We start from the raw sequence: 115,343 nt of genomic DNA on the forward strand, positions 1-115,343 counted from the left end.
TTCGCTAGGTGTTTTGTTAGATTTTCAGCCACGGTTTAAAGGGTAGTCGAAAGTCGAGGGTTTCGCGGAAGTTGGGAGGTGTTACTCTTGGTTTTGATTATGGATATTGCACCTGGTTACCGCCCGCCCACGTTAACAGTTGATCTTGTCATGTTTCGGATCGAAAGGGGGGTACTGGAGGTATTGCTGTTGAAACGGGCTGCGGAACCGTTTCGGGGCGAGTGGGCGCTGCCGGGTGGGTACAATGCCGCAGGGGAGACCACGGTGGAAGCGTTGGGCCGAGTGGTGTGGGATAAAGTTGGGTTGGATTTGCGGTCTGACGTGGGTTTTTTCGAGCAATTGTGCACTGTGGATACGGTGGCGCGTGACCCTCGTGGGCATGCGGTTTCTGTGGTGTATCTAGGGTGCGGTTTCGGATTGGATCTGCCGGGTGGCTCGCAGTCGCATAGGTTTTGGCCAGTGGACGCGTTGCCGGAATTGGCTTTCGACCATGCGGAGATTATTGCTTATGCTAGGCAGCGGTTGGTGTCGAAGATGAGTTATTCCAATGCGGTTTCAGGGCTTGTGGATTCGACGTTTACTCTCAGCCAGGTGCAGGCCGCTTACGAGGCGGTGTGGGGGCGGGAGTTGGATAAGCGGAATTTCCGGAAGAAATTTTTAAGTTTAGGGCTCATTGAGGAGACCGGCGGTTTTTGGGCTACAGGGGCGCATCGTCCGGCGAAATTATATAGGTTCCGTTCGTCTGAGCTGGAGATTTTGCCGTCGCCGTTTTAGCTGTTTTGCTTGCCGACGCCTATTCCACCCCTAGTTGGTGTAATTTTTACACTTTGTGTTAGTGTTTTAAGCACACTAACCAATGTGTTTTTACCGAAGGAGACCCAATGCTTTCTGCTCTCTTAAGCGTTGAAACAATCGCCTTTGATCTATGGGGCTATCAGATAAGCTGGCTTGAATGTATCGGGACCATTTTTAACTTCGCAGCCGTTGTGCTCGCAGCCCGCCGAAACATCTGGACCTGGCCGATCGGTATCATCGGGGTGGTCTTATTCGGTTTCTTGTTCTACCAGATCAACCTCTACGCCGATATGGCCGAACAGGGATACTACCTCATCACCGGCATCATCGGCTGGTATATGTGGGCAGGTACCAGTAGTCGAGCATCCGCACCAACGCGGTCTAGCAATCCGGTTGTAATCAGAAATCTCAGCCGAACCGAATATATCTGGTGGATTACCAGCATTATTGTCATTGGCACTGCGTTGGGGATTCTACTTGGCCGGATCCACATCTATCTGCCACGCGTATTCCCGGAACCTGCTGATCTACCACTGCTGGACGCTATCACCACCACAACTGCATTCGCTGCGCAAATTCTGATGATGCAACGCAAACTCCAATCCTGGCACCTGTGGATCGCACTCGACATCGTTGCTGTCGGCTTGTACTGGTATAAACAAGTCCCCTTCGTGGCGGTGCTATACGCACTATTCCTGGTCAATGCGATTTATGGATTCAAAAAATGGAAAGCAGCTGTTTCACATCCTGCAACCGAACTAACCCCAACCCCACAACTGGCATAACCCATCATGAACCAACACTTATATGTCGCAAGTGCGGACGGCGTCGACAAGCGGTACCGTAACGGAATTGTCGCCGGAAAATTCTACCCACCGCACGCCGGGCATCACCTGCTTATCAATACTGCACTTTCGTACTGCGAACACGTCGACGTATTGGTGGTCGATAACCCCAGCTATCGTATTGATGCAACAACCCGCGCGGCTTGGCTTGAAGCCGCCCACCCGGCAGCACATATCCACATTATCGCCGACATTGGCCTCGACGACGATTCCCGCGCCTGGGCCGCGCACGCCATGCAATTTCTTCGCTACGCTCCCGACGTGGTGTTCAGCAGCGAAGCATACGGCCTTACCTGGGCACACTACATGGGGGCTGAACACGTCATGGTCGACCACAACCGTGACCAGTGCCAGATTTCTGGGACGCAAGTGCGCGCGGACATCTTTGGTAACTGGCGGTATCTTCACCCGGCGGTGCGCGCCGGGCTTGCTGCCCGGATCGTAGTGGTGGGCGCGGAATCCACCGGAACCACAACGCTCACTCAGGCGCTAGCGAACAGACTTCGCGTGCCGTGGGTGCCGGAGATCGGCCGTGAGTACACCTATTCCATGCAGTCGTTTTTTCCTGAACATGTAGCAGGTTTTCAGTGGACAGACGATGATTTCTACCGAATCGGCAGGCTGCAACAACAGTACGAGCGGGAGGTAGCCGCAGCGAGTGATGGGGTGATCGTATGCGACACAAATGCGTGGGCAACCACGCTGTGGCAGCAACGCTACCTGGGGTACACCACCGACGAGATGAAGGCGATCGCGGCTAATTGTCGGGCCGACCTCTACATCCTCATCGGTGATGAGATACCGTTTGTGCAGGACGGAATCCGAGACGGGGAGCATATCCGCCACGATATGCATCAGTGGTTTAGTACAGAACTATCGGCCATGGCGACGCCAATGATTGAAGTGCGTGGAAGCATTGAGGAGCGGATCATGGCGGCTATGCCTATGGTGGAGCACGTCATCACGGCAGCGGGTCGAATTACCGGTTAAGAAAATGGCACAATGGTGTGCATGAACCTGCTGGAAACCATCATTGATTTAGATGCTATCGCTGCTAATACGAGATTACTAAAGCGGTTGGTTGCTCCAGCGCAGTTAATGTGCGTGGTGAAAGCCGACGGTTATAACCATGGCATAGTTGAAGTTGCACAGGTCATGGCGGCACATGGTGCAGATCAATTAGGGGTTGCAACCTTAGCGGAGGCGCAAAAACTACGGGCTGCGGGAATAACCGTGCCGATTCTGTGTTGGCTCTGGTCGCCAGAACAGGATTTTGTAGCCGCTATCAATAACGGAATCGACCTCGCGGTGATTTCGGTACGCCATGCTGAAGCAATTGTCGCTGAGGCTATGCGTCGCAGTGGTGGGGCGGAATCAGAGACCTCAACAATCCGGGTGTGCGTGAAAGTGGATACGGGTATGCACCGGTCCGGGGTGGACGAACCTTCATGGCGGGAAGTATTTACGCTGCTTAATGTGCCTGGCATTATGGTTACCGGTGTTATGAGTCACTTAGCCTGTGCGGACGATGTCTCTGATGATTACACTAACCAGCAGGCGGAAGCTTTTCGACGAGCCATTGCCTGCGGTCGGGACGTTGGCCTGGAGCTGCCGGTCAATCACTTGTGCAATTCCCCTGGAACTTTAACCCGGCCGGATTTGTATTTTGACATGGTTCGTCCGGGGCTTGCCGTATATGGATTAGAGCCAATTGACGGGTTACCCCACCGACTTCAACCGGCAATGCGCTGGGAAGCGACTGTCACCGTTGTTAAACCTATTAAAGCAGGTCAGGGGGTGAGCTACTCCTTGACCTGGCATGCGCCCGCAGACGGTTTTATTGCAGTCATTTCGTGCGGTTATGCCGATGGGCTGCCAAGAAATGCCCAATCCAAGATGGAAGTAACCATAGCTGGGCATAGATATCCGCAGGTAGGCCGGATATGCATGGACCAATGTGTGGTGTTTTTATCAGATAATTCAGCTGGTGTGGCGGCAGGGGACCGCGCGGTAATCTTCGGCCCCGGCGGAATGAGTGCTCAGGAATTGGCGCATCGACTCGACGACATCAGTTATGCAATTGTATGCCGCCCCGGTGGTCGAAGCGTGCGCCGGTTTGAAGGCCGGGCAGCTGCGGAAATTACCCGATAACGCGATATAAGGAGACGCACCAATGAAAGCTAGTTTCCCATCAAGCGGAACCGTTCGATTGGAAACCGCCGCTGACACCCAATCTTTTGCTGAGGATTTTGGACAGTCATTAGAGGCCGGCGATGTGGTAATCCTTGATGGTCCACTAGGGGCGGGTAAAACCACCTTCACGCAAGGGCTTGCGCGGGGAATGGGCGTAAAAGGCCGGGTCACATCTCCCACCTTCGTTATTGCCAGAGAACACCGATCGGTTTCTGGTGGGCCGGATTTGGTGCATGTCGATGCCTACCGATTGCTTGACGACGATCCCACCGGTGCACTCGATTCCCTAGACCTTGACACTGATCTAGATGCTGCTGTGGTGGTTGCTGAGTGGGGTGGTGGTTTGGTTGAACAGCTGGCCGAAACCTACGTGTTAGTGCAATTCGATCGCGAAACCGCTGTATCGCAAGACCCGGAATCCGAGGCGCGGATTCTTCATTGGCGAATTATCTCACCCATGTCGGTTTAAAACTTCCGCAGGTAATTAGGTACGGTATTGTAGGCAAAACCCATGTAGGTAGAAAGTAACACAATGAAATTAGACTCCAAGTCAAGCGCGATCGTAGCTGCTGGCATTGCGCTTATGATCATCGCGGTAGCGGCCATGATCACTGCGTCCTATGTCAACACCACACCAACCGAAAAAGTCGGCAAGTTTGAAAAAGCCGTCAAGATGTTCGACTCGGCTGGGTTGCACGTCAGTGCGGTATCGTTGGGCGATCTTTATGGTGTTGACTATCAGCGAGCCGCAATCCTGTGTCCGGGTGAAACCAACGAGTCGGTGGCAGCGAAATATCGAATCGACCCTAAGGAACTCCACCTACCTGCTAATGGCATTTCCCAACACCACAATTACATCATGCTCGGAAGCGTTCACGGCCACATTGCCCTTGAACGACTTGATCGAGACACTATTGACCTCTGCAGCCGGCCAGTTGAGGAAACATTCGGAGCTCATGAGCTGCTTGCGGTAGTCAAAGGTATCGACGACGTATGGCGTCTGCCTGGCGCGTAACACCCATGCGTATTCTTGCCATAGATTCTGCAACCACGGAGTTGATCGTGGGGGTCGTCGATGACGGCGAACCGGTATCCGAGACGGTCATCGCCGATTCGGCACGCGCCCATAATGAAATCCTGGTGCCCACGATCAAAGACAACCTGGTACATGCGGGCATCGATTTCGCCGACCTTGATGGCGTGGTCGTCGGGTGCGGACCGGGGCCGTACACGGGCCTGCGGGTGGGGATAGCGACCGCAGCGGCCATTGCTGATGCCCGGCGAATCCCGCTTTTTCAAGTATGCACCCATGATGCCATCGCATGGCAATTAACCACCGACCACCCGCAACTTGAAGAACACGAGATTGTGGTGGCAACGGATGCGCGTCGTAAAGAAGTGTATTGGGCGCGCTACAAGGGCGGTAATCGCATTGCCGGGCCGGACGTTTGCAGACCCGACGCACTTGGTGCCGAAGCGGCTGCGATCAGCTATCCGACACATCTTCAGCTGCCGGAGCACTTAAGCGCATTGCCGTGTTATCCAACGACCCTTAGTGGGGCGGCGTTGGTGGCAGTCGCTAACCTTGACCAGCCGGTGACAACCGTCAAGCCACTATATCTACGGCGTCCGGACGCTAAAGAACCCGCTGCCCGGCCGAAATCCCCAGCAATTCCTGACATCAATGTGACTGATGTTGTATAACGATGAGCATTCTTGAACTGCGAGAACTAACCGGTGCCGACGCCCCGCGCTGCGCGGAATTAGAACGCGTGTTATTTCCGGGTGATAACCCATGGTCTGCTGCGGATTTCCTATTGGAATTCGCCCAACCTCATAATCACTACATTGGTGTGGTTGCCGCCGAAAACCCGCAGCACCTTCTCGGTTACGCGGGACTGGCCAGGCTTGGGCCGGTGCAGTTTCCCGAATATGAAATCCACACCATCGGGGTTGACCCAGCGCACCAGCGACGGGGAATTGCACGATTAATGATGGACCACCTCATGGGCAGGGCAGATGCCGATGATGCTCCAGTATTTCTTGAGGTACGCACCGATAACGATCCCGCGATTACCCTGTACCAAAGCTATGGTTTTATCCATATCGGGTTACGAAAAAACTACTATCAACCATCCGGTGCCGACGCATTCGTTATGAGCAGAAGCAGAAAGAGCGAACGTTAAATGATTATCCTCGGAATCGAAACCTCCTGTGACGAGACTGGTGTCGGAATTATCGAATTAGATGCCGCCGGAAACATGACCATTTTGGCGGATGTAGTGGCAAGCTCCATGGAGCAACATGCCCGATTTGGCGGTGTCGTTCCGGAGATTGCTTCAAGAGCACACCTGGAATCTCTCCAACCCGTCATGCAAGAAGCATTAGCGAAGGCGAATGTCACGGTCCCAGATGCGGTTGCAGCCACGGTCGGGCCTGGTCTGGCAGGAGCGCTCCTGGTTGGTGCATCGGCTGCAAAAGCATATGCGGCGGCGTGGGATGTGCCGTTCTACGGGGTCAATCACCTAGGTGGGCACGTTGCGGTTGCGAACTTGGAAGGCGAAACGCTGCCGCATTCGGTGGCACTTTTGGTTTCTGGCGGGCACACCCAACTGTTAGAAGTGCAAGCCGTTGGTAAACCCATGAAAGAATTAGGGGCCACGCTTGACGACGCCGCCGGGGAAGCATACGACAAGGTAGCACGGCTGCTCGGCTTGGGCTACCCCGGCGGGCCAGTGATCGACAAACTAGCAAAAACTGGGGACAAAGCCGCCATCAATTTTCCACGTGGTCTGTCTAAAGCGGAAGACCTACGAGGAAAGCATCGTCACGATTTTTCCTTTTCCGGACTCAAAACCGCAGTGGCGCGTTACGTCGAACAAGCAGAACGCGACGGACGGGTCATTTCCATCCCAGATGTGTGTGCGTCGTTCCAAGAAGCAGTATGTGATGTACTAAGTGCCAAAGCGATTCGCGCCTGCCAGGACACCGGGGCGAAAGTGTTGCTTCTTGGCGGGGGTGTTGCTGCCAACTCCCGGTTACGTGAATTATGTCAGCGCAGGTGCACCTCTGCGGGGATTGAACTACGTGTACCTCGGTTTTCCCTCTGCACCGATAATGGTGTCATGATTGCAGCTGTCACGGCCCAGTTGATCCACGAAGGAGCCGGTCCGTCGTCGTTAAGCGTTGGTACCGATTCCAGTCTAGAGGTGGAAATACCGCAGCTTATCAACGGCTAGCGCCACAGTGGGCCCCCTGGTGTTCGCTTTAAGCGTAAGAGCTTGAAGCCTTAGCACTCTCGCGGGTAGAGTGCCAGTAGGTTGATTACCAACCTAAATGAAAGTAAACACTCGTTCCACACTAGGGAGACTATCGTGGCAAACGTCAACATTAAGCCGCTTGAAGATCGCGTACTTGTCCAGATCAAGGAAGCAGAAACCACCACTGCTTCCGGACTGGTTATCCCAGATTCCGCCAAGGAAAAGCCACAAGAAGGCGTAGTGGTAGCAGCAGGTCCAGGTCGCTTCGATGGCGACGACCGGGTGCCAATGGACATTAAGGTTGGCGACACCGTAGTCTTCTCCAAGTACGGCGGCACCGAGCTTAAGTACAACGGTGAAGAATACTTACTGCTGAACGCCCGCGACGTTCTGGCTATCATCGAAGGCTAATCGCACATGGCAAAACTCATTGCATTTGACCAAGAAGCCCGAGAGGGAATCCTCCGCGGCGTTGACGCGCTTGCCGACGCCGTCAAAGTAACCCTCGGCCCACGCGGCCGCAACGTGGTACTGGATAAAACCTTCGGTTCCCCCACTGTCACCAATGATGGTGTTACCATCGCCCGTGAAATTGACCTCGCCGAACCTTTTGAAAACCTTGGCGCGCAACTGGTCAAGTCCGTGGCCGTAAAAACCAACGACATCGCGGGTGACGGAACCACCACCGCCACGCTTTTGGCGCAGGCGATTATCGCCGAAGGGCTCCGCAACGTCGCTGCCGGCGCTAATCCCATCGAATTAAACCGAGGGATCGCAGCTGCCGCAGAACACGTAGTGGAAGAACTAAAATCCCGCGCTACGGAAGTGTCTTCCGCAGCTGACATTGCAAACGTTGCAACAGTCTCCTCCCGCGATAATGAGGTAGGCGACATGGTTGCAGCCGCAATGGAAAAAGTGGGCAAAGACGGCGTGGTGTCGGTGGAAGAATCCCAATCGATGGAATCCTACCTGGACATCACCGAGGGCGTGTCCTTCGAAAAAGGTTTCTTATCGCCATACTTCATCACCGACGTTGATACCCAGAAAGCCGTGCTAGACGACGCCCTGGTGTTGCTAGTGCGCAATAAGATTTCCTCGCTGCCGGACTTTCTGCCGCTGTTGGAAAAGATTGCGGAATCCTCCAAGCCGGTTCTGATTATCGCGGAAGACGTTGAAGGTGAACCACTCCAAGCGTTAGTGGTTAATGCCATCCGTAAAATCCTGCACGTTGTTGCGGTGAAATCTCCGTACTTCGGGGAGCGTCGTAAAGCATTCATGGACGACCTGGCGGTCGTAACTGGCGCAACAGTCATCGACCCAGAGGTCGGTGTCAACCTCAACGAAGCCGGATTGGATGTTTTAGGTTCAGCGCGCCGGGTGACTGTCACGAAAGATGAGACCATCATCGTTGACGGTGGTGGCACCGCAGAGGCGTTGGAGCGGCGTCGGGAGCAGATTCGCCGCGAGATTGAATCCACCGATTCTTCCTGGGATCGGGAGAAGGCGGAAGAGCGTCTAGCGAAGCTTTCTGGCGGTGTTGCGGTTATCAAAGTTGGTGCCGCAACCGAGACTGAGGTCTCCGAGCGCAAGTTACGCGTTGAAGATGCAATCAATGCAGCCCGTGCGGCCGCCCAGGAAGGTGTTATCGCAGGTGGCGGTTCGGTATTGGTCCAGATCGCCTCGAAGCTGCACGATTTTTCCCAGCAATTCGATGGCGACGCTAAAATCGGTGTCCTGGCGCTCGCGCGTGCTCTGGCAAAGCCAGCCTATTGGATAGCTGACAACGCGGGGCTTGACGGTGCTGTAGTTGTTGCGCGCATCGCCGAACTCGGTAACGGTGAAGGCTTTAACGCCGCAACTTTGGAGTACGGAAACCTCATTGAACAGGGAATTATCGACCCAGTTAAGGTAACCCACTCCGCGGTTGTGAATGCAACGTCGGTGGCTCGCATGGTGCTTACTACGGAAGCATCAATCGTGGATAAACCAGCTGAGCCGCAGGCCCCAGCTGCAGGTCACGGGCATCACCACCACTAAAACCCGAAAAGCAGACGAGGAACAGTAACTCTGATTACCTCGTCTGCTTTTTGCATGTAGTTACACCTATTGGTCAGCACTGATGGGGCACGAACTGCGGTTTTTCTGAGAATTTCTAATGTAATTGTAAAATAACAATTGCTGTGTGGATCGAAAAAACTTGTGCGCGGGCATCGGACCGAAGGTAATCTGAGGGGCGATATTGAAGTGTTTTTCGGCCCCGCATAATGGTGTCGTCCAAGAAAGTTGATGTCTGAGTATGAGCGAAACTGAACAGCAGCTAGCGGAGTTGGTTCCGTTAGCTAGCCAGGGCGATCCTCGTGCTTTACGCCATGTTATTGAGATAGTGCACCCCATGGTGTTGCGATACGCACGCGCTCGCATCAGTGGCGGTCGCCACCCCACCCCTGAAGATGTTGCACAGGAAATCTGCCTAGCTGTTGCAACATCAATTCAGAACTTTGTTGATCGTGGGCGGCCGTTCATGGCGTTCGTGTATGGGATTGCCTCGAACAAGGTCGCCGATGCGCATCGCAGCTATTCCCGCGATCTTTCCAACCCCACCGAAGAAGTGCCCGATGAAGCAATTGACACGGGTACACCCGAGGAAATGGCCCTGATCAGTGCGGGTAGTAACAGAGTTCGTGAACTTCTCGATTTACTTAGTGAAAAGCCTCGAGAAATCATCATTTTACGGGTGTTTGTCGGGCTTTCAGCAGAAGAGACTGCTGAGATTGTTGGTAGTACCCCTGGCGCAGTTCGAGTTGCACAACATCGTGCACTCACGACGCTGCGCAAGGCGCTTTCACAGGAGATAGAAGTATGACAAAGGGAGACGGTTACCAGGAACCGTTCGACGGCCAGCTGGATGAGCTGGCCGCAACTGATGCGTTCCTGACAGAGCTGTCGCATGGTGTGGATCCAACTGATGGCACGGACCCCATCGCTGATCTTTTGTTGCAATTACGCGACGAAGTCTACGCACCGATGCCACCTGTACCGGTGATTGAAACCACAGAGGTTGCAGCGGTAGCGGAAACCCCTGCTTCGCACACGCCTGCGGATAACCCTGACGTCATTGATCTTGCTTCTCGCCGCAATCGGGGGATGGGGCGAATCGCCAGTGGTTTTATCGGCGCAGCAGCTGCGACGCTTATCATCGCAGGCGGCGGTTCTGCGGTGCTCAGCGCCAAAGAGGGCTCCGTGCTGTACCCACTGCAACAACAACTGTTCGGAGCTACCCCAAGCCATAAAGCAGTGGTTGAACTGGCCGGCAAATTAGAAGAAGCCAATAACCTCACTGCGAACGGCGATGTGGCAGGCGCTCAAGAGATATTGGAGCAGGCCCAGGCCATGGTGAATAAGTTGGGTGCGAAGGAAGAAGCAGAATCGGTTAAGAAGACTCCATCTACTGAGACTCAGACATCCACCGTCACTGTGACATCTGAGCGCCCGGCAGAGACTGTTACCACCACAGTCACGGTGACCACGGAGCCCGCACCAGCTGTGGTTGCCCCAGTGCAGACGCAAACGCAGTCACCGTCTGTTGCCCCAATAACGCCAACCCCGAGCGCGGAGCCAACAACTGTTCCAGCACCAGCACCGGGTGACGGTTTACAGCTTCCGGAGGAATACCGGAATTAAATGTTAAAAAAGCGGTCCATGTGTCAGCTCCTGTGAGGCACATGGACCGCTTTTTACATGCGTTGGCTTGCGCTTACAGCGTCTTACCGGGGTGCTTCCAATCCGTCTAAATAGCCTAGACAGTAATCCCATGGGACATAAGCCTGAGGATTAGGGTTAACGCTTGGTTCGTGTACTGGACTTAATTCACCAGCCAACGTGGCTAGCATATTGGAAGCTAGAATGTCCCAGTCGTAAAAATGTTGCTGTTCGCAGTCTTCGCAGAAAAAGAAAATCCCGTTAATTCCGCGTGGCTGGAGTGCGTTTTTGAACTGGGCAACTAATTGTAAATCCTGTTGGATCTGTGCCCGCTCGTCGTCGCTAAGCGGCGGCAACGGTTCGTCAGCTTCTAAAAACGACGCTGGATCGTTGGGGTCGTCTGCGAAAGGATCTCGGGGCATTTGCCAATCAAAAGTCACGCCTTTACCCTAAAGCGCCAACCAGGAACTATCAAGCGGGACATAACCATAAAACCCATAAATGTTACCGGATAGCACTGATTGCAACGCATCCTTGCCTTAAAGATCTACTGCCGCGCAACCGCAACTGTGCCGAGTCCATTCAGTTGCTTAATAGGTTGGTCTTAGTGCAGTGTACCGCGGCTGATAGTAACTACCGATAACAGGTTGAATAGATGGGGATAACTGCGATTGCATTAATGACGGTGGAAAGCGCTAGGCTAGATAAAACAACTTCGGGGAGAGCACTTCTTCCGGATAAATAGCGTGACCTTTTGGTAGGAGGATTTTTTCATGACACAACAGCGTGTTTCCACTGGAGGCGATGATCCTAACAAGGTAGCCCTTGTAGGTCTTACTTTTGATGATGTTCTTCTGCTGCCGGACGCATCAGATGTTATCCCATCGGAAGTAACTACCTCCACCCAATTAACCCGAAACATTTCGCTGAATATTCCAATTCTATCTGCGGCGATGGATACCGTTACGGAATCGCGTATGGCTATCGCGATGGCGCGGGAAGGTGGCATGGGCGTGTTGCACCGCAACCTTTCCATAGAGGACCAAGCTGCTCACGTAGAGATAGTTAAACGCTCGGAATCTGGCATGGTGACCGATCCTGCTACTTGTACTCCCGATATGACTATTGCCGAAGTCGATGCTTTATGCGCCAAGTTTAGAATCTCCGGCTTGCCTGTAGTTGATACGGATGGAACACTACTGGGCATTTGCACCAACCGCGACATGCGATTTGAGCCGGACTTTAGCCGCAAAGTTAGCGAAATTATGACGCCGATGCCGCTGTTTGTAGCCAAAGAAGGCGTTAGCAAAGAAGAAGCGCTGGCGTTGTTGTCCGCGCACAAAGTAGAGAAACTTCCTATTGTTGATGAGCACGGAAAACTCACCGGGCTTATTACCGTTAAGGATTTCGTGAAAATGGAGCAGCACCCCAACGCAGCAAAGGACGCTTCTGGCCGCTTGCTTGTGGGCGCTGGCATTGGTGTTGGCGACGAATCCTTCGAACGTGCCGGCGCGCTTGTCGACGCCGGGGTGGACGTGCTTGTAGTCGACTCAGCTCACGCACACTCTCGTGGCGTATTGGAGATGGTGTCGAAGGTCAAGAAGGAATTCGGCCACAAGGTTGATGTCATTGGTGGTAACCTTGCGACCCGGGCTGCGGCGAAAGCAATGATTGAAGCTGGTGCAGATGCCGTGAAGGTGGGCATTGGTCCAGGTTCAATTTGCACCACCCGTGTTGTCGCAGGAGTCGGAGCGCCACAGATCACGGCAATTATGGAGGCCGCCGTTCCAGCGCGCGCCGCTGGTGTTCCAATCATCGCAGATGGCGGAATGCAGTTCTCTGGCGATATAGCGAAAGCCATCGCTGCGGGCGCATCCACTGTGATGCTTGGTTCGATGCTGGCTGGCACCGCTGAGTCGCCAGGCGATGTAGTCGTGGTTGGCGGAAAGCAATACAAGCGCTATCGCGGCATGGGTTCCATGGGTGCAATGCAAGGACGCGGCTTGTCCGGCGAGAAGCGGTCTTTCTCTAAAGATCGCTACTTCCAGGCGGATGTCAAGAGCGAGGACAAATTGGTGCCGGAAGGCATCGAAGGTCAAGTCCCGTTCCGGGGTCCGATTGAGGCCATTACTCACCAACTTGTCGGTGGTTTGCGTGCTGCCATGGGATACACCGGTTCCACCACAATTGCCGACTTACAACAGGCCAAGTTCGTGCAGATCACCTCGGCTGGTCTGAAGGAATCGCATCCACACCATATCCAGCAGACGGTGGAGGCCCCGAACTACCACTAAAACAAAACTGATCAACATCAACCGCCCTATATGGTATCGGCACCATATAGGGCGGTTTTGCTGTGCATTGAGTTGCGGTGCATCAGCACGGACGTAGCAGGACTTAGCGTGGAATCCCGCTGTTAGGCGGGTTGTGGAGTATGACATGTTAGGCAACTCGACCTTTTTTGGTGACGGCGATGGGTTTTAGGGCGCGTGAGATGAAGAGGTCGAGTTGGGGAGTGGACACACGTAATTACTACCAATCACGAAAGTTAGATGCACCAGCTCATTCGATCAGCGCGAAGCTGATTAGCATGGATGTGTGGTGTAGAAGTTCGTATGTTAGCTGCACTAACCGGTAGTATTAGGTATTTGTTGCCACCGATATTTTTTAAAGAGGAAGACCGCCGCTATGCGTGACTACGTTGAAATTGGTATTGGCCGGGAGGCCCGTAAGACTTACAGCCTCAATGATCTCACCGTCTTGCCTACTCGCCGGACGCGTTCATCAAAGGACGTAGACACGTCGTGGAATATTGACGCGTATTCTTTCCAAATCCCCATCATTTCGCACCCCACCGACGCGTTGGGCAGCCCAGAATTTGTCATTGAAATGGATCGCCAAGGCGGCATGGGGGTGTTAAATGCCGAAGGTATACTCGCCCGGCATGAGGATTTTGATGCCGCGGTTGGGCAGGTGATTGCCGCTTGCCAAGATGAATTCGGTGGCTTTGACTTTGCGTCTCCGCGCGCGATTGCAAAACTTCAGGAACTTCATGCAGCACCTTTAAATGAAGAGCTGCTCGCACAGCGGATTGCACAGGTGCGGGAATCGGGGGCGACGGTTGCAGTACGGATTTCCCCGCAACGGGCGCGGGACTTAGCGCCAGTAGTGATTAAAGCTGGTGCGGAGCTGCTATTCATTCAAGGCACGATGATCTCCGCCGAACATGTGGCACAAAGCGGGGAGCCACTGGACTTAAAGGAATTTATTGGCAGCCTTGACGTACCCGTGATCGTTGGTGGGGTATCTGATTACAATACCGCTATGCATCTGATGCGCACTGGTGCGGTGGGCATCATTGTTGGTTCGGGCACTAATACCAATGGCCAAGCTTTAGGTATCGAACCAGCGATGGCGACCGCGATTGCTGATGTGGCAGCTGCTCGTCGTGATTATTTAGATGAGACTGGTGGCCGGTACGTTCATATAATCGCAGACGGTGAGATTTATTCTTCGGGCAATATGGTTACCGCCATCGCTTGTGGTGCTGATGCTGTGATCTTAGGTTCGCCATTGGCAGGAGCGCAGGAAGCGCCTGGCCAGGGGCTATATTGGCCGTCGACTGCGGCGCATCCTCGTTTCCCGCGCGGACTGGTTGAACCCGCAATAGGGCCAGTTTCCGAGGATGATGCTACGCGGCCGAGCCTTGAGAAGATTCTGCATGGGCCTTCCACCGACGCAATGGGAACGCAGAATTTTGTTGGTGGACTGCGCCGGGCATTGGCCAAGTGCGGCTACGCGGATCTCAAGAGTTTCCAAAAAGTGGAATTAGCCTTTAGATTCGGAATCTAAAACTCGCCTTCGGCCACAACAGTTGCTTTCTTCCTACTAAACCAGGTGCTGCCTACGGAAGCTAGGATCACGCATCCGATCGCTACGACGCTGTAGCTGGAAATCGGTTGACTTAGCACAACCCAGCCAGCACCAGCCGCGATAGCTGGTTCTAAGGACATAAGGATGCTGAATGTGGCGTTGGGGATCATACGCAACGCCACAAATTCCAAGGTGAACGGAATAAGCGACGCCATCAATGCGGTAAGTAGAGCCAAAAGGAACAGGTGGGCGTCGAAAAGCACCGGAAGAGCCCGAGGTGCACCCAGTGGCGCGATGCACAGTGAAGCTATAAACAGTGCTACTGCCAACCCAGCTGTACCAGGCACCTGCTCACCGACTTTGCCAGCAACAACGATGTATAACGCCCAGCAGCAGGCAGCAAGAGTGATAAAACCGAGCCCAAGGGGGTCAAGGTTGGCGGAGGTTGTCCACGATTCGATTCCGAATAACCCGATGCCCGCCAGCGCAAGAATCACCCAGAAAATATCCTTTATTGTCCGCGACAAACCTGCGGCTAGCCCCAACGGACCTAGAAATTCGATAGTTACGGCAACCGCCAACGGAATACGATCAATCGCACAATAGAAAAGACTATTCATCGCGGCCAGCACCAGACCGAACAGAAGCACCCATTGCCACTGGGTACGGTTCCATTCCCATACCTTCGGCCGAGTGATCGCAAGCAACAACACCGCTGCAATAAACTGTCGAAGAAATGCGGTGGCCAGTGGCCCGATATACGGAAACAGCTGAGCGGCGGCGGTGGAACCAAATTGGAAGATCGTGCTGCCGCACAGCACTAACAGCACCCCGATAACAGCGGGACGAGGGGTTGCAAAAGATGACGACACGGTGCAGCATTCTACCCCGACTGCACCAGCACATTAGGCATCAACGTAAGCTGGCAATCCTAGAAGGATGCCGGAGTAACAGATTCGTGCTTGTCGACGCCTATTTCTGTCTCCGCTATTGTTGTGGTTTCCCGGCTAGATGTAGTGGTGGTGCCTATCGACGCCACCATAACCAGCACGATCGCCGCCGCACCTAGCACAGAGATCGGTTGCGAAAGAAGTACCCAGCCCATGAAGCCTGCGACAACGGGCTCAAGTGACATGAGGATGCCGAAAGTGTGGTTGGGGACAATTTTCAACGCCATGAATTCCAGCGAATAAGGAACAAGGGAGGCAAAGACGGCGGTGCCCACTGCGATAAGAAGAAGGGAGGGGTCAGTGACGAAAGTAGGGATGTGGCTGATACCGGCAGGCAGGGTGGGTACCGTGCCGATGAGCATAGCGACACCAAGCCCACCCGCGCCGGGGACATGCCGACCAACGGTAGCTGAGGTGAGGATATAGAGCGCCCAGAACACGGCAGCAGCGAGGATAAAAACAACACCCACCGGGTCAAGTGAAGTGGTGGATAAAAGGGATTCGATTCCGAGGAGCCCGATGCCGCCGACCGCGAGGCTGACCCACAGGTAGTCTCTGGCGCTGCGGCTAAGAAGTGCAGCGAGGGTGAGAGGGCCTAAAAATTCGATGGTAACAGCGGTACCGAGAGGGATACGTTCAAGCCCGGCATAGAAAAAGGTATTCATCAAACCCATGGCGAGTCCGAAGCGGATGACATGTTTCCACTGAGTGCGGGTCCAGGTGCGAATACTAGGGCGTGTGATTATAAGCACGATAGTTCCGGCGATGCTTAGACGTATCGAGGTGGTTGCCCACGGCCCGAGTATGGGAAAGAGTGTGGTAGCGAAGGCCGCCCCGAATTGGAGCGAGAACATGGAACCGAGGATCAACAGGACGCCAGTGAGTGGGGAGGAGGTGCGGCTTGGTGGAGCAGGTTTCATGGGCACCATTGTGAAGCAGAAAAATCTGTTAGTCTAGCAATGAATTCTGGCGTGAATTCTTTAGTTATTCTTAACTATTAGCAACTGTGGGGTGTTACATGCGCAAAAAGCTGGGCAATCTATCAAACCTCACCCGACTGCGCATGCTGTGCGAACTCCGCCGATTAGGCACGATGGGGGAGGTTGCAGAAGTGCTCATGATGACCCATTCCGCAGTATCCCAACAACTTGCTCAATTAGAAAAAGAGGTCGGTTACCGCCTCGTGGAGAAAGCGGGGCGTGGGGTACGGCTCAACGATCGTGGCGAACTCCTTGCTGATTATGCGGCCAAAATGCTCGCGCTTGCCGACGAAGCACAGGCGGCGCTGAAAGATCGCCGCGATGTTGCAGGACTTTTAAAAGTGGCAACATTCCAAAGCGCTCTCGTTGGTTTGATCCCCACATTGGTGAAGATTTTGGATCGTGACTACCCAGAGCTCTCAGTGGAATTTGTGCAGTTCGACGTGGCGGACGGAATTGCGGAACTGTTAAGCCACCGGGTGGATGTGGTCATAGGGGAGGAACTGCCGTTCGCACCCACCACCGATAGCCCCAGTTTGCACCGCGAGGACTTGTACGCAGAACCCATGGTGCTCGCCTGCCCTAAGGGGAGCACATGGTTTGCAGCGGAAGATTTCGCGGAGCTGGAATCTGTTCCATTTCTGCTAAACCCTGCAGGCACCGTCGCAGGATATTGGGAACGTAATTTTTGCCTTGCACAGGGCTTTGTGCCCACCGTTTTGGTGGAGTCACCGGATCCGTTATTACAGCTCAACCTCGTTTCCCAAGGGGTGGGAGTGGCGCTTATTCCATCGTTGGTTCTGCGCAGTGAACGCGGACCACTGCCGGGCGTTGACGTGTACCACTTACCTGGTGATCCGGAGCGCGTACTGTTTACAGCTGTGCGGATAGGGCGTGAGAATCACCCTGCCATTAAAGCTTTACGACGCGCGCTCCACGTAGCCCGCCTCTAACTTTCCCGTTCCTGTTTTATATCCGAAAAAGGCTTTTATACCAATTTATCCTTAGAATCACCATTTATATCATTTATACTTAGATGCGTGAAGAATCCATTTCGTCCAAGCTTTGGCCTCAACCCTCACATTCTCGCCGGTCGCGCCGGACTGTTGCGCAGCTTTTCTCTCGCCTTTGCTGAGGGAATTGGTGCACCGTTGCGGGCTTCACTCCTCTCTGGCCCGAGGGGAACGGGGAAAACCGTGATGCTCAACCACATCGAGGCGCTTGCTCAAGAACAAGGGTGGATTGTGCTTCGCGCCTTTCCTCGCAATGAAATGATTGCAAACCTTATCGACCCCACAATCGCCAACGCGCTGGCGGCACTCGATACCGCGAACAAACCCGCAACCAGGCGAATTACAGGCATTTCCGCCGGAGGTGTTTCGCTCAACACGGAAGTGGTCGCATCGCCGCAGCCACGGAAAACCCTAAACACACAACTACGTGCACTTGCCGACATGGCGGCTAAACATGGGGCAGGAATCCTCATCACCCTTGATGAGGTGCAATCCGCGCAGGTGGAAGAACTCGCAGAGCTTGCCACGGCAATCCAAGACCTCATTCGTGACGAATACGACATCGCCTTCGCTGCGGCAGGGCTACCTGAGGGGATTCACGTGCTCCTTGACCATCCCGGCACCACCTTCCTCAGGCGTGCGGAACACATTCAGCTAGGGAAACTGTCGAGTGACGATGTGAAAACCTCCTTCACGGAAACCATTACAGCAGCGGGACGTGAAGTTACCGAGGAAGCATCCGAAGAAGCTACAAAAATTATTCGCGGTTATCCTTACCTTCTGCAAGTGGTGGGCTCGCTCTCGTGGGCGGCGGCGAGTCTGGAAGGTTCCACCACAGTAGAACTTTCCCACGTCGTCTCAATCGCAGCCGATGCCCAATCACGCATGGAAACCCACGTCCACCAGCCTGCACTGCGATCAGTAACGGACAGCCAGCGCGACTTCCTTCATGCCATGGCGGAAGTAGCAGATGGTGAAACCGCACATATTAAAGACATCGCACAGCATTTTGGGGTCACCTCCAGCGCGCTTTCCACCCGCCGCCACGCACTGCTTGAATCCGGGATTATCACCGCCCCGAAGCGGGGCGAGCTAGAATTTAGTCTCCCGTATCTCAAAGAATACCTGTTGCGCACAAGCTGAAAACAGCCAAAAACTCCAGTTTTCCTATGCCCTATCTCTCATTGCACTCGCCGGATGCGAGAAGGAACCTGTGGTGATGGGTTACGTGGTCGCGGTGTCGACAAGCGAAGCAGCAGTTTGAGTTTGATTCGGGCTCGCTGCAGGAAATCTACGTGCAAAGCTTCATCGAAAATGGCAGCCGCAGCTTCTCCTTCACCAACGACGGCAAAGGATCGGAATGCCTCGTGCACAACAATGTTGTGACATGCTGGGGAAAGCCAACGAATCCGTGCCAGAAATTGAAGTCCCACCATTCCCGAAACACAAACCAGGGTCGATTCCGCGCGCCACAAACGGGCTTACCTACACCCTCGTCGAAGACGTGACACCAGCGAAAAGGGAACTACGTGCTCAATCCCTGATAGGCGAAGGCTGAAAAGCTCCATTCACCCCTAGAGGGTAGCAAATATCATAATTATGGGAGATTTATGCGGTTGTTTCGTTAAAGTCTGAAGACATGAAGACCGCACCCCGCCTTGCAGCTGCAGCCGCCCTGATCCTTGCCTACGCACTCAGCGCCTGCGCGAACGACGCCGAACAGACTCCACCTGTAACAACGACACAGGCTGCGACCGTGGCGTCGACAAGTGTGACAGCACTCCCAGCCCTCGACTTCGACAGCTCCACCCTAGAGCGGGTCGACGCGGCACAATTCTCGCGCGATGGAAGAACAGGGTTCAGCTACACCAACGAAGGGAAACAGGCATTTTGCGCGGTCAACGCTGACGCGATCGTATGCGGCGGCACCGCCGACGACAGTGTTCCAGACGTGACCTTCACAAGCAACTTCGCACTGCGACCCAACGCAATTGGACTCGGCGAAGTAGGGCTTGCCTACACCCTGACCGAAGGGCTACCACAGCTCAACATTGAGCTGCGCGCCGGGCAGTGGGTTGATTTTGGAAAAGTGGAATGCGCGAAACCCAGCACCCAGACCCTGACCTGCCGCACCTCCTCCGCGGCGTTCACCATCGATGGTGCCGGGCTGAAAATTCATACCCAAGGCACGGTTCTCGATGAGTTTGCGCAACTCACAAATGCTCAAGCGGCGGAAACGATCACTTCAAGCCCAACTGTTCAAAGCCAGTCCACCAACACTAATGTCGAAGTGACAGGACCGTTTACCTGCGACGTAGTGCCCGGATTCAGGCAGGCACGTATCGATCACGGCACGATTAGCTGCCAGGAAGCCATGAACATCATTGCGCACTACGATTCCATTGCATTGGCGCAGGGAACAGGCAATACCTTGTCGGTCGAATTTGATGGCTGGTTGTGTTATTCACCCACGGCTGCGAGCTCCCAGATCAAGGGAATAGCTACGGGCTGCGGAAATGATGTTCGCGGGATCGACATTAGCGTGCCGTTGAGTTAGCAGGTATGTGTGGGACAGTGAATGTACTGGAGTGGACAGAGGGTAACTGTGTCCCCCAGAATGGAAAAGCTTTGAGGGTCCAACGTTATCCACGACTCAGATTGAGCCAAGAGGACATAAAAATCGTGCTCACTTTTAGAGAAAGCCTCGGGGAGAAGCCCATCAACCGCAACGTTATTGCTAACAAAAAGAGTGCGCACACGAAACTGACATCAGGTTCGGTAGCCATCCTTTATTAACGCAAGTTTTTCTCACGCGGATTTCAGCGCCTCGATTTTCAAAGATGGTGCCGACTTTGAGTCAGCCACGTTCCACAATCGGGCGCTATTTCACCAAGTGCAAACCAGCGACCAAGCAATGCTTAACCAAGCCGAGTTTGTACAAGGTTATGAAGGTGGACTGTCTGAAATCGTGTGAATAGCCCCCTCCAACTCTGCGGGCCGCGACATGGAAGAGCATCTGAATAAAACCGTGTGCTAAAAAGCCTCGTAGTGATCTGTGCCGTAGGTATGATGAAACCTTGCTCTTTGAGTGTCCGGACCATCACATTAGTTCGTGCATTTTTTCGGCAGCTCTCGGTGCAAGGCACGTAACGTGCAGATTAGTTGCTTCTGGAACTTGTGGGACAGATTAAATGATTGACTTACTGCTTGCGCAATGCACACACAAACTAGCTTCAGATTCCCTTGGCATGCGGGTCGAGGGGGTTCAACAGCTGGTTGAAGTAGCCGACACCCATGTGGGCCACACCCGCCAACGGGTAGTTGACATACTTTGCCAATACCTGCGCACGGAGCGTGACTACGTGGACGATGCCCCCGTTGAATTTGCCATCCTCGCCGCGTTTCTAGCCCATCTTGTCGACGATCGCGAAGGGCTGTGGTGGAAAGACTCGGTCCAAGCCTGCACATACGAGCAGTTGTGGACGGATTGCTTTATTGATTTGCGCGGGGCAGTCATCCACCAGGATGTTTTGTGGCGGGACTGTCACATTTCGGCCTGCGATTTCCGTGGCGCCCACTTTAAGGCAGCGTTTTCCTTGTATTACGGGTGTGTGCGTGGAGAAGCGCATTTTGAGGGTGCGGTTTTTCATGGTGACACGGAATTCTGCGGCGCTCAGTTCCGCGAAAACGCAGACTTTAGCGGGGCGGAGTTTCATGGTGGTACTGAATTTGATGATGCAGAGTTTGAAAAACGGGCAGCATTTCATTCGTCATTCTTCGGCGGTGAAACTGATTTCTCGGGGACAAAGTTTCGGGGTGAATCCGACTTTGAAGAGGCGAAATTCAAAGGTGAAGGCACCTTCTTTGTGGCCGAGTTTTTCAAAGACGTTACCTTTGACAACGCAGTTTTTACGGGTTTTTGTGGCTTCGGTAGTGTGAAGTTTCATGCTGTGGCATCTTTTCGCAGCGCTTTATTTTTCAGGCAAATTTACTTCCAGGACGCAATCTTTTTTGATGATGCGTTTTTTGAACAGGTCGAAGGTAAGGGCGCAGGCTTCTGGCATGTACAGTTCAGGTATGTGAGCTTCGCAGGGGCTACCTTTCATGGCGTGTCTTCTTTTTACGGTGCTACTTTCGCAGAAGGCGGCTACTTCCTCGGTGCGACTTTCGGTGGGGATACTTGGTTTAACGAAGCTCGGTTCGAACACGACGGCGGGTTCTTTGCTGGCGCTACTTGGTTAGGTCACGTAGATTTTCGTGGGGTGTGTTTTAGCCATTGGGCGGGTTTTGAGCACACCACCTTTGAAAAGGGTGCATGTTTTGAAAATATTCGTTCTGGGAAGTGGGCCAGCTTTGAAGGTGCTATATTCCGCGATCGGGTAGCTTTCGACCGCTCAGTGTTTGCTGGGGATTCAACGTTTAAAAACGTGGTGTTCCACCAAGGCGCAAGCTTTATTGGTGGGCGGTTTGTTGGTAAAGCCTCGTTTCCTGGGACACGCTGGGAAAATAATGTTTCTTTCGCACGTGCCCGCTTTGAGGGGGATGCTGCGTTTTCGTGGGCGGTTTTTAGAAAGATTACGTTCTGGCGGGCACATTTTGGTGCACTGAATATGAAGAAAGCCACAGGCGAATGCGTTAGCTTTGAGCATGCGTCCTTCGGTGAAGATCCGTATTTTCAGGGCGCACGCTTTCATTGTGAAGGATTGGTCTGATGCATGGACATGATCCCGAGGGACTTTTTCAGCAAGCTGAAATCCAATTAATGGACGGTGATCCGCAGACCCGCGTCGCTGCGGTGCACACGTTGGCGGATATTGCCGACACGTGGAAAGGTGAGTACAAGCAGCGTGTTGTTGATGCTTTGTGTGGATATTTACGTGTCCCGCGGTTGGCTCAAACAGGGGCGTTCGACGATTCCGTCACCCAACGCCGGATCGTCGAAACGCTGCGGGCTCACCTGCTTTCTGCCCCCAACCGTAAGCCCGAAGAGCTAAGTTGGAGCGACTGTTGCCTCAACTTTGAAAATGCCAGGATCAATGTTCCTATTGATTTCAGCAACTGCACCATTAGCGATTTGAACGCCACGCAGGCGTGTTTTGCCAAAGTTGTGTCGCTTGAGAACAGCGTATGCAAAGGAAAAGTGGAATTTCATGGTGCCCGATTTGGGCAGTACTTAAAATGCACATGCGCAGTTTTCTTCGGGGATTTCGATTTCTCCGAAGTCATAATGGTGAATATTGCAGAGTTCAGTAATACCCACTTCCACGGCGCAACGAGGTTCAACCAGACCACATTCATCGAATGGGTAATTTTCGATAAAGCGGAATTCACCAAGCGAGCGGAATTTGTACACGTGGACTTTCACCAAGGGGCAGGGTTTCACCCCACAACTTTTCACGGTGGGGCAAACTTCGATTTTTCGTTTTTCAAGTACACTGCATTTTTCCACGGTTGCGATTTCTTTGGCGATGCAACTTTCGCGAATGTGATCTTTAGAAAAGAAGCAATCTTTCGAGCCTCGCGGTTTTGTAAAGAAGCACGCTTTACGGGATCTATTTTTGGTGACTGGGCTTATTTCCCCGAGGCAAGATTCAACGGTGATACCGATTTTAGTGGCGTAAAATTTCACGACGAAGTCCATTTTGCCGATGCTGATTTTTCGTTGGGAAGCCCTTTTAATGAACCATGAGGAAACCGATTCTGAGCTATTCGACGCGGCGCTTGGCCGACTCCATACTGGCGATGTAGATGCGCGGGTTGGGGCCGTCGAAACGCTCATGACGCTTGCCGACGCCGCCACCGACCACCATAAACAATGTGCCGTTGATGCGCTGTGCGCGTCCCTGCGTATGGGAGTGGCGGATCCGACCCTGGAAACGGCGATCATGACGGCCATACGGGAACGTTTCGCGGGTGATCAGAAGTGGAGGGGCTGCCGGGTTGATGTGAGTGACATCGAATTCTTCACTGATGTCTCGTTGGATCACTGCCAGTTTGGCGCTTTTACCTGCGTGCACACGCACTTTCATGGCGGTGTATCCTTTGACTTCGCGGAGTTTGGGAAAGGCAGTAGCTTTAATGGCGCCACCTTCGATCATGATGTGAGCTTCGTCGGCGCAAGTTTTGGCGATGATGTCTCGTTTGATGAGATCTCTTGTGCAGATCAAGCGAGTTTCACAGGGGCACAATTTGGGAAAGATGCTTCTTTCTGTACCGCCCAGTTCGCGGAAGGGGCAAACTTCAGGGACGCTGTATTTGGTGATTGGGCGAACCTGTGGCGCGCACAATTCGGGCATAGCAGTAGCTTCCGAAACGGTGTTTTCGTCCGAGGCGCGTACTTCGTCGAATCTAGTTTTGGTGATGACACAGATTTTGGGGGAGTAATTATCGGGTTCGGTTCTTCGTTAGCAGAGACAACGTGGGGCAACCGGTGCACATTTGTGGCAGCTAGGTTTGATGAGGCCACCTACTTTGGATACGCGAAGTTCGGTGACGATACAGATTTCCGTGATGCGATTTTCGGCCCCGACTTATTTTTTGACTACGCGCGATTCGGGGCCAGGACACGATTCGATGGGGCTACTTTCACAGGTCGCACTGTTTTTTCGATGGCGCAATTGGGTGCCAATTCTTCTTTTAGAAAAGCTCATGGAAATGGGCTTTTCCGTTGCGATCACGCACACTTTGAATCGGGTGCAAGCTTCGAAGGTGCGAGTTTCGCAGCCGCGTCTTTTGTGAGGGCTCGTTTCGGTGTTGTTAGTTTCCGGCATATGAGGTGTGATCGTACAAATTTCTGGTTCGCCTCAATAGCTGGTTCTGTCTCGTTTCAGCAGGCAATCTTCGGTGACGGGTTATTCGATCATGCCGCCTTTGGCGCGCAGTCTTCATTTGCCGGTGCTGAGTTTTCCCGACTCGCAAGCTTCAAACACGTGAAAGTGCAGGATGAGTCGTTACTGGATGGGGTGGTTTTTCGCGGCGAGTACGAGGTCGCGCTTCTTCTGGTCCTCATTGACGAAAGCTAGTTGTGACACGCTAGACTGTCTATTTGTGACTGAACAGAATCCCGCGCACTCCCACGCAAAGCACAATCCGGTCTTGGTTGTTGACTTCGGCGCTCAATACGCGCAGCTTATTGCTCGTCGCGTCCGCGAGGCCAAGATTTATTCCGAGGTAATCCCGCACACCGCCACGGTGGAAGAGATCAAGGCGAAGAACCCAGCTGCTTTGGTGCTCTCCGGTGGCCCTAGCTCGGTGTATGAAACCGGTGCCCCAGCGCTCGACCCGGCGGTGTTGGAACTGGATATTCCGGTTTTCGGTATTTGCTATGGATTCCAGGCTATGACTCACGCGTTAGGCGGCACTGTCGCTAATACAGGTAACCGTGAGTATGGGCGTACGGATATAGTGGTTGATGGTGGCGTTCTTCATGCCGGGCTTGAGGCCACTCATAAGGTGTGGATGTCACACGGCGATGCTGTTTCACAGGCACCTGATGGTTTCACGGTGACCGCACACTCCGAGGGGGCGCCAGTTGCGGCGTTTGAGTGCGTCGAAAAGCGAATGGCTGGGGTTCAGTACCATCCTGAGGTGTTGCACTCCCCGCACGGCCAGGAAGTACTGGTTCGCTTCCTGACTGAGATTGCTGGTTTGGAGCAGAACTGGACGCCTGCGAATATCGCCGAGGAGCTTATCGACGCCGTCCGCGAGCAGGTGGGCGAGGAAGGCCGTGCCATTTGCGGCCTGTCCGGTGGTGTGGATTCTGCTGTGGCTGCAGCGCTGGTGCAGCGCGCCATTGGTGATCGCCTGACCTGTGTGTTTGTGGATCATGGTTTGTTGCGCGCCGGGGAGCGGGAGCAGGTTCAGACTGATTTTGTTGCCGCCACGGGTGCGAAGTTGGTGACTGCCGATGAGCGTGACGCATTCCTGTCCAAGCTGAAGGGGGTTACCGACCCGGAGGCGAAGCGTAAGGCTATTGGTGCGGAGTTCATTCGTTCCTTCGAGCGTGCCGTCTCGGAGGTTTTGGCGGATTCTCCTGAAGGTTCCACCGTTGACTTCCTCGTGCAGGGAACTTTGTACCCTGATGTGGTGGAATCCGGTGGCGGTGCTGGGACCGCCAATATTAAGAGCCACCACAACGTGGGCGGTTTGCCGGAGGATTTGGAGTTCAAGCTGGTTGAGCCGCTGCGCCTGTTGTTTAAAGACGAGGTTCGTGCGGTGGGCCGCGAGCTGGGTCTGCCTGCGGAGATCGTGAACCGCCAGCCGTTCCCGGGGCCTGGTTTGGGTATCCGCATCATCGGTGAGGTCACTGAGGATCGTCTCGAAACTCTGCGCCAGGCGGATCTGATCGCACGTACCGAGCTGACTGCCGCTGGTCTTGATTCCGAGATTTGGCAGTGCCCGGTCGTTTTGCTTGCCGACGTTCGATCCGTCGGCGTTCAAGGCGATGGCCGCACTTATGGGCATCCGATTGTGCTGCGGCCGGTTTCCTCCGAGGACGCCATGACCGCCGATTGGACCCGGTTGCCTTACGATGTTTTGGAGAAGATCTCCACCCGCATTACCAATGAAGTTTCCGGCGTGAATCGAGTGGTGTTGGATTGCACCTCGAAGCCACCAGGAACCATCGAGTGGGAATAATGTAGATTGAAAAGCCGCCAGCGATTGGCGGCTTTTGCTTGATGGCTATGCATTGAATATGGGGCTTAAGGATGCGGGGCAATCTTGGCGGGGTTATCCTGCCTTGCACGATACTAGCGCTGGTTGGGCATAGCATTTTTGTTTTTAAGCTGGGGAATTGTGCGATTGTCTAAGCGCGACTCGACCTTTGCGTGGGGTGGTGGCTGGTGTCGTGGTCTTGAGGACGAAAAGGTCGAGTTGGGGATGGGCGTAGAGCTAAAGTGGTGTCACGCCTGAGGAGCTGGCTTGGCAAGGCTAGAGTGGGAAAATCGTGTTCAAATCCTTAAAAACCTCAGGTCAACACGCTAGGTTGCCGCAGTGTTGGAGGTTGGATTATCGCCTGCGTGGGGCGTCGAAAAGCAAAAATCGGCAACCCGGGGTAAAGTTATCGCCCATGAAGATCGACCAATATTGGGGCACCTATTTCGGAGAGTCCGCCGACAGTGCTACATTCGTGCGTTACCTTGACGTCAAGCCGGAGGTAGTATCCGCCACGGAGATTTTCACGGATCTTGGGCTGGATCTTCTTAAAGGAAACTTCACCGAATCAGGCTGTCACGCCACTATTGGTGAGGAGGAATTTTCTTTTGATTCAGCGTTTCGGGTCATTCTCGATCTGAGCGTATTACTTATTGAATCAAAGAGCGTGGGTCGTTTTAATCTTGCGCGGATTGGTGGCGCTAGATCCCGCATGATGCGGATCGACCCCACGCCTAAGGAAAATGTTCAGATTACCCAAGCTCTAAAGTATTTTTCGCTCATGCCGGAGGCATTTGCCGTGGCTGAAGAATTCGATGAAGATCAACTTTACGAGCTTGGGAATCTATGTGAGGAAATTCGTCACCAACTGGATTAGCCATACTAGGTAACTAATCCTCAAACCGAACTTTCACATCACCAACGTCCGACTGCACGTCAAGGTGAAGCATTGAACCGCTGGCACCAGCATTGACTATGCCACTGGGGCATTGCGTTTCCCCCACATCTGAATCGCAAGTAACAGACACCGGTATGGTTTTGGGCAAATGCACTGTGGCGTCACCAACATCGGTTCGCACTAGCACTGATTTATCAGCACTGAGTGTGGTTAGACGGGATAGATCAATATCAAGATTGCCGACGCCAGAAGAATACTCCGTTAGCAATCCCTGTTCGGATGTGACAGTGATCTTTTTGTCTCCGACGGAGGACGAAACCGAGCCAGTGAGATCTGTGAAGATGGAATTGAGGATAGATGCGGCTATGCAGGCGACAATCACCCCACCACCGATGGTCAGCCACTTCCGGCCAGCAGAGGTCTTTTTGGGTGGGGGTGTTTCCGCCACCTGCTGTGGCTCCGGCAAATACCACAATTCCGGTGCGGCACCGAGTGGGTCCCATGCGGGTGGTTTTTGCTGGGTATAAGGTGCGGTGAATCCGGGTGCTGCGCTATATCCAGACAAATCCACTTGCGGAGCCTGAGACTCAGCCGCAGGCTGTTGCATGGGGTTGGTAACCGGATCTACAGGTGGGGTTACCCAGGGAATATCAGTTGTTGGGTGTGCGCTGGGATCGGGGACGGGAGCAGGCAGTGGATTGGTCATGGTTGTTCCTGAATTGGAGGTAGTCGACGTGGAGCTAGGCGAGAACGCAAGTAACCCTGCGGGGGGAATAGGACACCGTTGGTGCAATGCCCACCAACTAATGGCGCCGAGTGCCAAAGCAAACATGGTGGTGGAACTGAATATGGAGGCGCTGTTCCAACTAAAAATACCGGAGAAGAACACGAGCGTGGCTACCAATATCCAACCAGTGGTTTGCTCACTGGAATAAGCGCCGTTTTGGTTATTGTTTAGAACTTCGATTGGTGCTTTCGGTACAGAATATTTAGGCATAAGTAACCAGCACAACAGGTAAAGTGTCAGGCCGCTGCTGGTAAAGAACAACGCGATAAACGCTATTCGGATTAAGGTGGGGTCGATTTGGTAACGCACCCCGATGCCTTCGCACACACCAGCGGCGTAGGCGCGGCCACCTTGTTCCTTGGGAATCCGGACTGGCCGGGTGGCCCACATGGATTTGGTATCAATGGTGGTGTTCATAATCTCATTGTGCAAGGGATTATCTGATTTCGGTATCGGGATCTACCCTGATTTTTGCAATTCAGGGATAACCCTGATGCTGTGGCGAACTAACCCATGGCAGGATAACATCTATGAGTTATAGCCAAACCCCAATGCCAGTGGTCGCGTACCCCGTCTATCGGCGCCGTGCCGATGGCGCGGTGGTGGCGGGGGTTGCCAGCGGTCTAGCCGTACACTTGGGTGTTGATGTAACCAAGGTGCGCGGCGTTTTGGCTGTGCTTTCCCTGGTGGGTGGGCTTGGAATTGTCTTATACGTCGGGATTTGGGTGGGGACGAAATCCGTTAACCTCAAGCAGCCAGTAACCGGGAAGTTGAATACGGCGGCGGTCCGGGTGCTGGCGATAGCTGCCGCGCTGGGCGGAATTGCCACCAGCCTGTTGGCAATTGGGGTGTCCTGGCAAGTGAGTGTGCCGTTTATCATAATGGCGGTTGGTGCGGTATTGGCTTGGTTAGCCTACGACCACCATGAGTCGAAACGCGCGACCATCACAGTTGTATTCGGTGCTCTGATCGTCCTGGCTGGTGTGTTGCTTGCGGCTTTCCAATGGGAAAACCAACAAGAATTTGGTACGGCGGTGGCGTCAGTGTTGATGACGCTCATTGGGGTTAGCGTGCTAGCAATCCCATTCGGGCTGCGGATGTGGGAGAAGTTTAATACCGCACGCGAAGAAAAACTCCTTGCTGATGAACGCGCTGAAGTCGCCGCGAAATTACACGATTCGGTGCTGCAAACCTTGGCGTTGATCCAAAAACGCGCCGATGATGCGGAAGAAGTTGCTCGGCTTGCGCGCAGCCAAGAACGCCAATTGCGGCGCTGGTTATTTGAACCAGTGCCAGACGCTGATGCCACCATTTATGCGGCAATCAACCGGGCGTGCGCTGAAGTAGAAGATACATTTGGGTTGCGGATATCACCGGTATTTGTTGGTGAAGATCACCCCATCACCGAATCACTTCAAGCAGCTATTCTGGCGGGACGCGAAGCAATGGTTAATGCTGCAAAACACGCTGGGGTAGACACCGTGGACGTCTATGCCGAAACTTTTGACGGCCTAAAGCTGTATGTACGGGATCGGGGAGTGGGATTCGACCCGGAGAATATTTTCCCCGACCGGCACGGAGTCAAAGAATCGATCATCGGCCGGGTGGAACGCGCTGGTGGAAAGGTTCAGATCACAAGTTTTACCAGTGATTCAGGAACGACCGATGAACCCGTGGGGGGATATCGGGTTGGAACGGAGGTGGAGATTAGCATGCCATTCAGGGAAGAATGAAAGGCATGAAAGTATTCCTTGTCGATGATCACTCAGTGTTTCGTTCTGGTGTCCGTGCTGAAATCGGTGAATCCGAACACGTAGAGATCGTTGGCGAGGCCGGGGTGGTCGCCGACGCAATCGCAGGGATCGGCGCCACGCAACCAGATGTCGTGCTGCTAGACGTCCACATGCCGGATGGGGGTGGGGTGGCGGTCATTGCTGGAGTACATGAATCAGCGCCTGCCGCTCACACAAAATTCCTCGCCCTATCAGTTTCCGACGCCGCCGAGGACGTGATCTCTGTTATCCGCGCCGGGGCGCGGGGGTATGTGACGAAAACGATCTCCGGGCCGGAGCTTGTCGACGCCATACGCCGCGTCGCCGAGGGGGATGCGGTTTTCTCACCACGGTTGGCGGGTTTTGTGCTGGATGCCTTCGTCCGCCCCGACGACGCGGCAGGTGTGGGTGTGGTAGACGCCCCGGAAAGCGACGCTGCGGTTGAAGCCGGTGATCAGGTTGATGATCCAGTGGTGGATGCTCTCACCCGCCGGGAGCTAGAAGTATTGCGCCTATTGGCACGCGGCTACACATATAAAGAAATCGGGGCGGAGCTATTCATTTCCATTAAAACCGTGGAAACCCACGCCTCCAACATTCTGCGTAAAACTCAGCAATCTAACCGACATGCCCTCACTCGCTGGGCGCACCTACACGATCTGGATTAAGTCACGCTGCTAAAAACTTACCCATCATCAAAGCCCCACCGTTGGTGGTGCCAGGGGTTGGCGCGAATACTGGTGGTGGTATTAACATGAAAGCATGGTGCAAACGAGTGTTCGAAAAAGTGTGGCAGGTGAGTCGGGGCTTGCTGGGTTAAGTCGCGACGAACGCATTGCGACGCTGCGGGCGCAATTAGCTGCGGTGCATCCTACTGGTGATGCAAAAATATCTGCTCAACAGGTAGATGATTGCGATATTATCCCGGTTCCACCCGCACTGGCGGAAGTTCTTCCTGGTGGTGGTTTGCGGCGTCGACAAGCGGTGGAGCTGGGGGTGGCTGCAGGGTTGGCGGTAGAGCTAATCACACATATAAGTGGTAATGGTGGCGTGGTGGCGGTGGTTGGGTGGCCGGAGCTGGGGTATATCGGGGTGCCCGCCGCAGGTGGGGATTTAACCAAGATTGTTGTTATTCCAGACGCCGGTGCGGACGGCCTGGAGGTGGTGGCCGCCTTGGTGGAAGGCGTGGACGTGGTGTTGTATCGCAACCCGGTCGAGGCGTACCTGCCTGCCAGTAGAACCCGAAAGCTTATGGCTAAACTGCGCGCCGGGCGGGCGGCATTGCTCACAGTGGGGGTGCGGTTAGAAAGCTCGGCATCGATAATCACCGCAGACATAACCGGCTATCGGGGTATCGGGCCTGGGGTGGGGCGGATTCGGGCGGTGGATATGCGCATAAGCGCTACCGTCCATGGTCGGAAACGAATGAGCGCCATGACGATAGGGCGCAGTCGGGAGCTGAAAGTGGTATAGATATGCGCGTTTTGGCCTTATGGTTTCCCGATTGGCCGGTGCAAGCAGCACTGGCGGCGCAGTGCGCTGAGGGCGGCGACGCTGTGGTCGTCGTCAAGCACAATGCGGTAACGGTCAGTAACATCGGCGCGCGGAAAGCAGGCATTCGGCGCGGGATGAGCGTGCGTCAAGCCCAGGCACTACACCCGAAAGTCGTAGTGGTGCCGGAAGACCCCGAATGTGACGCCCGGTATTTTCTTAACGTGGCCGAACAATTAGACCAGGTAGTGGCAACAATAGAGATTATTCGGCCAGGTTTGGTGCTTGTCGACGCCACCGCCGCCGCACGTTACCACGGGAGCGAAGAAGTGGTGGCGCAGCACTGTCTCGATGCTGTTGCACACTGCGGAAACGACTGCAGTGTCGGAATCGCAGACGATATTACCACCGCCATTATCGCCGCCCGGGCGGGGAGCGTTGTCGGCGAAGGGCGCGCTGCCACCCGGCGATTTTTAGCACAACAGCCAACAAAAGTTCTCATGTCTGAACCCGCGCTCGGATGCGAAGCTGAGACCGTTATGTCTCTCATTCACGTTGGCCTGCACAATCTTGGCGATATCGCCGCACTTAATGCGACTGCGTTAGCTACCCGGTTTGGTCATGCCGGGGCGCGGTGTCATGCGATTGCAACCGGGAGGTACTACCGCACAGTATCCAGCCCGCCACCCGGGGCGGATCTCACTGTCACGCTTGTGCCGGAATTACCCATTAACCGGGTAGATACGGCAGCCTTCGCCGCGCGCCACCTGGCTGCGCAACTGCATCAGCGGCTGAAAGCCCACGGGCTGGTGTGTCTGCGGCTGAAGGTGCAGGCTGTCATCGGAACCGACGCCGAGCAAGATGCTGAACACGTAGTAGAGCGGGTCTGGCGCACGAAGCAAGCATTGACTGAAGCTGCGACCGCCGATCGGGTGCGGTGGCAATTAGATGGGTGGTTGACCAGTAGGAACCTAGATAAAGCTGGGGCTGTCGATGATGGGGGTGAGCTGGGAGCTGGAATAATCCAATTGATTCTGGATCCAATTGAATGTGCGGTTCCTGAGGAGTCACAATTATGGGGTGATAACGTCGATGAAAAAGCTGCTCGGGTGATCGCCCGGGTGCAGTCCCAATTAGGGATTGATAAAGTTTTACAGCCCTATGAAGTTGGTGGACGTGGGGTAGTAGACCGCATTGCTTTTTCACCCTATGGCGATCATCCTGTGGCGGAAACCGCATCAACTCCATGGGTGGGGGCGATACCACCGCCGTTTCCAGCGGTTATCATTGATTCCTCAGCTGGGAATGCATCAGCTGCCGCCACCATTTTTTCTGAAACCAATGCTGAGATCTATGTGACAGTCGATGCGGTACTTAACGCAAAACCCGCCGTGTTTAGCTGGGCTGGGCGAAAATATGAGGTGATTGGTTGGGCTGGCCCATGGCCAGTACTGGGGAAATGGTGGGATAACCAACGCCCCTATGCTCAGATGCAGCTGGTAGCTACGGATAATCACCACCGCCCACACGCGTGGTTGCTGCGGTGGGTGGGGCGGTGGCAGGTGGAAGCTACATATCAGTAGCTAGACGAGAGGAAAAACGTAAAGCCTGATACTTACCCGGGTCAGCCGTTGTAAATATCAATGACAACCCGGCTGGGATTTTCCAATACTTGAACCGAATAGGGCTTTGGTGCGCCATTGATGCCAATGACGAACTGGGCGCGACCCTCAAACGTGCCAAGGGATTGCACTTGGCGCACCACTGGTCCGGCCCCTTCTGCGGCGGCTAGCTCTGGGTCTTCTAGTCCGACTTCAAATGGAAGGCTCACACCATCAATATTGACGTTTAACGCGCTATCGCCTAAAAACTCCACTGGCGTTCCGCTGCCGTGTTGGGCTGGTTTTTCATCGTAATCAACCCACCAGCCAGGGGTGCCGGTTCCGTGTAATTCAATGACAACCCGGTCGTAGCCCTCATGGGTTCCCAACCGAACCGCAGTAGGTACTAATTGTGCAGGTGTTTTCGGAGCTTGGGTTTTCATAGACGCATCCGCAGCGGTGGTCGGGGTGTCGGTGGTTTCAGTCGTTGGGGTGTCGCTGTGCGGTGCAGCACTGGATTGTCCGACTGAAGACTTCATTGTGGTGGTATCGGTGGTTGTTGGGTTAGAACCACAGGCGGAAAGCCCCAGTGCGCATAGGGCAGTGATGGCGAGTGCCACTTGACAGCGTGACGTTAATGTTTTTTCTCTCATGTAAACAACCGTAACTTCTGTAACAGACGTTTGTGGGGTGCAACCCCGTAGAACCAACGAATCGTTGCGAAACTGCAATAAGAAGCCCACGAAATCTACCGGCTTGGTTATAACTGTTTTAAACTGGTGCCCATGAATCCGGAACCCCCCGCTAATGACTGCGGGTACGACCCATTTGCACAGGATATTTGCAGTTTCAGGCCGCTAAACACCCTCTGCTCCGATGTATGGGTCGAACCATTAGCAGGTACGGCACGCACGGGTGACATGTTCGTTGTACTAGAGCATCCACAACCCTGGAGCCACGACATCTTGGACGGGGGCACCTTCAATGCCGATGAAACTGCAATGCTCGCTGGGTTGCCTGGGCTCTTCCTCATCCGCAAACCTGGTAGGCAAGGGCATGTTCCCCGCCAAGACCGAACAGTGTACCTCGTGTTCAGTCGGGAACACGTAGTAGAAGAACTAAGCATTACTACAGTAAGCGACATAGCTGCGATCGACACCACCGGCCCCGGGAAAAATGCCCACCTAGGCGCACAACCAATGGCACAACCACTGCTGATGATATGTGCCCACGCCAAACGCGACCGATGCTGCGCGATCAAAGGCCGCCCCATTGCCAAAAGCCTGGCACAAGAATTTCCGCACGCACCTATCTGGGAATGTAGCCACACCAAAGGCCACCGGTTTGCCCCATCAATGATGCTGTTCCCATGGGGTTATTTCTACGGCCGCCTCAATGTTCAGGCCAGCATCGATATGTATCACAGCGCCTGCAATGGGCAGATATTCCTCCCCGGTAATCGGGGAAGATGTGTGTGGGATAGCAAAGGACAAGTGGCCGAACTTGCGGTGTTGTCCTATCTAGCGCAAGCGGGGGAATCCGTCTACCCATCGCAGATTTCGGTTACGGGGGAAACCGTCACGCTTGTCGACGGTCGGGCGTTCCAAGTCGAACTAGATCAAGAAGAAGTCACCGGTTACATTCCTTCTTGTGGTGATCAGCCCCATAACGGCACCGTGTGGGTGGCCCGATCTGTGATCGAGCTGTAGCTTCACTAGCTTTATCTACGGAATTATCAACGCCAGCGCTTTGTGAAGCTTTTTGCTGGCGCGTACTTCAATGCCTCTGGAAGTGGGAACCAGGGGCTTTTGGGGTTTTGCGCGTTTGTCGGCTCTTCGGCTCGACTTTTGTGGGTGGAGCTGGTGGTGTGGTGTGTCTTCAGGGTGGATGGGTCGAGTTGGCGGTTCCTGGGGTGTTCTGAAAACCACGTTGATCGGGGTTTTGGACTTGGGTTTTGTCGGCTCGTTGGCTTGTCGGCTCGACTTTTGTGGGTGGAGCTGGTGGTGTGGTGCGTCGTGGTGGCGAATGAGTCGAGTTGGCGGTTCCTGGGGAGGGGTTAGGGGTTTCGTGCGGTGTGGTGGGTGAACTCGACTGATTTTGTATGAGGGCGGTGTGTGGGGTGTTCCTGGGACGGATTAGTCGAGTTGGCGGTTTCGAGCTTGGGGATTCTGGTGTGGGTTCCGTTCCTGGGGAGGGTTTGTGGGGTTTATCCACAGATACCCCCGGACCCACCCGGGTTTTCTGTGGCGTGTGTCATGTGAAAGTGGGGGTTATCCACAGGTGTGGGGTGATGATGCGGTTTCCCGTGACACGGGTAGGTGTGGTGTGTCAGGATCACAGACATGAGCCGTTTCACCGCTAGTACTCCTGCCTGTTATGAGGTTATGCAGGGTTTATGTCTTTTGGGTGTGTTGGTTGGGGAGCTTGTGTATCTGCGACGTGGTGGGCAGAACACCTCTGGGTGTGTTCGGTTGTGTCCTAGCTGGGGGGTTGCGCATGATCGGTATGTTGGGTTGTTTCCGAGTGTTCGTAATATTGTGCGGTGTTATGCCACGATTATCTCGGCGCGTAGTGCGGTGTTGACGGGGACGGCGGCTGCGTGTGTGTTGGGGATTCCGTTTCTGGGTAATACCAGCAACCTGAAAACCATTTATCTAACATTGCCGGGGCGGATGAAACCATCGGCGCGTTATCAGTGGGGTGGGCATGTGTCGTATACCGCCCGGGTATTACCGGAATGTGACATTGTGTATGAAAACGGGATCCGTGTCACGAGTATCGCCCGGACGTTTCTCGATCTTGTGGTGCTGGAATCAGAGGAGATGGCGGTGTCGTTTATCGAGGCGGCGTTTTATCTGAAACGGGCATCGAAAACCCAGGTCATGCGGGAGCTTATGCGCATGCCCGCACTCCACGGTAAGCCTCGTGCGTTACGGTTGGTGGCAACCACCCGGGAAAATAGTGAAAGTTTATATGAGACCAAAGCCCGGCTTATGATCGAATATGCTAACCTATCGTGTGTGGAATCCATCGAAACGCAAGCCCACGTATCGTGCGGAGGTACGGTGTATCGTATCGATATCCTCATTAATGGGTTTTTAGGGGTGGAGATTGATGGAAGGTGTAAAACCAGAAACAACCCTCATGCGCTGATCAACGAACGGGTTCGGGAGAAACGCATCCAAAACCAAGGCTATATCATCATCCGCTACCACCCCGACGAACTGACCAGTGCTTTCATCACCGACATCACCAGAATCCTCACCAACCACAAACGTCAAGCCGCATAAAAAACAGCGGCCGTTAAAGCCGCTGTTGGATGGGGAGGTTAGCGTCGCATGATCTTCTTCGACAACCAATTGCCGAAAAGTTGAGCGAACTGCACAATCACGATAATTACTAAGGTTGCGACATACGTTACTTCCCAATCGTAGGCGCGATAACCATAGACGATGGCGAAGTCACCCAAACCACCACCACCGATGTAGCCAGCCATTGCGGTCATATCGACCACGGCGATGAAGATGAAAGTGTAGCCCAAAACCAGCGGGCCCAGCGCCTCAGGGATAATGACTGTGGTGATAATCTGCCAGGGGTTTGCCCCCATCGCGCGCGCAGCTTCAATAACACCCGGGTCGATGGTGACCAGGTTTTGCTCCACGATGCGGGCCACGCCGAAGGTTGCGGCGATCGACATGCCGAAAATGGCAGCCTCCCGGCCAATCTGAGTGCCAACCACCAACACTGTTAACGGGCCAAATGTGATGAGCAAAATGATAAATGGAATCGGCCGAACGAAATTAACCAGGAGGTTTAAGAATCCAAAAACCACTCGGTTTTCCAAGATTCCGCCTTTGCGGGTGGTGTACAGCAAAATGCCTAAGGCTAACCCGGCCAAGCCACCGACTACCATGGTGATACTGACCATGACGAAGGTGTCGATGATTGCGTCGGTGAAAGTCCCAGAAAGCCGCGACCAATCCGCCGCAAGAGTGTGAACAGTCATCGGAGAATCTCCTTGATCTCGGTGGTCTGATTCAGGCGGTTATAAAAACCGTCAATGGCCTCGTTTGGGCCAGACAGTCGAACGGTAACCTTTCCGAAAGACTGATGCTGCAAAGTGGTGATGCCACCGTGCACGATACCGATCCGGGCACCCGCCTCCCGAGCTTGTGCTGCGGCGGCGAAGAACCCCGAATTTTCGGTGAGGTTCACGGTAAACAATCGACCATCGTGAGCGAGGAGTTCCTCAGCTTCAATGAGGTCGGGGGTATTGCGCAAAGAAGTGGCGACGAATCGCTGGGCGACTGGGGTCTGCGGGTTGGAAAAGACCTCGTAGGTGGTGCCATATTCCACAACCTTTCCAGCTTCCATCACCGCAACTTTATCGGCGATGGAACGCACCACATCCATCTCATGGGTGATGACCACGATGGTGATACCGAGCTCATCGTTGACTTTGCGTAGCAAATTGAGCACTTCGTGGGTGGTTTCTGGGTCAAGGGCGGAGGTGGCTTCGTCGGCAAGCAAAAGGGCTGGGTTAGTCGCCAGGGCTCGGGCGATGCCAACCCGCTGCTTTTGCCCACCGGATAGCTGTTCCGGGTAGTTTTTCCCGCGATCGCCAAGACCTACGAATTCAAGTAGCTCTTGCACGCGTTTCTTGCGCTCTGGCTTCGGCATTCCTGCGAGCCGGAGCGGGTACTCGACATTGCCGGCAGCGGTGCGGGAATTCATCAGGTTGAACTGTTGGAAAATCATGCCGATATTACGGCGCTGTTGCCTAAGCTGTGCCTCAGGCATACCAACGATATTGGTTCCGTCGAGTAGAAGTTCGCCGGAAGTGGGGGAATCCAATCCGTTAATCATACGCACCAGCGTTGACTTCCCTGCTCCGGAATACCCGATGATGCCGATGATCTCACCAGGTTCAACCGAAAGGGTGACGTTATCTAAGGCGGTGACGGTGCTGGCGCCTTTTTTCTTGGAGTCAAACACCTTGGTGAGGTTGTTAAACTCAATGCGTGTTCCGCTCACGAGGACTCTTCTTTTCTGTGTCTGACGTTAAAATGTGTGAATCAAAATCCAACGCCCCAACTGGAGTGAAACCAACCAGTGGGGCGGAGGATATGCATATAGTTACAGCAGGTGATTACTTGGTTTGCTCTTCCAACCGATCAAGGATTTCTTGCAGTTCGGCCTGCGTGCGCTGAACTGCAACTGAGGTCCCCTTGGAGTCCTCAGCGATTGCATCCTGGACTTCCTTGGAATGCCACAATTCGCCGAGCTTCGCAATGTTCGGGTCATCCTTATCTTCAGCCTTGACCACGAAAGCGTTGATATATGGCTCAGCTTCTTTAGATTCTGGATCATCTTGGAATACAGACAGCTTCGGATCGATACCTGCCCGATCCAAGAAAGAGTTATTGATGATCGCTGGTTTACCCTCGCCGTATGCGACGGTGGTTTGTGCCGCGTCCACGGCTGTGATAGTTACCTTGGACTTTTCGGTATCGATATCAGCTTCGGTAGGAGTGACTAAGCCTTCAGCTTCTGGCTTAAGTGTAATCAGCTTAGCCTGAACCAAAACGTTGATAGCGCGCCCTAAATTCGACGGGTCGTTAGGAACTGCGACGGATTCGCCCTCGATTCCGTCGAGAGAATCGTGATCTTTCCAGAACAATGCCAGTGGTACGATCTCGGTAGCCGCAACCGGGGTCAGGTCAGCGTTATTGCCCACATTGTATTCCGCTAAGAACTTCAAGTGCTGGAAGAGATTGACATCAATCTGGTCTTGCGAAAGTGCGATATTAGGGGTGGAATAATCCGAGAAATTGGTGATATCCAGGGTAATTCCGTTTTTAGCGGCGATTTCCTCAAACGCCTGCCACGCTTTCTTAGTCGAATCGGTGGTACCGATTCGAATGGTGGTGGAAGAACCACTAGCGTCGGTGCCGGAATCGGAATTGGAGCAAGCGGCTAATCCGGTGGCGGCGAGGGCCGCTGCAGCCACGGCTGCGATGAGGCGATTGGTGCGATGGGTCATGATAATCCTTAACGAATACAAGTTATGTTGCTGGTTATAACTACGATGGCATTTAGCTGTCATGGTGCTGCAGTGCAACACATTGACAAAAACCTAGTGGAGACCCTAGCGCAGTATTTAAAACATGTACAGCTTGGTCTAGTTATTGTGCATAAAATTATGGCACACTTGTTCTAAAAATTGCTATAATTTTGGCATGGAATGGAACGCGACTCATGGGCTTGGTTTTCGAGGGGCTGCGCTCAGCTGGGCGCGGCTAGAGCGCATTTTGTCCGGTAAAAAAGTTCCAGAATTGCGCCCCCTTAACCATCTTGGTGAAATTGCTGGTGTTGACAATAGGCCTAAATGTGTTCGATATTATTCACAGCAACCGTTTGTCGAATTGCACGGCGCAAGTAGCTATAACTTTCTAAAAGGCGCAGCTGAGCCGGAAAGTATGGCGCGGGCGGCGGTGGAATGCGGATTGACGGCACTGTCGTTACTGGACAGAGACGGTTTTTATGGGGTGGTGGCAGCCAGTGAAGCGGCGGATAAATATGGTTTAAACACTGTTTTTGGGGCGGAATTATCACTAGACCATGCGGTCTTGCCGATGCTGTGTAAAAACCCTACAGGGTATCGAAACTTATCTCTTTTAATTACGCACGCCCAATTGTGCGGTGATAAAGACACCGTTTGTTATCCGTCATTAGAATCTATTGCGCAGCAACTTGCTGGTACTTGTTATGTACTAGCAGGGCCGGAGTGGTTTGACCGCATTGACCAGTTAGTTTCAGCTTTTGGCGTGGCGGATGTGTTGCTGGAATACGTGGTGGGGATGAGCCCAGAGGATGCTGATAATTTTGAACAGGCGGACGAGATCATCGCACGCATGCCTAAGCTAAGGGCAGTGGCGACTACTCGTGCGTGCGCTGCCTACCGCGAAGACGCCTGTTTAGCGCTTGCAAAGCAGGCGTTGGCGTCGAAAAGCTGTGTTTCTAGGGCCTATGGGCAGCTTCATCCCATGGGGGCTACGTGGTTACGCAGCGGCGACATTGTATTGCGTGTGGTGGGTGAGGCGCGGAAGAGTCTATTGGATCAGGCGGTGGCAGTGGCCGAAGAATGCGCCTTTGAACTGAATCTAGTTGCTCCGCAGCTGCCCAACTGGGATGTACCGGATGGGCATGATGAATACAGTTGGTTGGCGGAAATTGTGTGGCGCAGATTTGGGCATCGCTATGCAAACCGCGCGCCTGAGCTGGTAGCCCAGGCGCAGCACCAGGTTGAATACGAATTGTCGATTATCAAACAACTGGGTTTTCCTGGCTATTTTCTCATCGTCAGTGACTTGGTGGATTTTGCCAAAGACAACAATATTTTGTGCCAAGGGCGTGGGTCGGCGGCGAACTCCGCGGTGTGTTTTGTGCTGGGGATAACTAACGTTGAGCCCATCAGTGCGGGGTTATTGTTCGAACGGTTTTTATCGCCGGAGCGGGAAGGCCCACCAGACATTGATATTGATTTTGAGTCGGGTCGTAGGGAAGAAGTAATCCAATACGTATATCAAAAATACGGTCGGGAGAACGCCGCCCAGGTTGCCAATGTGGTTACCTACCGCAGAAAAGGTGCAATTCGGGACGCAGCACGGGCATTGGGCTACCCGCAAGGTATTATTGATGGCTGGTCGCGTGGGCTAACGCCGCCGCCTGTCGACGTCGAAAGGTTGGCTGCGAAATTGCGTGGGCACCCGCGTCACCTTGGCATTCACTCCGGCGGTGTGGTTATCTGTGACCGAAAAGTCGCGGAAGTGGTGCCGATTGAATGGGCACGCAAGGAAGGCCGCAGTGTAATCCAATGGGACAAAGAAGGATGCGCTGCGGCTGGTCTGGTCAAATTCGATCTGCTGGGCTTAGGGATGCTAGAAGCATTGCACCACATGATCGATTTGGTGGCGGAAACCACTGGGAGAACGGTGGAACTATGGGAGCTTGATACTTCAGAGGCTGCAGTATATGAAATGCTCAGCTCCGGCGATGCGGTCGGGGTGTTTCAAGTGGAATCGCGAGCGCAATTATCTACCTTGCCGAGAATGAAACCCGCGTGCTTTTTTGATTTGGTAGTGGAGGTGGCCTTGATTCGGCCGGGTCCGATTCAAGGCGGCAGCGTGCACCCGTACGTATTTGCGGCGACGCAGTGGTGAGGAACCTGTGACTTTTGAACACCCAATTTTGGAAAAGTCGCTGGCAAAAACATTAGGGGTGCCGCTGTTCCGGGAGCAATTAATGCAAGTGGCTGTTGACGCGGCGGGGTTTTCGGGCGGTGAAGCTGATGAATTGCGGCGAGCAATGGGTTCTAAACGCTCCCCGGAGCGAATGGCGCGGATGAAAGCGAGGTTCTTCGCGGGACTGGCAGAAACCAGCGGGATAGTTGGTGATATTGCTACTAGTTTATGGAATAAGATCATTGCTTTCGCGGCCTATGGCTTTCCGGAATCACATTCGCAGTCCTTTGCATCATTGGTGTTTTTCTCCGCTTGGTTCAAATTGCATTATCCTGCCGAATTTTGCGTGGGTTTGTTGCGGGCACAGCCGATGGGTTTCTATTCGCCACAATCATTGCTTGCTGACGCGCGGCGGCACGGGGTGAAAATACTGCCGATAAGTATTAACGATTCTGAAGTGGAAGCCAGCATTGAAACCACCGCCGATGGTGCTTCCGCCATCAGGCTGGGGTTGGACTTAATAAACGGCATTTCTTGTTGTGAAGAAATCGTCCAACACGCTCCCTATTCAGATATTGCTGATATCGTGCGGAAAGTGGGGGTGAATGTGGCGCAGCTTGAAGCACTGGCGCGGGCGGGGGCGTTGGAATGTTTGGGCGTGGATCGTCGACAAGCACTGTGGCAAGCGGGGATAGCCGTAACCGAGCGGGTGGACATGTTGCCAGGATTATCCGTGGTGCACGCCCCTACTTTGCCAGGTATGAATGCTTTTGAACTATTGATCCAGGATCTCGCTGCAACCGGGGTCAGCCACGATAAACAACCCATGACATTTGTGCGTGAAACTTTAACGCAGCAGGGGGTAATCCCCGCAGCGCAACTACTATCCGTTGCGGATGGTACCCGTATTCATGTGGCGGGTGTTGTTACCCACCGACAACGCCCGCAGACCGCGGGGAAAGTGACGTTTCTAGGTATGGAGGACGAAACCGGTTTGATAAACGTCGTGGTAAGTCGTGGGTTGTGGGAACGCCAGAAGAAGGTTGCGTGTACCGCTACTGTGCTTAAAGTACGCGGAATCGTCCACAATGAAAACGGGGTGGCGTCAATTACCGCCGACCAATTAACAGAGCTGAGCATCGGAAAGCTATTGAAGCTTCGCTCCAGGGATTTCCACTAAGTTAAAGTAAGTATTGCTATGGAACAACAATTAAACCCAGTGTCACCCGATTTAACCAAAGTTCGGTACTTTAGCCGATTGCCGTGGTACATACTCCCCGCACTAGTATTCGCCGTGGGGGCGTTAGTGGATGTGAATTTATGGTGGGGTTGGTATGTGGCCGCTGGGTTTATGTTATTGAGCACATGGCAAGCCTGGTTGATTCCCAAACAAGTAGAGCGACTCGGCTGGCTGGAGACCGAAGATAATCTCCTGCTGAGTAAAGGAAAGCTGTGGCATACCTTTACCGTTGTTCCGTATGGCAGGGTGCAATACGTCGATGTCACTCAAGGGCCGTTTGAACGAATGTATAACCTAAAAAGTCTGAAGCTCAATACCGCCTCGGCCACCGTCGATGCCAGCATTCGGGGGCTTGATGCGCAGCTTGCCGACGAACTTCGGCAGCGTGTTGCTCAGCGTGCGAAAGAGAAGATGATCGACCTGTGACCGAAGATAACCAACGAGTTCATTTTCTTACCCCTGTCCTTCGAGCCTGGAGTGTTATCTTCGCGCTGGGGTTATTTGCTGCTACCACATTCGGGGAACACACGGTTGAGCTTATCCGGAAACTCTTGTCCTCCGATGTCGCCGAAACGCTACAAGCACTGGGAATTATTGCGGTTATCATTGCTATAGCCGGGTTAGCGTCCGTTTGGTGGTGGAAAGCAACCAGCTATACGGTTACCGATCACGATGTTACTTTTCGACGCGGGGTGTTCAACCAAAAAATCCGCAGTGCCCGGCTAGACCGCACCCAGGCTATCGATGTGATTCAGCCTTTTCACGCCCGAATTTTTGGGCTGGCGGCAGTTCGTATCGAAACCGCTGGGGGGCATAATTCCCGAATTGAAATCGGTTATCTCAGGCGCCCAGTAGCACAATGCTTGAAAGAACAGCTACTCGGTGAGGAAGAATCAGGGCAGATTATCGTCCATCCCATTCCTGTGTGGCGCACTTTGATGTCTTCAATGTTTAGTATATCGGCAGTGATTTCCTTGGCATCTGTGCTCTTGACTGTCGGTTTTGAGCTATCTGTGGCGACACTCCTGCCGATCTTTCTTGGCACGCTACCCAATATTTGGCGCACTATCGACGGATCGTTTCGATTCACTGCACGTCAAGTGGGTGACACGATCAATGTCTCTTATGGGCTGGCTAACCTGCAACGAAAAACCCTCGACATTCGACGAGCCCATGCAGTGTCATTAAAAAAACCAGCGTTATGGCGTCCCTTCGGATGGTGGCGGGTCCAAGTGGTGGTGGCTGGTTATGGTGAACGCCTAGATGGCATGACTGTGCTACCAGTGGGTGATAAACAGACTGCCATGGCGTTATGCGAAATTCTCATGGGGTACCAGCTTGACCCCGAAACTCCTGCTCATCCTCAGTATCGAAGCCCGAAATTAGCTATGTGGGTATCACCCGTCGACTGGTCAAAACAAGCTTTTGAACTTACCGACACCCTCGCCATTGAACATCGCGGGCGAGTAGGAAAAAAGGCGGCGATTGCATTTCGCCGCCACATTCAAGAACTAACCCTGCGCACTGGGCCTATCCAACGGCTCGTGGGAGTATCTACCGTGCGAATGCATCTGGTACGTGGTCCGGTGAAACTCACCGGACGAGACTTGAAACTTTCCGATGCCTGGCACCTGATGGCAAAGGTAGACAATCGCCACGAAGCTTCTGATGATGTTGCGTCGATAAGCGACGAAAAACCCACGATCTAACTGGTTTTCTCCGCGACAATAGCGATACTTGCCAGATGCTTGGCATTATCGCTAAAGACCTTTCGCATAGCCAGGACCCTGGACCGGGCCTTGGGATTGCGCAAAAGATTAAAGGCGATCTTTAACACACCAAATCCTTCATCATCAAGCATTTGCTGTGGCTTGAGTAACCCCATATCCGCAACCTTGGTCGATACCACAGTAAAACCATTATCTTCTAGCAACTTGCTCCATTCCGTTGCCGTCAACGGTCGAGCATTCACCTTGATCGCACGCGCAAGTGATTTACGCAATTCATCGGCAATCTGATCAGGAACATCATTGGGGGTAAGCGCCAATTCATGGATCGCGTAGCGTCCGCCTGGAGCAAGAATACGGTGGGCCTCAGAAACAATGGCAGCTTTGCCAGCTTCCCCTTGCATACTGAGCATCGCTTCACCAATAACCACATCAGTGGATTCATCTTCTAACCCGGTCTGGGCTGCGGAACCGGTGATTACTTCGGCGGGAATCCCCAACCGGGCATGCTGGGTGGAAATTTTGGTGGCGGTAACTGCCTGCGGGTTTTCATCCACCCCGATGTAGGCGCTGGGATTGCGGTCTAAAATCTCGGCGGCAGTGATCCCCAGCCCAGGGGCAAATTCCACGACGCGCTTCGCGGTGGGGTTAGCTGCATCAATCAGCCACTGGGTCATTTTTCGCCCGCCCGGGCGCAGGACTTTTTTACCAAGTTTTGCCAAGAGCCAATGCCCTTGCAGATGGGCTTCGTCACGATCTTGAGGCGCTGTAGCCATAGGTGTCTCCTTATATTATTTAGGGTAGGTAATCCTTTTATCCCCATTATGGAGGCGACAGGAAACAATTGCGAGGGAATATTAGATTAACCACAACTAGCTAACCTGCTATTTTCTTGTGGCTGCTGCTGCGTCGTGATGCTTTGGGCAGAGGTGGTGGGGGATGTGAAGGCTAAGCCAGCGGCGCTGCGCCGGGGAACCCGAATTGTCGCCACGCCTCATAGGTTGCAACCGAAGCGGCATTGGATAGATTCATGGAACGGCGACCGGCCAGCATGGGGATGCGTATCTGTTGGGTAATGCGGGGATGAAGGAGTGTCTGCGGGTCTAGGCCGGTGGTTTCAGTGCCAAATAGCAGAATGTCGCCGGGTTGGTATCTGATATCAGTGTGATGCGCGGTGCCTGCTGCGGTGAAAGCGAAAACACGGGAATCTGACAGTGTTGCTAAGCACGCCTCAAGATTATCGTGAACGGTGACTTCCGCTAGGTCGTGATAGTCTAAACCTGCACGTCGAAGGTTCTTTTCTGCTAGGTCGAATCCTAATGGGCCGCATAAATGAAGATGCGCGCCTGAGCCAGCGCACATTCTGATGGCATTGCCGGTATTGGGCGGAATGCAGGGTTGGTCGAACACGACGTTGATGAGTGACATAGCAGTAACTTTACTCACTAGGATAAGGACTTATGCCAGAAGAATTTATGTTGCCGGCCATCGTTGCGATTATCGGAGGGTTGGGTGCATCTGCGCTTCGGCTGCCACCGTTGGTAGGATTCTTAGCCGCAGGCTTCGGACTAAGTGCAGCAAATGTGCCAACTTTTCCTGCTATTGCGGAATTGGCCGAGGTGGGCGTCACCGTTTTACTATTCACGATTGGCTTGCATCTGGACTTGAAGATGATTACCCGCGTGCGGGTCGTTTTCACCGCAGTGGGACAGGCTGCGCTCAATACCATCGTTTTTGCGGTCGTGCTGGCGGCATTGTCATTATTACCACTGTCGGCCTTTATTGGAACTGGCTGGAGCGGCTTCTTATTGCTGGGGTTTGCAAGTTCGTTTTCTTCCACAGTTTTTGTGATTGCGGTTCTGGATGAATCCGGCCGTATGCGTTCGCGAGTGGGCATCATCGCGATCGGGGTATTGGTGCTTCAAGATATTTTCGCAGTTTCTTTCCTAGTGCTGTTCTCTGGCAAAACCCCGGAGCCGTGGGCGATTTTACTGCTGGCCTTGCCGCTTATCCGACCACTTATTGGCAAACTCCCTGATTTGGTGTATCGGGCAGAACTATTGGTTTTAGCTGGCGTGATTATCGCCGTGGGTGCCTATGCGGTGTTTGAACTTGCAGGTTTGTCAGGCTCTTTCGGCTCCCTTATTGCGGGTTTGGTTATTGCTGGGCACCCGATTGCCAAGCGGTTGCATAAGGCACTCGTGAGCGTTCGTGAATTATTGCTCGTGGGTTTCTTTATTGATATCGGTATGGGCGGAATTCCCAGCGTGTCTGGGTTCATTGCAGCTGGAATCTTGTTGTTACTTCTTCCTGCGAAACTCGGGATTTTTCTGGCTTTGTTGTACAAGGCAGGGATGTCGCGTCGTACCTCGGTACTAACTGCTGGTTTATTGGCAAATTATTCGGAATTTGGGTTGATAGTTGCATCGCTAGCTGCGGCCAGGGGCATTATTGCAGGTGAGTGGGTGCAGATCATGGCGGTTGCTGTTGCCGGTAGTTTCATCATTAGTTCGTTGGTGAAGTTGCGGGTCGGGCCGATTATGGAAGCACTTGTTCTGAAGTTGCCGCGTCGTGATCCCCAGAAATTGGCGGCAGGTGAGAGACCGCTAGACATCGATGGGGTAGACGCCTTGGTCTTGGGAATGGGGCGCGTGGGTGCAGGAGCCTATTTACGATTGGCGGAAAAATACGGCATGACGGTAGCTGGGGTGGAATTTGATGAAAAACGAGTGGAGCTGATGCGTAAACGTGGCTATACAGTGTTCCACGCTGATGCAACCGACCCTGAGCTATGGGTGAGGTTAAGCCAATCAAGCCATTGTCCGAAGCTTTTGGTTCTGGCGATGCCTTCCCACGAATCCAATGTGGTGGCATTGCAAACGCTAAATAACACCAAGAGTTCGATGGTCACTGCGGGTATTGCGAAATACAGCTATAAAACGAAGGAATTGGTTGACCTTGGGGCCGATGCCAGTGTCAACCTATACGACGGAGCAGGCATCGAGCTCGCTGACGTTGCGTTCCAGGCACTGGTGGCTAACGAAGAAACCCCCAACTGATCGTTTTGAAGGATTTCGTGCGATAATTGCCGCATGACTGCAACCAAACTTGACGGCAACCTGTATCGGGATGAAATTTTCACCGACCTAAAGCAGCGCGTCGCTGCATTGAAGGAAAATGGCATTACACCGGGTCTAGCAACCGTGCTGGTAGGCGATGACCCGGCAAGTCACTCGTACGTCAAGATGAAGCATCGCGATTGTGAGCAGATTGGGGTCACATCGATCCGCAAGGATCTGCCTGCTGATATCAGCCAGGAAGATTTGCATAAAGTGATCGACGAGTTAAATGCGGACCCGCAGTGTACTGGTTACATCGTACAGCTACCACTGCCTAAGCATCTGGATGAAAATGCAGTGCTCGAACGCATCGACCCTGAAAAAGACGCGGATGGTTTGCACCCGGTAAATCTTGGCAAACTGGTTTTGAACGAACCTGCGCCGCTGCCGTGTACCCCCAACGGGGCGATTCATCTGCTGCGGCGTTTTGGGGTGGAGACTCAGAGGAAGAAAGTTGTCGTGATTGGTCGGGGTGTGACTGTTGGTCGGCCCATTGGTTTGATGCTCACCCGCAGATCGGAAAACGCCACGGTAACCCTATGTCATACCGGAACTGTTGACCTTAAGGCCGAAACGCTGAACGCGGATATTATCATTGCGGCCGCTGGGGTAGGGCACATGCTTACCGCAGATATGGTGAAGCCGGGTGCGGCCGTTTTAGACGTGGGGGTTTCCAGGGTGGATGGGAAACTTTTAGGCGACGTGCACCCCGATGTATGGGATGTGGCTGGTTTCGTTTCGCCAAATCCGGGCGGCGTGGGGCCATTAACCCGTGCTTTCCTGGTGCGTAATGTTGTGGAACGGGCTGAACGTTTGGCGGGTGTGAATTAATCAGAAGAATGGGCGAGGAAACGACACAAAAGCTCATTACGCCACTGGATAATCCGCATGATGTGGATCTGAAGCCGTCCGTGGTGCCACGTGGTCTGCAATATGCAGCGATGGTGGTATTTGTCATTGCGGTGATTGCATCCGGGGTATTTTCGTTCACCGAGCACTGGCGTCGGGCCACATTTACGTTAGGGGTGGCGCTGCTGTGGCTATCGCTGGTACGGATAACATGTGATTCCAAGGTATTGTGGGTTCTTGCTGTCCGATCCCGCCATTTTGATGCCGCATATACTGCCCTGGGCGGAGCATTGATGGTCTTTTTGGCTTCGTCGGTAGATTCGTTGGGAAGTTAGAATCCATAACAAGCTAGACGCGATCACTGATAAATACGCCGTCGTCTTCTGCTTGGTGCGCAGCTAGTAATAAAAAGTGGCGAATAATGCGATCAACTTGACGGGATTCGGTCAAAAAAGCATCGTGCCCCACTGGAGAAGAAATTTTCGCCATTGCCAGCAGTTTCCCAAGATTTCGGGAGAGGTGTTCTTGTTGATGATAAGGATACAAAATGTCAGTATCAACCCCGGCGACCATGGTCGGAACCGTTGACGATGCAAGTGCCTTGTTTAAGCCGCCTCGCCCGCGTCCGATATCATGGCGGTTTAATGCTTCCGTCAAGGCGACATAGGAACCAGCGTCGAACCGCTGGGTGAGCTTCACCCCTTGATAATCAAGATAGCTTTGTACGGCGAACCGTTGTGTTGGGCTGCGGTGAGTTCCCAGCGGATTTTCACCTGGCTGTGCGGAGGTCCCGAACCGTTCATCGATTTCCAATTCGCCGCGATATGTTAAGTGGGCAATACGCCGTGCCGCCGCTAACCCAGCTAACGGCGCTGTGCCGTTGTAGTAGTCGCCGTTATTCCAATGCGGGTCGTGTTCGATGGCATTGATTTGTGCGGTTTGGATTCCGATTTGCCACGCGCTCGCCCGCGCGGATACGGCTAAGACAAGAGCTGCAGTTAGCTGCTTTGGATAGAGCAATGTCCATTCTAAGGTTCTAGCGCCGCCCATGGAACCGCCAATCACCGCGTGGACTTCACTTACGCCGACGCGTTCTAAAAATTGTTTTTCCGCAGCGACGAGGTCGCGGATCGAAACTGCGGGGAACCGTGATCCCCACGGATGTCCATCGGGAGCAAGCGATGCCGGGCCGGTTGTTCCCATGCAGCCGCCCAGTGCATTGGTGCATAACACGCAGAAGGTGTCGGTATCTAATGCTTTACCGGGGCCCACGATGTCTGGCCACCATTCGGTGACGTTGGAGTCCCCGGTGAGTGCATGTTCTATGAGGATGAGGTTATCGCCTCGAAATTCTCCCCAGGCTTGGTAAGCGATCGTTACATCGGGAATCGTGGCGCCTGCTTCGGTGTAAAAGTCGCCGATGTTGATTGTGCACAGTGTGCCCGAGGTATCCAGCATCAAATGTGCTCCTTATATATGGAATGAAGATAATGCTGCTTATGCTACCTGGCGATTACGGGCGCATGCGAATATTTTGACTTAAAACCTGCAATGAAAGCGTCATAATTCAATTCAGGTAATGTTATTTTCCTATTTTTGGCGAGGGAAGGCGTTAGTGTCGGCGGTCGACGGGGAATCATTACGGGATTGTTCGGTGGTGTCTGTATCGGATTCGCTTGTGGCGGCGTTGGCAAGCTCTTCAGTGCTTTCGCGGGCATTACTGTCTGCCCTTGCGGCGTCGTCACGCTTGTCGACGCTTGTAGGTTGCGGTTGCGCGGTTGCCTCGGCGTTGCTGGGTTGAGTGGTTTGTGGTGTTGGGGCTGGCTGTAGTCGAGGCTGGGGTTGTGGCGTGGCTGGCGGAACGGGGCGCGGGGTGACTACTACTGTGGTTTCTCGTGATTTTTTATGCGCCCACATGGGGTTCATGCCTGGCATAAGCCAAAGTAAAACACCGGTTAATGTCGCAGCGCCATAAGCAGCAGGCATTCCGAATCGTTCCAGTGCGAACCAGAAGGTTGCAACGTTAATGGCGATGATTGCAACCCAGAACAGACTGATAAGTAGCGACAGATTGTTGCGACGCAGTGCCCGATACTCGAACCAGTCTTCCTGTGGGAACCGATCACGGGCTTCTTTGCGGATCCGGCGGCCAGTTTTCTGCGATGGATAGATTGTGGAAAACAGAAGTAATCCGAGTCCTGCGCCCGCGACAACAATGTTACTTATGAGAAAGCCGAAAGATAGCACCGCTCCGGCGATGACTATTGACAGGCGTTCAGCCCTAGTTAGGGGTAATCCTTGGGTGGGGTCGACATCCGGATACAGGTTGGAAAAGGCGTTAGTATTGCCAGAGTACATGGAGAAATACGTCACTTTCCAAAAGAATAGGTTTCCAAGACAGCTAAGTGTACCCTATACATGTTTAGCGAAGTATGTGAAGCTTTACCTAAGCATCTTTTTTAGATTGTGGCATAGTATTCAATCTATAAAACCTCTAAAACACTAGGAAACTGGAGTTTAAACCTATGGTTACTGCACACTCATCGCACGCGTTGCGACGCCGCGCAGTCAGTCTCTTTTTTGTGCCTGCACTGGTCGGGCTGCCATTGGCTTTGGCACCGCAGGCACATGCGCAGGAGGGGTGCGCCTTTAATTGGGGTATCAAACAAAGCTTCCGTAGCTACATCAAGGGGCCAATCGCTAAGGGGAGCTGGACTGGTTCCGGAGTTGGTTTTACAGGCAGTGAAACAGGTGCCGACGGTGCATTTGTTTTCACCCCAGGTAAAGCAACCGTTGATGGTGGCACAAATGCTACCATACCTTTGCAGGGGTCATTGAATTTCAAAGGCCATGACTACGGTGCTGGCCCGCTGTTGGATATGACGATTTCTGATGTCAAACTTGTGGTTCAGGGCGGTACCGCTCAGATTGTCGCGGATTACCAGTCCTATGAATCCGACATGATAGATAAAACCCGTAAGGGCGCACCGATTAGTGGTCAAGACGCACCCTTGGTCACAATCAATCTCAGTAATCCGGTAGACACCAACTCTGGTTCCATCAATATGGCTGGGAGCACATCGCTGACCGCAGATGGAGCCAAACTCTTCCTGCAATATAACGCAGGTGAGGCTATGGATCCCACCTCTGGATCGGTCAAGCTTGACGGCAGCTGTGGCGGCTCGACTGGTGGCACCGGTGGTGGCGGCTCGCGCAGTCTTGGCCGAATTACTGGCGAATTTTCCGGTGCAAACAAAGAAATCATGGGTATTTTGTCCGAAACAAATGACACCATGAATGGCTTAACAACTTTCATGGGCAACGCCCAGGAATTTAAGAAGCAACTCAATTCTTTCGCTAATGACGGCAAGACCACCTCGGGTGGAACTACCTCTGGCGGAACCATCTCGGGTTCTGGTACTTCCGGTAACACAACTTCCGGAAACTCCGGTTCTGGCACTTCAGGCGGAGCGTCTGGTACCGGCGGCACTAGTGGTTCTGGTGCAACAGGTGGCGGCGCTTCTTCTGGTGGCTCTGGTGCTACCGGCGGTGGCGCGGCCTCGGGCGGCGGTGCTTCTTCTGGCGGCTCTGGTGCGACAGGTGGCGCTGCCGGTGGTGGCAATGATGTATGTTCATCTTCCTCGGCACGTGGCGTGCAAAACGCTAAGGCTGCGTGGGGTATTAAGCAATCCTTCCAGTCCTATATCACTGGCTCCATCGCCAAAGGTAAATGGACGCTCAATGGTGTTGGGCATTCCGGCGGTAAGTTCCAGTTCAGTGGAAAGAGCGGTGCTGTTGATCCGGGGGCAAAGAGCGGCACTATCGGATACGGTGGTGGTATTCAATTCACCGGTCATAATGGTGTTTTGAATCTCACCATCACCAACGTGGAAATTCAATTCAATGGTGGTAGTGGTTCCCTGGTCGCTAACGTACAATCTTCTGACACTTCCGGGAAAAAGACTGATTTCGGTCGAGTGGCACTTGGGTCACTGAACTTCTCTTCCTTGAATGTTTCTGATTCCAGCGCTTCTGGCACGGCATCTGTGTCATTGACTGATGCTGGATCTAAGGCATTCGCTGAGTTCTATGAGCCAGGCACCCAGCTTGATCCGATCTCCTTCGAAGCATCGCTCGGTGCAGCACCGAACTGTGCTTCTGGTCAAGGTTCCGCAGCTGCGGCGAGTGCCGCAGGCGGTGGTGGCGGAGCAGCCGCAGCCGCAGCGCTGAAAGACGGTGGTGGAGAAGCTGGCGCTGCTGTTGGTGAAGACGGCGAATTGTTATTCGAAGACGCCGAAGGCAATAGCTCCACTGGTTATGAAAATGGTGCCAATAAGTTCAAGATCAAGAATGCTGCGACTGGTGGTACAACCGATTTGGATATGACACCAGGAATGTATGTTCTTTTGGCTATCGCTGCCTTCGTTGTTGCCGGTGGCAGCATGGGGCGGTTGGTTGTCAATAATCCGGTGTAACCCTGAAGCTTAAAAACCCAAGTATTTCCAAGAAAGAACACCATGCCTATAGTGAAATTACGTGAAACAATCGTTGCGGTTATCTGCGCGATTGCCTTGGTCGGTTGTGGCATCCAGGGGTCTTATGATTCCAACGCAAAGCTTCGGGAATCTTTACCCGATCCGGCTTCTTTGTCTGATCCTCGTGGCTTCACTGGTGTTACCCATGTGACCCAATTTGATGAAGTCGCGCCAATCGCAACTAACGTCAAGCCCAGTTTGCCCGTCGAGCTAACTGACGCCGATGGCAAAGACGTGGTTGTTGATGACCTTTCTCGTATCTTGGCTCTTGACTTGTACGGTTCGTACACAAAGACACTCACTGGCCTTGGTTTGGGTGACAAGATTGTTGGCCGGACGGTTTCTTCAACCGAAGAGTCGTTAAAAGACCTCCCAGTGGTAACCCAAGGAGGACACAATATCAATGTGGAGGCGGTTTTATCCTTAGAACCTACATTGGTGATTGTGGATCACTCGATTGGGCCCAATGACGCTATTGACCAGATCCGGGCGGCGGGTGTTACAACCGTGGTTATGGAACCTACCCGCACCATTGATTCGGTAGGTGAGGACATCAAGGCCGTCGGCGGTGTTGTTGGGTTGCCAGAAGAGGCGGAAAAACTCGCGGAACGCTCGGTTGCAGAGATCGAAAAGGACCGCGAGGCAATCAAAGCACTGGCTCCGGCTGACCCCATGCGAATGGCATTCTTGTATGCTCGTGGTAACGGTGGCGTGTTCTTCATCATGGGTGAAGGCACCGGTGCGAAAGATCTCATTGAGGGCGTTGGCGGGGTAGACCTAGCAACCGTGCATAATTTGTCCTATGCAGAACCCGCAAACGCAGAAGCGTTGGCCAAGATTAACCCTGAAGTCATCATCATGATGGAGGGTGGTTTAGAATCAACTGGCGGTATCGAGGGCTTATTGCAACGCCCAGGTGTTGCTCAAACAGAGGCAGGTCAAAAGAAACGAATAGTCACCTTGCCTGATGGTCAGTCCTTGGCCTTCGGCCCGCTCACCGGTCAGACGCTCCTTCGACTTGCACAGGCTATCTATGCTCCAGAAAATGCACAATAGGCAAGAACCTGATGTTTTTGCCATCCGCCACCGCCGCCGAGTAACGACGTTTATTTCGCTATCGGTCCTGCTGGTGGTGGCGGTTTTATGCTCCATCGTGTTGGGGCAATACTACGTTCCGATCCAGGATTTGCCCGCCATATTGGCGGCAGGCTCTAGCAGTGCCGATAGTCTGGCGGCGAGTGTGGTGTGGGAAATTCGCATCCCGCGAATTGTACTGGGGCTGCTGGTTGGCGCTTCACTGGGGGTGGCGGGCACCTTGATGCAAGCGGTCTTTGCTAACCCGCTTGCAGAACCGTCGATTATCGGTGTTACCTCTGGTGCCGGTGTAGGTGCCGCTGTGGTGATCGTGTTTAATATCGGTTTTCTAGGCACGTTTACCATCCCCCTTGGTGCGTTTATTTCTGCCGTCATAGTCACTGTGGTGATCTACCAATTAGCGCGTAGCCAGGGAAAAGTGGCGGTGGTCAACCTTATTCTCACAGGTATCGCCATCAATGCGGTTTGTGGTGCGATCATCTCGTTCATGGTGTACTTGGCACCGACCGCTAACCGGGAACAAATCATTTTCTGGCAAATGGGCTCACTGAACGGTTCGCAGTGGAAACACGTGTGGGTAGTTTTGCCGATCACTATTATCGGGCTATTTATTGCCTTCCAATTAGGGAAAAAATTAGATGTGCTCGCTCTTGGGGAGCGGGCCGCAGGCCACACTGGTATCAATGTGGCTCAGCTGCGCATTGTGGCGATTGCCGCGTCGACAGTACTGACTGCGGGTGCGGTTTCATTCGCCGGACTCATCGGGTTTGTTGGCCTGATCGTGCCGCATCTATTGCGCACAATTACCGGGCCGGAGAATAAGATTCTGCTTCCGGCCTCCGCCTTAGCGGGAGCGGTTTTGATCGCGAGTGCGGATGTGGCGGCGCGCACCATGATTCCGTTTGCTGATCTTCCGATTGGTATTTTCACCGCACTGGTTGGTGGCCCGACGTTCTTCATTTTGTTGCGCCGTATGATGCGAAAGGGACTGCATTGATCGAAGTAACAAATGTCAGTGTATCGATAAGCGGTAAGAAGTTGCTTGACGACGTCACCTTCCGCGCGCGTCCCGGCGAAGTCACAGGTTTGATTGGCCCTAACGGTGCCGGAAAATCCACCATGTTAGCGGTACTGAGCGGCGATCTGGAACACCAATCGGGAACTGTATCTGTCATGGGGCTCGACCCGGCGTCGTCAAGCAAAAAAGAGCTAGCCCGCGCCCGCGCCGTGATGCTACAAGATGTTGGCGTGTCGTTTGAGTTTTTGGTACGAGACGTCGTTGCGATGGGTCGGCGGCCTTGGGAAGGCACTGACCGCGAAACCCTAGATGACCGGATCATTGATTCCGCATTGGCTGCCGCGGACGCCACTCACCTTGCTGGTCGGGATGTTATCACTTTATCTGGTGGTGAACGTGCACGGGTGGCATTGGCCCGAGTCTTGGCTCAGCAAACCCCGGTAATTATGCTTGACGAGCCCACCGCTGCACTGGATATCAAACACCAAGAACAAGTGTTGGGTTTGGTGCGCAGTCTAGCGCAGCAAGCTCACGTGGCGGTTATAGTCGTGCTGCACGACCTCAACGCTGCTGCCGCTTACTGCGACCATATTGTGTGCCTGGCAGGAGGCAAGGTCGCGGCGGCTGGATCCGTGGCTGAAGTTTATACCGACACTACGTTGTCTGATATTTATGGCTGGCCGATCAGCGTTTCCATAACCGATGATGTTGTTAGTGTGCACCCAGCGCGGCGCTATGCGACTACCAGCGAAGCCGACTTCCTGTCACTCGTTGCTAACCCGGAGCACACAGCCGATACTTTAGAACCCGTCAATCAATCGTGAGTTAAGGATGATCATGAAGAAATTTGCCCTCCCTGTTGTTTGCGCAGTGGCATTGAGCTGCCTTAACGTACCGGCAGCGCATGCCCAAGAACCAGAACCGCTTTCGACCCAAGCTGCATGTGCGTATCCAGGTTTGAAAGTGGAATCAGGCACGATGGATTGGGGAATTAAGCAATCGTGGCGCAGATATGTGACCGGTAACATTGCAAAGGGGAAATGGCAAGCAAGCAGCAACATCACCCAAGTAGGGTCACCAAATTCGTCCGATTTCGTTTTTAGAATGCCGATTGCGGCTGAGAGCACACGGATCCTGCTCAATTCGGATAACACGGTCAATGCTGCCGACATCGCCACCGTGCCGTTAGCGATCCGCTTCGATGGGCATAAGGGCGCCCTGCAATCCACCATGATTTCCCCGTATTTCCATGTAACTGGGGACAAGGCTTATCCGGGCACCAGCTATGTGGGTTATTACGTTCCGGGCAAGGGGATGACGGACTACACCCCACATGACCGGGTAGCAGCCAACCGGGTAGAAGGCCGCGACACCTTCGGTGTGGGCACCGCCAATTGGCAACGCAACGGCAATACGTTGACGCTTACTACAGCTGGCACGAAAGTTACCCCTAAGCCTGGAACCAAATCTCAAGGAACAGATTTGACGGTTGAGGGTGTCGATATCGTCTTTATGGGAATTTATAACGACTCCTATAATCCTGAACTGGATAACGCCACCATTAGGTTGACGGTTTCTGATACGTGCTGGACTGAAGCTGAAGCTGCGGAGATTAAGAAAGCGGATTCTGGTTTTTATGCCGTTGGCCGGGGTGAGCCTTCTCGGTTAAACTCGGAGACGGCAGCGATCCTTGATCGTTTTGAACCGTTTGGTGAGGCACCTAAACCGCAGCAGCCTACTCCCAGTAATCCGTCAGCTACCGCTACCACCACAGTAACGACTACGGTCACCACATCCCAGAAGCCGCCTACGCACAGCAATAAGTCGAGTAGTGGCTCCTCAAGCCTGGGTGAGCGAACCGAAGATGACTATAAGAAAGGCTTCGCCAGTATCCGCGAGGTGTGGTCTAGCATTTTGGCGGTTATCGCCACCCTTGGCCTCGTGGGGGTATTGGGTAAATTGCTTTACGACGGCATCAAGATGTTCCAACCAAACCGGTAAACTGAACCCGGGTGGTGTGAAAGGGGGTATTTGGGGCGCTTTCCCACACTTAAACGAACCTAAATACCCTAAGATTATCCTTTGTTACTTACCCCATCTTCCGAGGAGATCTCGTGCGCACCATTTCGCGTTTTACCCGTATCGGCACGGCAACCATGTTGGCTGCAGCCCTAATGGGCACCACCCTTTCCACCCCTGCTGTAGCACAGGAACCAGCAGTAAAAACCGGTAGTTTTAACTGGGGGATTCGTAAAGGGCTGGTTTCTTATGTGGAAGGCCCTATCGGTCGGGGTACCGCTATGCCAATCGCACCAGCCACTTCGGAAAAGAACGGTATCTACAAGGAATTTAAATTCCCAGTCGATGCTGCCGCAGCCCAGGTGGCTTCCAACGGTGACGCCACCATTCCGCTACAGGGCGGGGTTCACCTTCAGGCACATCCAAAGAAGGTCGACGGCCAAGACGGCCCTGCTTACGATTTGGACGTGAAATTCACTGACCTCAAGCTCCAAGTCTCTGGCAAGGATGGCAAGCTCACTGCGGACTATCTGACCAAAGGTGATTTTGAGCAGGCAGGTGTGCCTGGTGCTTCTGGTCAGGGTGTTAAGGAAGGCAATGACGTTACCGTCATGACTTTCACCCTTGATGAGGCTATTGATCCAAACCTCAAAGCCGTCAACTACAACAACATTCCTACCATTTCCCAGCAAGGTTTCGTCGACGCGATGTTAAACCGCTATAACGTAGGGGAATCCCTTGACGCTGCCGAATTGCACCTCAAGCTATCTGGGAACAAAGACGGCAAGGACTTCGGCAATAAGACCTCGGTTGACGACGAGAATCGGGGCAAGATCATCGGCGGCTCTATCGCCGGAATCTTGTTGCTTTTGGGCGGAATTTTCGCCGCACTATGGAAGTTCCTGCCTTCCCTAGGCATTAAGTTGCCGTTTTAAAGCTATAACTGGATAAAAAATCCGCGCCACTACACCACTGTGGCGCGGATTTTTTATTGCGAGACAAATTTTCCCAGCTTGCTTGGGGGCTAGATCTGTGACAGGTTTTGGAGGGATTCGACCTTTTTCCGGTATGGCGGTTGATCTTGTGGACTGAGAGGCAGAAAGGTCGAGTTGGGGCTGGGTTCTGGTGTGTTGGTTGCTATTTTGTAGCAGGGTATGTGAAAACTCACGTGGGAAAAATTGTGTCCAAACACAATGAATGGAATGCGGGTCAACAAAGTGAAATGGATACGTGGTGTCGTCGAAAAGCTAAAGTGAGGTTGTACCATTAAAAAAACCCGGGCGGCCGTTGTTCGGCAACCCGGGTCGAAATAGCGGGATTACAGCGCGGCGAAACCTAGTTCCAAATCCGCGATAATATCCGCAATATCTTCAATTCCGACAGACAATCGTACGGTCGCTGGCGAAATGCCAGCATTACGCAATTCCTCTTCTGAACTTTGCGAATGTGTGGTTGATGCAGGATGTGCAACCAACGACCGGGTGTCGCCGATGTTAACGACGTTGGAGTGCAGCTTCAAAGCGTCGATAAACGCCCACGCCTCGTCCTGCCCGCCGTTAACGTCGAAGGATAACGTTGCGCCAGTGTATGTGATTCCCAGCTTCTCCTTCACCGCGAACCACGGGGACTCCGGCAAACCGGCATAATTGACTTTGGCAACCTTTGGGTGGGTGCTGAGGAACTCCGCGACTTTCTTGGCATTTTCATTGTGGCGCTCTACCCGCAGGAATAATGTGTCCAAGCCCTGTAAGGTGACCCAGGCGTTAAACGGTGACAGCGCTGCCCCCGTATCGCGCAGCAGCCCCACGCGCGCTTTCAAACCGAAGGCCGCCGCGCCCAAATCGGCGTACTTCAACCCGTGGTAGGCGGGGTCCGGGGTAACGAACTCCGGGAACACGGGTGTGCCGTCTCGTTCAACCGTCCAATCGAAGCTGCCGCCGTCAACCAGAATGCCCGCGATCACGGAACCGTTGCCAGTGTAGTATTTTGTCAGCGACGCGATAACAATGTCTGCTCCCAGTTCCAGCGGGCGCACCAGAGCTGCGGTCGCAATTGTGTTGTCCACAATCAACGGGACGTTATTGCGGTGAGCAACCTCGGCAACAGCTGGGATGTCCAATACATCTGCTTGCGGATTAGCGAATGTTTCGCCGTAAAACGCCTTGGTATTTGGCTGAACCGCTGCCTGCCACGATTCTGGATCATCAGGATTGTCTACAAGAGTGACATCAATGCCGAAACGCTTGAGCGTCACCGTCAACAAAGTTTGGGTGCCGCCGTAGAGCCTGGGGCTGGCAACAATATGATCGCCAGCGCTGGCGAGATTGAGAATCGCCGCGGTTTCCGCTGCTTGCCCGGAGGCAAAAGCCACCGCATGCACACCGCCCTCTAATGCGGCGATCCGGTTCTCCAACGCCTCATTGGTGGGATTGTTCAGGCGAGTGTATATCGGCCCCAGCTCTTCCAGCGCAAACCGCTTTTTCGCGTTCTCGGCGGAATCGAAAAGGAAGGAGGTAGTCAGATATAACGGCTGATTACGGGCACCGGTGTCGGAATCAACCGTCTGGCCGGCGTGAATGGCCTGGGTGGCTAAGCTCCACTCAGCAGCATTGGAATTATCGTATTTAGGGCTCATGATGTGCACTTTCGGTTTTGCGGATCGGATAACTTTCAACGAAATTACTTCCTTGCCACTAAAAAAGAAACCGCTTGGTCTATTTTTGGGTTAAAACCGCATGTAAATCCGCATGAATAAAATTCTTGCGCCATAAAATCGCACCCCTGTGGTGTGCTGTGATCCGCGAATTTCGGCTGGAGAAATCTCGCCACCGCCATAGGTTTCGCGGCACTGGATTTTTGCAAGGGGGTGCAATATTGAACTAATTGAATAGCACTGCGATATTGAATTAATTGAACAGCGCTGCCGAGGAGAGGGTTATGAAAACATCCAACCCGTTTACGCCAACATTTGGTCTCACTCCTGCTGTTCCAGTGGGGCAGGATGAAGTGGTGGAGGCTTTTAATGATGGGTTAAAGGCGGGGCCTGGCGCGCCAGCACGAGCATTGTTTTTGGTAGGAACCCGTGGTGTGGACAAAACGGTTGTGCTGAATGAGTTGGAAGATGCCGCTCGAGAGCAAGGGTGGGTGACCATTTAAGAAACCGCATTGGTAGGGATAGAAGAGCGAATAATTTTTGAGCACGCACCACGTATTCTCCGTGTTATTGATGATTTATCGACGACCCGAAAAATAACGGGAATTAGCGCCGCGGGGTTAGGTGGGGTAACTACACAAGTTTCGGAAAAGCATGAACAGCGACCAGGGTTACGCTCTGTTCTTAGCGATATTGCCGATATTTTGCAGGAGAGAAATTCCGGAATCCTGATAACCATTGATGAGGTCCATCTCGATTCTGTTGCAGAATTGGCGGCAATTGCTAGCGTGATTCAGCACATGTTTCGGGAAGGGCGAAATATTGCCATTGTGTTTGCTGGTTTGCCGGAAAACGTGGATAAATTGCTGCGCCATCCTGGGGTGACGTTCTTGCGGCGAGCAGTGCGTGTCGATTTAGGTGCTGTTTCTCCAGATGACGTTCGGATAGGGTTGCAAAAACCGGTAACTGATGTGGCACGGCAGTGGGATAGTGCTGCCCTGGACGCAGCTGTTATGGCAACGCGAGGTTTCCCGTTTTTGATCCAGCTTGTGGGCTACTACAGCTGGGCGCGTATGTCGCAGTCAGCCATGGAAGAGGTAGATATGGATCATGTCTTGTGGGCAATTGAACAAGCGCAGCGTGACCTGGCCCGACTAGTGATAGAGCCTGTGCTTAAGGACTTGCCGCAATTAGAATATGATTTTCTGGTTGCTATGTCAGGTGCACCAGGGCATATACGAACGGGCGACATTGCCGGAGAACTGGGCAAGGGATCTGACGCGGTTTCGCATTACGGACATAAATTAATGGCGAAGCACATTGTTTATTCCCCTAGGCGCGGATTCTATGAGTACACCATTCCAGGAATGCGGGAATATTTTGGTCGGCTCAGCGATCACAATACTGGTCCGCATTTTTGGTAAAGCGTTAGGAAAGAAGGTCACGTAGTTGCGGTTGCAATTCGGCGGGTGCGTTTGCTATCTCGGTTTCTGGTTCCTCTCCCCAAATGCTCCACTGAATGTGATCCCATTCGTATTCATCGGTACGGGTTTTGACCTGTTCAAGGATAGCGAGTGCTTCTCGGCCCGGTTTTTGTGTGGTTAGTTTGGTTAACTCCGGCGGGTCCTGGCTGTTGTTAACGCAACACAGAAGATAGTCAATGGTGGTTGCAGTAAACCCGAATTTCTCGATTGCTGCGGCAACGAATAACCCATGCACACTTTGGTGCTCGCCGTCGCACAGTTTTAGATACTTTAGGACGATTGGTGCGGCGGTGTCGTCGTAAAGCCCCAGTGCAAAAACGGCGAAAGTGCCAGGCATTGCACAATCTTCGTCTTCGAGATTGAGATACCAGTGATATTCGTTCATCGCAGCGTCGGCGTAGTCGGCGATAATTGGTAGGAGCGCCGGATAGCGTGCAGCGCACTGGAAGAGCTGGTTGATGCCGTGTTGGGTTAAGTGTGGGATAGGTAGGAAGTTTTCCGTCGGCCCTGTGAAAACTATCCCGTAGCTTGCGGGAAACAACGAGGAAGATACTACTTTTATGAGGTACGTCAGCACTTCCCGATACGGTTGTTCTGCCTCCTCGGTCATAGTAACTGTGATAATCCCGGAGACGTCATTTGCTCTCGCACTCCATCCTGAACCAGAAGCTAACGCTAGTTCCTCAGGTAGTTGCCCGCTGCCATAACCTACAAGACGTTCGGGCAAGTCGGAGCCAAGGATAGTGATTTGGGTGAAGATCTCTTCGGCGGAGGATCGCTGGTAACTTTGACCATACCGGATCAACGCAACTGCGACTTTGCAGGCAAACTCAAGTAATTGCGGTGGGATTGTAGTGAGGTCGACATCGGGTTTGAGCTGTCGCCGTGTCATTGAATATGGATTGTCTGGAACATCAAAATAGCGTTCCACGAGTGCTTCCTTGAGCCAATATTCCACCGAATATCCAATGTTTTCCCATCCCACAAGCTGGCGGAGGTTTTCGATGATCTGCCAGTGTTCGTTGGAATCGAACGAGTCGAGGGATGCGGTGCGTAGCTGGAATTCTGGTATCGCGCTGGCAAGAAGCAAGTGACCGTTGTGTTTAATAAGTGGTTCGTAACCGTCGTGATCGACATCTGCGTCAGTGAGTTCACCAGCGTGGAGTCGGGCAATGGTTTCCGAGAAATATGTAGCTACGGTTGGGTTCGTTGTGCCGTCGAAACAAAAATAGGTCTGGGCGTCGTTAGTCATGAGTCGTCCTTTGCTGGGTTTTATTCTGCCATGCATTGTAGTTGTCGGTGTCAGAAGTTGATGCAGTTTTTAGCGCACTACCCGCGTGGTATCGACATGTGTCTTACACTTTTGAAGAAAGAGAGATACATATAGAGAGGCGGTGTGAAAAGTGTCGTGTAACTGGGACGATATTTTCTTGCAAACGGGTGATGCCTGCGATTCGGCCCGGATTGCGGAGATTGAACGCGCTATCGGCTTCGAGTTGCCTGAGACGTACCGGCAGGTTATCGCGGGATGCGGCGGCGGGGTGTTTGAACCCGATGTGGGGGAGCTTTTCGACGACGAAGAGCTCGGCTGCGCGGTGGAAGAACTGTATGGCAACGTCGCTGATGGAACGGCAGACGACCACTTGAGTTTGAACAACTACGCGCGTCACCTGATGGATACATGGGAAATGCCTAGTTGGGGCTACCTGATTGCGCTTGGGGATGGTGAAATCCACACCCCAATTCTGCTTAACCGTGATAACCCTGCCTACCCGCAAGGAGCGTTGGTGTGCGTTGATCTAGAGGTGGAAGAGGAAACAATGATCGCGGAATCCTTCGACGCGTTTTGGCAGATGATAACCGCTAACGTCAACGATCCGGATGCCCCTAAACCACCTCGTCCGTGACATCTTGATGGCTGGGCGGAATACAACACGAAAGCTGATGTAATGACACCATTCGACGTGGATTTGCGAATGTCTCTTATCTTTTTCGACCCGATTACTGAGCCGTTTTTCTTTGATGTTTTGGCCCAAAAATTTGCTGGCGGCGAGCCCTCTGCTGCTTTAAGCCAGTTTGTCGCCGATGCGGGTTTTAGCCCCCACGCAATCGGCGATGGGGTGATCGCGGTACCAGTGATGAATCCGCTTTCCGAAGGTCAGGAGATTATTCAATCGGTGGTGGCGGCTGGATGTGGGTTGGCCATACCGTTTCGCAATATCGTCGTCTGGCGGGGCGAAGAACCGCTCAACGCCACCGTCGATACTTTGATGTGGCACCCGGACATGCCCATATCGATCGGGCTGGTGCCGGAAATCTTGCGTCACGCCCAGCACACCCGGGTGGGTTTCGTCGACCGGCCAGTGGTGATTACCGATTTGGCCGACCCCACGGGGATGACGTATGCCCAGGCGGTTTTTAGCCGGGATTTCGGCATATGGCTTGTGGAATACCAGGCGGGCAGCGTGGATAAGCACTACCGATTGGCGTTGCCGCCGGAGGATAACGACGATGACGCAACGCTTAAAGCGGCGGCACTTATCCAATACTGGTTGCAGTACGGCACGGCTGTTGCGGATTATGCGCTGTGGGAGAAAGACGATTGCAGTCCGGACGAACAATTTTGCGAATATCATCACATGCCGAAAGTGCGGATCGATATAGAAAGCAAACGTTTTCTCCTGTAGAAACAAGATGCCGTTCGATATCGGTTCGCCAGTGCGGCGTGATATAAATATGTGCTTATTTTAGGATAATCGCATCTCATGTCGGACCCGTAGGCTACGCTAGGCTGCGTTCTTACTTCTTAGAAAAGAAAGGCAACCACTCATGAACGCAGCACTAGCAATGATTTTGCAAAACTCGCTCGACCCGGCAGTAACCGAAGAAGCCATCAGGCGGCAGTTCGCGGCAGATTGGCCGGAAGAGGCGCACCTGATTGCAGACTGGGATGAGGATGAAGAGCCAGCAGTATCCACGCCAGGTGTGACAAAAGATCCGGTTTTATTCAATGTTGGGGAGTACGGGGTGATGCTCATGCCGGTTGCGGCACCGTACCCCGACGATATCGCTGATCTGTGCGAAACTAGCCGGTTGTGGCGTGACGATGTGCCGTTTAACTCCGAACACCAAGCGCATACCATCGTGGCCGTGATGAATCCTGATGACGAAGATTCACTTCGTGCAAACGTTTTGCTATCCAAGGTGGTCGCATCGTTGATAGCCATTTCCCCGGAGACATTCGCATTGTTCTGGGCTGCGGCAGAACACCTGATCATGCCGGATCTTTTCCGGGAATTGGCAACCGAGATTCTGCCAATGCCGCTCATTCATGCGTGGGTCGCGCTCAACATGGGTGACGACCCTGAAACCGGCAACCTTACTGCGCACACGGTTGGTCTGGATCAACTGGGGTTGATGGACATTGAAATTCCCAATAGCCAGAAATCGCCGCGCGATACGTATGAGTTCCTTGAGAATATCGCCGTTTATTTGATCGACAACGGATTGGTTATCAAGGACGGCGATACGGTTGGTGAGACCGCTGAAGAGAAAATTCAGGCGGTGTATACCCAGTCGCTTGTCACCCCAGAAAAGCTGGTTATTCAGCTGCAAAGTGAACAGCGAAAGAAGAAAGGACTGTTTAATTGGTTCCGTAAGTAGTTTTAGGTTTCAGCCCAGTGTCGGATTGCTTTTCGACGCTGGGCTGTTGTGATTTTTAGCTAAGGGTGAAAAATGTGAAAGTGATATAATTTCTGTCGTCTTTTAAAGCGGAAAAGATATGGGGACACGGGATGGATGAAAAATTAAAAAGATTATATGAAGAATGGAAAAATGAAGAGGAAATCGCACACATCCAAGGGTGGGATTTCTCGCATATTGCTAATAGGTACGGTGAAGAAGACGAGTTACCGTGGGATTTTAAATCTTTAATCAAGCGATATCTAACGGATGAAATGAACCTGTTGGATATGGAGACTGGGGGTGGTGAATTTTTGCTTGAGCTGAATCATCCTTACCAACATACCGCAGCAATTGAGGGGTATGGGCCAAATATTGATTTTTGTACAGAAAAATTGGTTCCGTTGGGGATAGATTTTAAAGCGGCTGATGGAGCAGATATCCTGCCGTTTGGCAATAGTGTTTTTGATGTGGTTGTTAATAGACACGGCGATTATTCTTGTTCCGAATTGCGGAGAGTTTTGCGCAACCGAGGATTATTTTTTACTCAACAGGTTGGTGCCGAAAATGATTGGGAATTAATTAAACTTTTGCAGCCAGAAATTGATAAAGTTGCCTTTCCTGATCAATATTTGGATATTCGGAAACGAGAATTAGAAGAAGCTGGATTTGATATCTTGCATTGTGGGGAAACATTTCAGCCAATTAGATTTTTTGATGTTGGTGCATTGGTGTGGTTTGCCAAAATAATCGAATGGGAATTCGTGAATTTTGAGGTGGACAAATATTTGGATAATTTGTACCAGGCGCAGGAAATATTAGAGAAGAATGGGGTGATTGAAGGTAGAATCCACAGGTTTTATATTGTGGCACAAAATTGTGGGGTTTAGCGTAGGGGTGCGCGTATGTAGAAAGGCACAGGCAACAGGCATGGGGAATGTAGGGAATATCCTGGCGCTACTGCGCGACCAGCAACACAGCTGAAATTTGATTCGTGATCTCGGGCCGGTCTGAGTATAAGGGCATGGTGGCCCTGTGGTTTTTGATGATGTGAGCGTGACTTTTCCGCATTCTTTCTCCCCGAGTCAAGTTTTAATCACCCCTAACTCGACTTCTCTTCTTCCTAGGAAGCGAAAGCAACCACCCTGCTATGAATAAGTCGAGTTGCCCTTAAGTGCTGTACCGGTTATCTGCTTTAGGGAAGGTTTCGCGGTGCTTATTCCAACAGATACAAACGCTAAAAATCTTTCACACCAGGAGCACATGTTGTGGGTGTATGACAAAAGTCAGAAGAGTAAATGAATAGCCACAGGTATTTTCGTTATTTTCCTGTCTACCGGGCTTCTTATTGCCCTGACACAGTTGAGGTATGGAAACGAAGAATGAGAATACGCAACCAGTAATCGTCGTAAAGAACTTAAAGCGAGTGTATGGCTCCGGCGCATCGGCGCACGAAGCCGTCAAAGACTCGTCGTTTTATGTCACGAAGGGCGAGGTATTTGGATTACTTGGCACCAATGGCGCCGGTAAAACCTCAACGTTGGAGATTCTTGAAGGCATCGCAGAGCCGAGCGACGGTAGTGTCGTTGTGCTCGGGATGGATCCATATAAGTACCGATCGATCGTGCGTACTGAAATGGGGATCATGCTGCAATCGGGTGGTTTGCCGCTGGGATTGACGGTGGCGGAAACGTTAGAGATGTGGCGGGGATCCTGTTCGCATCCACGCAGCATCGATGAGGTATTGCGTGATGTGGAATTGGAACACCGCCGTGATGTGAGGGTGGGGGCGCTATCCGGTGGTGAACAGCGGCGCCTCGACTTAGGTTGCGCGCTATTGGGTAATCCGTCGTTGCTGTTCCTTGACGAGCCAACCACCGGTCTTGACCCGGAATCCCGTCGTAACGTGTGGAAATTGCTGGCCCGACTCAAAGACCAAGGTGTGACGATGGTGCTAACCACGCACTACCTGGAAGAAGCCGAGATGTTGTGCGATCGGTTGGCAATTATGCACCGCGGTGAAATAGCGGTCACTGGCACGCTGACGGAAATAGTGGGAACGGTGTCAGCGGAGATTTCGTTTAGCGCCGTAAGCGAACCGCCGCACATTCCGGGCACAACGGTGCAGCAAGCAGGTGGCACCGTCACGATTTTCACCGATCGGATTCAAAGTCATACCCATCAGATATTGGAGTGGGCTCGGTTAAACGGCGTTGAGTTAGAGAATTTTTCGGCCCGCCCGGCAACGCTAGAAACCGTGTTTTTAAATGTTGCCGGAAGCGGGCCAGCTTTGGTGCAGAGATAAGGAGAGATCATGACTATTTTTACCAAAACCCAACAGCCACCAGCTGTACGGATGTCCCGCTACCTGGCGTTAGCTAAGGCGGAGACCAGGCAGTTTATCCGGAATAAGACGTTAATGGTGATGGCGATCGCTTTTCCCATCGGTGTCGGAATTCTGATGCTGTATATGAATAACGCCGAGCAGATCGGTGGGCAAGCTGTGCGGTCGGCAATAGCAATGGAGGTATTTTTCCTCATTACGTTGATGTTCGTCCAGTTTTATTCGGTGCTGTCGATGACCACGACCCGGCGCGACGAAAAGGTGTTGAAGCGGCTGCGTACGGGAGAGGCTAAAGATGTGGAGATTATATCTGCTATCGCGACACCGGGGACGGTTATTTCGTTGGTTTTAACTGTCGTTATGATTGCCGTTCTTGTTGGTTTCACGGGCGTTACCCCGTTAACTGGCATGGTGCTTGTGGGGGCGATGGTGTTAGGCATTGTTATTGCGACGGCGTTGGCGTTGATTACGAGTTCGGTCACGGCTAATGCCGAGGCGGCTCAGATGACGTCGTTGCCGGTCATGGTGTTGGCTATGTTGTCGCAATCTACTATGCGGATAGCGTTGCCGGAACAGATCCAGAATGTTATCGACCGTACGCCGTTTGCGTTGATCGGTGACGTTGCGTTTGTCGAATGGGCGGGTGGCACGATGCGTGATGTAAGTGCCGGGTCGGCGTCAGCTGCCGCACCGGTTCTAGGGTTGCTCTATCCCTTGTTGTTGCTGGTGGTGTGGGCTATTGCTTTGGTATGGGTTGCGGCGAGGTACATGAAGTGGGAAACCAACCGGTAGCAGAGCTAATAAAATCGTCTGTTATGAGGTTTCTTGACGCGGTGCGCAGCTGGTTACGAACACTTAGCGACGTAGATAAGTTCGTCTTTTACATGCGGTGGTCGTTGCATGCGGGCGTTTTGGTGTTGCTGTTTGTAAGTTTTCAGCCAGCGTGGGAATCGAGGGACTTGGTAACGTTTGATTTCCATACTGTGTTGTGGGTCGTGATGACGCTTACTCATTTCCTGGTGGTCACGGTCGTGCTGGAGCGGGTTCCGGAGCTTAATTCCAAACAGCGACATCATGCCGATGGGTGGAAAAATATTGGGCTGAGTTTGTTTTGGATCACGGTGGGCGCGGCAATGGTTGTGACGACGTTTTCCTCCATGTCTGGGTCATCGCCTGTGATGGCAGGTGCAGTGGTTTTCGCTTTTGGTTGTGTGGGGTTGGTGTATTCCACGTTTTCTCGTTATCCGTGGGTGAAGACCATTATTGCCGCGATTGCGACGTTTATCGCTGTCAAGCATCAGATTATTAACTCGCCTGCGATGATCGTTGGGTTTACGGTTTTTGTGGTGGGGATCAGCCGGGTGTCGATGTGGTCATCGAAGACGGTGAAGGAGCTTGATCGGGCCCGCAATTTGGAGTCCCAATTGCAGGTGAGTGATCAGCGATTGCGGTTTGCGCAGGAACTGCACGACACGTTGGGGCAGCATCTTGCGGCAATGTCGGTGAAAACAGAGTTGGCGATTGCGTTGGATAAGAAGGGTGATTCCCGCATCACGGAAGAATTGCTGGAATTGCAAAAGCTTATCCGGTTGTCGCGTACTGATATGGGGCAGGTGGTGGAAGGGTACCGGGGGATTGATCCGAAGCGGGAGCTTGATGGTGCCCGCGCTTTGTTGTCTTCGGTGGGGATAGCGGTAACGGTGATTGGTGAGGTTTCGGACATTCCGACCCGGTGTCATGATACGGCGGCGTGGTTTATTCGGGAGGCGGCGACGAACGTCGTAAAGCATGCGGATGCCACGGCGGTGACGTTTGAGTTGTCGCCGCGCAGCGTCACTGTTACTAACGACGGGGCCACGGCCGCGATCGGGCAGATGGGTGGTCTGGCGGCGTTGCGGCAGCGGGCGGCTACTATCGGGGCTCAGATAGTGATTACCGGAAACCCGCCGGAATTTAGCGTCGAATTGAAATGGGGTTAAAAATACCATGATTTCTATTGTTGTGGTGGATGATGAAACGCTGATTGCGTCATCGTTGGCTACGTTGTTGGGGTTGGAAGATGACTTGGAGGTTGTGGCGAGTTTTTCCGCTGGGGAGGAGGTTGTGACGTGGTGGCGTAACCGGCATGAGGCAGGGGAACCGGTGCCTGATGTATGTGTCACGGATTTGCAATTGGGTGGTATTGATGGGGTTGAGGTTGCGGAACAGATTCTTGCGATAACGCGAGAAACAAAGGTGCTTATTGTTACTAGTCATTCCAGACCCCGTCAGCTCAAACGTGCTCTTAGTGCGGGAGTGCAGGGGTTTATGCCCAAAACATCATCGGCGGAGGATTTTGCGGCGGCGATTCGGGCTATGTGTTCCGGTAGGCGGTATATTGACCCGGAATTAGCGGCGATGACGATTTCATCGGGGGACAGCCTACTAACGGAGCGGGAAGCTGAGGTGATTGAAGCGGCAGGTCAGGGAGGTTCTGTGGAGGATATTGCCGCTGCGGTGTATCTGGCGGTGGGTACTACCCGGAATTATTTATCGTCTGCGATGGCCAAATTGGAGGCGCAAAACCGATTCGAGGCGTATCTGAAGGCACGGGAGAAGGGGTGGATTTAGCTTCGTAGGTTTGATGTAGGTGGCGTTAAAAAGCTGCAAACTGTAGGTAATTCACCATAGGTTTTGGGTACTTTTATGGGCGCATAAATGTGCTTTCTGGCGCTTTTTCCGGGTGCTGTCGACTACTGTTGAAGGTAAGGAAAAACCTTAGCCGACCTTAAAGGTTGACTCTTCTATCTGCGATGGGCTGTGACCTTGGATGGCTGGAGACATAACTGCGCGCGTGAATGCTTCCATTGAACTTTTGCGATCGTTTCTTGGTGATGCCCGCAGCCACGTAACGGTGGCATGTGACTTGCTTGACGACGCCCACGACGCTGTTGCCACTTGTGCACTTGGTGGAAAACACTTACGTTCGATGCTGGTGCATATCGCGGCGGGCGATGTTTCTGGTGAAAGGCGCTATGCGGCGGAGGTTTTCGGGGCCTGTGTTGATCTTATGCACGCAGCGTTTTTGATCCATGATGATGTTATAGATTCAGATGATTTACGGCGCGGGCTTCCTACCGTCCACTCGGTGGTACGGCGGCGCACCGGTGATCATCATGTCGGAACGTCAGTGGCTATCACGGCGGGTGACTTGGCCTTCAACGCCGCATATCGGCTCCTTGCGCATGCGGGCTTGCCAGGTGAGCTTACTGCCGATGCGCTTAGGATTTTGACTGATGCTGCCGATCTGACCATTATTGGTGAGCTTTTGGATATCGCCCATTCGATATACCCAGCACCGACTGCGGAGCTGGTGAAGGTAAGTAATCATTTGAAAACAGCTGTGTATTCCTTTGCGGCACCGCTGCAGTTAGGGGCGTTGGCTGCGGGCAGACCGACCGCCATGTTCAACGAGATAGCTGAGGAACTAGGATGTGCGTATCAAGCGGCTGACGATATTGCCGGTGCCATTGGGTGTCATACTAAAACCGGTAAAGAAGCAGGCGGTGACATAAAACAGGGTCGGGCTACACTAATGACGATCCGGTTGGAATATGGATTGGAATCCGAAGATTTACGTCAAGTAGTTGCTGATGTTATCGCAGAAGGTCATGCGCATCTCACCCGAGCCCGCCAACTCATTGGGCAGTTAGATGTGCCACCGACCATATCTGATGGGTTATATGACGTTGCTGACCGGATTGCGGATATGCTTGTCGATCACGCTTAGCGATACATACTGACCAAGGTTATCGTCACCAGCGCACCACTGAGATAATTCATCCACAAAAAGACCCGCCACGCGCGGTTGACATCCTCACAGGTATCGTCGGTGATCTGCCAAAATCGGATCGTGTTGACAACATAACCTAAGGCGGCTACGCCGACCACCCAGGCAGGCGATGGCATGGCAAAAAGCAAAAGCGCCGCAATGAGATAGGCGGCTGCTGCAAGCCGGGTGGTCACGCGTGCCCCGAACACCGTCGCGATTGATTCAAGCCCGCCCTCCTGGTCGGCTTGAACATCTTGCACTGCACCTAAAGCGTGGCTAGCCATTCCCCATAGAAAAAACGCACCGATAGCGTACCAAAAGTAAATATTGACCTGACCACCAGTTATGGTCGCGCCGATAATCGCAGGTGTGGTGAAATGTGCTGCGGAGGTGACGGAGTCAAGGACGGGGCGTTCCTTGAAGCGTAATACTGGGGCGGAATAGGCGACGACTGCACCAGCAGAGATGAGCAACCAGATGTTGCTTGTAATGTTTCCCACCACAAGGAACCAGATAATAAACGGCACGGTTGTTATAGTCGCAGCCCATAGCAATGGGCGGTGCAACTTCGGAGATAGTACTGCGCCTTCAATCCCACCTTTTCGTGGATTTCGGATATCCGACTCATAGTCGAAAACGTCGTTAATTCCGTACATCGCAATGTTGTACGGGATGAGAAAAAACAACACCCCACCGATAAACAACGCGTCAACCGTTCCGCCGGATAACAGGTACGCAGCGCCAAACGGGAAGGCAGTGTTAACCCAACTGATGGGGCGCGAGGCTTTGACAATACTGGCTAACACGTCTGCTCCTAACGAAAAGCGCTACATTTTTAGTAGTAATTCCGGCACCATAAGCTGCATGATCCGGCGTTCAGGTTTTAGACCACACCGCGGTAATGACGAGTACGGCAACAATGGGATAGAAGAAATCTTCAATCGGAACGAGCCCCAAATTAATCCCTAACCGTTGGGACTCGCCGTAGCCTACCAACTTTGCCCAGATCATGAGGTTGTCAAAGATTGCGGTAAGCGTTAACAGAACCACCAACACAATCCCAGTCACCGCGACTGGTTTTGGTCGTTTAATTAACCATAGGGCAATCGCGCCGATAAGGAACGGAATGCTAATAAGCGTGTAGGTCACGTCAATCACCGTCGAATCCATAGTCGGTACAACCGCCTGGTTGCTGTTGTCACGTTGATGGTGAGGTAGGACAAGAAGAACAGGAAGATGGGTTCTTCAATGGGTAACTCAGGTGCGAGAATGATTCCCGTCATGTAGTCCGACCCGCCTCGAAAAAACGACCCGGTTGCGATCCCTAACCCGTCCCAGATTAAAAACAGCACCACCAACCCCAGGCACAGAGCTGTTGCCGCCTTAGCATCGGCGAAGAACGCCAATGTCCAGCGCCAATCGCACAGCACCATACACATTAACGAAACGAGGAGAAATGCTAGGTATGCGAAAGCCATGTCAGCTAACCCAATCTGGCGACAGCGGCCCAGGGCTGGAATCCGACCGAAGCCGTTTGACGATATTTTCTGCCGAGATCAAACACATGGGCACCCCAACCCCCGGTACCGTAGTGGCCCCGGCGTAATACAAACCAGCAACCTTTTTTGACTTATTGCTGCCTCGAAGAAACGCCGACTGGCGGAGGGTATGGGCGGGGCCGATCGAGCCGCCGCGCCAAGCGTTATATCGCTCGCTGAAATCGGAGGGGCCAAGGGTTTTGCGTACCACGATCCTTTCGGCTAGATCTGGAATATCCGCCCACCTAGAAATCTGATCAATGGCCTGGTTAGCTATGTTCGTAACTCGGGCTGAGGCAGAATCACGGTAGGCATCGCCGTGGCCAAAGTTCTCCTGGGCTGGGGTAGGAATGAGAACAAAGAGATTTTCATGGTCTTTGGGCGCCACCGCTGGATCGGTGGCAGAGGGCATTGACACATAAATCGAATGCGATGAGTCTAGCAGTCGGTTAGGTGTCGGACCGGAAAATACCACGTCGAAATCATCACGCCAGTCTTCACTGAAGAACAGATTGTGGTGGCGCAATTGCGGCAGCTTCCCGGATACCCCTAGTAGCACCAGTACCGTCCCGATGCCTGGGTCTTTGTGTGCAAAAGACGATTCAGGATACGAACGCAGTTTCTCAGGAAGTAGATGGGTTTCGGTGTGGTGTAAATCCGCGCAGGAGATCACTACGTCGGCAGCAATAGTGTCAACAACACCGTCCGAGGTACGCACCCGCACCCCAGTTGCATGTGTGCCCTCGGTGGTGATTGCGGTTACCGAAGTATTAAACACAAAACGAGCACCGTTTTCGTTAGCCAGCCGGTAAATTGCTTGGGCTACCGCCATAAACCCGCCTTGGGGGTAGGAAACTCCTTGTACCAAATCCGTGTGACTCATCAAATGGTACATAGCCGGGGTTTTCTCCGGGCGGGAGGAAAGAAACACCGCCGGATACTCAAGGATTTGGCGCAGTAGCGTGCTTTGAAATTTAGTACCAACAAATGTATCCAGCGGAGTCGTGAGCAGCGACGTTAGCGGGCGGATGCGTTGGCGCACATCCTTATGCACCAACGGGCCTAACGAACTAAACGTGGTGTATAGGAACCGATCAACCGCGATGTCATAAGCATCTCGCGCACTATCAAGATAATCCGCCAGCTTTTGCCCAGCCCCAGGCTCAACTGATTCAAAAAACGCAATGGCATTATCCCTACCAGTAGGGACATCCACCGCAGGCTGACCTTCCGGGAAAATCCGGTAGCCAGGGTCGAGGTCAACTAGTTCTAGTTGCTGCGCTGTTGTGGTCCCTAGTAGCTGGAAGAAATGGTCGAATGCGTCCGGCATGAGATACCACGACGGTCCCGTGTCCCACCTAAAACCATCAGCTTCTATTTCACCGGAACGGCCACCAACACCATCGTTTTGTTCCACCACAGTCACATCGACCCCGGCGCGTGCCAGCAGTGCTGCGGTTGCTAAACCGGCAAATCCCGCTCCGATAATAACGACCCGGTTAGGTAAGGAAGTATCATTCATTGTCGTAATCTTTCTTTTTACGGTTTTTGCGGCTGCGATCCCCAACGGTGGCTTGGAGAATCGCCTGACTGAAAATTTTGGATTTCGTTGTCGCCGGAACCCGTACCCGTTGGCGGTAAATATCTGCGGCCGGGACAGTTTCCAGCTGATCCGTTAATTCCGAAAACAGATTCGTTGCGGCTATCACACCAGCGCGGGCGGATCGAGGCAGCAACGCGATTGCGCGACGAGCAATCGTGAGATCGTCCCGGATATCGTTGATGAGGTGCAGCTTGGTGGTTTCGTCGAGTGAATGTGTGCTGAGCTCGGGGAAGTAACATCGGCCTAGTGTCTGGCTGTCCTCAGATAAGTCCCTTAAGAAATTAATTTTCTGAAACGCAGCCCCTAAAGCCCGTGCGCCTTCTTCCATGGTGGTTCTATCCTGCGTGGAAACTGATTCGCCCACCAAAAACGCCTGTAGACACAACAATCCAATAACTTCAGCGGAACCGTAGACGTAATCATCAAAGCTGGTGGGGTCATAATTAACTTGGTGTAAGTCCCTACGCATTGACGCAAAAAATGCCTCGATATATTCGTCCTTGTAGCCGCACCTTCTGGCGCTAATCCCATAGGCATGGAGCACCGGGTCGGGGTTAAACCGCTGCTTCGGTGCCGCCCGCACGGCGGTTTCATACCCAGCCAACTGCGCCTCAACTGACGACTTTTCCATACCTGCCTGGTAGGCGGTGCCATCGACTATTTCGTCGGCGATCCGTACCATCGCATATAAGTTGGAAATATCTTCCCGAACCCGTTTTCCTAACAGCCGTGAGGCGAGGGAAAAACTCGTCGAATAGTTCAAGATAATTTGCTCGGCAGCTTTACACGCCGCGCGATCGTAGCGTTTGAGATAATCCGGGTCAGATTCAGCTTTCGGGTGGGAATCCATCACAAATCACGTACCCTTCTCAAAAATCCGCGTGGTCAAGAATGGTGCCCAGTCGACTGCCCAGTAATCCCCGCTGCGCAAGCCTGCGGTGTGGCGGTTGGGTGCGGAAATTAACAAACATTGTGTGAAACCCGCGTCGGAATCTAACCGCTAGTTGCCCTAAACCCTTGACTGCCCGGGCATCCATGTCGACGCTCAAATCAGGTTGGAACCACACCGTTTCATCTGGGCGGACGGCGAAAGATAGGTGTATATCCTCATGTACGTACGTGTCGGTGAAATCGATGCCGGGACTTACCTCATCCCACCAGGTTGACCGCAAGGAGTAATTTGTGCCGAAGAACGGGAAATGACCTAAAGCTGAGCCCACGCTACGGTGATATGCCCCCAGATATAACCTGCTAACGAAGTCACCCAGTATGGACAATGTAGGTGGGAACATGAACCGAGCGGAGCCAGTCACGCCAACCACCGTGCGCCCCGGTGATCTATCCGCAGCGTCCCATGCCCGGTGCAAGCGTTCTACAAAGTCCGGTGGCGCAATAATATCTGCGTCGGTGCGCACAAGAACATCACCGGTGGCATGAGCAAACCCAGTGGCGGTTGCCCAGGTGATTCCGCGCCGGGGTTCTGGCACGACAAGTGCCCCATATTTGTCCGCCACAGCTGCCGAGTTGTCGGTGGAACCGTTATCAACGACAATGATTTCAGTCGCGGGGACGGTTTGCTGAACAAGACTTCGCAGGCAGTGCTGTAAAAGTTCGGCGTCGTTGAGGCAAGGGATGACAATACTGATTCTTCGATGAGTGTTCGTCGTCATATAACGCCCTTACGCCGTTGTGCTTTGTGCCCAAGTATAGTTGAGAAACCCTCGCAGACTTCGTGAAATAACTTGTGCTTTTCGACGAGCGGCGGAGGGGCGTCGAAAAGCACAAGGCTAGCAAATTACATTGCTTACACGCAGCTACTTAACGATCTTTCGTCGTATGTGCGATAAATTGCGCCCCTAACCGTGGTGAAACCTCATGTAGTTCTTCAAAGAGAATTTCATCCCACCGAAGCCACTGGCCCACCTCCAACGTACCGCGCAGAAAATTCGGGTCAAGCAGTAGTTTTACTAGCCGCGCTACCGGTGAATCTACCTCCCGCAGCCGCGACTTGCATGCCGCGAGATCTTTCTCACCCGCATTACCCGCCACAAACCGCCGTGCCATAATCAAGCACGAAGTAAACTGCGAGTCCTCAAACTGTGCATTTCCTGGTTGCTTATTGATAATTTTTTCTACAAACCCAAGCGTCATTTCAACAAACGCCGCATAGGAATGCCTGCTAATGAACTCACTAAATTCGAAGAACTCCGCGCACGCCTGCGCTGAATCTAATTCGCAGAACCGGTACGCCTTTACTGATAACGCCACAGCGCGCAGATCTTCACAATCTGATGGCGTAAGCACCATTGGATCATGAGGGAAATACCTCATTTGATCGGCGACCCACAACAGATAATTCATAAGACCACGTCCCTCAGCCTCATCTGTGGGAAACGTCAACCCCGCTTCAATGCCTGCCCGGTACGCCTTTGACAATGCGGCTTCCTGCTCCGCCAACTCCAACCACGGCGCGAACTGTAGTGGTTGCCGGGTATTTGGGTGGATAACCTGACGAAACATCGCACAATCGCCCTCGCCCCACACCTGCCATACCTGGCCAGCTGCCTGCCCACGTACCACTATCACAACGTAGTCACACTCATGGCGCATCAGTGGAATTGCCCCCGGCAGAGTCTCAACCAGGTTAGTGCTGTAGTGGCTACTGATAAACGGGAAATCCACGCTAAGATCCACCGGAAGAACGTCGGCAGCGGGACTAGCGAAAAGCTGCCATGCCGGGTGCTGGCGGTTGCCCTCATTAAGGAGGAAATTCCGGTAGTCCTTAGGCAACAGGTAGAGCATGTCATCTTCAACGGCAGCAACGCTTCGCATCAGCAATCCTTATAAAACGTGGTTGTCACAAGTATCAGGGGCATGAATACCAGGTCAGCCCATGCGCTGGCTTAAACATTAACAGAGCAGAGGAATTAGGTAATCTCCCGTGATTCTTCAGTTGGCGATACATTTGTATGTAGTGCAATTAAAGCTATGACCTATCAGGAGTAAGCGCTAGTGATCGTGTGGTTTGATTCGGTTTCAGCTGAGGATATAGCTCTTGTTGGTGGCAAGGGTGCGAATTTGGGGGAGTGCGTTTCCGCTGGTTTCCCGGTGCCGCCTGGGTTTTGTATTTCAACTGCGGCGTATCGGGAGGCGACCGCCCCGGTTATAGCTGATGTGCTTGCGGCTTCGGCGGCGGGTGATTTTGACCGCGCCAGAAATATGATCGAACAGTGCGAGATACCCGGTACGCTGCGGCACGATATTTCCGCAGCTTATCGTGAGTTGGGGGAACCGGTGGTTGCGGTTCGATCCTCAGCTACTGCAGAAGACATGGCCGATGCTAGTTTTGCGGGGCAACAAGACACGTTTTTAGGGGTGCGTGGTGATGCTGCGCTGATGGCTGCCATTTGCCGGTGCTGGTCGTCATTGTGGACACCGCGTGCGGTTGATTACCGCGCGCAAAAAGGAATCCACCAGGCCGATTTGGCGTTGTGCGTCGTGGTGCAAACCATGATCCCGGCTGAAAAATCAGGGGTGCTATTCACGACCAATCCAATGAGCGATGTGCCAGATGAGATGCTGGTCAGTGGTTCCTATGGGCTAGGGGAAAGCGTGGTTGCGTCCTTGGTTACGCCGGATACCTGGGTGGTGTCGACGACACCGGTTATCAAGGTGAGCTCTGTTGAGTTGGGCTCGAAGGAAACTCGCATTGATCTGTCCGATGATGGCGGCACGGAGACAACAGTGGTTTCGATTACTGACCGCAACAGATTGTGCTTGTCTAACCAGGAACTAGAAGCACTCGTTCACCTGGGGCAGAAGGTGGAAGCACATTATGGCAGTGGTCAGGATATTGAGTGGGCAGTATATCAGGGGGAAGTGTTTTTATTGCAGTCGCGCCCGATCACAACCTCAGCTGATGCGCAGATCACTGGGCACCAGGGCGTGCATTCAAAAACTACTCGGACATTGCGCGATGATTTGGTGGAACACTATCCTGCCCCGTATCCCTTGGACCTGTTGGCGGTGCATGCGGTACAAGACGCGGTTCATCAGGCGATGAATACCATTGGTTTGGTTACTACCACGGCGGAGAACCTTATTGTCGGCGATGCGGATGGGGTCATTCGGTTGAATATTACGGTTCCTAGGCCAGCGCTTAACCTGGGGTTACGGCTGCCGCGGGCGTTTGTTCGGGGGATGCGGCATGATCCTCGTTCCTGGGACCATGAGCGTGATGTGTGGTTGGAACAGATCGCGAAGTTGGAAACCCGAAGTAGGAACCTTGGCAGGCTGGATGATGCCGAGGTCATTGCCTTTGTACGTGACGCGGTCGCCGTCGCAGCAATGGTAACCACTGATCGGTTTTTACATTATTTAGCACCGATGATGGTGTACCGGAGTGTTGTGACTCGGCTTCTTAGAAGATCCCATCTAAGTGCACACTGTACCGCTGAGGATATGGTGCAGGGACTCGACTACGTATCGGCGCTTGTTACGCGGGAGGTTCAACAATTAGTACAGCTAGCCCGTGACACTTCCGTTGCGGAGTGCGTAACAGAAACCGATCCGAAACATGTCATGGCTGAGCTTGACCGGCTGCCGGAGGGGAAACAATTGTCCCAGGCGGTACGGGAGTTTTTGGCTACCTATGGGGCGCGAACCGGCAAGATGTATCTTCCATTCTCGAACCGCTCCTGGGGTGAAAACCCGGAGATCCTGCTGGCGTTACTAGCATCGCAGCTACGTGGCGGCAGGGAGCAGGCGACCGAAGTGCCGGACAACCTGATTGAAAAAGTCGGTGCCGGGTTGCCGAAGGCGCTGCGCCGGTTATGGCGGCGTACTGTAGAAAGGTTCAGGTTGGCGCACATAGCGCGGGAGGAAACCGCGCACTTCATTGAGAAGATTTTTGTGCTCGCCCGGGTCGGCATGGATGAGCTTGGTGCCCGGCTGGTTCATCGTGGGGATATTTCCAGTGTTGGCGATGTGCAGTTTTTGTACTTTTCCGAGATCGCCGAAAAACTACTTGGCGATTCCACCGCTGATCTATGCCACACTGTGCAGAAGCGGCGCATGAAACGTCCCACCGCTGAAGCTATCTGGTGGGATCGGGGCGAGGACCCCCACGCGTCGGATTCGCGGATTACCGGTGTGGGCGCGAGTACAGGCCGGGTGATCGGTACGGCCCGGATTATTACAGGGATGGCGGATTTTCAGCGGCTGCAACCAGGTGATATTCTGGTATGCCCCTATACCGACCCCACCTGGACTCCGCTGTTTTCAGTCGCCGCTGGGGTGGTGGCGGACACAGGCGGCCCGTTATCTCATGCTGCGATCGTCGCCCGCGAATATCGTATCCCCGCTGTCCTAGGAACCGGGCGTGGCACCAGACTGATCCGTGATGGCGCGAAAATAACTATCGACGGTAAACACGGCTGGGTGGAAACAATAGAGGAATTCTAACCCACGAGCTTTTCGACGATCCACAAACTGCGTTTCAACAACAGGTAGCCAGCCCGAAGGCTACCGCTTCCTGTCTTTCAAACCGGTTTCACCTACCTCACTGAAAAGTAACAGGAAGCTTGAGCAAACTTACCCCAACTCGACCTATTTTGCTCTCTGGTTACGGAACCCACCACAGCCGCACGAAAAGGTCGAGTTGCCCGGAGATAGACCACGCCGATCACCAACCTAGCTGGAGGTTTGCCATCTTTAGCCCTCACAATTTCAGCGCTGTGGGAGTGCCCATAACCGAGTGGAATTAAAAACAATGCGCACTTCGTCGCCGGGGATGGTGTAAGCCAATTCGTCGTCGGACGAGCAATGCAAAACGATGCGGCCGTGGGTGGTTTCGATGGCCACATCGTGATGATCCCCCATATAAATATTTCGGATGACCTGGCCTAAATTGCCGATCAAATGCCGTGCTTTTTCGCCCGTGGGAGTGGCGGAGGCACTATTGGGATAACCGATAAGCACCATGGGCGAAGAATCGCTCAGGCTTGGGTGCGCATCGACTGCTATCGAGGAGCCGAGTGCGGACACTGTCGCCGTAGCCGTGCCAAATGGTGAATGGGAAACAGCGCCGAAAGTGGGGATGAAAATCGATGCCCCCAAATGCCGTGCGATTTCCAACGTAGCGGGTTGCTCCCGCATATCCTGTGGGGAAGCATCCTGGATAATACGGCCATCGGCGAGGAAAATGATCCGGTCGGCTATGGAAAAAGCCTCATCAATGTCGTGAGTGACATAAAACGTTGTGCACCCCAATCGGCGATGAGTGTGTAAAATTTGCCCCTTGAGCTGCTCAGAGGAATATGTATCCACATGAGCCAGGGGCTCGTCGAAAAGCATAACAGTGGGTCGACGGATTAACGCACGTGCCAACGCAGCTTTTTGTTGCTGGCCTGTCGATAGCTGATGCGGATACCGAAATGCCAGATGGTCAATGCCCAAACTGAGCATGGCAACATCGGCGCCATGGTCGCCAGCGAAACGGATATTCTCCGCAACAGTCATGTGGGGAAATAAGGAGGGCTGATCCATCATCATGCCAATCGGGCGGTGATGCGGTGGGCGGTTAATCAACGATTCACCATCGACTGTAAACGAACCCGTCGCCGGAATAAGCCCAGCGAGAGCACGCAGCAGCGTCGATTTTCCAGCGCCCGACCGGCCGAGAAGAACTATAAGTTCGCCTGGGTCCGCTTCAATGGAAACATCCCGCAACAGTGCCGTGCCGCGTCGGATAACACTGAGGTTAGTGATGCTGACTAAAGCCATGACACGTTCCGCCTTTTAGAAGAAAAACTAACACCAATTCCGTTAATACCAACAAGGATGGCACCTGCGATCGACACGATAACGATGGAAACGGTCATGCTGATCTGAAAAGCGGCTGAGTATTTGGCGGCGTCGAGAAGCGTAAAAAGCCGCAGCATAATTAGCGGAACATCCGGGGAACTAACCCACAACAACGGAACAGCTAACACCGAAGCATTAGAAAAAATAGTAAGAAAACCAATGATCAAAACATTCGTCGATCTGGGCAATATCGTTGATGTCACCGCACGCAACGGGCCAACACCTTGCAGTAACGCCACCAAAAACTCAGAACGTGACACGAACGGGCCAATATACACCATAAGGAAGTACGTCATAGCAAGCGAACTAGGCAAACATGCAAGCACAATAAACCACAGCGACGACCACGCACTGTGAATACCCGGCTGATTAGCGGCGATACGTAACCCACAACCAATGGACGCGCCGGGTAATAACGCCATCAATGCAAAAACCACATCAACCCCACGACGTCCTACTAAACCCCACCGCATTCCACATGAGCGGCGGGTGGCAAGTGCTACGGAGGACAGGACAAGTGAACACAACAGCACAAGGAAAGCCAAACCCATCGTGTTGATGATTGCGCTGCTTATCGGGGTGGCGGGGTCTGCGGAAAACCCGCGGAAAACCATAACCGAAATGAAAAACAACGCGACCGAGCCGACCAGAGCCACAATGATGGCTGGGATTCGAGCCGAAGAGCCCACCGGCGGGTACAGCCAGGATCGCTGTGTGCCGTTACCACGCAGGAGTTGCGTCAATGCCGGACTACGGCGCAGCAGGTGAATATATAGAAAGGTGACGCTTACGATGACCAGAACGACGGGAATGTTTAACAGTAATGCCATTGTCGCTTCCAGATGCTTATTGCCAAAGGCATTGGAGCTAAACCACACATCGGTTGCAGTCATAGATATGTGTGGTGAAATGATATTTGGGGTCACCGGATCCGAAATGATTGCGCTGAATATAAAAGCAAACAAGGCAGGGGCGACAAGCGCAAGCCGTTTCCAATAAACGATGGCGAAAAGTCGTCTACCGTATAAACCTGCCACCCGGGCGGCGTCAACCTCGGTGGATGATACCGAGCGCAGTGCTGTGCGTTGCCCGAAATAAGCCAAGGGGGCAAAAGCCATCGTGTAAGTAAACAACAGGGGAAAGACACCAGTAAATGAACAATTCTGGCAAAGAAAATGCGAGAATTGTGTGATTCCAGTGCGTCCTAAAATTGTGCGCCACCCTGCGCCGATGACGAAGTGGGGGATGGTTAATTGGAACAGGAATAATAGGTCGAGGGCAATGACAGTTCGGCGTCGGAACTGAGCGGCAGCCAGTGCCACAACCGTTCCGATGGCAACAGCCGCACAGGTGGCGGAAACCGCAATCATACTGCTATTGAGTAGGGGTTTTAGTGAAGGAATGTCGCTGCCAGCGGTGGTGACAAGCGCCGTGTAGGGGGTGCCCATCACCACAGCTGCGATGATGACGACACACAGTATCCATAACCAGGTTCTCATCGGCGGCGCTCCGAAAACCACTCCATCCAGTAATGACGTTGCCTATCTGCTGTATTCGGATCGGCGGCGCTAATGCCGCGGGAGTTGGCTAACCGGGAAGAAATATTGTTCTCAACCGAATCGCTGACAGGTACCTGCGGCAAACCCACCTGGCGTGCCGAGGTTTGGCCTGGCGGCGATAGAAGCCAGTTCATGACGGCACAGGCGGCATTCTTATGCGTGCTACTGCTAAGCACCCCACCCGAAGCGATTTCGAAGGAGGTGCCTTCAACCGGGTACGTTACCGCCAGGCTTTTTCCGGACAGCGTTGTCTTATTTCGACAATATGGTTCGTAGGAAATCGCTACGGCCGCTTCGCCGTTAGCCACCACGTCGCTGGGGGCATTTCCGGACCGGGTGAACCGGTTCACGTTGTCAAGGATTTCTCCGATCTGGTCTGGTGACTGTCCCGCTGCTTGAAGTGTGAGCAGCATGGCGTACCCGGTTCCTGAGGAGAGCGGTGAAGGGGCGGAGATCCATCCGTGGAGTTCCGGTTGTAAAAGCTCTGCCCACGACCTGGGAATACTAAGCCCTAGCCGGTCGAGTGCATCCGGGTCGCTACATAGTGTGAGTACCGAGGCGTAGACACCAAACCAGTGGTTGCTCTGGTCCTTGAAATTTGGTGGAATTTCTTGTGCTGCTGGAAGCTCCACAGATTCTAAAAGCCCAAGCTGGGTGGCAAATCGATAGTTTTCAGAAGGCCCGCCGACCCACACGTCGAATTCGTGGGTGCCGCTTTCTAAACGTTTGAGGGCCTCTTGGGTGGGCAAACTGACGTAGCGGACATTGAGATTCAGATCGTGTTCGATGCCGCGTTTCCATTGCTCGCATACCCGGGTGTCGTTGGAACAAATGATCGTCACATCGGTTTGGGCCGGAAGCAGGGTGCGGTAAACCGTAGTAACGGATACGGCGGCCACCACACATAATGCCAGGAACCTGAGCCATTTGGATAGCATGTTTCGGTCTCCTTTTTACCCCGCTCTACCCTAACAAAAGTGCTGAGGCGCCGTCTCATTATGCTTGACGACGCTCCCAGCGTTGCTGTTATCAAAGGTGGCGTTAGACGCGGACGCCGTCGTTGTGTTCTAGCTCAAGTTGCCGCCGTTGCATCAGTGCCTTTTCTTCCCGCCAGATCACTTGGAAGATTATGAGGATCAGAACCGTAAAGACGAGGAATACGATGAACGTGACGTCCCAACCTGCGTATTTAACTAGGAAGCCCACGCCAGTGGAAGCCAGCGTAGCTCCCAGCAGATAGCCGAACAAGCCGGTGAAACCAGCGGCGGTACCCGCGACGTTTCGTGGTGATAGATCCAACGCCTGCAAACCGATCAAACCAACCGGGCCGTAAATGAAACCACCGATCAAAGCAACAAAAAGCACCATCAACCAGAACGGTGTACCCACTGGGGCGAGCCAGTACGCCGCAATGGATAGACCAGCACCCAGGGTAAACAGTGAAATTGAAGCGGAACGATTGCCTTTGAATACGTTGTCGGAAAGCCAGCCGCACAACACCGTGCCTATGAAACCGGCAAGTTCGAATGCGGCGAAACCGACCAATCCGCTACCGATACTCATGTGGTGTTCTTCAGAAAGGTAGGTGGTAATCCAATGCAGCACACCGTAGCGCAAGGCGTAGACAAAGACATTGGCTATAGCCAGCAGCATAATGATGCGGCTTCGCAGAATATAAGTGAAGACCAATTCCTTCGTGGATACCTTCTCGGCGGTTTCGTCGGCGACCTTAGCTGGGTCATTGCGATATTCATCCACGGTTGGAAGGCCGACGGATTGCGGATTGTCACGGATAAGAAGGAACGCAACTAATGCGATGACAAGTGCAACGAGGGCAGGAAGCCAGTATGCGGATCGCCAGTTGTCGCCAGTTATGCTTAACCCGATACCTACCAGAACTGGCAACGCAAATGCACCTAAGTTGTGGGAGGTGTTCCACAATGATCCTTTCCAACCGCGTTCACTGGTGGAAAACCACTGGACCACAATCCGCCCACATGGGGGATAGCCCATCCCTTGGAACCAGCCGTTTAGGAACATCACGGTGGCGAAAATCCCGACACTGGCCGAAACCCACGGGACAAAGGCCACTACCAAATTCATCAATGCCGACAATGCTAAACCGAGCGGCAGGAAGTATCGGGCATTGGAGCGGTCCGAGACCATTGCGCTGAAAAACTTCGACAGGCCGTAGCTGACCAGGACAGCGTTGCCGATAATACCGATGGCGGGTTTATCAATGGCGCCGTTTTCGTCGATAAGCAATGGGGCGATCGCGGAGATGTTATTTCGAATGAGATAGAAACCCGCATAACCTAGGAAAATTCCCATGAATACCTGCAACCGCAAGCGCGGGTACTTGCGATCGACTTCTTCCGGCGGCAGCGGTGTGGCCGGGCCCGGAGCTTGCAACCAACCAAACATAAGAGGCACTCCTTTGTGCACAAACGTGTTGTATCAACTGATTGTGATTGTGCTCAGAACTTGGTAACCGTGGTTGGTATTGCGGTAACAGTTGGTAACAGTGCTGTTACTTAATAGTTTGCTCACGCTGGAAAACGTAGCCTTGGCCACGCACTGCTGTGATTGAATCTGCTGCTAATCCGGCATTTTCCAGCTTTTTTCGAAGCCGATAGGCGGTGGACTTGACCATGTTTCTTCCGCCTTGAGTGGCCGTGGTATTCCATACCTCATTAAGCAATTGCTTGACGCTTACTACCTCATTTGGGTGGGATACCAACGCTTGCAGCAATTTTCCCTCAGTCGCAGTTGTGTCAACCTTGCGACCATCGATGAATACTTCGTGATTTGCGGAATTGATAGTCACCGGCCCGTAGATGATTTCATGGGTAGCGGGGCGGGGTAGTCCAGAACTACGCCGTAAAACGGCCAACGATCGCAGCACCAATTCCTTGGGGGAAAACGGTTTAGCCAGGTAATCATCTGCACCGGCCTCAAGCCCTTCAACCCGATTGTCCGTTTCGCCCAGCGCTGTGAGCATGATTATCGGAACATCGCCGCTATTCGAGGCGCGAATCCGTTGACACAGGGCATAACCAGAAGCATCCGGCAGCATCACATCAAGGATGATGAGATCGCAGTGATTCTCAGAAAATAATTGCCAGCCCTTATGCGCTGTGGTTGCGGACATCACGTCCAAGCCTTCCAACTCAAGGGCGTAGCTGACGATCTGAATCATTTGCGGTTCGTCATCAATAACCAGGACTCGGTGGTTATACATTGGGATTCCTTGGGAGAGTAATCAAAACAGAAGTGCCATGTTGGGCGATGGAATCAATCAGTACGGTTCCTTGGTGCAATTCCACAATTTTTTGGGTAATGGACATGCCTAATCCAGCCCCAATGGGGGTTTTCGTGCTTGTCGACGTATTGAACTGGGCGAATGGAATAAATACGTCTCGCTGTTGATGAGGCGACATTCCCGGTCCGCAATCGGCGATCGTGATGATTGCACCACGGGCAGTTTCCTCCACGTTAACCACAATGTCGCTTTCTGCTGCCGCATACCGCGCCGCGTTATTGATGACATTCCACAATGCATGTCGGATCAATTGCACATCGGCGCGAATTACTAGCGGGTCACCAGGGTCATCAACAATGATGGGAACCTCACTGATCGCCCGCAATTCCTGGGCGGTTTCTCTCAGCAATGACCGCAGGTCACAATCAGCGAAAGTTATTTTCAAATTCCCACTACTAAACTTCGCATGCAACAGAAACGTCTCCGCTACTTCGATCGCGCGGGTGGAATTGGCTGTAATGGTCGAGATGAGTCTGCTGCGTTGCTCAGCAGTGATCTCGGATTCGTGGGCAAGCAACTCTGCGGCGCTTTGAATCAACGACAAGGGCGTGCGAATCTCGTGCGCCGATATCTGCTCATCGGTCACCGCGTACTGCGTGATGCTCCCACATCGCCGCATAACAACAGCTGTGGTTACCGATGCTAATGTTGCGGCAACCACAGCCGTGAGGATCAACGCGGCAGACATACTTGCAAAGATACCCCACTCACGCAATGATCTTGGTTGGTAGATCTAAAGAAGCACAGCATGCTTTTTCTGGAAGCAGAAAGAAAAAGTCCTGTTCGGCGAAGACCGCGCCAATGCTGTATACAAAATCCCCATCATTACGGGGCGATATGCAACGGTTCCAGCAACGCGGTGACAGTCTGGGCTCAATATCTATACGAACGTGAAGAGCAAGAAATCGCTGGAATTGAAAGCATCATTGTGGGTTAACCGCTGGGTGTGCTTATCGACGTTGGATGAGTCGCGGTGCCCTTCATAATTGCTGCTTGGTTAGGTCACATCATGTCCACACGGAATCAAGCCCCGTGCGGTCGTCGTAAAGCGAGACGTCATCCATGAGTGATAAGTATAAAAGCATATGTTGTATCATAAGTGTGAACTAAAAAACTTCCTGGGGTTATGTCCTCGGAAATTCGCGTGGAAAAGTGCCCTGTTCAGCAGTTTTGCCACGGCGCGCTGTGGTGTGGCCGAAAGCCATAATTAGATTGCGTGCGAGGTACTATAGCCCAGAGAGTATCTGATCAACGATAAGGACAACTTATGTCACGAATTGGCGTAATTCTTGGATCTACTCGCCCTAACCGGATAAGTCCCCAAATTGGGCAGTGGGCAGTGCGAGAACTCCGCACCGGGTCTGCGCACGTGTACGTAACCATTGATTTGCAGGACCTAAATCTTCCGCTTTTCAACGAGCCGCAGTCGCCACGTGTCAGCCAGGACTATAAACACGAGTACACCAAAAAATGGTCTGCTTTAGCCTCAAGTTTCGATGGTTTTGTCCTCATCCTGCCGGAATATAACGGCAATATGCCTGCGGTGTTAAAAAACGCCCTCGATTATCTGTATCAGGAATGGCAGGGCAAGTTTATAACCTACATTTCCTATGGTTTCGATGGTGGTACTGCCTCGGCTGCGGCATTCGAAGGGACAGCCGCCTATTTTGGATTCACCCTCATTGACAAGAATGCGAGTCTTTGCCTCATGCCTGAGTTTTTCGACGAAAACGGTCAGCTTGTTAACCCAACGGAGGCTTTCGCGGCACACGTTGGTGAACTTAAGGCGATAGATGCTGCATTCACAGCTGCCTTGGCAGCTTCGTAGCACCTACCGGAAATGTTTATGTAAAAGGCGCACTTGATCCGCCAATGCGAAAAAGTGCGCTTTGGTTGTTTGGCCCCGTACACCTTTAAAGCACACTCAGGCTAGGCGGTCTGGAACGCTAGTGCCTGTGGGAATAGTCAACTGGTGAAATAATCTTTAGCCAACGCCTGCGGTCTTAGGTGTACATGACAACAAACTATGAACTCATTTTTTGCAAGCTAGAAGGCTACTTTCAGTCGGTAAAACCGCAGCTAATTAGTGCAAAATCATGGTATTGCGGAATACGATGTACGATAGCCGAGGAAAGTATTCAATCAACAACTAAGGACTTTACATGTCACGTATTGGTGTTATTCTCGGATCTACCCGCCCTAACCGTATCAGCCCTGAAATTGGTCAGTGGGCAGTTCAGGAGCTAAGCAACGGGTCCGAGCTTGACTATGAAATCATCGATCTCAAAGACCTGGGTCTTCCTGTCTATGATGAGCCACAGTCACCTCGCGCTAGCAACGACTACCAGAATGAGCACACCAAGAAGTGGTCTGCTCTAGCAAACAGCTTCGACGGCTTCGTTCTTATCCTGCCAGAATACAACGGCAGCATTCCTGGCGTTTTGAAGAACGCTCTGGATTACCTGTACCAGGAGTGGGAAGGCAAGCCAGTGGCTTATGTGTCCTACGGTTTCGGAAGCGGCGCAAACTCCGCAGCTGCCTTTGAAGCAATTGCTTCCTACTACGGCTTCAAGCTGGTGGACAAGAACGCAAAGCTTCAGCTCAGCGGTGACACCTACGGTGCGGACGGCAAACTGCTCGACCCAGCTCAAATCTTCGGTGCTCAGGCTGCTGACGTCAAAGCAATTGACGCTGCACTGAAAGATGCTCTTGCTGCTTCCTAAGTTTTTGGCATAGCGCACTAAAAGGAAAGCGCGCCCGGCTAGCATACGTAGCGGGTGCGCTTTTTGCGTTACCAAAGCACAACAGCATGGGCAACGTGCAGGGAACCAACCTTATTCGCTGTGATGATCCAGCTTGCGAAGACTATCCATAAACGCCCGCGGCAGGGAACTATCAACCTGCATTAACCAATGGAAAAAGAGGAAATCAAAAGGGTCTTGCTGCTCGGGGGAAGGGGAATCGGTGAGGAATTCATAATCGGTGAAAAAGATCGTCACCATATCAATGTTGTCATCCGGTTCTGATAGCTTTATGGCATTCCGCCAGGTGCGATCTCGGTGATCCGCGAGGTCCTCTTTGGTAACTTTTCCATCCATAAAGTCGCGCCCTAACGCTATGTTTGCCAACGGCTCCACGTAACGTCCACGGGGGACAACTTCATGCTCGGCGAAGTCCATGCAGGCGCGCACAAAATCCGAATATGCATGGCGTTCCAGGAAGCCGCTTTCCTCAAATTCGTCATAGACCCGCAGGTCCTCGCGGTCGTCGTAAAGCGAAGTATCGTCCATAAATCTTACGTAGCTTCTTAGGTTTTAAAAAAGTGTTGATCTGGTGGTGAGGTGGCCTGGTTGCTGTTATTTACCAAGTTTATACGTGTTTGTTGCTTCAGAGGTCTGCCAGTTTTTGCTTCGCGAAGCGTGTGCGGCTGTGTTCTTGGGCAAGGACGCTAAAGAACCGGGTCGGAAGTTTCGGGTCAATGTCGATGAGTGCTTGAAAAAAGAAAAATTCCCACGGATCCCACAAATCGTGGTCAAAGTTGCCAGTTAAAAACTCTGGGTTCATCAGCAACTGTCCCAACCGTTCTTCGGGCGAATCTGGTTCTATTCCCAGGTATGAACGCAACTGCTGGGAAGAAAAGGAGAAAGAAGAGGAAATCAGTGTAAGCGTAGGGGCGTAGAGGTCGAGGTTACGGTACAGCAAAAGCACTAAGTGCATTTCGTACAGGTAGCGTGGATCTTCCGTGATGATGACCACATCTGGAGATAACTTGCTTCTTTGGGTACACTGACTTTACTGGTAGTAACCAGTTACCAACTTAGCCTCCTGCCGGGAAGCTGGTTGGGCAATTATGGCAAGTGGTTTTCCTACAGACTAGTTTCCGACACCCAATACTAGTGCAACCTACTTCACACTCAATTATGGGCACCAGTAGAACGTACCAACGCGATGCCCAGAAAAATCAAAGCCTTCCAACTAAGTAACCCTCGTACCCGCTACATCATCACCGCCATCGTTGTCCTACATCTTCAACCACAACAAAAGCCCGGTGAGAAAACCTCAAATATTAAGCGTGAATAAGCATAGTGAACTATTAAATTAACTAGGCGAAACCCAGGGACTAAGATGGCACAAAAGTTGCGCCATAGGGCTAAGGAGAATCTGGGTGGCAGTTGAAGCGTTATCTACAGCTGGTGCTCTTAATGTCTGGGTAAGGAACATTAAACACCCCCAGCTCAATTCAACGAAAAAGCGCCAGGGGTACTCTCAACGTTTTGGAAATCCACTCACCAGTCATGTGGTAATAGCCTCGAATGCCATGTGCATCTTAGCAGTTTGACAAGGAAACTCTTGACGAGAATCCCCTCAACAGAGACTTCTTGTGAATGTAAACTGTGCTGGTTTAGTCCTTAGCCCAGGACTCGTAGAGTGGTATTACGAAAATCACGCTGAGCAATGTCCAATTGTCCATCTTTCATGGAGTCATTGGAACAGTTCAAAATGGGGCATTCAGGAGCAATCTGAATGCGGGTCTTTTCATAGCTATCCTCCCTTGTGGCGTGGTCAACGTCTTCAGCTAGGTTGGAACTCATCGCTCAGCTCCAACGAACAGTTACCGAACTTCGACATCGATAGCGGTTGGTTGTTCATACCAAGCGCAGTATGCACGTGAGCGATTATCGTTGCCTGCCAGAGTTACCCCTCGCCATGCACCATGAATTGTGCGTGGAGATGTGTTGCCATGCCACGGTGTGCATACTACGCGAGAGCGAAATGCGGATATGCCACGGCCTGGTTCACATGAAGCATGGCCGAATCCACCTGCTGGGTTATTTCGGCCAGGGACATTTTCCGCACCGAAGGTACAGTTCTTGTATGTCGGATGTTGCATTGACCAGGCAGACGCTTGGGGTGACATTAGCACGCTAGCTAGTATGGTTAATCCGACGGTGCCGATTACCGAACTTCGTTTGATTGACTTAAGCAAGATATTTCCTCCTTCGGTCTACAAGAGTTGAATAATCACCATGTGTGATTACGGCCAACTTACAAAAGAAATAATCAAATAATCTACCCAAAAATAGAATTGTTATCGTTTTGAAATAATTTAATAAAATATAATTTGCCTTAATATGAAATGAACGATTTGAGTTTTTAAATGTGCGCAATCTAGTTATTTGCAATAATATACGCTCGGATTTGGTGGTTTTAACTGCGGTGATGTCACTATCCTGGGGGCGTCAAGGTTTTTTGAATGATACGGTTGTGATTTTTAATATTCTGGTTTTTGTATAAATTTTCAATTATGAATAAAATATTATTGAGTGCAATTGTTTTAAAGTGGTGGCATGGGAAATTCTCACTAGATTTCCTCTCCTAGGTTGATTGCGAATTGTGTGAGGCTTCTGTTTGTAGAAGAACCGCCATGCTGGGGGCCTACGGTTGCGTTCATCTAGCGGGAAATGTCGATACTCCTCCGGCAGCCGGTAGAGCATTTCGTCTTCAACGTCAGTGATTGTGCGCATAGTGGGACAGTGACCATTTTCTCGAGAGTCGGGTGAAGAAATGGTAGGGGAGATCATGGTCGATGGCAATGAGGAGGGAAAAGATTTCCTCATCCCACGGTTCCCAATCACCTTCACAAATCCAACTGTTCAGAAAATCGGAATCCGCCAGCAGTTCCGCAAGTTTCACCAGAGGCGTGGTAGCTGTTTCAAACGCCCTCCTGGACGGAACCACCTCTTGTAACCGGCCGGGAACCTTCAGAAGTGTGTGCGCATACGCTACTTTCTGTTTCACCTCCGCAGCAGCGACGTGCTGCAAACAAAAATCTAGGATAAACTCCACATATTTTTCCTGCTCCACATGGGTGCAGAACCCAGTGAGCTCCAAAAAATCGCAGCACATGCGGGAACTGCTGAGGTCGAGGTGCTGAAACAACTCGAGATGCAGGCAGGAATCGCAAAGATCATTCAAATCACTAAGGCTCAAAGCTGCATGGGGGTGATGGGGAAAATCCTTGGCCTTGTTGATGAAACGCACCATCGCCGCAGCCTCCGCAGGCGATGCGGGATGAGAGATAGAGTCAAGGAGATTGTGATATAGCAGTCGGGAAAGCGCCTGTGGATTGAAAAATAGCCAATCGGCAAATGCTAGTGGACTATCGGTGCGGGGATTTACTAGGCGCCGGAAGAAGTTGCCCGCGTCGAAAAGCCACAGCTCACCTTGGGTGCGGCCACGCGCAACGATGACAACATACGTCTCTTGGCCAACCTGCTGCATGGGGATAACACCTACAGGGTGCACCGCGCCGTAAGCATTGTCGGCGTAGGGGAAATCCTCGGTGAGATCAAGCGCAAACGGCGCTGTTTCAGTAAAGAAGAACCGCCACGCAGGTGACTTGCGGTTGTTTTCATCCAGCAGGAAGTTTCGGTACTCCTCCGGCAGCCGGTAGAGCATTTCGTCTTCAACGTCAGTGATTGTGCGCATATTAGGAGTTTTCGTACACGTAGTCCAAGAAGGCGGTTGGTAGGCCTGGGCGAATGTCGAGGAGGAGGTTGAGGAATAGGAAGCAGTGGGAATCGGGGTCTTCGGGTGATTCGATGCCCTGCAGTAGATCGGGGTAGAGGAAGATCAGAGTGAGCCGCTGAATATCTTTTGCGATACCGTTTAACCTGTCGTGGCGGTGCCACGCTTGTGACCGGGCGGAGGTGAGCTGTTCTCCGGTCACATCTTTTGCGAGGAATCCCCTCGCCAGATCGAGATCATTGTGGCAGGTGAGGTCACGGTCTAGGGGAAGTACCACAGTCTCGGTGAAGTCGAGACAGAACGTGATGAAAATCGACCACGGGGTGGATTCGAAAAACCCAAGGGTTTCCAGCTCGTCTTCCACGCGGACGTCCTCATCATCCATGTCAGGGTTGTGAGGGAGCGAAGTCTCGGCCATAAGTCTCAAGTATAAAATCTCCGCGTAGCCACAATCGGGCGAATCCGGCAATTAATTTTCACACACAAAGTTTTTAAAGTCGGTGGGCAGGCTTGGGTCAATGTCCCACAGCAGATTGATGAAAAGGAAGCTGTTGGGGTCTGGCCGCTCAGATCTTTCAATTCCGGATAACAGGTCGGGGTAGAGGAAGATCACCGTGAGCCGCTGAATGTGCTTGGTCGCCCCAACCAGATCCTTGAGCCTGTCCCACGCTGCGGTGCGGCGTTGCTCAAGGTCGCTTTCGGTGATATGACCTGAAAGGAACTGCCGTGCGGAGACAATATCGCCCTGGGGGAGTGGGTCGTGGGTTAAGGGTATGACTGATTCTTCAGTGAAGGTGAGACAAAGCCCGATGAAAGTTTCCCACGGTGTTGAATCGAAAAAGCCTTCTTGCTCAAGCTCGTGGTAGATGCGAATATCGTCGCGATCGCTCAGATCGGGTTCGTCTTCGTTGACCATAAAACTCAAGCATAAAGCAAGAAAGCGTGGGATTCTGGCGTTTGGGACGTTCCGAGTTCCGGCTCGTTTCCCTATGCAACTCGACCAATCCAGTCCAGGTATAGGCGTTTCGTAGTCTAGGTGCTGGAAAAGTCGAGTTGGTGTATTTCTAGGGTTCCAAGCCGCGCGGAACGAAGGGGTAACTCGACCAATCCCGCGTGAGGTACTGGTGTTGGTGGGGTGTTTATGGAAAGAGTCGAGTTACAGGCGGTAGCTACTTTTATGTAAGGAATTTCCACCACGTGGTGGGGAGCGCCAGGTGCAGCTTCATCATGCTGTGCCCCGCTAGATACTTCCCAGCCATCACGTTTGTGCGCAACGGAAGTAGACTCGCATTCATGGGCGAGAATTACGTCGATCAGACGGACTTTTGTTGCTGTAAGCGGTCGTTGGTGGCGTCGAAAAGCGAAGGCGGAGCCATTGACGTAAATAAAAAAGGGGCCTAACCACCCGCCCCTTCAACAGGGAGCGAAGGTCAAGCCCGCTTTAGACGACAGTTACTTCTTCAAGCCATCAATGATCTCATTGAACTTAGCGGAAGGCCGCATAACTTTTTCGGCCTTCTCATCTGGCTGGTAGTAGCCACCAAGGTCGGCAGGGGAGCCCTGAACGGCGAGTAATTCGGCGTTGATCTCATCAGAACCTGCAACGAGTGCTTCCGCAACAGGCTTGAAGGTCTCGGCTAGCTCAGCGTCCTCGGTTTGCGCGGCCAAAGCCTTTGCCCACTCGGTTGCCAGGAAGAAGTGGGAACCGCGGTTGTCGATCTCGCCCACTTTGCGGGAAGGAGACTTGTTCTCATCCAGCAGACGCTCAGTAGCAGCGTCGAGAGCATCAGCCAGCACAGCTGCCTTCTTGGTGCCACCAGTGTTGGTGATGTGGCGCAGGGATTCAGCTAGTGCCAGGAACTCACCCAGGGAATCCCAGCGCAGGTGGTTTTCTTCCTGAACCTGCTGGACGTGCTTCGGGGCGGAACCGCCAGCACCGGTCTCGAACAAGCCGCCGCCAGCCATCAACGGAACGATGGACAGCATCTTCGCGGAAGTGCCCAGTTCCAGGATGGGGAACAGGTCGGTGTTGTAGTCACGCAGCACGTTGCCGGTCACGGAAATGGTGTCCTCGCCGCGGCGGATACGCTCGATGGAAACCTTGGTCGCCTCCACCGGGGACTTGATGGTGATGTCAAGGCCGTCGGTGTCATGGTCAGCCAGGTACTTCTCCACCAGGGAAATGAGGTTGCGGTCATGTGCGCGTTCTGGGTCGAGCCAGAAGATCGCGGGCATTCCGGAGAGGCGGGAACGGGTGACAGCGAGCTTGACCCAGTCCTGGATTGGGGCATCCTTGGTCTGGCAGGCACGCCAAATATCGCCAGCCTCCACGTCGTGCTCGATCAGGACGTCACCGGCGGAGTTGACAACCTGCACCTTGCCGTCGGCGGCAACGCGGAAGGTCTTGTCGTGGGAGCCGTATTCTTCAGCCTTCTGTGCCATCAGGCCGACGTTAGGGACGGTGCCCATTGTGGCTGGGTCAAACGCACCGTTTGCACGACAGTCGTCGATGACAGTCTGGTACACGCCTGCGTAAGAGGAATCCGGAATAACGGCAAGCGTGTCTTGCTCTTCACCAGCAGCGTTCCACATGTGGCCGGAGGTGCGGATCATGGCAGGCATGGAAGCGTCGACGATCACGTCGGAAGGGACATGCAGGTTGGTAATGCCCTTGTCGGAGTTGACCATAGCCAACGCTGGGCCCTCAGCCAGTACCTTTTCAAAAGCAGCCTTGATTTCAGCGCCGTTTTCTACCGACTCCAGGCCGGAGTAGATAGCAGCTAGGCCGTTCTCGCCGGTAAGGCCATTGGCTTCCAAAACATCGCCGTATTGTGCGAACACATCGGTGAAGTAAGCGCGAACCACATGGCCGAAGATGATCGGGTCGGAGACCTTCATCATGGTGGCCTTGAGGTGGGTGGAGAACAAAACACCGTCCTCCTTGGCGCGCGCAACTTGCGCAGCCAGGAACGCGTCCAGCGCCTTGGCGGACATGAAAGTGCCGTCGATAACTTCGCCAGCAAGAACCTTCAGGTCGGATTTCAGGACGGTCTCGGTACCATCAGCTGCAACGTGCTTGATGGTTAGAACATCGTCGGACGGCATAATGACGGACTTCTCGTTGTGGCGGAAGTCGTTGGCGTCCATGGTGGCAACGTTGGTCTTGGAATCCGCAGACCATGCGCCCATGCGGTGTGGGTTCTTCTTAGCGAAGTTCTTCACAGCGCTAGGCGCCCGACGGTCGGAGTTACCTTCACGCAGCACTGGGTTAACAGCGGAGCCTTTGACGGCGTCGTAACGCGCGCGGACATCCTTTTCCTCATCAGTTTCAGGATTGTCTGGGTAATCAGGAATCTTGTAGCCGAAGCCCTGAAGTTCCGCGATGGCAGCCTTGAGCTGTGGAACGGAAGCGGAGATATTAGGCAGCTTAATGATGTTCGCCTCAGGGGTCTTAGCCAACTCGCCCAATGCGGACAGAGCGTCTTCGACCTTTTGGTCGTCGCTCAAGGATTCGGGGAATTGTGCCAGGATACGCCCTGCAAGCGAGATGTCGCGGGTCTCAACCTCAATGCCTGCGGTGGAAGCGAAAGCTTCAACGATTGGTTTGAGGGAGAGGGATGCGAGGAATGGAGCCTCGTCGGTACGGGTCCAAATGATCTTAGCCATGTGTCTCCTTTAAGGAATAAAAGCTCTAAGTACAACTGTTCAGGATACCTTATAGCGCCCCGCATTCGTTACCTTTATGCAGCAATTTTGGGGGTTACCAGCGGTCTTGATCTGTCATCCGGGGGTAAAAACAGTACGGGTGTCCGGTTTTTGCAGGCTGTGCTTTTCGACGCTTGGGCAGCGCCGTCGCCACGCCTAAGCCTAAAAATCGCCGGAGCTTCATGCCTGACGAACGCTTTTCGACGCCCACACACAGGGCGGCAGATCTAACAGAAATGTAGCGGAAGATCTGACAAAATGCAGGTAAATGGGGCAGGGTGTGGTTATGGATGCCTTGCGTAGATTTGTGACATTCGAGCTTGAAGAATCGCTCGAAGATTCGCCAGTCGTCATGATTGAAGGTGCCCGACAGGTGGGCAAAAGTACCTTGGCTAAAAGCTTTATCGAAAAGCGGGCAGCGGAATATGTGACGTTGGACGATGTGCCGACATTGGAACTGGCAAGGTTCGATCCGATGACGTTTCTGGCTCGTGCGGGTGATCGACTGCTGATCGTCGATGAAGCGCAACGATTACCGGAGTTAATCCTTCCGCTTAAAGCGACAGTTGATAATAATCGTCGTCCGGGAAGATTCTTGTTTATAGGTTCGGCCAATCTACTCAAGATACCTGGTGTAGGCGACTCACTTGCGGGCCGGGTTTCAACGGTCTCCTTGAAGCCTTTTTCGATGGGAGAGATTAATCAACGCGCAGTGCCGGAGGATTTTGTCTCTTGGCTGTTAGGCGTGGTGGCAGGCGATGTCTTGCTGCCACCACGGTTTGATACTGATCGAGAAGAACTAGCAAAGAATGTCTGTATTGGTGGATATCCAGAGCCGGTTGCTCGTTCGACACCTAGACGACGGAACCAATGGTTTATCAATTACATCCAACGTTTAGTTGTCCACGATGCTGTAACTATCGGAGGTAATAGCAAAAATTTGCTTGAAGCGTGCCTGAAACGTTTAGCTGCGGAGCCTGCGCAACCGGTTGTTCAAGCTAAATTGGCGCGTCAACTTGGCGCGTCGGCTCGTGATGCCAAAGCGGTACGTGAGTTGGCTAAAACGATGTTTCTTATAGAAGAAATTCCGGCGTGGAGTACAAGTTTTTCTAACCGGGATTTAAAGACGGCAAAATCATCATTGATTGATACGGGATTTGCAGCGAGCTTGACGGGGTTCCAGCCAGAGAAATCAATTCACGTTGGCGGAATGGAGTATTTCGGAGCGTTGCTGGAACAATACGTTACGCAACAGTTGCTCGTGCAGCGTTCGTGGAGCAACGAGTTTTATGATCTGTTCCACTATCGAACCCGTGATAACCAAGAGATTGACCTGGTTATCGAATTGCGTGATGGACGGTTGATTTTTGTCGAGATCAAGGCGACCCAGACGCCGTCGATAGATGCGTTTAGAACAATGCGTAATGTTAAAGAAAAACTAGGGGAGCGCGTTGCCGCTGGCGTGGTGTTCCACACGGGAAGCTTCTGCCGTCAGATTCATGACTGGATGTTCCAATTGCCGATTAGTGCGTTGTGGGAGCATGAGGTGTAAGGTGTTCCCTCGTGATTTTTCGACGACAAGCACTTCCACGACAAACCGAGATCAGTGATCGCCAGCGGCTGATTGTGATGATCGCTATTAGCCTGGGTGGGTTCGGCATCGGCGTGAGCGAATTCGTTGCAATGGGATTATTGCGCAATATTGCGCAGGCGTATTCGGTTGCGGAGAACACCGCTGGCCACATTATCTCTGCGTATGCGTTGGGCGTGGTTATCGGAGCACCGGTGATTACAGCTTTTACTGGAATGATGCCGCGTCGACGGTTGCTGTTGCTGCTTATGGTGGCGTTTGTGGTGGGCAATGCGCTGACCGCGTTGGCGACGACGATGCCCACCCTGCTCGCTGCCCGGTTTATTGCGGGTTTCCCGCATGGCGCGTTTTTCTCTGTCGCGGCTTTGGTCGTCACCTCAATGGCACCGGAAGGGCAACGAGGCCGGGCCTTGGCTTTCGTAGGGATGGGATTCCCACTATCCAGTCTGGTAGGTGTTCCAGCAGCGCAGGCCATCGGGGAGGCAACCGAGTGGTATAACGCATATGTTCTGGTCTCCGTCGTTGGTGTGGTTACGCTGGTTGCATTGTGGTTCTTAATGCCGCACATGACGAAAATGCCGCCGACGAGTCCGCTGTTGGAACTAAGCTCCTTACGTCGGTTACAGGTGTGGCTATCACTTGCGATCGGCGCGGTTGGCTTCGGCGGAATGTTTGCGGTTTATACCTATATTTCGTGGACGATGACCAACCGTGCGGGGTTTGACCCAGACCTGATGTGGCTAGTTCTAAGCATCTACGGTGTGGGAATGATCGCGGGCAATTGGGTGGGCGGTCGCCTCGCTGACTGGTCTGTTGAGGGCGGAATCGCGGTGTCGCTTATAGCGATTGTGTTGTCGTTGACGGCGTTTTATTTCACGACTACCGCCGTGGTTCCAGCGGTAGTCAATTTCGCTGTGATTGGCGGCAGTGCCTCAGCTCTGATTCCATGCCTGCAAATTCGGCTGATGGACGTTGCGGGCAAAGCCAAGACATTGGCGGGCGCATTGAATCACTCCGCGTTAAATGTTGCTAATGCTGCGGGTGCGGCAATGGGTGGCGCGGTTATTGCCGCAGGCTACGGTTATGCATCGCCAGCATTAGTTGGCGCGGCGCTGGGAGTATGCGCCATTATGGTGTGGGCGCTTGCCGTTGCGTTACGACGCCGCAGCGCCGCAGCCTAACGGTGGTATTCGTAACAGCCGACGAATACCACGCCATTCTTATGCGTGATGTGGCCGTCAAACGCCAAGTTGTAAACGGCGATCACGCAGGTTTTCTCGTCGATAGTATCGGGAATCTGATCGGCAAAGTACTCGGCATACGACAGCGGCTCGACTAATTCCTGCCAGCTCAAACCGCCAATTTCGGCGCGGTAGGCTTCCCTGCAATCCTCGTCGTAGTACTCAATCTCGAAATCCTGGGTGAATGCAGATGCAAGAAAGTCGTCGTCATCGTGGATTTCGGAATAATCTATGGCGAGGTACCCCTCCAATTCGGCTTCGGATGCGAAATCTCCTACCCAAATGGAAACAGGTTCGGTATGTGCTGACATAGTTAGGCCCTTTCATCGAAAATGTTCTTTGATAGTTGTCTGTATTAGAAACGGCAAGGACGATGAAAAACGTGATTAACGGGGATCTAATATTCTCAGTTAAAGTTTTTACCAGCTTCTTTTTCCAAGAAATCAGCAATGCTGAAGTGCACTGAGGGGTAATCCTTTTTAATTGGGCGGCCGCGGAGGTTACTCACGAATTTGTCACGGATTGAAGTCCGTGTCTCATAGTGTCCTTTTAGCTGTTCACGTTTATAAAGCTTGGCAATTTCCCTACGTAGAGAAGCCGCTATTTTTCGACGCATTTCGCACAGTTGGTCATTATTTAGATGCAAAATGTCATCCAATACTGCATTGGCTTCACATAGCTCACCTGGATGCGCACCAGGTCTGATGCAGATTGCGCCGTTTAGAGGATTTACGTGCACCAAAATGAGTCAAACGATCTGTTGAGATTTGGGTTAAGAAAGACAGAACAAATATCAATGTCTGCTTTCGAGCTGTCACAATGAAGCTCCGAGCCTTTTGTTTTATTGCCAGCACAGACAAGAAGAAGGTTATCGATAAGTAAGGTGGTGTCTTGTTCTCGTTTTAGATCTAATCGGGTCATGCAATCTGGGGTGAGATCGGCAGAACTCTGTGGATGAAAATGTTCGATTTTTGTTGTCCGATTAATCGTCTCGGAGTCTCCTAAAGAGCATTCACAATACGCGCACAAACCATATTGGCGACGATAGAGGAATTGCCGTAATTCCTCTTTAGCCTCGGTCGAAAGATACTGATAAGGAGACTTTCCGCCATGCTGATTAAATGTTTCTTTTGCAACATAGATGGCCGTTGTTAGTGACTTCGGTAGAGTTACGTTGGGGTTGTGGGAGAACATTTCCTACAGATCCCAGCTCTCGATTTCCAAGACGGAATCGGCGTCGATGAGCTCCTCGTTAAATTCCTTGCCGCCCATCTTTTCATCTAGGTATTTTCGCAACTCTAGAGCTTTTATGCTTGTGCCTTCTCCTTTATAAACGAGAGCTAAATACTCATCTAACTTTTTTCGGTTTTCTGTGATGGGTTGAGTGTTTGTACGTTGAATCGTTTCAAGGATAACTTCAGGCCGTAACCCTTCATGGAACTCGGGGGTTTCGACTGATAGGCCGACAAGGTTACGCACACTGGAATTTGGAACTGAAGAAATAACGTGGGGACTGTGCGTAGTGAGAACAAACTGAACACCGGGAAATGTTTCACGCAGCACTATAGCAATTTCTTTTTGCCAAATAGGGTGCAAATGCAGATCGACTTCGTCGATGAGAACAATTCCAGGGCAAGAAAGTAGTGTTTCTGGTTTCGTGATGGCGGGGTTGGCTCGTGCCAATCGGCTAGCAATATCAATGGTTAGTCCTGCTGCGATTTTTGTCCCCGTTGCAAGCATATCCAGGGGCATATAACCGTAATCGTCATGCCGCAAAACGATACTTCCAACGGTCTCATTCCACTCAGGATCCTTCCAACCAGTAGGTTCCAATACCCGATTACAGGCATGAACTATCGCATTGAGATGTTGTATAGCGGCATTTCGTTTCTTTAAGCTCTCAATGAACAGCATTCTAAAATAACGGGAAAATCTATTGATGTCAGAACGTGGATCAAGTGCATGATCGTAGGCGCTAAAGCGTGAGCTTGGTACTGACCCCTGATTACGGATTTCACGTAGCAAACGTTCGACGCCGTAATATGCGATTATTGGTAAAACCGTGTTTGGTGTTGCATCTTTTTGAGCATTTTCACGAATGTTCGAAACAAAATCACGAAATTCTTTTTCTCCCATGGTCGTTCTGCTTTTTGCGGTGGGCTTAGACCTAGACCACGTCCAGTTCTCTCCGTCGACAATCGCGGTTACAGAAAGCTCGATTGGAAAACAGATATCCGTGGAAGCGACTGCCTCTACGGAATCTAAATTGGAAGGAATGCGTCGGGCGTCTTCTGAGGTGAGGTTTTTCCCCTCATCGTTTAGCTGTTTCAAGATTACCGAGAGCATGACGGCCAAGGCGTCAAGAATTGTTGTTTTTCCTGAACCGTTTTCACCGATAAGAAGTGTTACATCTTGGTTGAAATCTATGGTGAAATTGTCGTATTGGCGAAAGTTTTTAATGGTCAGGGATTCTACAAACCATGTTTTTGAGTTCATGCTTTTATGCTCCGAGTTGACGCTAATTAATTTTATTTGAAAATGTTTCTTGAATATAGAAGCTTCAATAATAAATCATTTTTACCTGGTGAGCTTTACTTACTACACTAACAAAGCAGTCCGAACCTATGTTTCCCCAAACCTTTGATTGTGGAATCAGAGGTAGGGTTTTACAGGCGGGAAATATGTTTCGGATACTTAAACGTGGATTTAAAAAATGAAATCTAACCTTGCTGATTTCTGCACCACATTGATGACCAAGTGGCGATCGGGTTTAGACGTTGCTTCGATGCTGGCGCTTGCCGATGCAGCCACTACGGATGCGGGAGGGGACGCTGTATCTTTCGTCCTTGATGAGTGGTTCGACCAGGTGCTTGGCGCACAGTTGCCCGAATCAACGGCGGAGTTTGCCTGTCACGGTGCGGTATTACAGTTGAAAAACGGCTACTGTGGCGAAAACCCAGTGGAGCGGGTTTTTACTGCCGTTGCGGCCACTAATCCCGATGTACCACCGCGATTTCTGGAAACCGGTACTGGCCGGCTACCGCAGGAATTTCAGGCTGTTGGGTTTGACGGTCTTTCCATTAGCGCCAATGACGTCACGGGCGTCATTTCCATTGACTTCACCGTCGAGAATGGCCAGACAGTGCGATTCGCAGTGGAGTTTTTAGAACGGATTCTTCGTGACACGGACTTTCCGAGAGAACTTAACATTCAGGTAACCGGCCTCACGGGGGATTACGTTCCCATTCCTGAGCTGCCGAAAATCGGCATGAGCCAATTGTTCATGTCCGCCGTTAGCTATCTACCGGTACGGGTAAGTGTTGTCCGGTATGCGCGGGAGGCGATGAAATACGACTTCTTTTACGGCTGCCCGGAACTATCCTACGAGACAGGAAAGAACATTCAACTCGGTGGGGTAGCGGTGTTTGCGTTGGGGCTCACCGCGCTGGGGGAAACTGATGTGGTTGGCGAATATATGGTCAGTTCCGGGTTGTGGGAGCAAGATATGGAGCTTTACTTCCTACGCTGCTTTGTACACATCCATGGGGGCACGCTTGCTGCGGTTCTACTTGTGGATCAATGTCTTCAGCAAGCAGAATTGGCACGTTGCAATTCTTCCGTGGTTGCGGAACTTCGAGCCTGGCGGTTAACAGTCGACAAGCGTAGGGATTGATTTGGCAGTTTTGCTCCGCATTAAGCTTTGCGACGCCACCTGGCTGCGCGTCAGAAAACCCACCGGGACGATAACTGTCGCCGGTGGGTTTAACCAGCGGTATTTCGTTGTGTACTACGGACCCGAAATCGGAAAAACTATAAGGTTCTAACCGTGTTTTTTAGAAACGAAAAGCACCCAACGCATTGAGTAACCAGCCACCGATACCGCCCCCGATGAGTGCGACTACGATGCCAACAACGGTTAGCCACGGTGATGTAGCCGACGAACCGGAGTTGTTTCGTTGATTATCCATGAATTCTTTCAGCTGACGCTCTGCGGTTTCACGTTGAGCTTTTTCCTGCGCTAGTTCGTTTTTGGTCTTTTGTTGCTCGGTTTCCGCAGCGAGTCGACGTTGGTGTTCTTCTGTTAGCTGCTTGTCGACGGTTGCCTTATCGGTTGTCAAGGCATCTAGCTTCCGATTCGCATCCTCGGTTTGACTGCGTTGCTGGTTTAGTTGGGTTTCTAATCCTTCTTTGGCTTCAACTGCAGCAGCGCGGAGTTTTTCCGCTTCCGCTCGTAGTGCTTGTTCGGCTTTAAGGCTTTCTTGCGCCTTGGTTTTTGCAGATTCGGCTTCAGACTGCAGTTGCTGAGCAACAGTGCGTGCATCTTGAGCCTCTCGTGCTGCGGCTTCGGCGGTTTCGCGGGCTTGCTCGGCTTCTTCGGCTTTGCGTTGGGCAGCTGCTGCACGCTCTTGCGCAGCCGCTGATTCCTGAAGCGAAGCGTCTTTTAATTCTTCTGCCTCACGTTGGGCTTCTTTGGCTTCTTCCGCTTCCTGTTCAGCTGCTAGGCGTGCTTCCTCTGCTTCTTGGACTTTTTGCTCAGCTGTCTGCTGGGCAAGGGTGGCTGCAGCAATCTTTTCCTTCGCATTTTGGTTTGCGATATTCCGTTGCTGTTCGGCTGCCAAAATCCGTTCATTCAGTTTCGATACCACGGCCGGATCAATACTAGGCATAAAAGTGGAACTGCGTGGCTGCGGACGGGAATTAACTGTTTGAACAATCCAGTCATAGGCTTGTGGGACCGAACTGAAATTGGTTTTTGGGTTGCCTGATACCGAGGAAGCGATTCCGGTGACGAGACCGTGGAAAAAGACCGGACCACCTGAATCTCCTGGACGATTGAGCGCGCCGTCCTCATTTTCAGTAACAAACATCGTGGCATTGTTATAACCCGAGGTGTTATACGTTCCAAGGAATTGCTGGTGCGACAATCTCAAGATCGGACCAGTTCCGGTTCCCCAACCGTAATTAGTTCCACGGGTCTGTTTAGCGGGCAGCTCCCGCGCTATGTCTGCATAGTGAGGCAAGCCGAGTCCTTCTTCGAAAAACAGCAACGCAATATCGCCTTGGGGTGCAGCTAGAAAAGTCTGGGTGCTTACTCTCTTACCACCTGGCTTCGTTCCGGTTTCGACGGTGAAGTTCGAAGTATTTCCAATCTTGCAGTGCCGGGCCGTCAGCACCCAGTGCTCATCAATAGCTACACCGGTGCATAATGCTTGGCCTGCGTGAACTTTGACAACTTTGTTGGCTTCAATCTCATTTTCGAGAGTAAGTCGGCCACCTGTTAACGCATGGGCGCTGGGTGCAACGCTGCAAACTGTTGCGACTAATAGAGCAGACAATGTTGCTGCTATGTGTTGTTTTGCCATCTATATTTCCTCAAGGTGTATGGCCCTATATGGACGGAACGAATGAAGTAGAAGCCATGCTTCCAAAAACTCATTTGTGAATAACCTTAGAAAACCTACCAGATTTTTGCTGATATAGATTAATGTAATTTTTAGTTTTGGGGATGGTTGCGGTGCAAAAGCATCAGGTGGGGACAATGTTCAATCAGGGTTCAATCAGTTGCGCAAGCGGATGTACTAGGGTGAAACCATGTTGATTACAACTATTAACGTCAATGGCATTCGGGCCGCTTGTAAACAGCGCAGCGAAGAAAACCAGGGCTTCAATCCCTGGTTGCTGGATAAAAAACCCGATGTTGTTTTACTCCAAGAGGTGCGGGCAGATGAAAAAGACGCACGCATTGCTCTAGCGCCAGTCATCGATGCAGGATGGCATTTTTACGCAGCCCCCGCTGCGGCAAAAGGCCGTGCAGGCGTTGCGATTCTATCCAAGTGGGAATTATCCGATATCCGCATTGGGGTTCCTGACTTCGAGGATGCGGGTCGCTATATTCAAGGCACGATTACCCAGACGGAAAATCCCGTGACAGTGGCATCACTGTATTTGCCCTCAGGGGCTGCTGATACGGACAAACAAGATGAAAAATACCGATTTCTTGATGTGTTTGAAGATTTCCTCAACAAGGCAGCTAACGACCACGAACAAATGGTGATTGGTGGCGACTGGAATATTTGTCACCGGGAACAAGACCTAAAAAACTTCAAAACCAACCGAAAGTCCTCCGGATTCCTTCCCGATGAACGAGCCTTTATGGATCAGGTCTTTGGTACTTTCCCAGATTTAGACACTCAGATCACAGATGCGGGAAACTGGGCCGGTGCGGTGGACTACGCATCAGATAAGCGTCGAAAAGCAGCAGCCGACCCGCAGTGGTTCGATGTTGCTCGCAGGCTGCAGCCGGATGATGCGCCCTATACATGGTGGACTTATCGCGGGCAGGCATTTGCCAATGACGCAGGTTGGCGCATTGACTACCAGGCGGCGACGAAAGCAATGCTCGATCGGGCGCAGCACGCAGAAGTATTCAAAGCGCGCGATCATGCTATGCGATGGAGCGATCACGCACCACTTACCGTTGAATATCGATAAGGGGCAATCTTTAGAAAAACCACGGTGACTACGGTAGGTTAAATGTGTATCTTTTGCGCCACAGCACTTATCTAGGAGAAATACACATGCGAGCTAAGGGTCTATTTTTTCTTATCGTAGGAATCGTCATGTTTGCATCCGCCTACCTTTTACTGGGCGGACACGACCTCAATGCATTGTATGCGGCATTACTCATGGGTATTGGTGGAGCTAGCGTCGTGACAGGGTTGGTATTCCTGTTCGGCAAGCCTAGTCGTATGCAATAAAATAGTTTCGAGATAATGCGGTGGGCTACACTGTCTACTTATGACTGAAACGGCATCTACCCAAGATAAACAGCGAGTCTTATCAGGAATCCAACCCACCGCAGATTCCTACCACCTTGGCAATTACTTGGGTGCCCTCAAACAGTGGATAGCGCTGCAAGATGAATTCGAGGCTTTTTACTTTATCCCCGACTTGCATGCCATCACTGTTGATCAAGATCCGAAAGAATTACGACAACGCACGATCGCTGGTGCTGCGCAGCTGCTTGCCGCAGGGATCGATCCCGAGCGTTCGTCTTTATTCGTACAATCTCACGTTCCAGAGCACGCAGAACTCGCCTGGGTTCTCACCTGTCTCACGGGCTATGGTGAAGCAGCCCGGATGACTCAGTTTAAAGATAAATCTGCCAAACATGGAGCCGATCGGACGTCCGCCGGTTTATACATGTACCCGATGCTTATGGCGGCAGATATCTTGCTGTACCGGCCACAGTTGGTCCCCGTTGGTGAAGACCAACGGCAACACCTAGAACTAACCCGCACCTTGGCCGAGCGGTTTAATAGCCGATACAAGAAAACATTTCCGGTTCCGGAAGCATTCATCCCGCAAGGCGCTGCAAAGATCTATGACTTGCAAGATCCGACAACGAAGATGAGTAAATCAACCGACAACGTTAAAGGGCTCATTAGCCTTCTTGATCCGCCAAACGTCTCCGCCAAGCGGATCAAGAGTGCGGTCACCGATAATGACGGGGAGATACGCTTCGACAAGGACAATAAACCAGGTGTTTCTAACCTCTTAGTCATTCAGTCGGCACTCACCGGAACCAGCATTGACGACCTAGTGGCAGGATATGCTGGGAAGGGATACGGGGCGCTGAAAACCGATACAGCTGAAGTATTGGAAGCATTCGTTATTCCATTCCAGGAAAAGTACGCAATGTACATGAACGATCCTGCGGAGCTGGAAAACGTTCTTGCTCGGGGCGCAGAAAACGCCCGGGCAGTGGCGACCAGAACATTAGCGGACGTCTACGATCGTATTGGATTTCTAGCGCCCAAACAGTAACTCCCTCCGGCGCACGGTGAACCTAATACACTTGTATTGAGCGCACCTCTTTTCATCAATTTTTCCCCTCCGCCCGATTTTTACATTAAACCCCCAAGGACGGAAAACCTTATGGCAACCACTACCCAACAAAACGACAAGTTTACCGACGAATACGGCATCGAACGTAATAATCCTGACGAACCAGGATTCATCGACAAATTCCGCGACAAATGGCAGTGGTTTGACCATCTCATGCTCATGAACGAGCGCTATACCCAACGAGGCGGGAACCAATTCGCCGCAGGCATTACCTATTTCTCAGTCCTGAGCATGTTCCCGCTACTCATGCTCTCCTTCGCTGCGGTGGCAACCGTCCTGGCAAGTCGGCCGGACCTCGTCCATGACATTACTGAACGCCTCACGTCCTACTTTGATGGTTCCTTAGGGGATACCGTTGATAACATTGTGTCCACCGCGATCGCACAACGCGGTGCCCTCTACGGGGTTGGTGGTGTAACAGCGCTCTGGTCGGGATTGAACTGGATGAATAACCTCCGATACGGCGTTTCCTACATGTGGAATTATCCGATCGACGAGGGAAATTTCTTCAAAACCAAGCTGGCTGACCTATTTGGCTTGGTTACAACTTTGGTTCTGATGATCATTGCCATCGGGCTAACTGTCGTTGGCAGCTCCGGTCTGACCACCAGCATTTTGGCCTATATTGGATTAGACGACATACCAGGTATTTTCTTGCTGACACGGGTTTTATCCTTGGTATTTGGTCTTATCGCTAACTTCATGATCTTCTACTGGATGCTCAAGAAACTTCCCCGAGGTGAAGTTCCGGTGAAATCCGCTTTGGCTGGAAGTGCCATCGGTGCTGTAGCTTTCGAAATTTTCAAACAACTCGGTTCCGCCTTCTTCTCAAGTGCTCTCACCAACCCTGCTGGCGCGACCTTCGGCCCCATCATCGGTGTGATGGTTTTGTTCTACTTCATTTGGCGCATTCTGCTTTATTGCTCCGCGTGGTCAGCCACTACCCAAGAGTCGCTTGCCATAGCGAAACTAGAAGCACCCGCACCAGCGGTGATCCATGTGCGCCAGGAAATCGCTGCACCACCTGTCGTCCCGCAACGATTTGGCACTGGCATGGCTATTGGCGCGGCTGCCGTTGGTGCACTGACATTTATGGGACTAGGTGGTAGAAAGCGGCGTAAGTAAAAACGCGGGCGGGCGGTTACAGTGGTGGGTATGACCTTTCCACCTAACTTTGATTTCGATTTCGATCCCATCACACAAGAACAATTCGATAGCCTGCCCAAAGTCCACATACAAACTACTTCTGGGCTAGCAAGCCTCAACGAAATCCTGTCAGGTGACCCCGATGCCGCCTACATTGAACATGTCGTATCATTCACCGAGCTAGCCGAAGCCCAGAAACTATTAAAGCAGGCACCATCAATGGTGGGGTTGGTGGTTTACTGCGAAAACCAAAACGAAGCAACCGCGCTATTAGAAGGCAATACCGAATTAGTACTCGGTGGCATTGTTAATAGTCCCGAAGCCGCCGCTGTGCTCAAAGGTAGTTTCGTCCCTTACGTGTATCTAGGCGATATTGGAGAACAAGTTGTCTACGGCGGTTCCAGGATCGTCGATGCCGTGAGATTACTTGAAAACTTCCGGATCACTGACGACGGGGAACTATCCCCCGGCATTGAAGCGGGGTTCATTCTTGACCGAAACCTGCCGGTTTTATGCCAGCCTGAAGAAGCCATTGCGGCGGGGATCATTGAAAACATTGCTGACTACCCGCTGCCGTTACTACGTGATTTCGGGTATAACGTCGGTCTGGATAAGTGGACCTATGAGACGGTCACTGCGTTGGAATTAGACATCCATAGCTATTATGACCTTTTACTTTCTACGATTGAAACGTCATTTTTAACCAAGCAATTGCGTCGAATGCTGATAGGCGAAGTAATCGAACCAGCTTTTGCGGAATTCTTTGCAGAAGACGATGAAGCGGCAACCGAGACCGAAGAAACCTCGAAAACCGAATCCGAACCTTCAGAATTGAAGCTGAGCCCGGAAGAACTCGCGGGCATTGACCCACAATTATTAGAGGAGTGGGGGATCGACCCAAAAGACATTGGGTTGACATAGCTAAGGGCTTGTAAATAAAGCCAAAACGCACCAGGTGATATGCCTGGTGCGTTATCTAACCTAAAAATACGGCTTAGAACTTCGAGAACCGCTTGGTGAGCATTTCCTCCATTTGCTTCCAACCAGCAACATGCTCGTCGAAAGGCGGGGTGGGGGTATAGCCTGCATTTCGAGACGAACCGGTGAGATATGCCAGGTAATCCTGGATACGAGGGTTAGCCAAGAAATAGGAGTTCAGGGAGTCATCAGCGGCCCAGTCTGCGGCGTCGGCAAGCAATTCATAGGATCGCAGCAACTGGTCGGTATCAACATGCTCTGGTCCCTTTTCAATGCCACGAGCAATCCCGCTGAAGGAATACACATTATCCTTATGCACCGAGACTTCTAACTCACCCGCATTGGCGGCAGATTTAATCTCTTCCCAGGTCGATACCTCGGCAAGGTCATGGTCGTCATGTTCGACCAGCCAGCGCACCAAAGCCTTAGACGAAGAAAAAGTGAAAATCTCACCGTATTTGCCCAAAAATACTGGCTTCGCTTGGACATAGGTGCGCAACGTATATACCGTGCGGCCGTCAATGGAAATCTTGATGGGGTCGATGCCCGCTTGTGCCCACACGGTGGTGTCGTACGGATCGATTTTCGCGGCCTCTTCTTTCTTCCGCTGTTCCTCCTCCACACGGGCCCGCTCAGCAGCCTCTTCGGCAGCGGCAATGGATGCTTCTGCTGCGGAAATCTTGCTGGAATCGACATCGGTTTTAGTAATGGTGGTATCAAGTTCGTCGATAACCGCATCCCAATTGCTCACGATTACCCGGCCGATTGCCGTCCATTCTGACATCCCAACTTGCCCTGCGAAATGTTCAGAACCACGTTCGACGTTTCCCAAAATAGAGTGAGAGGAGAAGAAGCTTTGCACCGGAATGGCATCGGAGATGTCACCGAGGCTACGCGCAATACGGAAACACCGGGCCACAGCCGAAACATTCTCGTGGGACGGGCGGTCCGCCAGCAATGCTGGAACTCCGATGAGATCGAACGTGTTTTTCTTGTTAGGAACTGCACGAAGCACTGATTCATTGGCGAAAGCACCCCACTTAGGGTGATTGAGCAAATCATGCTTAGTGTCGGATTCGAGGAATACTAGCAGCTCGGCGGGAGAGTTGAACACAAAAATCTCGTCGTTAGCGCCTAAAAACGCCTGCCATTCAGCGCCATGTTCACGCCATGATGGTGCCCAAAGAGTGTAAAAATCGCCATCTGTGAGCGACAACTTGACGGGAACAATTCCTTTATTAGCCATGGGCACACATTTTAGCCTAAAAATCACTCAGGGTAGACATGGACGTACCATCGCTAATGCCCTATAGCACCAATACTGTTTTCGCCGAACGGCGCCGCCATATTTTTGCGCAACCCGGATTGACGTCGATAAAACCACGTGTTCTTGATGCCCGTAACAAAAAGTTATTTCGGGAAACTGCAGATGCTTAACCGCCATAATCTTAACGTTGGCTGATTATTTGTCCGCACAATAATGGGATTTCACGTCTTATGTTCCAGTTGGACGATAATACCCCTTGAATTCCATGCCCATGTTTTCCGTTCGCAGTGGACCCATTTGTACTGGATTGCCGGCTTCAATTAGCTGCCCATCACCCGCATACATAGCCACATGCCCGTTCCACACCAATAAATCACCTGGAATAAGTTCGTCGGGTTTTACAGCCGTGCCTATATTCTGATGCTCGGCCAGCCGTGGCAATTCCACACCAGCCTGTCGCCATGCCCATTGGGTCAAACCTGAACAATCGAAACCGTTGGTGGTGGTTCCTCCCCACACATATGGGGTACCCAGCGCCGATTTTGCAGCAGCCACCGCTTGCTGTCCACGTTGCAGTTGTTCACTTGTTGCAGAACCACCAGTATCCCCAGCGGCAACAGCACCGTCGCCGTCAGTGTCCGTAGATCCTGCGCCTTCGACGGCAGTTGCAGCCATCTGGGTAGCTGTTTGGGCAGAAGGCGTGGCCGTGTGATGAGGAGAGAGCTCTGTCCCTTCTTTGGCTATGCGTTCTAATGCGACGGTGTGTGGTTGCAGCCGGATTTCTAACTCATCTAAATGCTGAAATGCTCGCTCCAAAAACTCACTTGGCAACTGTTTCAATTGGTGATGAGCTGCGGTCCAAATGGCGGGATTTGGGCTAAACGCCAATGGCAATAGTCCAGCTACCTGTTGGAGGAATTGTTTGCCTAAAACTTCGAAAAATCTGCGTGATTGATCAAATTCTTGAAGCGCATAGGACACGATACGAAGCACATCCGTCGAATCAGTCGATAATTGCCGAAATGCAGCTTCGAACGTCGTGATCTTATTACCAAAGATCGCCGCTAGCTCCGCCATCCGAGAAAAATCTGGAACCGCAGGCAGGGATACCGGTTGGGTAGGTGGGGTGAGATCGTCTAAAGCAGTGATGAATTCAGCGAGGTTGATCATAGTAAGTCCAAAGAACGGCCGAGAGTGGTGTCGGTAGCCTCAGCTTGCCGGAGATACGTCATGGTGGTGGTGACTGCGTTATCCACATAGGCGCACTGGGTGCGGGCACGATTCGCCAGTGAATCAATGGCACCGTTTAATGCGGTGATAAATGCACCCGCCCCCGGTAGATCTTCACCTGGAAGGTAGCTGGCATGGATGGGGGTTGCTGCATTCGCCGCAAGTTCCGCAGCTAATGCGCGGGCGGCTTTGATATGTACATGTAAATTTCGTTCCATATATAGTTAGACTCAGTTTGAACCCCATTTGGTTCCATGATTTTCCAATGTTCTTTGAACTTTTTTCGCGGTAGCATGGCAGACATGGATATTTTGATCGTGGATCACCCCCTTGCTGCCGCCCGACTATCCATTATGCGGGACGAACGTACCGATAATGCGGGATTCCGGGCGGCATTGGCTGACCTGGGAACTATGTTGATTTATGAAGCTTCACGGGAGCTAACCGTCGAGCATTTTCCACTGAAAACTCCGGTTGCGGCAACGATGGGTACCCGGTTAGAAGATCCGCCAATTATCGTGCCCGTCATTCGGGCGGGGTTAGGGATGATTGACCCCGCACTCAGCATGATCCCGGATGCGCAGGTGGGATTCATCGGTCTGGCACGTAACGAAACCACCCATGAACCAGTTCCATATTTGGAGGCACTGCCAGAAGATCTATCTGGACGCACGGTTTTCGTGGTTGACCCAATGCTGGCAACTGGCGGTTCGTTGCTCCACGCGGTGCGGATGCTCGCCGATCGCGGCGCAACCAATATCACCGCAGTGTGTATGGTTTCTGCGCAGGCTGGGGTAGATGCCTTGGCTGCATCAGGGTTACCTGTTCGCCTCGTTACCGCAACCATTGATCCTGATTTGAACGAAAACGCCTACATCGTCCCTGGGCTAGGCGATGCAGGGGATCGGCTCTATGGTCCACGCAATATAGAAATATAGATCTGTAGCTGTAGTACCTACCCAACAGCATCGGCTAGTGCTGTTTGTTGGGTGGGTATTTGCACTTTTCGACGATTAAAGCCCAGTGCTGGTTATAGCTGATCGAAATAACCCATCAATGCGTTAGAGAGATCGTCGAGAAGCTTTTCGACGCGGCCGCGATCTGTGGCGCGGGCGATTTCCACATACAGTTTGGCTTTAGGCTCCGTGCCGGAAGCCCGAGCCAAGATCCGCAACGAACCGTTATCACAAACTCCGGTAAGCAGTGCTGCTGACACGGTGCTACCGGGGCGTTCGCTGGAATACACTGGTTCAAATTCCAAGTCGATATCGCATAAGGAGGAAGGCGGTCGGTCGATGAAGGACCTGATTAATTCCCGAGGCGCATTAGTGCGGATAGACAACTGGCGGCCTGCGAAAATGCCAAATTTTTTATAGAGCGCCTCTAACTCGTCGAAAAGCGTTAAGCCTTGCGCTTTCAACTCCGCCGCCCACGCACACGCAACTAACGCGGTGGTTATGCCGTCCTTATCGTCCACCAACGCCGGGGCTGGGGCTATACCCATCGCCTCCTCGTAGGCGAAAGCCACGGTTTCAGTACCACCAGCATTGGTGAGATTTTTAAAGCCTGTCGGAGTCAACCGTAAATCCCAGCCCCGCTCCTCGGCAATGGCGGAAAGTAACTGCGAGGACACCAACGTGGTGCTCACGATCGGACGCGGGCCCGCCCCATCCCACGCCGGGACTAACCGAGTTGCCAGCAACGGCCCGGTTTCATCGCCCCGCAACATCCGCAACTGGCCATCTTTGGTACGAATCCCCACCGCACATCGATCCGCATCAGGATCCAAGGCAATGACTACATCAGCATGCACCTCTTCGCCCACCGCCAGTAACTGGGCTACCGCTTCCGGTTCTTCCGGGTTAGGAAACGCAACAGTGGGAAAGGTCGGATCTGGGTACTGCTGACACATGACAGGGAAAATCTGTGCAAATCCAGCTGTCTGAAGCGCTTGGACAATGGTGCGCCCACCCACCCCATGCATGGCGGTAACCGCAACACGAATATTTGCCCGTTCATTATTAACCCGCAATAAATCGGCTTCCTCCGGCATGACCAGTTGCGTAGCCATATCGATATACCGACGTACCATATCAACATCCGGGCGAACCGTCACCCGAGGAATCTCCGCTGAGGACGGGGTAGCGGCAATTAGCGCCTCAATCTCGCGTGCTCCGGTGGAATGCAATTGCCGACCATTATTCATATACACCTTGTAGCCATTGTGTCCAGCCGGATTATGCGACGCGGTAATCTGCACACCCCCAGAAAGCTTCATCAGCCGCACCATCCACGGCACCAATGGGGTAGGGGTAGGGGTCGGAAACAAAATCACCTCGAAACCAGCGCCCGCGAATACCTCAGCCGCAGTGGTGGCAAAAATATGGGAACCGTACCGAGAATCATAGCCAACCACCACCTTCGGCGCCGGATCATCATCGTGAAACGCCTTACCGATACCGAACATGCTAGAACCCGTGTATGGGTCAGAAAAAACTTCTGGTTCCGCAGACATCTCTTGCACATTGTTGGCAGCTAAGGCATCCTTTTTCAGACACGCTGCCTGCCTACTCAACCAGGCAGCCACCCCAGAGGTAATCCGGGTAATGTTACCAACATTCATCTGGTTAGCGGCAGGACCCACGGGGGCGCGCATTCCCGCAGTTCCGAAAAATAGCTGCTCAGTCATGACAAACCTCAATGGTGATGTGTATAGCGTGGGGCGTAAATACCCTCAAGCTTAGCCACCAGTTATAGGATAAGTGGGCAGATGCATAGCATAATTTACAACTATGCAAGCGAAAACCACCACAATTCACGGAGAATAATGACAGCGGAGCACAGCATAAAATCCGACCCGCAATCGGCCGTTTCTGCCGCCGTACGCGACTGGTTGACCAGCCACTTAGACGAAGTATTCGAATGGCGTCGGCATTTCCACGCCCACCCTGAGCTATCAGACCAGGAATTTGAAACGACCAAGCGCATCGCCTCCGTGTTACGATCACGCGGCCTCACCCCCCAAATGTTTCCCACCACCGGATTAATGGTCGATATAGGGCCCAACACGCCCGAAAAAATCGCCTTTCGTGCTGACATTGATGCCCTCCCCATCCAAGAAAATACCGGGTGTAGCTTCGCCTCCCAAACCCCAGGAGTCATGCATGCCTGCGGCCATGACGTCCACACCACCATCGCGCTGGGCTTAGCGTGTGCACTCGCCGAAGCCGCAACAAAGGGGCTACTTAGCATCGGAATTCGGATAATCTTCCAACCCGCGGAAGAGGTCATGGATTCCGGCGCCCCCAATGTGATCAAGCTGGGGGTGTTGGAAGGAATCACCCATATTTTCGCGCTTCATGCGGAACCGAAACTGCGCACCGGGATGATCGGTGTTCGGGTGGGCCCTATTACCTCTGCAGGCGATGTAGTGGAAGTGAAAGTCACCGGCGGCGGTGGGCATTCCTCACGGCCGCACCTAACCCAAGATGTGGTGTACACGCTGGCGAAAATAGTCACCGATTTACCAGCGTTACTTACCCGTCGCATCGACCCGCGCACCTCCACGGTCATGGTGTTCGGTGCCATCAACGCAGGTTTTGCTCCCAACGCCATTCCAGAAGAAGGAACAGTGAAAGGCACGATTCGTACCGGCGATATCCAAGTGTGGCGCAGCATTCAACCAGTGCTAGAAGACATGGTCGCTAGCATCGTTGCCCCCACCGGGGCACAGTACGAACTCACCTACGTTAAAGGCGTCCCACCAGTAGTCAACGACGACGTCTCCACCGCAGTATTGGCCGATTCTGCTCGCGCCATGGACCCCCAATCAGTGGTACAAGCGCCACAGTCCTCCGGCGGTGAGGATTTCTCCTGGTACCTAGAGCATGTCCCCGGTGCGATGGCCCGGTTAGGATGCTGGGATGGATTAAGCCCGAAAGGAGATCTACACAAGGGCGATATGTTGGCTGATGAAAATTGCATCCCGGTGGGGATTAGGTTGTTCGCTGGCGTGGTGGATCGATTCAATTCTTGCTCCGATGTTTTTGCTACCCCCTAACATTGACGCCAAAAAAGATTACTTCGACAAGCCCAAAAGCAGTGCATTAAACTAACGTGAGGTTTCACCTTAAAAACGTAACTGACCCATATTTGGAGGATTCTTGTCCACGCAATCGGCTCAAGCAAAACGCATTGTTATTATCGGCGGTGGCCCAGCTGGCTATGAAGCAG

General features: G+C 52.6%; 110 protein-coding genes and 1 pseudogene (2 of these 111 cut by a window edge). 67 read left to right on the forward strand and 44 right to left on the reverse strand.

What is annotated here, in order from left to right:
• Window positions 1-32 carry the 5' end (the start) of a dienelactone hydrolase family protein gene (locus tag CMUST_RS02690; protein ID WP_047261228.1) on the reverse strand. 802 nt of this gene lie to the left of the window's left edge, so only the first 32 of its 834 coding nucleotides appear in the window; the start codon lies at window positions 30-32; the stop codon falls past the left edge of the window.
• 67 nt (window positions 33-99) lie between these two features.
• Between CMUST_RS02690 and CMUST_RS02695 the strand changes: the two genes are divergently transcribed.
• The 13 genes from CMUST_RS02695 to CMUST_RS02755 all read left to right on the forward strand — a co-directional run bounded on the left by CMUST_RS02695 (window position 100) and on the right by CMUST_RS02755 (window position 10,774).
• The gene (locus CMUST_RS02695) at window positions 100-774 is read left to right on the forward strand and encodes an NUDIX hydrolase (RefSeq protein WP_047263301.1); all 675 of its coding nucleotides are present in this window, start codon (window positions 100-102) and stop codon (window positions 772-774) included.
• Between the two features lie 107 nt (window positions 775-881).
• On the forward strand, window positions 882-1,580 hold the full coding sequence (gene pnuC, locus CMUST_RS02700; RefSeq protein ID WP_047261229.1) for a nicotinamide riboside transporter PnuC: 699 nt from the start codon (window positions 882-884) through the stop codon (window positions 1,578-1,580).
• Between the two features lie 6 nt (window positions 1,581-1,586).
• Complete coding sequence (locus CMUST_RS02705; protein ID WP_047261230.1) at window positions 1,587-2,630, forward strand: AAA family ATPase; 1,044 nt, start codon at window positions 1,587-1,589, stop codon at window positions 2,628-2,630.
• A gap of 21 nt (window positions 2,631-2,651) precedes the next feature.
• Window positions 2,652-3,791 (forward strand): alanine racemase, encoded by a 1,140-nt coding sequence (gene alr / locus CMUST_RS02710; protein WP_047263302.1) that lies wholly within the window; start codon window positions 2,652-2,654, stop codon window positions 3,789-3,791.
• A gap of 22 nt (window positions 3,792-3,813) precedes the next feature.
• The gene (gene tsaE / locus CMUST_RS02715) at window positions 3,814-4,302 is read left to right on the forward strand and encodes a tRNA (adenosine(37)-N6)-threonylcarbamoyltransferase complex ATPase subunit type 1 TsaE (RefSeq protein WP_047261231.1); all 489 of its coding nucleotides are present in this window, start codon (window positions 3,814-3,816) and stop codon (window positions 4,300-4,302) included.
• Window positions 4,303-4,365: 63 nt separating this feature from the next.
• Window positions 4,366-4,848, forward strand: coding sequence for a hypothetical protein (locus CMUST_RS02720; RefSeq protein ID WP_047261232.1), 483 nt, complete (start codon window positions 4,366-4,368; stop codon window positions 4,846-4,848).
• Between the two features lie 5 nt (window positions 4,849-4,853).
• A complete protein-coding gene (tsaB, locus tag CMUST_RS02725) occupies window positions 4,854-5,537 on the forward strand; it encodes a tRNA (adenosine(37)-N6)-threonylcarbamoyltransferase complex dimerization subunit type 1 TsaB (RefSeq protein WP_047263303.1) in 684 nt (227 codons plus the stop codon).
• A 2-nt stretch (window positions 5,538-5,539) separates the two neighbouring features.
• Window positions 5,540-6,019, forward strand: coding sequence for a ribosomal protein S18-alanine N-acetyltransferase (gene rimI, locus CMUST_RS02730; protein WP_047261233.1), 480 nt, complete (start codon window positions 5,540-5,542; stop codon window positions 6,017-6,019).
• Window positions 6,020-7,072 (forward strand): tRNA (adenosine(37)-N6)-threonylcarbamoyltransferase complex transferase subunit TsaD, encoded by a 1,053-nt coding sequence (gene tsaD, locus CMUST_RS02735; protein WP_047261234.1) that lies wholly within the window; start codon window positions 6,020-6,022, stop codon window positions 7,070-7,072.
• A gap of 135 nt (window positions 7,073-7,207) precedes the next feature.
• Window positions 7,208-7,504, forward strand: a complete 297-nt coding sequence (groES, locus tag CMUST_RS02740; RefSeq protein ID WP_047261235.1) for a co-chaperone GroES — start codon at window positions 7,208-7,210, stop codon at window positions 7,502-7,504.
• A gap of 6 nt (window positions 7,505-7,510) precedes the next feature.
• Window positions 7,511-9,130 carry a chaperonin GroEL gene (gene groL / locus CMUST_RS02745; protein WP_047261236.1) on the forward strand — a complete coding sequence of 540 codons (1,620 nt, stop codon included), beginning with the start codon at window positions 7,511-7,513 and terminating at the stop codon, window positions 9,128-9,130.
• Window positions 9,131-9,389: 259 nt separating this feature from the next.
• Window positions 9,390-9,956: a sigma-70 family RNA polymerase sigma factor gene (locus CMUST_RS02750; protein ID WP_047261237.1), complete on the forward strand. Its 567-nt coding sequence runs from the start codon at window positions 9,390-9,392 to the stop codon at window positions 9,954-9,956.
• Window positions 9,953-10,774 (forward strand): hypothetical protein, encoded by an 822-nt coding sequence (locus CMUST_RS02755; protein ID WP_047261238.1) that lies wholly within the window; start codon window positions 9,953-9,955, stop codon window positions 10,772-10,774. Before CMUST_RS02750 ends, CMUST_RS02755 begins: the two co-directional genes overlap by 4 nt.
• An 83-nt stretch (window positions 10,775-10,857) precedes the next feature.
• Here the strand turns inward: CMUST_RS02755 and CMUST_RS02760 are convergent, their stop codons facing one another.
• On the reverse strand, window positions 10,858-11,232 hold the full coding sequence (locus CMUST_RS02760; protein WP_047261239.1) for a DUF5319 domain-containing protein: 375 nt from the start codon (window positions 11,230-11,232) through the stop codon (window positions 10,858-10,860).
• Window positions 11,233-11,565: 333 nt separating this feature from the next.
• Between CMUST_RS02760 and guaB the strand changes: the two genes are divergently transcribed.
• Together guaB and CMUST_RS02770 are read left to right on the forward strand one after the other, a co-directional pair.
• Window positions 11,566-13,086: an IMP dehydrogenase gene (gene guaB / locus CMUST_RS02765; RefSeq protein ID WP_047261240.1), complete on the forward strand. Its 1,521-nt coding sequence runs from the start codon at window positions 11,566-11,568 to the stop codon at window positions 13,084-13,086.
• Between the two features lie 394 nt (window positions 13,087-13,480).
• Window positions 13,481-14,644, forward strand: coding sequence for a GuaB3 family IMP dehydrogenase-related protein (locus tag CMUST_RS02770; RefSeq protein ID WP_047261241.1), 1,164 nt, complete (start codon window positions 13,481-13,483; stop codon window positions 14,642-14,644).
• Here the strand turns inward: CMUST_RS02770 and CMUST_RS02775 are convergent.
• Window positions 14,641-15,537, reverse strand: a complete 897-nt coding sequence (locus CMUST_RS02775; RefSeq protein WP_052844493.1) for an EamA family transporter — start codon at window positions 15,535-15,537, stop codon at window positions 14,641-14,643. The genes CMUST_RS02770 and CMUST_RS02775 overlap by 4 nt on opposite strands.
• 59 nt (window positions 15,538-15,596) lie before the next feature.
• A complete protein-coding gene (locus CMUST_RS02780) occupies window positions 15,597-16,535 on the reverse strand; it encodes an EamA family transporter (protein ID WP_047261242.1) in 939 nt (312 codons plus the stop codon).
• 98 nt (window positions 16,536-16,633) lie between these two features.
• On the opposite strand from CMUST_RS02780, the gene CMUST_RS02785 reads away from it, so the two are divergent.
• Both CMUST_RS02785 and CMUST_RS02790 read left to right on the forward strand, forming a co-directional pair.
• Window positions 16,634-17,548 (forward strand): LysR family transcriptional regulator, encoded by a 915-nt coding sequence (locus CMUST_RS02785; protein WP_047261243.1) that lies wholly within the window; start codon window positions 16,634-16,636, stop codon window positions 17,546-17,548.
• Between the two features lie 87 nt (window positions 17,549-17,635).
• Window positions 17,636-18,751 carry an ATP-binding protein gene (locus CMUST_RS02790; RefSeq protein ID WP_052844494.1) on the forward strand — a complete coding sequence of 372 codons (1,116 nt, stop codon included), beginning with the start codon at window positions 17,636-17,638 and terminating at the stop codon, window positions 18,749-18,751.
• Between the two features lie 38 nt (window positions 18,752-18,789).
• Here the strand turns inward: CMUST_RS02790 and CMUST_RS02795 are convergent, their stop codons facing one another.
• Window positions 18,790-18,981, reverse strand: coding sequence for a hypothetical protein (locus tag CMUST_RS02795; protein ID WP_144414110.1), 192 nt, complete (start codon window positions 18,979-18,981; stop codon window positions 18,790-18,792).
• A gap of 14 nt (window positions 18,982-18,995) precedes the next feature.
• Here CMUST_RS02795 and CMUST_RS16760 point away from each other — a divergent pair, with 14 nt between their 5' ends.
• The 7 genes from CMUST_RS16760 to CMUST_RS02830 all read left to right on the forward strand — a co-directional run bounded on the left by CMUST_RS16760 (window position 18,996) and on the right by CMUST_RS02830 (window position 27,140).
• The gene (locus CMUST_RS16760) at window positions 18,996-19,166 is read left to right on the forward strand and encodes a hypothetical protein (RefSeq protein ID WP_158408189.1); all 171 of its coding nucleotides are present in this window, start codon (window positions 18,996-18,998) and stop codon (window positions 19,164-19,166) included.
• Window positions 19,167-19,247: 81 nt separating this feature from the next.
• Window positions 19,248-20,165 carry a hypothetical protein gene (locus CMUST_RS02800; protein ID WP_047261246.1) on the forward strand — a complete coding sequence of 306 codons (918 nt, stop codon included), beginning with the start codon at window positions 19,248-19,250 and terminating at the stop codon, window positions 20,163-20,165.
• A gap of 634 nt (window positions 20,166-20,799) precedes the next feature.
• Complete coding sequence (locus CMUST_RS02810; protein ID WP_047261248.1) at window positions 20,800-22,320, forward strand: pentapeptide repeat-containing protein; 1,521 nt, start codon at window positions 20,800-20,802, stop codon at window positions 22,318-22,320.
• The gene (locus CMUST_RS02815) at window positions 22,320-23,297 is read left to right on the forward strand and encodes a pentapeptide repeat-containing protein (protein ID WP_047261249.1); all 978 of its coding nucleotides are present in this window, start codon (window positions 22,320-22,322) and stop codon (window positions 23,295-23,297) included. Before CMUST_RS02810 ends, CMUST_RS02815 begins: the two co-directional genes overlap by 1 nt.
• Complete coding sequence (locus CMUST_RS02820) at window positions 23,287-24,630, forward strand: pentapeptide repeat-containing protein (protein WP_047261250.1); 1,344 nt, start codon at window positions 23,287-23,289, stop codon at window positions 24,628-24,630. Before CMUST_RS02815 ends, CMUST_RS02820 begins: the two co-directional genes overlap by 11 nt.
• 25 nt (window positions 24,631-24,655) lie before the next feature.
• Complete coding sequence (gene guaA, locus CMUST_RS02825) at window positions 24,656-26,245, forward strand: glutamine-hydrolyzing GMP synthase (protein ID WP_047261251.1); 1,590 nt, start codon at window positions 24,656-24,658, stop codon at window positions 26,243-26,245.
• Window positions 26,246-26,678: 433 nt separating this feature from the next.
• Complete coding sequence (locus tag CMUST_RS02830; RefSeq protein ID WP_047261252.1) at window positions 26,679-27,140, forward strand: imm68 putative immunity domain-containing protein; 462 nt, start codon at window positions 26,679-26,681, stop codon at window positions 27,138-27,140.
• 13 nt (window positions 27,141-27,153) lie between these two features.
• Here CMUST_RS02830 and CMUST_RS15745 read toward each other — a convergent pair whose 3' ends face one another.
• A complete protein-coding gene (locus tag CMUST_RS15745) occupies window positions 27,154-28,365 on the reverse strand; it encodes a PspC domain-containing protein (RefSeq protein ID WP_052844495.1) in 1,212 nt (403 codons plus the stop codon).
• A 113-nt stretch (window positions 28,366-28,478) separates the two neighbouring features.
• Here CMUST_RS15745 and CMUST_RS02845 point away from each other — a divergent pair, with 113 nt between their 5' ends.
• The 4 genes from CMUST_RS02845 to CMUST_RS02860 all read left to right on the forward strand — a co-directional run bounded on the left by CMUST_RS02845 (window position 28,479) and on the right by CMUST_RS02860 (window position 32,794).
• On the forward strand, window positions 28,479-29,681 hold the full coding sequence (locus CMUST_RS02845; protein WP_083987394.1) for an ATP-binding protein: 1,203 nt from the start codon (window positions 28,479-28,481) through the stop codon (window positions 29,679-29,681).
• Window positions 29,682-29,686: 5 nt separating this feature from the next.
• On the forward strand, window positions 29,687-30,388 hold the full coding sequence (locus tag CMUST_RS02850) for a response regulator (protein ID WP_047263308.1): 702 nt from the start codon (window positions 29,687-29,689) through the stop codon (window positions 30,386-30,388).
• Window positions 30,389-30,482: 94 nt separating this feature from the next.
• Window positions 30,483-31,193 (forward strand): hypothetical protein, encoded by a 711-nt coding sequence (locus CMUST_RS02855; protein ID WP_047261253.1) that lies wholly within the window; start codon window positions 30,483-30,485, stop codon window positions 31,191-31,193.
• A gap of 2 nt (window positions 31,194-31,195) precedes the next feature.
• On the forward strand, window positions 31,196-32,794 hold the full coding sequence (locus CMUST_RS02860) for a Y-family DNA polymerase (RefSeq protein ID WP_052844496.1): 1,599 nt from the start codon (window positions 31,196-31,198) through the stop codon (window positions 32,792-32,794).
• A 41-nt stretch (window positions 32,795-32,835) separates the two neighbouring features.
• On the opposite strand, the gene CMUST_RS02865 is transcribed toward CMUST_RS02860, so the two are convergent.
• Window positions 32,836-33,465 carry an AMIN-like domain-containing (lipo)protein gene (locus tag CMUST_RS02865; RefSeq protein WP_047263310.1) on the reverse strand — a complete coding sequence of 210 codons (630 nt, stop codon included), beginning with the start codon at window positions 33,463-33,465 and terminating at the stop codon, window positions 32,836-32,838.
• Between the two features lie 132 nt (window positions 33,466-33,597).
• Here CMUST_RS02865 and CMUST_RS02870 point away from each other — a divergent pair, with 132 nt between their 5' ends.
• Window positions 33,598-34,521, forward strand: a complete 924-nt coding sequence (locus CMUST_RS02870; RefSeq protein WP_083987395.1) for a sucrase ferredoxin — start codon at window positions 33,598-33,600, stop codon at window positions 34,519-34,521.
• A gap of 633 nt (window positions 34,522-35,154) precedes the next feature.
• The gene (locus CMUST_RS02875) at window positions 35,155-36,102 is read left to right on the forward strand and encodes a hypothetical protein (RefSeq protein WP_047261254.1); all 948 of its coding nucleotides are present in this window, start codon (window positions 35,155-35,157) and stop codon (window positions 36,100-36,102) included.
• A gap of 38 nt (window positions 36,103-36,140) precedes the next feature.
• Here CMUST_RS02875 and CMUST_RS02880 read toward each other — a convergent pair whose 3' ends face one another.
• From CMUST_RS02880 to CMUST_RS02890, 3 genes are all read right to left on the reverse strand, one after another.
• Window positions 36,141-36,818 carry a methionine ABC transporter permease gene (locus CMUST_RS02880; RefSeq protein ID WP_047261255.1) on the reverse strand — a complete coding sequence of 226 codons (678 nt, stop codon included), beginning with the start codon at window positions 36,816-36,818 and terminating at the stop codon, window positions 36,141-36,143.
• On the reverse strand, window positions 36,815-37,846 hold the full coding sequence (locus CMUST_RS02885) for a methionine ABC transporter ATP-binding protein (protein WP_047261256.1): 1,032 nt from the start codon (window positions 37,844-37,846) through the stop codon (window positions 36,815-36,817). Before CMUST_RS02885 ends, CMUST_RS02880 begins: the two co-directional genes overlap by 4 nt.
• A 115-nt stretch (window positions 37,847-37,961) precedes the next feature.
• Window positions 37,962-38,855, reverse strand: coding sequence for a MetQ/NlpA family ABC transporter substrate-binding protein (locus CMUST_RS02890; protein WP_047261257.1), 894 nt, complete (start codon window positions 38,853-38,855; stop codon window positions 37,962-37,964).
• Window positions 38,856-39,051: 196 nt separating this feature from the next.
• Between CMUST_RS02890 and CMUST_RS02895 the strand changes: the two are divergent.
• From CMUST_RS02895 to CMUST_RS02905, 3 genes and pseudogenes are all read left to right on the forward strand, one after another.
• Window positions 39,052-42,235: pseudogene (locus tag CMUST_RS02895) on the forward strand (error-prone DNA polymerase).
• A gap of 18 nt (window positions 42,236-42,253) precedes the next feature.
• The gene (locus tag CMUST_RS02900) at window positions 42,254-42,721 is read left to right on the forward strand and encodes a PH domain-containing protein (RefSeq protein WP_047261258.1); all 468 of its coding nucleotides are present in this window, start codon (window positions 42,254-42,256) and stop codon (window positions 42,719-42,721) included.
• Window positions 42,718-44,004, forward strand: coding sequence for a PH domain-containing protein (locus CMUST_RS02905; protein ID WP_047261259.1), 1,287 nt, complete (start codon window positions 42,718-42,720; stop codon window positions 44,002-44,004). Before CMUST_RS02900 ends, CMUST_RS02905 begins: the two co-directional genes overlap by 4 nt.
• On the opposite strand, the gene CMUST_RS02910 is transcribed toward CMUST_RS02905, so the two are convergent.
• Together CMUST_RS02910 and CMUST_RS02915 are read right to left on the reverse strand one after the other, a co-directional pair.
• Entirely contained in the window at window positions 44,001-44,798 is a 798-nt protein-coding gene (locus CMUST_RS02910) for a class I SAM-dependent methyltransferase (RefSeq protein WP_047261260.1), read from the reverse strand. The genes CMUST_RS02905 and CMUST_RS02910 overlap by 4 nt on opposite strands.
• A 172-nt stretch (window positions 44,799-44,970) precedes the next feature.
• On the reverse strand, window positions 44,971-45,450 hold the full coding sequence (locus CMUST_RS02915; protein ID WP_047261261.1) for a tRNA (cytidine(34)-2'-O)-methyltransferase: 480 nt from the start codon (window positions 45,448-45,450) through the stop codon (window positions 44,971-44,973).
• 32 nt (window positions 45,451-45,482) lie between these two features.
• Here CMUST_RS02915 and CMUST_RS02920 point away from each other — a divergent pair, with 32 nt between their 5' ends.
• Genes CMUST_RS02920 through CMUST_RS02930 form a run of 3 tightly spaced genes read left to right on the forward strand, consistent with a single transcriptional unit; the run spans window position 45,483 to window position 48,325 of the window.
• A complete protein-coding gene (locus CMUST_RS02920) occupies window positions 45,483-47,081 on the forward strand; it encodes a cation:proton antiporter domain-containing protein (RefSeq protein ID WP_047261262.1) in 1,599 nt (532 codons plus the stop codon).
• Between the two features lie 33 nt (window positions 47,082-47,114).
• Window positions 47,115-47,972, forward strand: coding sequence for a bifunctional methylenetetrahydrofolate dehydrogenase/methenyltetrahydrofolate cyclohydrolase (locus CMUST_RS02925; protein WP_047261263.1), 858 nt, complete (start codon window positions 47,115-47,117; stop codon window positions 47,970-47,972).
• A gap of 8 nt (window positions 47,973-47,980) precedes the next feature.
• Window positions 47,981-48,325: a DUF3017 domain-containing protein gene (locus CMUST_RS02930; protein WP_047261264.1), complete on the forward strand. Its 345-nt coding sequence runs from the start codon at window positions 47,981-47,983 to the stop codon at window positions 48,323-48,325.
• A gap of 13 nt (window positions 48,326-48,338) precedes the next feature.
• Here the strand turns inward: CMUST_RS02930 and metX are convergent, their stop codons facing one another.
• Window positions 48,339-49,448, reverse strand: a complete 1,110-nt coding sequence (gene metX, locus CMUST_RS02935) for a homoserine O-acetyltransferase MetX (RefSeq protein WP_047261265.1) — start codon at window positions 49,446-49,448, stop codon at window positions 48,339-48,341.
• Window positions 49,449-49,580: 132 nt separating this feature from the next.
• On the reverse strand, window positions 49,581-50,363 hold the full coding sequence (locus tag CMUST_RS17010) for a hypothetical protein (RefSeq protein WP_236690143.1): 783 nt from the start codon (window positions 50,361-50,363) through the stop codon (window positions 49,581-49,583).
• Between the two features lie 152 nt (window positions 50,364-50,515).
• On the opposite strand from CMUST_RS17010, the gene CMUST_RS02945 reads away from it, so the two are divergent.
• From CMUST_RS02945 to CMUST_RS02970, 6 genes are all read left to right on the forward strand, one after another.
• On the forward strand, window positions 50,516-52,465 hold the full coding sequence (locus tag CMUST_RS02945) for an HtaA domain-containing protein (protein WP_083987396.1): 1,950 nt from the start codon (window positions 50,516-50,518) through the stop codon (window positions 52,463-52,465).
• A gap of 42 nt (window positions 52,466-52,507) precedes the next feature.
• Entirely contained in the window at window positions 52,508-53,581 is a 1,074-nt protein-coding gene (locus CMUST_RS02950) for a heme/hemin ABC transporter substrate-binding protein (RefSeq protein WP_047261266.1), read from the forward strand.
• Entirely contained in the window at window positions 53,571-54,617 is a 1,047-nt protein-coding gene (locus CMUST_RS02955; RefSeq protein ID WP_407921994.1) for a FecCD family ABC transporter permease, read from the forward strand. Before CMUST_RS02950 ends, CMUST_RS02955 begins: the two co-directional genes overlap by 11 nt.
• Complete coding sequence (locus CMUST_RS02960) at window positions 54,614-55,462, forward strand: heme ABC transporter ATP-binding protein (protein ID WP_047261268.1); 849 nt, start codon at window positions 54,614-54,616, stop codon at window positions 55,460-55,462. Before CMUST_RS02955 ends, CMUST_RS02960 begins: the two co-directional genes overlap by 4 nt.
• A gap of 13 nt (window positions 55,463-55,475) precedes the next feature.
• On the forward strand, window positions 55,476-56,639 hold the full coding sequence (locus CMUST_RS02965) for an HtaA domain-containing protein (RefSeq protein WP_052844497.1): 1,164 nt from the start codon (window positions 55,476-55,478) through the stop codon (window positions 56,637-56,639).
• Between the two features lie 113 nt (window positions 56,640-56,752).
• On the forward strand, window positions 56,753-57,592 hold the full coding sequence (locus tag CMUST_RS02970; RefSeq protein ID WP_047261269.1) for an HtaA domain-containing protein: 840 nt from the start codon (window positions 56,753-56,755) through the stop codon (window positions 57,590-57,592).
• Between the two features lie 383 nt (window positions 57,593-57,975).
• On the opposite strand, the gene CMUST_RS02975 is transcribed toward CMUST_RS02970, so the two are convergent.
• On the reverse strand, window positions 57,976-59,292 hold the full coding sequence (locus tag CMUST_RS02975) for an O-acetylhomoserine/O-acetylserine sulfhydrylase (RefSeq protein ID WP_047263315.1): 1,317 nt from the start codon (window positions 59,290-59,292) through the stop codon (window positions 57,976-57,978).
• 302 nt (window positions 59,293-59,594) lie between these two features.
• Here CMUST_RS02975 and CMUST_RS15750 point away from each other — a divergent pair, with 302 nt between their 5' ends.
• The gene (locus CMUST_RS15750; RefSeq protein ID WP_052844498.1) at window positions 59,595-59,813 is read left to right on the forward strand and encodes a P-loop NTPase family protein; all 219 of its coding nucleotides are present in this window, start codon (window positions 59,595-59,597) and stop codon (window positions 59,811-59,813) included.
• Window positions 59,814-59,822: 9 nt separating this feature from the next.
• Window positions 59,823-60,734, forward strand: coding sequence for a hypothetical protein (locus CMUST_RS02980; RefSeq protein ID WP_052844499.1), 912 nt, complete (start codon window positions 59,823-59,825; stop codon window positions 60,732-60,734).
• Between the two features lie 4 nt (window positions 60,735-60,738).
• Here the strand turns inward: CMUST_RS02980 and CMUST_RS15755 are convergent, their stop codons facing one another.
• A complete protein-coding gene (locus CMUST_RS15755) occupies window positions 60,739-62,046 on the reverse strand; it encodes a DUF6138 family protein (protein ID WP_052844500.1) in 1,308 nt (435 codons plus the stop codon).
• A 151-nt stretch (window positions 62,047-62,197) separates the two neighbouring features.
• Here CMUST_RS15755 and CMUST_RS02990 point away from each other — a divergent pair, with 151 nt between their 5' ends.
• The 9 genes from CMUST_RS02990 (at window position 62,198) to CMUST_RS15760 (ending at window position 70,588) form a co-directional block, all read left to right on the forward strand.
• Window positions 62,198-62,701, forward strand: coding sequence for an SMI1/KNR4 family protein (locus CMUST_RS02990; RefSeq protein ID WP_047261270.1), 504 nt, complete (start codon window positions 62,198-62,200; stop codon window positions 62,699-62,701).
• 69 nt (window positions 62,702-62,770) lie between these two features.
• Entirely contained in the window at window positions 62,771-63,481 is a 711-nt protein-coding gene (locus CMUST_RS02995; RefSeq protein ID WP_144414112.1) for a hypothetical protein, read from the forward strand.
• A gap of 142 nt (window positions 63,482-63,623) precedes the next feature.
• Complete coding sequence (locus CMUST_RS03000) at window positions 63,624-64,457, forward strand: DUF4261 domain-containing protein (RefSeq protein WP_047261272.1); 834 nt, start codon at window positions 63,624-63,626, stop codon at window positions 64,455-64,457.
• 131 nt (window positions 64,458-64,588) lie between these two features.
• Entirely contained in the window at window positions 64,589-65,365 is a 777-nt protein-coding gene (locus tag CMUST_RS03005; protein ID WP_047261273.1) for a class I SAM-dependent methyltransferase, read from the forward strand.
• Between the two features lie 479 nt (window positions 65,366-65,844).
• Entirely contained in the window at window positions 65,845-66,780 is a 936-nt protein-coding gene (locus CMUST_RS03010) for an ABC transporter ATP-binding protein (protein WP_047261274.1), read from the forward strand.
• A 9-nt stretch (window positions 66,781-66,789) separates the two neighbouring features.
• Complete coding sequence (locus CMUST_RS03015; RefSeq protein ID WP_047261275.1) at window positions 66,790-67,611, forward strand: ABC transporter permease; 822 nt, start codon at window positions 66,790-66,792, stop codon at window positions 67,609-67,611.
• A 23-nt stretch (window positions 67,612-67,634) separates the two neighbouring features.
• Complete coding sequence (locus CMUST_RS03020) at window positions 67,635-68,798, forward strand: sensor histidine kinase (RefSeq protein ID WP_047263317.1); 1,164 nt, start codon at window positions 67,635-67,637, stop codon at window positions 68,796-68,798.
• 7 nt (window positions 68,799-68,805) lie between these two features.
• The gene (locus CMUST_RS03025) at window positions 68,806-69,429 is read left to right on the forward strand and encodes a response regulator transcription factor (RefSeq protein WP_047261276.1); all 624 of its coding nucleotides are present in this window, start codon (window positions 68,806-68,808) and stop codon (window positions 69,427-69,429) included.
• 223 nt (window positions 69,430-69,652) lie between these two features.
• Complete coding sequence (locus CMUST_RS15760) at window positions 69,653-70,588, forward strand: polyprenyl synthetase family protein (protein WP_158408190.1); 936 nt, start codon at window positions 69,653-69,655, stop codon at window positions 70,586-70,588.
• On the opposite strand, the gene CMUST_RS03035 is transcribed toward CMUST_RS15760, so the two are convergent.
• From CMUST_RS03035 to CMUST_RS03065, 7 genes are all read right to left on the reverse strand, one after another.
• Complete coding sequence (locus CMUST_RS03035) at window positions 70,585-71,436, reverse strand: prenyltransferase (protein WP_047261277.1); 852 nt, start codon at window positions 71,434-71,436, stop codon at window positions 70,585-70,587. The two genes, CMUST_RS15760 and CMUST_RS03035, sit on opposite strands and share 4 nt — an antisense overlap.
• Before the next feature lie 70 nt (window positions 71,437-71,506).
• On the reverse strand, window positions 71,507-71,788 hold the full coding sequence (locus tag CMUST_RS03040) for a lycopene cyclase domain-containing protein (protein ID WP_330218042.1): 282 nt from the start codon (window positions 71,786-71,788) through the stop codon (window positions 71,507-71,509).
• A complete protein-coding gene (locus CMUST_RS03045) occupies window positions 71,785-72,108 on the reverse strand; it encodes a lycopene cyclase domain-containing protein (RefSeq protein WP_047261278.1) in 324 nt (107 codons plus the stop codon). The genes CMUST_RS03040 and CMUST_RS03045 overlap by 4 nt, the downstream gene beginning before the upstream one ends.
• 1 nt (window position 72,109) lies before the next feature.
• The gene (gene crtI / locus CMUST_RS03050) at window positions 72,110-73,690 is read right to left on the reverse strand and encodes a phytoene desaturase family protein (RefSeq protein WP_047261279.1); all 1,581 of its coding nucleotides are present in this window, start codon (window positions 73,688-73,690) and stop codon (window positions 72,110-72,112) included.
• Window positions 73,683-74,621, reverse strand: a complete 939-nt coding sequence (locus CMUST_RS03055) for a phytoene/squalene synthase family protein (protein WP_047261280.1) — start codon at window positions 74,619-74,621, stop codon at window positions 73,683-73,685. Before CMUST_RS03055 ends, crtI begins: the two co-directional genes overlap by 8 nt.
• 19 nt (window positions 74,622-74,640) lie before the next feature.
• Window positions 74,641-75,441 (reverse strand): glycosyltransferase family 2 protein, encoded by an 801-nt coding sequence (locus CMUST_RS03060; RefSeq protein ID WP_047261281.1) that lies wholly within the window; start codon window positions 75,439-75,441, stop codon window positions 74,641-74,643.
• Window positions 75,442-75,589: 148 nt separating this feature from the next.
• Entirely contained in the window at window positions 75,590-76,603 is a 1,014-nt protein-coding gene (locus CMUST_RS03065; protein ID WP_047261282.1) for an SMI1/KNR4 family protein, read from the reverse strand.
• 180 nt (window positions 76,604-76,783) lie between these two features.
• Between CMUST_RS03065 and CMUST_RS03070 the strand changes: the two genes are divergently transcribed.
• The gene (locus CMUST_RS03070; RefSeq protein WP_047261283.1) at window positions 76,784-79,234 is read left to right on the forward strand and encodes a PEP/pyruvate-binding domain-containing protein; all 2,451 of its coding nucleotides are present in this window, start codon (window positions 76,784-76,786) and stop codon (window positions 79,232-79,234) included.
• A 264-nt stretch (window positions 79,235-79,498) separates the two neighbouring features.
• On the opposite strand, the gene CMUST_RS03075 is transcribed toward CMUST_RS03070, so the two are convergent.
• The 6 genes from CMUST_RS03075 to CMUST_RS03100 form a co-directional block, all read right to left on the reverse strand.
• The gene (locus CMUST_RS03075) at window positions 79,499-80,554 is read right to left on the reverse strand and encodes an ABC transporter ATP-binding protein (RefSeq protein ID WP_047261284.1); all 1,056 of its coding nucleotides are present in this window, start codon (window positions 80,552-80,554) and stop codon (window positions 79,499-79,501) included.
• Entirely contained in the window at window positions 80,545-82,134 is a 1,590-nt protein-coding gene (locus CMUST_RS03080) for an ABC transporter permease family protein (RefSeq protein WP_047261285.1), read from the reverse strand. The genes CMUST_RS03075 and CMUST_RS03080 overlap by 10 nt, the downstream gene beginning before the upstream one ends.
• Window positions 82,131-83,132 carry an extracellular solute-binding protein gene (locus CMUST_RS03085; RefSeq protein WP_047261286.1) on the reverse strand — a complete coding sequence of 334 codons (1,002 nt, stop codon included), beginning with the start codon at window positions 83,130-83,132 and terminating at the stop codon, window positions 82,131-82,133. The genes CMUST_RS03080 and CMUST_RS03085 overlap by 4 nt, the downstream gene beginning before the upstream one ends.
• Window positions 83,133-83,235: 103 nt before the next feature.
• On the reverse strand, window positions 83,236-84,618 hold the full coding sequence (locus CMUST_RS03090) for an MFS transporter (protein WP_047261287.1): 1,383 nt from the start codon (window positions 84,616-84,618) through the stop codon (window positions 83,236-83,238).
• Window positions 84,619-84,724: 106 nt separating this feature from the next.
• Complete coding sequence (locus CMUST_RS03095; RefSeq protein WP_047261288.1) at window positions 84,725-85,435, reverse strand: response regulator transcription factor; 711 nt, start codon at window positions 85,433-85,435, stop codon at window positions 84,725-84,727.
• Entirely contained in the window at window positions 85,428-86,204 is a 777-nt protein-coding gene (locus tag CMUST_RS03100) for a sensor histidine kinase (RefSeq protein ID WP_047261289.1), read from the reverse strand. The genes CMUST_RS03095 and CMUST_RS03100 overlap by 8 nt, the downstream gene beginning before the upstream one ends.
• Before the next feature lie 579 nt (window positions 86,205-86,783).
• On the opposite strand from CMUST_RS03100, the gene CMUST_RS03105 reads away from it, so the two are divergent.
• Together CMUST_RS03105 and CMUST_RS03110 are read left to right on the forward strand one after the other, a co-directional pair.
• Window positions 86,784-87,344 (forward strand): NADPH-dependent FMN reductase, encoded by a 561-nt coding sequence (locus CMUST_RS03105; protein ID WP_052844503.1) that lies wholly within the window; start codon window positions 86,784-86,786, stop codon window positions 87,342-87,344.
• A 334-nt stretch (window positions 87,345-87,678) separates the two neighbouring features.
• The gene (locus CMUST_RS03110) at window positions 87,679-88,239 is read left to right on the forward strand and encodes an NADPH-dependent FMN reductase (RefSeq protein WP_052844504.1); all 561 of its coding nucleotides are present in this window, start codon (window positions 87,679-87,681) and stop codon (window positions 88,237-88,239) included.
• A 111-nt stretch (window positions 88,240-88,350) separates the two neighbouring features.
• Here the strand turns inward: CMUST_RS03110 and CMUST_RS03115 are convergent, their stop codons facing one another.
• The 8 genes from CMUST_RS03115 to CMUST_RS03150 form a co-directional block, all read right to left on the reverse strand.
• Window positions 88,351-88,806 carry a hypothetical protein gene (locus CMUST_RS03115; protein WP_047261290.1) on the reverse strand — a complete coding sequence of 152 codons (456 nt, stop codon included), beginning with the start codon at window positions 88,804-88,806 and terminating at the stop codon, window positions 88,351-88,353.
• Window positions 88,807-88,903: 97 nt separating this feature from the next.
• On the reverse strand, window positions 88,904-89,272 hold the full coding sequence (locus CMUST_RS03120; RefSeq protein ID WP_047261291.1) for a hypothetical protein: 369 nt from the start codon (window positions 89,270-89,272) through the stop codon (window positions 88,904-88,906).
• A 653-nt stretch (window positions 89,273-89,925) separates the two neighbouring features.
• Window positions 89,926-90,108: a hypothetical protein gene (locus tag CMUST_RS03125; protein WP_047261292.1), complete on the reverse strand. Its 183-nt coding sequence runs from the start codon at window positions 90,106-90,108 to the stop codon at window positions 89,926-89,928.
• Between the two features lie 20 nt (window positions 90,109-90,128).
• Window positions 90,129-90,503, reverse strand: coding sequence for a hypothetical protein (locus tag CMUST_RS16510; RefSeq protein ID WP_144414114.1), 375 nt, complete (start codon window positions 90,501-90,503; stop codon window positions 90,129-90,131).
• Between the two features lie 521 nt (window positions 90,504-91,024).
• Window positions 91,025-92,005, reverse strand: a complete 981-nt coding sequence (locus CMUST_RS03130; RefSeq protein ID WP_047261293.1) for an SMI1/KNR4 family protein — start codon at window positions 92,003-92,005, stop codon at window positions 91,025-91,027.
• A gap of 1 nt (window position 92,006) precedes the next feature.
• On the reverse strand, window positions 92,007-92,462 hold the full coding sequence (locus CMUST_RS03135) for a hypothetical protein (RefSeq protein WP_047261294.1): 456 nt from the start codon (window positions 92,460-92,462) through the stop codon (window positions 92,007-92,009).
• A gap of 51 nt (window positions 92,463-92,513) precedes the next feature.
• Window positions 92,514-92,960 (reverse strand): hypothetical protein, encoded by a 447-nt coding sequence (locus CMUST_RS03140; protein ID WP_047261295.1) that lies wholly within the window; start codon window positions 92,958-92,960, stop codon window positions 92,514-92,516.
• 536 nt (window positions 92,961-93,496) lie between these two features.
• Window positions 93,497-95,710, reverse strand: coding sequence for an NADP-dependent isocitrate dehydrogenase (locus tag CMUST_RS03150; RefSeq protein ID WP_047261297.1), 2,214 nt, complete (start codon window positions 95,708-95,710; stop codon window positions 93,497-93,499).
• 325 nt (window positions 95,711-96,035) lie between these two features.
• Here CMUST_RS03150 and CMUST_RS03155 point away from each other — a divergent pair, with 325 nt between their 5' ends.
• Together CMUST_RS03155 and CMUST_RS03160 are read left to right on the forward strand one after the other, a co-directional pair.
• Window positions 96,036-97,301: an ATP-binding protein gene (locus CMUST_RS03155; RefSeq protein WP_047263322.1), complete on the forward strand. Its 1,266-nt coding sequence runs from the start codon at window positions 96,036-96,038 to the stop codon at window positions 97,299-97,301.
• Window positions 97,302-97,312: 11 nt separating this feature from the next.
• Window positions 97,313-98,521, forward strand: coding sequence for an MFS transporter (locus tag CMUST_RS03160; protein WP_047261298.1), 1,209 nt, complete (start codon window positions 97,313-97,315; stop codon window positions 98,519-98,521).
• Here the strand turns inward: CMUST_RS03160 and CMUST_RS03165 are convergent.
• Both CMUST_RS03165 and CMUST_RS03175 read right to left on the reverse strand, forming a co-directional pair.
• The gene (locus CMUST_RS03165) at window positions 98,518-98,892 is read right to left on the reverse strand and encodes an immunity 22 family protein (protein ID WP_047261299.1); all 375 of its coding nucleotides are present in this window, start codon (window positions 98,890-98,892) and stop codon (window positions 98,518-98,520) included. The two genes, CMUST_RS03160 and CMUST_RS03165, sit on opposite strands and share 4 nt — an antisense overlap.
• An 886-nt stretch (window positions 98,893-99,778) precedes the next feature.
• Window positions 99,779-101,077 (reverse strand): AAA family ATPase, encoded by a 1,299-nt coding sequence (locus CMUST_RS03175; RefSeq protein ID WP_047261301.1) that lies wholly within the window; start codon window positions 101,075-101,077, stop codon window positions 99,779-99,781.
• 217 nt (window positions 101,078-101,294) lie between these two features.
• Here CMUST_RS03175 and CMUST_RS03180 point away from each other — a divergent pair, with 217 nt between their 5' ends.
• Complete coding sequence (locus tag CMUST_RS03180; RefSeq protein WP_047261302.1) at window positions 101,295-102,254, forward strand: DUF6138 family protein; 960 nt, start codon at window positions 101,295-101,297, stop codon at window positions 102,252-102,254.
• A gap of 160 nt (window positions 102,255-102,414) precedes the next feature.
• Here CMUST_RS03180 and CMUST_RS03185 read toward each other — a convergent pair whose 3' ends face one another.
• Window positions 102,415-103,944 carry a S1 family peptidase gene (locus tag CMUST_RS03185; RefSeq protein ID WP_047261303.1) on the reverse strand — a complete coding sequence of 510 codons (1,530 nt, stop codon included), beginning with the start codon at window positions 103,942-103,944 and terminating at the stop codon, window positions 102,415-102,417.
• A 229-nt stretch (window positions 103,945-104,173) separates the two neighbouring features.
• Here CMUST_RS03185 and CMUST_RS03190 point away from each other — a divergent pair, with 229 nt between their 5' ends.
• The 5 genes from CMUST_RS03190 to CMUST_RS03210 all read left to right on the forward strand — a co-directional run bounded on the left by CMUST_RS03190 (window position 104,174) and on the right by CMUST_RS03210 (window position 108,556).
• Window positions 104,174-105,073, forward strand: a complete 900-nt coding sequence (locus tag CMUST_RS03190; protein ID WP_047261304.1) for an exodeoxyribonuclease III — start codon at window positions 104,174-104,176, stop codon at window positions 105,071-105,073.
• An 86-nt stretch (window positions 105,074-105,159) separates the two neighbouring features.
• Window positions 105,160-105,339 (forward strand): hypothetical protein, encoded by a 180-nt coding sequence (locus CMUST_RS03195; protein WP_047261305.1) that lies wholly within the window; start codon window positions 105,160-105,162, stop codon window positions 105,337-105,339.
• A 40-nt stretch (window positions 105,340-105,379) separates the two neighbouring features.
• Window positions 105,380-106,408: a tryptophan--tRNA ligase gene (gene trpS / locus CMUST_RS03200; RefSeq protein WP_047261306.1), complete on the forward strand. Its 1,029-nt coding sequence runs from the start codon at window positions 105,380-105,382 to the stop codon at window positions 106,406-106,408.
• A gap of 111 nt (window positions 106,409-106,519) precedes the next feature.
• Window positions 106,520-107,614 carry an inner membrane protein YhjD gene (gene yhjD / locus CMUST_RS03205; RefSeq protein ID WP_047261307.1) on the forward strand — a complete coding sequence of 365 codons (1,095 nt, stop codon included), beginning with the start codon at window positions 106,520-106,522 and terminating at the stop codon, window positions 107,612-107,614.
• Window positions 107,615-107,644: 30 nt separating this feature from the next.
• On the forward strand, window positions 107,645-108,556 hold the full coding sequence (locus CMUST_RS03210) for a hypothetical protein (protein WP_052844505.1): 912 nt from the start codon (window positions 107,645-107,647) through the stop codon (window positions 108,554-108,556).
• A 73-nt stretch (window positions 108,557-108,629) separates the two neighbouring features.
• On the opposite strand, the gene CMUST_RS03215 is transcribed toward CMUST_RS03210, so the two are convergent.
• The 3 genes from CMUST_RS03215 to CMUST_RS03225 form a co-directional block, all read right to left on the reverse strand.
• Complete coding sequence (locus tag CMUST_RS03215; protein ID WP_047261308.1) at window positions 108,630-109,859, reverse strand: hypothetical protein; 1,230 nt, start codon at window positions 109,857-109,859, stop codon at window positions 108,630-108,632.
• Between the two features lie 249 nt (window positions 109,860-110,108).
• Complete coding sequence (locus CMUST_RS03220) at window positions 110,109-111,050, reverse strand: C40 family peptidase (protein WP_047261309.1); 942 nt, start codon at window positions 111,048-111,050, stop codon at window positions 110,109-110,111.
• Window positions 111,047-111,328, reverse strand: a complete 282-nt coding sequence (locus tag CMUST_RS03225; protein ID WP_047261310.1) for a hypothetical protein — start codon at window positions 111,326-111,328, stop codon at window positions 111,047-111,049. The genes CMUST_RS03220 and CMUST_RS03225 overlap by 4 nt, the downstream gene beginning before the upstream one ends.
• An 84-nt stretch (window positions 111,329-111,412) precedes the next feature.
• Here CMUST_RS03225 and upp point away from each other — a divergent pair, with 84 nt between their 5' ends.
• The gene (upp, locus tag CMUST_RS03230) at window positions 111,413-112,048 is read left to right on the forward strand and encodes a uracil phosphoribosyltransferase (RefSeq protein WP_047263324.1); all 636 of its coding nucleotides are present in this window, start codon (window positions 111,413-111,415) and stop codon (window positions 112,046-112,048) included.
• Between the two features lie 92 nt (window positions 112,049-112,140).
• Here upp and CMUST_RS03235 read toward each other — a convergent pair whose 3' ends face one another.
• A complete protein-coding gene (locus CMUST_RS03235; protein ID WP_047261311.1) occupies window positions 112,141-113,799 on the reverse strand; it encodes a phospho-sugar mutase in 1,659 nt (552 codons plus the stop codon).
• Between the two features lie 138 nt (window positions 113,800-113,937).
• On the opposite strand from CMUST_RS03235, the gene CMUST_RS03240 reads away from it, so the two are divergent.
• Both CMUST_RS03240 and CMUST_RS03245 read left to right on the forward strand, forming a co-directional pair.
• Entirely contained in the window at window positions 113,938-115,170 is a 1,233-nt protein-coding gene (locus CMUST_RS03240) for an amidohydrolase (protein WP_047261312.1), read from the forward strand.
• A gap of 103 nt (window positions 115,171-115,273) precedes the next feature.
• Window positions 115,274-115,343, forward strand: the 5' portion of a protein-coding gene (locus tag CMUST_RS03245) for an NAD(P)H-quinone dehydrogenase (RefSeq protein WP_047261313.1). Its footprint extends 1,358 nt past the window's final position; 70 of the gene's 1,428 nt are visible here — the first part of the coding sequence; the start codon lies at window positions 115,274-115,276; the stop codon falls past the right edge of the window.

The sequence above is a fragment of the Corynebacterium mustelae genome, from assembly GCF_001020985.1.
GTDB classification, from domain to species: domain Bacteria; phylum Actinomycetota; class Actinomycetes; order Mycobacteriales; family Mycobacteriaceae; genus Corynebacterium; species Corynebacterium mustelae.

Excerpts from the sequence above, each read along its gene's own strand:
- CMUST_RS02695 (WP_047263301.1), top strand. The coding sequence starts at position 100 with ATGGATATTGCACCTGGTTACCGCCCGCCCACGTTAACAGTTGATCTT.
- pnuC (WP_047261229.1), top strand. The coding sequence starts at position 882 with ATGCTTTCTGCTCTCTTAAGCGTTGAAACAATCGCCTTTGATCTATGG.
- CMUST_RS02705 (WP_047261230.1), top strand. The coding sequence starts at position 1,587 with ATGAACCAACACTTATATGTCGCAAGTGCGGACGGCGTCGACAAGCGG.
- alr (WP_047263302.1), top strand. The coding sequence starts at position 2,652 with ATGAACCTGCTGGAAACCATCATTGATTTAGATGCTATCGCTGCTAAT.
- tsaE (WP_047261231.1), top strand. The coding sequence starts at position 3,814 with ATGAAAGCTAGTTTCCCATCAAGCGGAACCGTTCGATTGGAAACCGCC.
- CMUST_RS02720 (WP_047261232.1), top strand. The coding sequence starts at position 4,366 with ATGAAATTAGACTCCAAGTCAAGCGCGATCGTAGCTGCTGGCATTGCG.
- tsaB (WP_047263303.1), top strand. The coding sequence starts at position 4,854 with ATGCGTATTCTTGCCATAGATTCTGCAACCACGGAGTTGATCGTGGGG.
- rimI (WP_047261233.1), top strand. The coding sequence starts at position 5,540 with ATGAGCATTCTTGAACTGCGAGAACTAACCGGTGCCGACGCCCCGCGC.
- tsaD (WP_047261234.1), top strand. The coding sequence starts at position 6,020 with ATGATTATCCTCGGAATCGAAACCTCCTGTGACGAGACTGGTGTCGGA.
- groL (WP_047261236.1), top strand. The coding sequence starts at position 7,511 with ATGGCAAAACTCATTGCATTTGACCAAGAAGCCCGAGAGGGAATCCTC.
- CMUST_RS02750 (WP_047261237.1), top strand. The coding sequence starts at position 9,390 with ATGAGCGAAACTGAACAGCAGCTAGCGGAGTTGGTTCCGTTAGCTAGC.
- CMUST_RS02755 (WP_047261238.1), top strand. The coding sequence starts at position 9,953 with ATGACAAAGGGAGACGGTTACCAGGAACCGTTCGACGGCCAGCTGGAT.
- guaB (WP_047261240.1), top strand. The coding sequence starts at position 11,566 with ATGACACAACAGCGTGTTTCCACTGGAGGCGATGATCCTAACAAGGTA.
- CMUST_RS02770 (WP_047261241.1), top strand. The coding sequence starts at position 13,481 with ATGCGTGACTACGTTGAAATTGGTATTGGCCGGGAGGCCCGTAAGACT.
- CMUST_RS02780 (WP_047261242.1), bottom strand. The coding sequence starts at position 16,535 with ATGAAACCTGCTCCACCAAGCCGCACCTCCTCCCCACTCACTGGCGTC.
- CMUST_RS02785 (WP_047261243.1), top strand. The coding sequence starts at position 16,634 with ATGCGCAAAAAGCTGGGCAATCTATCAAACCTCACCCGACTGCGCATG.
- CMUST_RS16760 (WP_158408189.1), top strand. The coding sequence starts at position 18,996 with ATGCTGGGGAAAGCCAACGAATCCGTGCCAGAAATTGAAGTCCCACCA.
- CMUST_RS02800 (WP_047261246.1), top strand. The coding sequence starts at position 19,248 with ATGAAGACCGCACCCCGCCTTGCAGCTGCAGCCGCCCTGATCCTTGCC.
- CMUST_RS02810 (WP_047261248.1), top strand. The coding sequence starts at position 20,800 with ATGATTGACTTACTGCTTGCGCAATGCACACACAAACTAGCTTCAGAT.
- CMUST_RS02815 (WP_047261249.1), top strand. The coding sequence starts at position 22,320 with ATGCATGGACATGATCCCGAGGGACTTTTTCAGCAAGCTGAAATCCAA.
- CMUST_RS02820 (WP_047261250.1), top strand. The coding sequence starts at position 23,287 with ATGAACCATGAGGAAACCGATTCTGAGCTATTCGACGCGGCGCTTGGC.
- CMUST_RS02830 (WP_047261252.1), top strand. The coding sequence starts at position 26,679 with ATGAAGATCGACCAATATTGGGGCACCTATTTCGGAGAGTCCGCCGAC.
- CMUST_RS15745 (WP_052844495.1), bottom strand. The coding sequence starts at position 28,365 with ATGAACACCACCATTGATACCAAATCCATGTGGGCCACCCGGCCAGTC.
- CMUST_RS02845 (WP_083987394.1), top strand. The coding sequence starts at position 28,479 with ATGAGTTATAGCCAAACCCCAATGCCAGTGGTCGCGTACCCCGTCTAT.
- CMUST_RS02850 (WP_047263308.1), top strand. The coding sequence starts at position 29,687 with ATGAAAGTATTCCTTGTCGATGATCACTCAGTGTTTCGTTCTGGTGTC.
- CMUST_RS02855 (WP_047261253.1), top strand. The coding sequence starts at position 30,483 with ATGGTGCAAACGAGTGTTCGAAAAAGTGTGGCAGGTGAGTCGGGGCTT.
- CMUST_RS02860 (WP_052844496.1), top strand. The coding sequence starts at position 31,196 with ATGCGCGTTTTGGCCTTATGGTTTCCCGATTGGCCGGTGCAAGCAGCA.
- CMUST_RS02865 (WP_047263310.1), bottom strand. The coding sequence starts at position 33,465 with ATGAGAGAAAAAACATTAACGTCACGCTGTCAAGTGGCACTCGCCATC.
- CMUST_RS02870 (WP_083987395.1), top strand. The coding sequence starts at position 33,598 with ATGAATCCGGAACCCCCCGCTAATGACTGCGGGTACGACCCATTTGCA.
- CMUST_RS02875 (WP_047261254.1), top strand. The coding sequence starts at position 35,155 with ATGAGCCGTTTCACCGCTAGTACTCCTGCCTGTTATGAGGTTATGCAG.
- CMUST_RS02880 (WP_047261255.1), bottom strand. The coding sequence starts at position 36,818 with ATGACTGTTCACACTCTTGCGGCGGATTGGTCGCGGCTTTCTGGGACT.
- CMUST_RS02890 (WP_047261257.1), bottom strand. The coding sequence starts at position 38,855 with ATGACCCATCGCACCAATCGCCTCATCGCAGCCGTGGCTGCAGCGGCC.
- CMUST_RS02900 (WP_047261258.1), top strand. The coding sequence starts at position 42,254 with ATGGAACAACAATTAAACCCAGTGTCACCCGATTTAACCAAAGTTCGG.
- CMUST_RS02910 (WP_047261260.1), bottom strand. The coding sequence starts at position 44,798 with ATGGCTACAGCGCCTCAAGATCGTGACGAAGCCCATCTGCAAGGGCAT.
- CMUST_RS02915 (WP_047261261.1), bottom strand. The coding sequence starts at position 45,450 with ATGTCACTCATCAACGTCGTGTTCGACCAACCCTGCATTCCGCCCAAT.
- CMUST_RS02920 (WP_047261262.1), top strand. The coding sequence starts at position 45,483 with ATGCCAGAAGAATTTATGTTGCCGGCCATCGTTGCGATTATCGGAGGG.
- CMUST_RS02925 (WP_047261263.1), top strand. The coding sequence starts at position 47,115 with ATGACTGCAACCAAACTTGACGGCAACCTGTATCGGGATGAAATTTTC.
- CMUST_RS02930 (WP_047261264.1), top strand. The coding sequence starts at position 47,981 with ATGGGCGAGGAAACGACACAAAAGCTCATTACGCCACTGGATAATCCG.
- metX (WP_047261265.1), bottom strand. The coding sequence starts at position 49,448 with ATGCTGGATACCTCGGGCACACTGTGCACAATCAACATCGGCGACTTT.
- CMUST_RS02945 (WP_083987396.1), top strand. The coding sequence starts at position 50,516 with ATGGTTACTGCACACTCATCGCACGCGTTGCGACGCCGCGCAGTCAGT.
- CMUST_RS02950 (WP_047261266.1), top strand. The coding sequence starts at position 52,508 with ATGCCTATAGTGAAATTACGTGAAACAATCGTTGCGGTTATCTGCGCG.
- CMUST_RS02955 (WP_407921994.1), top strand. The coding sequence starts at position 53,571 with ATGCACAATAGGCAAGAACCTGATGTTTTTGCCATCCGCCACCGCCGC.
- CMUST_RS02965 (WP_052844497.1), top strand. The coding sequence starts at position 55,476 with ATGAAGAAATTTGCCCTCCCTGTTGTTTGCGCAGTGGCATTGAGCTGC.
- CMUST_RS02975 (WP_047263315.1), bottom strand. The coding sequence starts at position 59,292 with ATGAGCCCTAAATACGATAATTCCAATGCTGCTGAGTGGAGCTTAGCC.
- CMUST_RS15750 (WP_052844498.1), top strand. The coding sequence starts at position 59,595 with ATGAAAACATCCAACCCGTTTACGCCAACATTTGGTCTCACTCCTGCT.
- CMUST_RS15755 (WP_052844500.1), bottom strand. The coding sequence starts at position 62,046 with ATGACTAACGACGCCCAGACCTATTTTTGTTTCGACGGCACAACGAAC.
- CMUST_RS02995 (WP_144414112.1), top strand. The coding sequence starts at position 62,771 with ATGTCTCTTATCTTTTTCGACCCGATTACTGAGCCGTTTTTCTTTGAT.
- CMUST_RS03000 (WP_047261272.1), top strand. The coding sequence starts at position 63,624 with ATGAACGCAGCACTAGCAATGATTTTGCAAAACTCGCTCGACCCGGCA.
- CMUST_RS03005 (WP_047261273.1), top strand. The coding sequence starts at position 64,589 with ATGGATGAAAAATTAAAAAGATTATATGAAGAATGGAAAAATGAAGAG.
- CMUST_RS03010 (WP_047261274.1), top strand. The coding sequence starts at position 65,845 with ATGGAAACGAAGAATGAGAATACGCAACCAGTAATCGTCGTAAAGAAC.
- CMUST_RS03015 (WP_047261275.1), top strand. The coding sequence starts at position 66,790 with ATGACTATTTTTACCAAAACCCAACAGCCACCAGCTGTACGGATGTCC.
- CMUST_RS03020 (WP_047263317.1), top strand. The coding sequence starts at position 67,635 with ATGAGGTTTCTTGACGCGGTGCGCAGCTGGTTACGAACACTTAGCGAC.
- CMUST_RS03025 (WP_047261276.1), top strand. The coding sequence starts at position 68,806 with ATGATTTCTATTGTTGTGGTGGATGATGAAACGCTGATTGCGTCATCG.
- CMUST_RS03045 (WP_047261278.1), bottom strand. The coding sequence starts at position 72,108 with ATGGCTTTCGCATACCTAGCATTTCTCCTCGTTTCGTTAATGTGTATG.
- crtI (WP_047261279.1), bottom strand. The coding sequence starts at position 73,690 with ATGAATGATACTTCCTTACCTAACCGGGTCGTTATTATCGGAGCGGGA.
- CMUST_RS03055 (WP_047261280.1), bottom strand. The coding sequence starts at position 74,621 with ATGGATTCCCACCCGAAAGCTGAATCTGACCCGGATTATCTCAAACGC.
- CMUST_RS03060 (WP_047261281.1), bottom strand. The coding sequence starts at position 75,441 with ATGACGACGAACACTCATCGAAGAATCAGTATTGTCATCCCTTGCCTC.
- CMUST_RS03065 (WP_047261282.1), bottom strand. The coding sequence starts at position 76,603 with ATGCGAAGCGTTGCTGCCGTTGAAGATGACATGCTCTACCTGTTGCCT.
- CMUST_RS03075 (WP_047261284.1), bottom strand. The coding sequence starts at position 80,554 with ATGGCTTTAGTCAGCATCACTAACCTCAGTGTTATCCGACGCGGCACG.
- CMUST_RS03080 (WP_047261285.1), bottom strand. The coding sequence starts at position 82,134 with ATGAGAACCTGGTTATGGATACTGTGTGTCGTCATCATCGCAGCTGTG.
- CMUST_RS03085 (WP_047261286.1), bottom strand. The coding sequence starts at position 83,132 with ATGCTATCCAAATGGCTCAGGTTCCTGGCATTATGTGTGGTGGCCGCC.
- CMUST_RS03090 (WP_047261287.1), bottom strand. The coding sequence starts at position 84,618 with ATGTTTGGTTGGTTGCAAGCTCCGGGCCCGGCCACACCGCTGCCGCCG.
- CMUST_RS03095 (WP_047261288.1), bottom strand. The coding sequence starts at position 85,435 with ATGTATAACCACCGAGTCCTGGTTATTGATGACGAACCGCAAATGATT.
- CMUST_RS03100 (WP_047261289.1), bottom strand. The coding sequence starts at position 86,204 with ATGTCTGCCGCGTTGATCCTCACGGCTGTGGTTGCCGCAACATTAGCA.
- CMUST_RS03105 (WP_052844503.1), top strand. The coding sequence starts at position 86,784 with ATGTCACGAATTGGCGTAATTCTTGGATCTACTCGCCCTAACCGGATA.
- CMUST_RS03110 (WP_052844504.1), top strand. The coding sequence starts at position 87,679 with ATGTCACGTATTGGTGTTATTCTCGGATCTACCCGCCCTAACCGTATC.
- CMUST_RS03115 (WP_047261290.1), bottom strand. The coding sequence starts at position 88,806 with ATGGACGATACTTCGCTTTACGACGACCGCGAGGACCTGCGGGTCTAT.
- CMUST_RS03125 (WP_047261292.1), bottom strand. The coding sequence starts at position 90,108 with ATGAGTTCCAACCTAGCTGAAGACGTTGACCACGCCACAAGGGAGGAT.
- CMUST_RS03130 (WP_047261293.1), bottom strand. The coding sequence starts at position 92,005 with ATGCGCACAATCACTGACGTTGAAGACGAAATGCTCTACCGGCTGCCG.
- CMUST_RS03135 (WP_047261294.1), bottom strand. The coding sequence starts at position 92,462 with ATGGCCGAGACTTCGCTCCCTCACAACCCTGACATGGATGATGAGGAC.
- CMUST_RS03140 (WP_047261295.1), bottom strand. The coding sequence starts at position 92,960 with ATGGTCAACGAAGACGAACCCGATCTGAGCGATCGCGACGATATTCGC.
- CMUST_RS03150 (WP_047261297.1), bottom strand. The coding sequence starts at position 95,710 with ATGGCTAAGATCATTTGGACCCGTACCGACGAGGCTCCATTCCTCGCA.
- CMUST_RS03155 (WP_047263322.1), top strand. The coding sequence starts at position 96,036 with ATGGATGCCTTGCGTAGATTTGTGACATTCGAGCTTGAAGAATCGCTC.
- CMUST_RS03165 (WP_047261299.1), bottom strand. The coding sequence starts at position 98,892 with ATGTCAGCACATACCGAACCTGTTTCCATTTGGGTAGGAGATTTCGCA.
- CMUST_RS03175 (WP_047261301.1), bottom strand. The coding sequence starts at position 101,077 with ATGAACTCAAAAACATGGTTTGTAGAATCCCTGACCATTAAAAACTTT.
- CMUST_RS03180 (WP_047261302.1), top strand. The coding sequence starts at position 101,295 with ATGAAATCTAACCTTGCTGATTTCTGCACCACATTGATGACCAAGTGG.
- CMUST_RS03185 (WP_047261303.1), bottom strand. The coding sequence starts at position 103,944 with ATGGCAAAACAACACATAGCAGCAACATTGTCTGCTCTATTAGTCGCA.
- CMUST_RS03190 (WP_047261304.1), top strand. The coding sequence starts at position 104,174 with ATGTTGATTACAACTATTAACGTCAATGGCATTCGGGCCGCTTGTAAA.
- CMUST_RS03195 (WP_047261305.1), top strand. The coding sequence starts at position 105,160 with ATGCGAGCTAAGGGTCTATTTTTTCTTATCGTAGGAATCGTCATGTTT.
- trpS (WP_047261306.1), top strand. The coding sequence starts at position 105,380 with ATGACTGAAACGGCATCTACCCAAGATAAACAGCGAGTCTTATCAGGA.
- yhjD (WP_047261307.1), top strand. The coding sequence starts at position 106,520 with ATGGCAACCACTACCCAACAAAACGACAAGTTTACCGACGAATACGGC.
- CMUST_RS03210 (WP_052844505.1), top strand. The coding sequence starts at position 107,645 with ATGACCTTTCCACCTAACTTTGATTTCGATTTCGATCCCATCACACAA.
- CMUST_RS03215 (WP_047261308.1), bottom strand. The coding sequence starts at position 109,859 with ATGGCTAATAAAGGAATTGTTCCCGTCAAGTTGTCGCTCACAGATGGC.
- CMUST_RS03220 (WP_047261309.1), bottom strand. The coding sequence starts at position 111,050 with ATGATCAACCTCGCTGAATTCATCACTGCTTTAGACGATCTCACCCCA.
- CMUST_RS03225 (WP_047261310.1), bottom strand. The coding sequence starts at position 111,328 with ATGGAACGAAATTTACATGTACATATCAAAGCCGCCCGCGCATTAGCT.
- upp (WP_047263324.1), top strand. The coding sequence starts at position 111,413 with ATGGATATTTTGATCGTGGATCACCCCCTTGCTGCCGCCCGACTATCC.
- CMUST_RS03235 (WP_047261311.1), bottom strand. The coding sequence starts at position 113,799 with ATGACTGAGCAGCTATTTTTCGGAACTGCGGGAATGCGCGCCCCCGTG.
- CMUST_RS03240 (WP_047261312.1), top strand. The coding sequence starts at position 113,938 with ATGACAGCGGAGCACAGCATAAAATCCGACCCGCAATCGGCCGTTTCT.